Here is a 115,343-nt window from a genome sequence, read left to right on the forward strand (position 1 = left end):
TCGCCGGTATCCCGGCAACCCCGCCGACTTTGAAGGACACTGCCGAATCGGCACCGACAGGGACCGTGTCACGGGTGTCCAGGAACCGTGAGGGGACCACAGGTGCGAATGCTCCGGGGACGGCCGGGGTTCCTGCAATGTAATACCCGGCGACGTCAGCGATGAGGTGAGTGGTGCCGTTGGACCGGTTGAAGAGCGTGACTTTCCCGTCAGCGCCGACTGGGACGGTGACCGAATTTGGTACGGTCTGACCCGGGTAGAAGTTTTCGTTCGAGGCGTTGGGCCGAGCTGTTCCGGAGGGGTAGGCAGCGATATACCCGAAGTCTTGGGGCTGTGTCACCGTCATGTTGAAGACCACCGCCGAGACCTTCGCCGGTATCCCGGCGACCCCGCCGACTTTGAAGGACACTTCCGAATCGGCACCGACAGGGACCGTGTCACGGGTGTCCAGGAACCGTGTCGGGGCGATCGGCACGAACGTCCCGGGAGCCGTTGGAACCGGCGCCACACCGATGGGCCTGTCAGCGAACCAGTAGCGCTTGGCCACGTCGTCGCTGGCCATCACCACGAGGCCCGTCTTGCTGTTCACCGACTGCTTGCTGGTGGTCACATTGTTAATGTTGGGAGAAGCGGGATCCTCCATGATGGGTGTGCCCCGGCCCGCTGCAAATACGGGGTTGTCCATGGACGCAGTCTTCTCATAAATGCTGCCCTCCACGCCGTCAAAAGCGCAACCGTTGACCGTCGATGAGGGTCCTGTTTGGAACGCGTGGACGAGGTTGTTTTCGGGGTCAAGCACAATTTGCGGCCGAGTCGTGCAATCGCCGGTGAGTGAAATCGTCGACGTCGAGAAGGAGCCGGTGCCTGGTTTGAAAACCAGTAGCACCAACTGGGCCAGCGTCGGATCTGTAGAGGTAACGTCGAGATTGGTCTTCACCGCGGCGAAGACCCTGCCAGCGGAGTCGGCCTGCAGTGATTTGAGGTTAAGATGGTCATCGGCCAGTCCTGTGCCCTTGGTCGCGGACTGGACTTTCCATGACGACGTTGAGGTCGCTGCAGTACCATCGGTGCGCGTGGCCCACCACACGGACCCTGTTCGCTGGTCGGTCCACATCACCCCGATTTTCTTCTCGCCGTATGCGACGATGGCTGAGATGTCATCGGGTGCTGGATTCGGGTTGGAAACCGGAATAATAAACGGAGTTGCCCAGCTTGTGCCGCCAGGAGCGGAGTTGTTGACGTAAACCGTGTTGGTGAACCCGGTGACTGGGTCGCCGGCAACCTGCGTCCACGTGGCCCAGACAGCACCGGTGGTGTCCTGGGCTATAGTCATTGACTCGCTGCTGTTGTTGGTGATGACAGTCGGAAAACCACTGTCCAGCGTGTATTTTCCGCCGGAATAGCTGTACCTATAGAGGTAGGCAGGTCCTGATACTGAAGGCAGTGGTGTTGTTTCATTGGTCAGAGTGACCAAATGGGAGGCGATGTACAGGTGACTGCCGTCCCATAGCGTGTCCGCCAGAGTGTTTGCCCGCCTGTCATTAAGCAGCCCCGTATCCACCCATGTCTGGGAGCTACGGTCCAGCCGATAGATGTGCCACCCGCTGTCTGTCGTCCACATGTCGGCCCACCAGGAGCCATCATTCCACCAGAGCTTGCTTTGCGGCTTGTCCGATGTGGGAGGCTTGCCGACTCCTGCATAGCTGATACTCGGATGCCCGTACGTGGTGGCGGCCTCGGCTCTGCTGGAAGCAGCGAAACCAGTTCCAGCAACGAATGTCGCCAAAACCATGAGAGTAATCAGCCAACTGATAGAACGCTTCACTTTCATTGCAGCTCTCCTGGGTAGGATCGGACACTCCGCAGAGTCTATTGATTGGCACCTAAGGCTGTCCCGAGTAGTGGGTACTCGTTTTTGTCCATTTCCCCTATCGGCCCATGTTTGGACCGGTCCCGTATCGTTGACTCTGATGATTAGCAGACGCGACGCGGCAATTGCCCTTGATGTACCGATGGAAATGGCCCAGCGCCATGGCATCCCCAAACGAATGACCGAGGCTGAGCTGGGCGAGATCCTGGACAACCCGCCGGCGTGGCTGGTCCAGTCGCGGGCCAACCGGACCGGCAAGCGTCCGGTCTGGGTGCACCTGGAATGCGCCGTCTGCGGCTATGAAGAAGCGGCCCGGCCTAAGAAATGGTGGCCGGAATTCACGTATGTGGTGTGCGAGCACCATTCCCCGGACGAGGTGCCCCCGCTGCGGGCTGGCCTTATCAGGAGCGAGTTCGACGGCGTCGGGACCCGTTTTGTGGGCATTGCGGACGTTGCAGTTCCGGACTGATCCGGGGCATTACATTCGGGGCTGAACAGGCGTATTTTACGAAGTGGGACGCAGCCCGTCCCCCGTTGGAAGGAGCACGCCATGCCGGACAAGTCACCACACCAGCCGCTGCATAAAAAGCCGGTCAAAACCATCAAGGAAAAACGCGCGGAGAAGAAGGCCAAGAGCCCGATTGAAGGCCCACAGGACCCGGTAGCGCACCTGAAGAAGCGCCGGTAGCGGTTACCCGCTCCCGGCCATCTCTTCGGGCACTGCCACAATGTCCACTTCCTGGCCGTCCCTCAGCACCCGAATCGGCAGTGGCTGGCCGATAGCATCAGCGAACAGCAGCTTCTGCAGGCTTTCGGCGTTACTGACGGGGCGGCTTCCGGCTGTCAGGATGACATCGCCTGCCCGCAAGCCCGCGTGGTCCGCGGGCGAACCGGCCAGCACTTCCACCACTCGCAGCCCGTCCCGTTGTCCCGTCCTGATCACCGCGCTGGGTTGAGCCGGAACGGCGTGCTGACAACGCCGAGATAGGCACGCCTTACGCGGCCGTCCTTCAGTAGCGCTGAGATGATGCGCCGTGTGGTGGCGTTGATAGGCACGGCCAGGCCCAGCCCGGCTCCGGCCACTGCGGTGTTGATTCCCACGATGCGGCCGTGGGTATCAGCCAGGGCGCCGCCGGAACTGCCTGCATTGAGTGCCGCGTCTGTCTGGATGACGTCTTCGATCACGCGCCGGTTGCCGCTGGACCACACCGGAATGGCGCGGCCCAGGCCGCTGACTACACCTGCGGTGACTGATCCGGCCAGGCCCAGCGGATTTCCCACCGCAATGACCAACTGGCCCACCCGCAGCGACTCGGCGTCGCCGAACTGCGCCGGGGCTACTTTGGGTGCCCTGCCGTGGACAACCGCGAGGTCGGACAAAGGATCCGCCCCCACCAGTTCAAGATCGGTCCTGCTGCCGTCCGCAAAGGCGGCATGCCCTTGGTGTGTGCCGGCGACGACGTGTGAATTGGTGAGGAGATAGCCGTCTTCCGTGAACAGCACCGCCGAGCCTGCACCCATGCGAAAACGGCCGTTACGTCGGTTGCCGGTCATTTCAATGGCCGCAACATGCGGGGTGACCGTCTCAGCCACGCGCATGACGGTCTCCGAATACGAGTCCAGCGGACCGTCGTCGGCCGCTGCAGAGTTGGGTTCCCGCGCCGCATCCATGGCGCACCTCCTGGCTGGCGTTGCTGACTCCGACTTCCAGACCTTGTGCTGCGCCGGAGCCTATTGGGGACAACCACGCGGTGGCACTGGGTAGTCCCGGAAGAGCTACGCCGTGGGTTAACAGGGGCTTAACACGGCGCTTAAATGCCAGAAGACCCGGACGCGCGGTCCGGGTCTTCTGGCAATGTCTTGCGACATTCAAAATGTGGAGATGGGGGGAATTGAACCCCCGTCCGATGTCGTGTTAACAGGTCTTCTCCGGGCGCAGTTTGCGTCGGATTTTCTCGGCCCCAGCCCTCCTGCAAACAGGTGGCTGATCCGGGCCCAGTCATCTAAGAGTCCCGTTTGCCCCGATGACGGAGGCAAGCAGCAGTGGCTATCTAAATGACGCCAGGATCCGGGGCAATAGCAACCTCGGGCTGACGGACTGTCTTACTGCTTAGGCAGCGAGAGCGAAGTCAGTGCGGTTTGATTTGGCACTTATTGGTTTGCAGACAGCGTTTACGAGATAATTCTGCATCCTCGGCCCGCTTCACCTGTCGCGACTAACATCGTCGAAACCGATCATCCCCGTATTTTGTTTTCAAACCGGCCGGGCTGTGCAGGCACAAATCCCTGCCGGACTACCTATCATAACGCATGTGCGGCGGAAATCATTCCTACCGGCGGTTGCGTTCCCGGACCTCGCGAAGGGCTTCGCGGTTGTCCTGCTGCTCACGCAGGGTCTGGCGCTTGTCGTACTCCCGCTTACCGCGTGCGACGCCGATCTCCACCTTGGCCCGGCCATCGAGGAAGTACAGCTGCAGCGGAACCACGGTGAAGCCGGACTCCCGGATCTTCACGGAGATTTTGTTGAGCTCCTCACGGTGCAGCAACAGCTTCCGACGGCGGCGTGCGGAGTGGTTGGTCCAGCTCCCCTGGTTGTACTCGGGGATATGGATGCCCTCCATCCACAGCTCGTCGTTATAGAACGTACAGAAGCCGTCCACCATGGAGGCGTGGCCTTCGCGCAGGGACTTGACCTCGGTCCCCATCAGGGCGATGCCGGCCTCGTAGGTATCCAGCACGTGGTAGTCATGCCGGGCCTTGCGGTTGGTGGCCACTACTTTACGGCCACTTTCTTTGGGCACGGTGGAACTCCTCAGTTCTTGGATCCTGGTTGGCTCCGGCCGTTCCGGCGCGGAGTCATACCAGTGTACGGCAGGCGCGGACCGGCGCTACAGCAGCCGCATCGGGTCAACGGCAGCGCCGTTGAGCCAGGTTTCGAAGTGTGCGTGGCAGCCCGTTGAGTTGCCGGTGCTGCCCGAGTAGGCGATGAGCTGCCCCTGGGATACCTGCTGGCCGTTGGAGACCACGACGCTGGCGTTGTGGTAGACAATCGTGGTCAGCGAGTTGCCCTGCACCACTCCGTGAGACAGCTTCACCCGCCAGCCGCCGCCGTCGGCCGAGTTCCAGCCTGAGGAGAAGACCTCGCCGGCTGCCGCTGCGTAGACCGGGGTGCCGCAGGCGGCGCCGAAGTCGATGCCGGTGTGGAGGTAACCGCCGGTGCCGTAGAAATCGATGGTTCCCGGCGGGGTTGAGCGCCAGCCGAAGCCGGAGGTGATGGGCACGTCGCCCGAGAAGGGGTGCCGCAAGCCAAAGGCCGACGGCGATCCGGTCACCGGAGCGTACGGCTGAACGGCCTGGCCCTGCGCCCGGGCGGCGGCAGCGGCAGCCTCAGCGAGGCGGCGCTGCTCTGCTTCCCAGGCCTCCCGGAGTCTGCGGTCACGTTCAGCGATCTCGTTGGCTATGGCGTTCTGGCTTGCTGCAACCGCCGCCATTTGGGACTGAATGCCAGGTTTCGCTGCCTGTAGTTCAGCGTCAAGTCTTGTTGTGTCGGCGATCAGCTGGTCAACCTGGGCCTTCTTGGCAGCGGCCTCGTCACGGGCAGCCTTTTCCCGCTCCAACGCGGCGTCTGCCTTGGCTTTGAGGTCCCTGATTTCTACCTCAACGGCTTCGAGCCGGGCTTGGGAGTTCACATTGGTGGCGCTTTGCTGGGACAGCTTGTCCATGGCGGCGTTCTGGCTGCGCATGGCTTGGTCCGCGAGGTCCATGGTGTCGGTCAGGCTGCCGCCGTTGTTTGCCCCGAAGAAGAGGGTCAGGTTCGACGGCACGCCACCGGACTTGTAGGCTTGGGTGGCGATCTGGCCGATCAGCTTCTTCGTGTCCGCGATCTTCTGCTTGTCAGCCTCCAGCTGCTGGGTGATTTTGGCCTTATTCTGCTGCGCAAGGTCAACCCGCGCCGTCAGCGCTTCAACTTCCTTGACCGCACTAGCCACACGCCCCTGGGCTTCGAGAAGAGCCTGCTGGGCGCCGGGCAGCTGGCCCTGGTAGATCACCAGGTCGCCGGCGGCCTTCGCGATGCGCGAATCCACGAATTCCAAGGACTGCTGGACCCGGGCCGCCTCGGCTTCAAGGGCGGCACGCTTGTCATCGAGCTCATCGGCCTGCGCCACCGGGGCTGACGCGCCCATGCTGGCGGCGAGAAGCAGTGCCAGGACGCCGCTGATCAGGCCGGCGCGGCGGCCCTTAGGTCGCGTGCGTTCCGCCCGGTGCCGGGGCGCAGTTCGGTGCAATTCGTTCATCAGGATTCCTTGTTCGGTTTGCACAGCCTAAACCTTCAAATATCTGCGTAAGGTCAAGAGAGACGAAAGTCCTGCCAAAGATCCACCAAGGATCAGCAAGGCCGGCGCAAGAATGAGCGTCTGCCCAGGTGAGATAAACGCCGTGTCCGGATACTGCTTGGACAGGTACTCTCCCAGGAAGAAGTGCGCCACCGCCCACAATGTGCCGGATGCCAGCGCTGCGCCAATCACAGCCGCAATCACGCCTTCCAGGATGAAGGGCAGCTGGATGACAATCTTGGACGCGCCCACAAGGCGCATGATCCCGGTCTCGCGGCGGCGGCTGAAGGCCGAGAGCCGGATGGTGGTGGCGATCAGGAGGATGGCGCAGACAATCATCACACCGGCGATGCTGACGGCCACGAGAGAGGCTGCGTTCATGGCCGAGAAGAGCCGCTCCAGCAGCTGGCGCTGGTCAATGACAGTTTCCACGCCCGGCTGCGAGGAGAACGTCTCGCTGATGATCTGGTACTTTTCCGGATCCTTCATGTTGATCCGGAAGGACGAAGGCAGCTGGTCCGGCGTGACGGAATCCACGATCGGAGAATTGGAGAACTGGTCCTTGAAGTGCTTGTAAGCCTCTTCCTTGGACTCGTACTGGAAATCGTTGACGTACTGGGCCACGGCAGGTGATTCGAGCAGGGTCTGCAGGTTGTCCTGCTGCTCCGGGGTGACCGGACCTGTGGCACAACCGGCCGCCGTCGAACCGTCGCTGCAGAGGAAGATGGCAACCTGGACTTTGTCGTACCAGTAGCCCTTCATCTGGTTGATCTGGAGCTGCAGCATGCCTGCGGCACCCACGAATGTCAGTGAGACAAACGTGACAAGGATGACCGAGACCACCATGGAAACGTTGCGGCGCAGTCCGCTGCCGATTTCACCGAGGACAAAAGCGAGCCTCATCGCTGCTCCTCCCCTGCGCCGGGATTGCGTTCCCCTGATGCGGGCGGCCGGGATTCATCCCGGCCGCTGGCGTCCCTGAGCCGGCGGGACTGGCCCACTACGGGGATCATGGACGTATACAAAGCCTGGGCCTCGTCGCGGATCACGATACCGTTCCTGAGCTCGACAACGCGTTTGCGCATCTCGTTGACGATGTCGTCGTCGTGCGTGGCCATGACCACCGTGGTGCCGTTCTGGTTGATCTTGTCCAGCACACCCATGATGCCCATGGAGGTGGTGGGGTCCAGGTTGCCGGTGGGTTCGTCGGCAAGGAGGATGCCGGGGCGGTTGACTACCGCGCGGGCAATGGCCACACGCTGCTGCTCGCCGCCGGAAAGCTCGTGGGGAAGACGGTTTTCCTTGCCTTCCAGGCCCACGGTCTTGAGGACTTCGGGGACGGTGTCGCGGATGACGCTGCGGCTCTTGCCGATGACCTGCATCGCGAAGGCAACGTTGGCGAACACGCTCTTCTGCGGAAGGAGCCGGAAGTCCTGGAAGACCACGCCGATGCCGCGGCGGAGCCTGGGCACACGCCAGCTGGAGATCTTGGCGACGTTCTGCCCGGCGACGTACACGGCGCCCGAAGAGGCCCGGTCTTCCTTCAGCACCAGCCGCAGGAACGTGGACTTTCCGGATCCGGAAGCGCCGACGAGGAAGGCAAATTCACCACGGTCAATCTCAAGGCTGACATCGTCCAGGGCAGGCCTGGCCGTCTGGTCGTAGACCTTGGTGACATTTTCGAATCGGATCATGGCCCTAATTACCCTGCAGGGCGCGGCTGATACAGCCCAGATCTGCAGCCGGCGCACGGGCATTCGTTTGGGGGAAGTTGAGCTCCGGCTCCTCGACCATACACAGTCTTTTGGCCGGTTTTTGGGGGCTTCGGGGGTGTGTCGCAGGATCAGGCCTACCGGGCAGGCGCGGCAGGTGTTTACTTTGCGGCGTTGCGGTTGTCGGTCCGCCAGCGGATCCCGGCGTCGATGAAGTCGTCAATTTCGCCGTCGAATACCGCGGAGGTGTTGCCCACCTCGTGTTCGGTCCGGAGGTCCTTGACCATCTGGTAGGGGTTCAGGACATAGGAGCGCATCTGATCGCCCCAGGATGCCTTAACATCGCCGGCAAACGCTTTCTTCTCGGCGTCCTCCTGCTCCTTCTTCAGGAGAAGGAGGCGGGACTGCAGGACCCGCAGGGCTGCTGCCCGGTTCTGGAGCTGCGACTTTTCGTTCTGCATGGACACAACGGTGCCGGTGGGGATGTGGGTGAGGCGGACGGCGGAGTCTGTGGTGTTAACGGACTGCCCGCCGGGGCCTGAGGACCTGAAGACGTCCACGCGGATCTCGTTGTCCGGGATGTCGATGGAGTCCGTGGATTCGATGAGCGGAATGACCTCGACGGCGGCGAAGGACGTCTGGCGGCGGCCCTGGTTGTCGAAAGGGCTGATCCGCACCAGACGGTGGGTTCCGGCTTCGACGCTCAGCGTGCCGAACGCGTAGGGGGCCTTGACTTCAAACGTTGCAGATTTCAGGCCGGCCTCTTCGGCGTAGGACGTGTCCATCACGGTGGTGGGGTAACCGTGGCGTTCAGCCCAGCGGAGGTACATGCGCATCAGCATTTCGGCGAAGTCTGCGGCGTCAACACCTCCTGCCCCTGCCCTGATGGACACCACGGCTTCACGTTCGTCGTATTCGCCGGACAGCAGGGTCACCACTTCCAGATCCTTCAAGGACTTCCGGATGGATTCCAGTTCGGCGGCGGCTTCGCCCATGGAGTCGGCGTCGTCCTCGTCCTGGCCAAGTTCCACGAGCACTTCGAGGTCATCGATCCGCGACACCAGCTTGTTGAGCCGCTCCAGCTCGGACTGGCGGTGCGACAGGCGTGAGGTGATCTTCTGGGCTGCGGCGGGGTCATCCCACAGGTCCGGCTCGCCGGCTCGTTCGCTCAGTTCGGCGATGTCTTCCTTCAGAGCCTCAACATCGCTGACTTGCTCGATGGAGGTGTAGGTGGCGCGAAGAGCGCGGATTTCTGCGGAAAAATCAATATTGGCCATGGTTGTTTAAGCCTACGCTATCCGGCCGGAGTGCCGGACTTCTCGAGTTCCGGTCATCGCGTGAGCCGGGAACGGGCCGTGGAGACAGCCTCGATCCTGATTCCGTCCGGCACCAGGAAGTTCACCACCGGCGGGTGGACAACAGCGCTGAGAACCACGACGGCGGTGGACCCGTCAGGGCTGCCGGTCGCCGCTGAAACGGCTAACCCGTCGAAACGGGCCGACGACGGGCTCCGGGCGATAAAGTCGGCCGCAACGGTGCGGACGCGGCCAGAACCCAATACGGCTGAGGGGCTCCCGCCCTCTCCCCCGACCTCACCCAGCGTGTAGCTGTCGGCGGCGGCCAGCGAGGCGCCGTCGGCCAGTGACAACAGCCGCTTGTGTTCGAGGTAGACGCTGGAGATGCCGATGACCACCGTGACCACCAGGAGGGCCAGCGCGACGTAGCCGATGATCATGACGATCATCTGGCCGTCCTCACCTGAATCGCTGGGCTTGGCTTCGGGGATCGCTTTGGGGATCGCTTTGTGCGTCACCTTCGGGTCACCGGAACCTGCCCACCAGTTGGGTGGACGAGGCTTCAACTTCGCTGGCCTTGAGCCTGAAGTCCTCGTTGAACGGCACGAAGGGCAGCGGCACGGTGAGGTTTACCGTGACGGTGACGGCCGTGCCTGCGGCTTGGCAGTCGGCAGGGTCGCAGCGGGTGGATACGCGTGCCTGCCCGGCTTCGTGGCCGAAGTCCGCGAGGGCGATGAGGGCTGCCTGTTCGGCGGCGGCCTGGGCAGACCCTGCATCCGGCTGGGCCACGAACACCTTCGCGGCCTGGTCAGCGGCTCCGACCACGGCAAAGGACCCGCCCTGGATCTGGCCCACCGTGATAATGAAGTACACCAGAGGGACCATCAGGAGCAGCGCCAGGAACGTGAATTCGACCACCGCGCTCCCCTCTTCCTTTGATCCCTCGCCAAGCGCCTGCCGGAATCTCTTGCGTAGGCGGGAACGCCAGTTGTTAGGGCTGGATTGCGGCATGGCCTTTCACCTCCAGCAGGTCCCGGGGGCCGATCAGCCCGATGACGGGCATGGGTGCCTTGATGGTCACTTCGAGGGTCCGCAGGCCCTGGAACGTCACTTCGGCAGTTGTGATGTCCTGCGCGAACTCAGCGTTCAGGGCAGTGTCGATGAGTGTTGCCGCCCGTTCCTGGGCATCTGACGCTCCCCGGTCCGCGAGCGTTCCATAGCGCGCCCCTGAGGCGGCGGCGTCGATCAGTGTGTTGCGGACGTGCAGGACCAGGGTCAGCTGGATTATCGCAAGAAAAAACATGGTGAGCAGGCCGCCCACCAGGACGAAGTCCACGACGGCGGAACCGCGTTCATCCGTGCGCCAGCCCGGCTCGGCGCCGATCCGGGACCGGCACAGTTCCCGGCTGGGCACGCACTGGCTGGCGCCCAGCATGACTTACTTTCCGACCTTGTCCATCGCCTGGTTAAACATCGTTTCGAGGGCTGGACCGGCGAGAGCCAGCAACGCCGCCACCAAGACTGCGGACATTAACGTGATCATCACCCAACCGGGGACGTCGCCTCGTTCCGGGTGGTCTTGGGCCGGCACGTCGGGATCTGTCGCTGTGTACCTCCTGCCTGACACAGTTTCACTGGTCCGTGCCCACAGGCCGGCCAGCAAAGCGAGGAGCAGCAGGCTGCCCGAGATTCCCATGTTTTTCATTTCGGTCCCATTCGTTGTGTAAATGACGCGGTGTACGTGATGTGGCGGCTAGTGGATGTGACGGCTTGGCGATGCTCATGGCTAAAGTCCAAGGCTGATGGCCGCGATCCCGGGGAACACTGCGAAAACCACTGTTAAGGGAAGGACACCGAAGACCAAAGGAACCATCATGGCGATTTCCTTTTTCCCCGCCGATTCCATGAGGTCCCGTTTTGCGGTGTCCCGGACGTCCTGGGCCTGAGCCCGCAGGACGTCTGCCAAGGGTGTGCCGCGCTCGACCGCGACGATGATGCCGTCGACAAATCTCACAAGCGGCCCAATATCTGTCCGGGCGGAAAACTCCTGGAGCGCTTCCACCAGCGGTTTCCCGGCCCTGGTTTCAGCAAGGATCTTGGAAAACTCCTTGGCCAGTTCTCCACTTGCACTGCGACAGACCCGGTCCAGCGCACCAGTGGCACTTTCACCGGCACCAACAGCCAGGGCCATCAGCTCGGCAAGGCTGGGAAACTCCGCCATCATCCGGGATTCCCGCCTGCTGATCTGGACACCCAACCAGAAGTCACGGAACAGAAACCCGCCGAGCGCGCTTCCGAGGACGGCCACAACCGCGAGGAGTGGACTGAACCGGCCGGCTACCGCGCCCAGCACCACCGCAGCCACGGCGGCGGCGAATCCAGCGGCGGCCCAGAGGAGCTGTTCGGCCCGGAAATCTATGGGTGATTTGTTGATGCCGGCTTGGGCGAGCCTACGGGTCAGTGCCTTTGACCCGAGGTTCAACTTCCCCAGCGCGGCGAGCCCGTCGTTAAGCAGCGGACGCACGATCCGTTCCAACGGTCCGAATGGCGTGGCGTTCTGCCCGCTGGCCCGCAGCAACCGCGATTCAAGGTTTTGCGATTTCAGCTGCGGCTCGATGCGCTCGACGAATGTGAGCGGCCGCACAAAGGGCAATCGGACGAAGAGCAGCCACAGGCCCGTCCCGAGGACGATGCCGCACACAATCGCAGCCGCCGAGATCCCGTTCATCGCAGCACCCGTTCGTCCTGCGGAAGGGCGCCGATGCGGAGCATGATGGAGTAGCAGACCAGCGACACCACGAGCCCGCCAAGGAGGACGCCGGCTCCCATGGGCGTGTTGTAGGCGTTCACAGCTTCAGGCCTGGTGGCCAGGAGCAGCATAACGATCCAGGGAGCGGCAACTGCGAGCCTGGCGGCGTTGACAGTCCAGGACTGCCGGGCCTCGAGCTCGCTGCGGGTCCGCGCATTTTCGCGGAGAAATTCGGCGAGGGTGCCCAGCAGTTTCCCCAGGTCCGAACCGCCAACTTCACGGGTCAGCCGGAGTGCCTCGACGATCCGGTCCGCCACGGGGTCCGCCAGCCGGTCCTTGAGTTTGTTAAGAGATGCATCGAACTGCCCGCCGGCACGGTAGTCGGCCCCGAAGTCCCTGAAAACATGCCGAAGCTCCTCGGGACCCTTCTCCCCCAGCTGTATCAGGGCCTCCGGCAGTGAAAGCCCGGCACGGATGGCCGAGCGCAGATGGTCCACCACGTCCGGCCAGAGCTGGCGTAGGACGGCGGTTCTCCTGTTCGCCCGCCAGCGGACAATGCTGACGGGCAGCCACGCGCCGAAGAGTCCGAAGCAGACAGATATCGGCCATGACCGGCTAACCACAAAGAGGATGAGGGCCACAAATATGCCCAGTCCCAGGCACGACGCGACGAGGGCCGTCCCGCTGACCTTTTCGACGCCGGCAGAGGCCAGCAGGTCCTCAAGGCGGCTGGCCCTGGGCCGGCGCATCAACGCTGCCGGCTTTTCCCAGAACGACCACCAGATCAGGAAGAGTCCCGCGCCGGCAAGCACCCCTAAGAGAGGCGCCATCAGCGCGGCTCCAGCAGCGCCGCGACGTCGTACCCTGCCCGGGAAAACTTCTCCGCCGCGGGCATGGAGTTGGCCCGCGGCTGCAGCTGGCCGTCTTCCATGGCGAAAACCATGGAGGATTCGATGATGCCGTTTTCCACCCGCCGGCCGAGGGAAAGGATCTCGGTTACCTGGCGGCGGCCGTTGGCATGCCGACTGCAGTGGACCACAAGGTCGATGCAGGACGCCACCGTGGGGACGACGAATGCAGACGAGATGTTTTCGCCGGCGAGTAACGGAAGCGTGCAGATCTTGGTCACGGCGTCGTGGGCTGAGTTTGCGTGAACTGTGCACATTCCCGGAAGGCCACTATTTAGAGCTATCAGCATGTCGAGGCTTTCCGCTTCCCGTACCTCTCCCACGACCAAGCGGTCCGGGCGCATCCGGAGGGCTTCCTTTACAAGCCTGCGCAGTGGGATCTCGCCTTCGCCTTCGAGGTTGGGCTGCCTGCACTGGAGGCCCACCACATCCCTAAGCGGGAACTGAAGTTCAAAGATTTCCTCGACCGTAATGACGCGCTCACGGCTGCCGATGCTCGCAGCCAGGCAGTTGAGCATGGTGGTCTTGCCCGCCTGGGTAGAGCCTGACACGAGGATGTTCAGTCCGCTGGACACCGCTGCACCGAGGAATCGGGCGGACTGAGGTGTCAGGGTTCCAAGCTCGACCAGGTGCTCCAGGCGGCTGGCCTTCACCACGAACTTGCGAATATTCACGGCCCAGTGCCTGCGGGTGACATCTGGAATAACTACGTGGAGTCTCGAACCATCAGGCAGGGCTGCGTCCACGAAGGGCGACGACATGTCCAGGCGGCGGCCGGAACTCTTCAACATGCGTTCCACGAGATCGCGGACCTGCTGGTCCGTGAGGCTGAGTGAGGTCAGTTCCGACTCGCCGTTCCTGGCCACGTAGATTTCGTTGGGCGCGTTGATCCAGACTTCCTCGATGGTCGGATCGTCCAGCAGCGGCTGAAGGACACCGAAGCCGGCCACCGCGTCAAAGACGAACCTGCGTGCGGCCTCCAGCGGACCAATCGGAGGGAGCGGCCCCATCAGGGCCCGTTCGTCGTAGTCACTGACAGCCGCCTCTACGAGACGACGGACCTCGCCCGCCTGCCGCAGTGGATCAAGACCCCGACGGCGGATCAGCTCGCGGACTTCGTCTTCCACGATTCGCACAGCGTCCATATAGTTCCCCAATACAACTGCCGCCCCCGGCGGAGGCAGTTCAACTGGGTACAGCCTAGGGAGCGTACAGCACGCCGCCAAGTCACATGATGCGGGCTGTGGATAACTAACATACTCGGAACAGGCCGGTCAGCGCGGCTGAACCAGTAGATATTTCAATTCCTGGCGCCGGTTTGTCGCAACACGCAGGGAAAGATTGCAACGTAGGCTAGTCCGTGGAAGTGGGTGCCAGCGGTGCGACGGCATTGATGGCAGGCAACCCGCAATTAACTTGAGAGGTCTTTCATTGAAATCTAAGGGAATGTGGTGCACAGCGGCGCTCACAGCCTTGTGTGCTGCGTTGACCGCATGCTCTGGCCCGTCCATCGAACCCGCGGTCCGGGGTTCCCTGACAGCGGTGGGTACGGGCATCCAGAGTAGCTCCGTCTCTGCCTGGCGGGGCGGCTGGGTTAAGGACAACCCAGGATCTTCGCTCAACTTCTCGCCTGACGGCAGCGGTGTGGGACTCGACGCGCTATTCAGTGGACAGGCGCACTTTGCGCCCGTGGATGCCCCGCTTACGGCCGAGGACATCGCGAGGTCACGGCAGTCCTGCGGACCCGACGGCGCGTTCTCCGTACCGGTCTCCGTCGTAGCGCTGGGTGTGGCTTTCAACCTGCCGAGCGCCAAAAACGTCAAGCTGACGACAGGTGTCCTTGGCTCCATATACTCAGGCGACATCACAAAATGGGACGATCCTGCGATCACCGGAATCAACCCCGGAACTGAGTTCCCCAACCAGGAGATCATCCCAGTCCGCAGCACGGAAAGCTCCGTGATGACCCAGACGGCTACGGAGTACCTCGCCGCAGGTTCGTGGGACGGACAGCCCGGGATGGAATGGGCGCCCGACACCGCAGGGGAAACCGTCCGAGGCTACGCCGACATCGCGGACAAGCTGGACAACACCGCGGGCTCCATCGCCTTCCTCGAAAAATCGGCCATTGGGTCCCGGTTTGACACCGCCCTCCTGGATTTCGGCAAAGGGTTCGTCAGGATGAACGACGATACCCTGAACCTGTCGATCGGATCTGGGACCGTAGGATCGGGGCCGGGAGGCAGCGTGACTTTCGAAACAGCTGGCATGGGCGGCGACGGATACGGGCTGTCCCTCGTTACATACCAAGCCTATTGTGGCCGCTATGCGAACGAATCGCTGAGCAGGCTCGTGAAATCCTGGGGAACCTTTGTCGTAGGCGACGGAGGTCAGGGGAACTCAACCTATTTCGCCGGCGTCGCCTCGCCCGGCAAAGAGGCCTTGGAACTGGCCAAGGACCGCATTGAAGAGATCGACGCGGCCGCATGAGCCTTTTACCGCGGCTGGGCCGCAAGAACGGGGACCTTATGCCAGAAAGGGCGAATATGGGGAGCATCATCCCGGGAACTCCGGCGGACCAGACGCAGCGTACGAGTGCAGCAACCGGGACGTTTTTCCGAATCGCGGGCCTGCTGGCCGGTCTGATGATCCTATGGTCGCTTGCAACTCCCCTCATGGCATATCCCGACGAACCTGTGCATACCATCAAGGCAGCTGCCGTGGCCCGGGGGCAGATCTTCGTGGAAGAAGGCAAGTCATTCGGCCACGGCGTACATGTCCAGGTGCCCTCCTACATCGCAAACCTCCAGTCCCAGACGTGTTTCACGTTCCAGCGGGACAAGCCCGCCGGTTGCGCTCCGGGTATCCCCACAGACGACAATTACCTTTCCATAGGCGTCACGTCGGCCGGGCTCTACAACCCCATGTACTACTGGATTGTCGGCTTTCCGAGCCTGTTGATGTCGGGGGCCCCGGCCATCTTTGCCATGAGAATCGTCAGCGCCCTGCTTTCGGCCCTTTTTTATGCGGCCGGATTCACAGCGCTGGCCAGGCTTCGCCACCCCAGGTGGCCGATCGTCGCTGCCGCCGTCGGCATGACGCCCATGGTCTTCTTCCTCGCCAGCGGCATTAATCCGAACTCCTTGGAGATTGCCGCCACTATGGCCGCGTTCTGCGGTTTTCTGGTGGTTCTGGAAAATTCGAACCAACTCGCGGTCGTCAGACCTGCCGTGATCACCGTCGGGCTTTCCAGCGTTGCCCTCGCCAACACGCGCTCCGTGTCACTGGTCTGGCTTTTGTGCGCAGTCGTGGTGGCCTTCCTCTGCTATCGCTGGAAGGACGTTACGGCCATATTCCGCAACAAGCTGGTGCTGCTCACGGTCGGGATCACGACCATTGGCGTGTTCCTCGGGATGCTCTGGAACGTGTGGATGCTGAACGCCCCGCCTTCGGCGGGCGCGGCGCCGCTCGGGATCTCCAACGCAACGGGCGACATCCAGCCGTACCGAGCGTTCCTCACCATGCTGGACCGGTCCTTTGACTTCGTGGCCCAATACATCGGGGTTATGGGATGGTTGGAGTCTTCCCTCCCTCAAGGCGTCTTTATGTTCTGGAACATGCTGCTGATGCTTGTCCTGCTGTTTGTGTTCCTGGTACGCCGATGGCGGCTGCAGATCGGCTTCCTGGTGGCCCTTGGCATGCTGGTTCTTGTTCCGTCGGCCATGCAGGCAGCGCTGGTCTCCAGCGTGGGCTTCATCTGGCAAGGGCGGTACAGCTTGCCGCTGTTCCTGATCGCTGTAATCGCGGCCGGCATGTCATTCCGGTTCAGGCATTTTCCCAGGGGCCGCCCGGCTGAGTCGATGACCCGGCTGTTCTTGGGAGCAGCCGTCCTGGCGCACGTGTACGGTTTCCTGTACGTCCTGCGTCGCTACGTCGTCGGCATTCCCGATTACGGTAATTGGCAGACGATGATCACGGTGCCGGGCTGGCAGCCGCCACTGACGTGGGAAGGGCTCACCATCATTTACGCTGCCGCTCTTCTCGTCGCGGCGTATATGTTGTTCGGCTATCTGTTTCCAGGTCGCACGTTCTTCCCCCGCCGTCGGGCCGCGGCGCAGATCGGAGCATCAGCCGGGTAACACATCCTACGAAAAACGCCGTTGGTCTTCCGACTATCCGGAAGACCAACGGCGTTTTCATGTGGGGCAGATCAAGACTTGAGGTAGTCCTTCAGCCTTTCGGCAGCTGGGGCCGGGGCGAAGCCCGTCGCCTTAATCCTGCTGAGATCGAGAACACTGTTCAGCGGACGGGGCGCAACAGTTTTGCCCCTGAAGTATTCCTCGGTGCTAACGCCGGTCACGTCGTCGACGGAAGCCCCGCTGAGCTTGTAGACATCCGCTGCGATGTCCGCCCAGGACTGTGGCTCCCCATCATTACTGAGGTTATAGACCCCATACCCGGCTCCGGATTCAAGCAGGTGCCGGATACCGGCAGCAATATCCTGGGTAAAGCTGAGCCGCCCAATCTGGTCGTTGACCACTGAAGGTGCAATCCCACGGCTGGCAAGGGAGGACATGGTCCTGACGAAGTTGTTGCCCTCGCCGATAACCCAACTCGTGCGGACGATGTAATGGCGCGGTACCACGCCTACCACGGCATCACCGGCCGCCTTGGACTGTCCATATACCCCCAGGGGCGAGAACGGCTCGTCCTCGTGGTGGTCCGCTTCCGTTCCGTCAAAGACGTAATCAGAGGACACATGGACCAGCGTCAAATCCTGTTCGACGGCGGTGCGGGCCAGGTGGGCGACTGCGGTGACGTTGATCCGCCAGGCAGCTGCCCGCCCTTCTTCGGTCTCGGCCTGGTCGACGGCGGTATATGCCGCGGCGTTGATGATGGCTGAGTAATTCTTCCAGTTCTTCCCGGCATAGGAATCGGCGCTGGTGATGTCGAAGTCGCTCCGGCCGGCGAACTCGACTGAAGTATCGCCGTCGTACAGTTCACGCAGGGCCTTGCCCAGCTGGCCATCTGCGCCCAGGACGAGTACCTTCTTCGCCGGCATCGGCACGACGTCGCCCAGCCGCGGGTGGGCCTTGTCCTTGTCCGAAAGCTCCGCCTGGTCAAGCGGCACCGGCCACTGGATGGCAGCCGTCTCGTCGGCCAGGTTCAGGAAGGTGTACTGGCCCTGCGCGTCGGCTGACCAGTGATCGTTGACGAGGTACGTATAGGCCGTATTGTCCTCCAGGGTCTGGAAAGCGTTGCCCACACCGCGGGGAATGAAAATGGCCTGGCTGGGGTCCATCTCGGCGGTAAATACCGCTCCAAAGGAAGAACCCTCGCGCAGGTCCACCCAGGCCCCGAAGATCTTGCCGGTGGCGACCGAGATGAACTTGTCCCACGGTTCAGCGTGGATACCGCGGGTGGTTCCAGCCTTTTCGTTGAACGAGATGTTGTTCTGCACGGGACGGAAGTCGGGCAGCCCCAGAGCCACCATCTTCTCCCGCTGCCAGTTTTCCTTGAACCAGCCACGGTTGTCGCCGTGGACCGGGAGGTCGTACAGCACGACGCCGGGGATCGGGGTTTCGTGCGCGGTGAGCTTCTTCGAGAACTCGATGGTCATCGTTTACTGGCCCTGTTCCTTGTACTTGGCTTCGGTCTGGGCCTTCTGCGGCCGCCACCAGTCCTCGTTGTCGCGGTACCACGCGATGGTGTCCTCGATACCGGCGTCGAAGTTGGAGAACTGCGGCTCCCAGCCGAGCTCGTCGCGGAGCTTCGTGGAGTCGATCGCGTACCGCAGATCATGGCCGGGACGGTCCACCACGTGGTCGTAGGCGTCCGGGGACTGGCCCATGTGCTTCAGTATCAGCTCGACGACGTCCTTGTTGTTCTTCTCCCCATCGGCGCCGATCAGGTAGGTCTCGCCGATCCGGCCCTTGGCAATGATAGCGAGCACGGCGGATGAGTGGTCGTTCGCGTGGATCCAGTCACGGACGTTCTCGCCCTTGCCGTACAGCTTGGGACGGATCCCGTCGATCACGTTGGTGATCTGGCGCGGGATGAACTTCTCCACGTGCTGGTACGGGCCATAGTTGTTCGAACAGTTGCTGATGGTCGCCTGCAGCCCGAAGGAACGCACCCAGGCACGCACCAGCAGGTCCGAACCGGCCTTCGTGGACGAGTACGGGCTGGACGGGTTGTACGGGGTCTGCTCCGTGAACCGCTCCGGGTCATCGAGCTCCAGGTCCCCGTAGACCTCGTCGGTGGAGATGTGGTGGAAACGCTTGTTGTGCTTCCGGGCGGCTTCGATCAGCGTGTACGTTCCGATGATGTTCGTGTCCAGGAACGGGCGCGGGTCATGCAGGGAGTTGTCGTTGTGCGACTCCGCCGCGTAGTGGACCACCACGTCGCAGTCAGCCACGAGCCCGTCCACCACCGAAGAATCAGCGATATCGCCTTCCACGAAGGACAACCGGTCCGCCGGGAGGTTCCGGAGCGATTCCAGGTTGCCCGCGTACGTGAGCTTGTCCAAAACGGTGACATGACTGTCGGTAGTGGCAATGACATAGTGGACAAAATTGGAGCCGATGAAGCCGGCGCCGCCGGTAACGAGGAGTTTCTGCATGGTGCACAGCTTACCGGCAACCGCTTTGCCGACCGATTTGGAGACCGTGGCATTCTTCACTCCGATAACACTGGTCACACTAGTAACGGTTGGGTACTCTCAGTAGGACGACGGTGGAAGTTCTCCCCGCGCAACAGATTTCTCGGGGGCAACCGTGACCATACTCAAATCCCGCCGCGCAGCACTGCTGGCTGCAGCGCTTGCTGTTCCTCTGTTGTTAAGCGGAACCAGCGCTGTGGCCGTCACCCCGGCGCCCACTCCGCCGCCCACGACGACGGCCCCCTCCCCTGAACCGTCCGTGGCTGAGTCACTCGGTCCCACCATGCAGCCCACGCCTGCCGGGCAGACGACGGCGGCCCCCTCGGCGAGTGCGGAAGCGTCGCCAGCACCGACCGCAGCGGCGGCCAAGGCCCAGGCCCCATCACCCGAGGCCGGCCAAGCCGCAATGGGGCGCGCTGGAATGAACGCTCCGTCGGCGGAAGGCCAGGCTCCTCAGGCCAAGGCCCTGAGTTCGGAATCAGCCCAGCCGTCGGTCCCGGAACAGCCCGCCAGCACAGTCGGTCAGCCACTGGGCCTGGACGTTAGTTCCTGGCAAGGGTCGGTAAATTGGACCGAAGTAAAGAACAAAGGTGCCCGGTTCGCGTATGTGAAGGCGACTGAAGGCACTACCTATAGGAACCCGTATTTCGGCGCCCAGTACGGCGGCGCCACCTCCGCCGGGCTGTTCCGGGGGGCGTACCACTTCGCCGCACCCAGTGTGTCCGACGGCGCGACCCAGGCGCAGTTCTTCGTGAACAACGGTGGCGGCTGGTCAGCCGACGGCGTCACCATGCCGCCAACCTTGGACATCGAGGACAACCCCTACGGCGGCTCAGACAAGTGCTATGGAATGACCCCATCGCAGCTGACCACCTGGGTGCGTGACTTTACGTCTACGCTCTATCGCCTGACCAGCAAGCAAGCCATGATCTACACGGGCTACTACTTCTGGCGCGACTGCCTGGGAAACACCTCTGAGTTCAGCAGCACCAACCCGCTCTGGCTGGCTTCTTACTACACCAGCAGCCCTGCCGTCCCGGGTGGCTGGTCGACTTACACGATCTGGCAGTACGCGAATGACTACGCCAACGCCGCGCAGACCGTCAAGGCAACATTTCCCGGAGACCAGAACGTTTTCAACGGAAACATCGACCAACTGCGGAAGCTCGCCGCTACCCCTGACAGTTATCCCGTCGGGCTGATTCCCGGCGCGACACTTCTGACAGGAAAGTGGGCCGGAGATGGCAAGGCCCACGTCGGCTGGTTCAAGGACGGCTTCTGGTGCCTGCAGATGGCATTCTCGCCTCGGCGCTGCTTCCCTTACGGGAATCCGGGTGACAAGCCAGTGGTTGGCGACTGGAACGGCGACGGAACGGCCGGCATCGGCATATTCAGGAACGGTGTGTGGTGGCTGGTCGATGACATCAATACGATGGCCATTACCAAGGTGGTCGGCTTCGGCGTCGGCTCTGACACTCCGATCGTCGGTGACTGGAACGGTGCAGGCAGGGACAGCATCGGCATCTGGCGCAATTCGAACTTCCAGGTCAATTACAACATCGACTATCCGGTGGTCAACGAGTACTCGGCGTTCGGCGTCCCCTCTGACACTCCGATCGTCGGCGACTGGGACGGCAATGGAAAAACGAGCATCGGCGTTTGGCGGGACGGTGTGTGGTGGCTGAGCAACCGCGTTCAGTGGCCGCTCGTGTCGGAAGTCCTCCCGTTCGGGGTGTCCACCGACCGGCCGGTCACCGGCGACTGGGATGGCAACAGGTCCACCACCGTGGGCATCGTGCGCGGAAACAGCTGGCAGCTCACCAACAGCCTGGCTCAGCGGGGCGTAGACGTCTCGTACTTCTAGCTCTGCCCGAACCTGGAGGCTCCGCGCAGCCGGTCACGCAGACGCGCGGAGCCTCCGCCGAGCTTCCACCATGAGCCTTATGAGGACCACCCGGGCGGCCATCATCACGCTTAACGAACGCCAGCCACGGGGGGTCGCGTTGTCGTTGTGGATCCTGCGCAGCAGCGTTGCCTCGCCCAGGTGCCTGATGGAGCCGGCGCTGTTTCCCAGAATGGCCAGCCAGAGATCATGGGACTCCCGCAAGTACGGCGGAATGGGCGCGAAACTGGACAGGACTTCACGGCGGAACGCCATGCCACAGCCGTAGTAGGCCCTATATCCGACCAGGATTCCGAAAAGGTTGGCCCGGTGCCTGGCGCTGTCCGATTCCTGCAGCAGGGGGATCCCGGGACGGTCACCGCCGCCCAGGACGTCAAAATTTGACGCGACGACGGCCGCTGACTCGAGTGCTTCGAGCATGGCGTCCAGCCGTCCTTCAACCCAGACGTCGTCTTGGTCGGAGAGGAAGATGGCGTTGCCGCGGCTTGCCAGTGCGGCCTGTTCGAAGGACTGCACATAGCCTTGGTTGGCTGCTGCCTCAATGAGCCTGATTCTTGCATCCGTAAAGGAACGGATGCGGTCCACGGTCCCGTCCGATGACGCATCGTCGACAATCACGATTTCGTCGTCAGGACCAAGTTCGCGAAGGATGGATTCGAGTTGTTCATCGATGTAGCGGGATCCATTGTAGGTCGCCATGCAAATGCTGGCTCGGATCGGCTGGTGGTCAGGCTGGTCGGCGGCTGTCATGGCCTCACATTTCAATCGCGGCAAGTGGTCGCCGCCGCGATGCAGGGCGGGATCCGTCGTCTGCACCATAGTAGGTGACAGCTGGCGGGGCACGCCCATCCCGTAAGATCGACAAAGCCCCATACAGAAAACCAAGGACACCCCAACGAATGAAGACCGTACTGCTGCGCCTTTCCGGGTTCACGGTTTTGCCGCTGCTGTCCTTGATCACCCCGCTCTTGTTGCTTCCAGTGATCTCCAGCGTGGTCGGAGGAGAGGGCATTTCCAGTGTTCTCTCCGGCCAGGCAATTGGCACGTTTGCCGCTACCGTGCTGATGTGGGGCTGGAATGTCGACGGCCCCGTTGCGGTGGCACGCGCGACCCGCGAGGACGAGCGTGCCCGTGTTTATGCGGGGAGCATCCGCACGCGCCTTCTCCTGCTGGGCCTTGTACTGCCTGCATCGGCCGTCGTTACGGCGCTCGTGGCAGTTCCGGCGTATCGGTGGGAAGCCGTGGCCATGGCTTGGGCGGTAGCTTTCGCGGGGATGTCGCCGTCGTGGTTCTGCATCGGGTTGGGGCAGCCTCGGCTGCTGGCCCTGTACGACACCGTTCCGCGATTCCTGGCTTCGGCCGCCGCTGCCCCGATCCTACTGCTGACGGGCCAGCTCTGGATCTACACGGCCCTAGTGGCTATCGCCTCGATCATCGCACTGGTCGCCTTTCACCGGAAATTCTCGCCGGGCCAACGCTGGCTTCCCACCGACGCCCGCGCCTCGTTGGGTGAACTGGCTGCCCAAGGCCGGACCGCAGGAATCAGCCTTGCGGGCAACGCCTACGCTTCGACGCCGACCCCGATCGCGACAGCGAGCACATCGCCAGCGGCATCGGGAAGTCTCGCCACAGCTGACACGCTGTACCGCTTCGGCCTCTTCACCGTCATCGCCCTGGGGAACGCGTTCCAGGGCTGGACGATCGAACACGGAGCAACCAACCGCCGCAAACGCCACCTGGCTGCCATCGTCGCCCATGCCGGGCTTGGCCTGATCGGAGCGGTTATCCTGACGCTGGCCGGGCCGTTCGTCAGCAGTCTCCTTTTTGTGGGCAAGGCCCAAGCCACCACGGAACTTTGCCTCTACTTCGGTTTGGCCTTCCTCTTCCTTAGTGCCAGCACGCCATTCATTCGAAACCTGCTGATTCCCGCGGGGCGGCAAAACCTGGTCCTGACCTGGACTTTGGTTTCCGCTGCGTTCGGCGTGGCGGCCATGATCTGGGCCGGCGCGGCCGGCAATGCACCCGGGATCGCACTGGGCATGGCGCTGAGTGAAGCCGTGCTATTCGTCACCCTGCTCATTCCGGGCTGGAAGCTACTCAGCCACGAAAGATTGGACCCAATCCTTGACGCAGCATGATACCGAACCGTCGGTCGTTGCCGTGGTGGCCGCATTCGGGCCCTCAGTATCACTTGTGGGCACTGTCCGTGATCTCCTGAATCAGGTCAGTCACGTGGTTGTCGTTGACGACGGTTCGCCGATCACTGCCGGCCCTGTCCTGAAAGAGTTGATCGATGCCGGTGCCACCGTAGTGCGCCAGCCGCGGAACTCGGGCATCGCCGCCGCACTGAACGCCGGCATTGACGAGGCACGTGCGCAGTGGGATCCTGACTTCTTCCTGACGCTGGACCAGGACTCGTCCCCGACGGAGCAGTACGTCCGGCTTGCCCTGGACACCTATCGCCGGGCGCTGACGGCGGGCCATCGAGTGGGCTTCATTACAGCTTCCGAGTACAGCGGGCATCCGGTTCCGGTCCTTCACGGCAAGGGACCATTCACTCAACCTTTTGATCCGATGCAGTCCGGCTTCCTCATCCCCCGTTCGACACTGGATTATGTTGGCCCCTTCGAGGAAGGGCTGTTCATCGATGGCGTTGACTCCGAATACACGATGCGCACGCGGGCAGCAGGCCTGGCTGTGTTGGTGGGTGAGGGCTGTGAAATAGAACATGACCTGGGCGAACGGGAACCCTCCACCCTGTTCGGCAGGCCCGTACGGATTCTGGGACGTGAAATCTCCTACAACTACCACTCACCCAGCCGGGTCTATTACATCTGCCGCAACGGAACTCTCCTGACGCGCAGGTACCTCCTAAAGGATCCAGGATGGGTGGCCCGTCGCTTGGTTGAGGAATTTAAAGCGCACCTTTTGAGGTTTGCGTTCAGCCCAGGCCGCCTCAAGCTCGCCAACGCTGCCGTCACCGGATTCCGGGACGCCCTTCGCGGCACCACGGGCCGAATCCCGGACGAGCTGGAACAACGGCTGCTCCGCTGACCTGCCGCGGCGGTGACTCCCCCGTAGTATCTCCGATGAGCCTTTCTGGAATTGATATAGTTTGGACAACATGGAACCGAATCCCTCCCCGCGCATCCTGGTGATTATGCCTGCCTGGAATGAAGCCGAAGCAGTCGGCAACACTGTTCGGGAAGTCCTGCATACCAACGCTCGCTACGACGTCCTGGTGGTCAATGACGGATCCACGGACAACACGGCCGAGGAGGCCGTGGCCGCTGGTGCTACAGTCCTTAACCTCCCTTTTAACCTCGGTGTCGGTGGAGCAATGCGGGCAGGGTTCAAGTACGCCCGTCGCTTGGGCTACGCCCAGGTCATCCAGGTGGATTCTGACGGCCAGCACGACCCCCGCAGCATCGATGAAGTCCTTGCCGGCCTTGCCCACGCGGATATTTCCATCGGCGCCCGTTTCGCTGACCGTGGCGAGTACAAGGTGAATGGACCGCGAAAGTGGGCAATGCAGCTCCTTGCCAAGGTCATCTCATCACTTGCAAAAACCAAGCTGACCGACGTGACCAGCGGATTCCGGGCCGCCAACCATCGGGCCATCACCCAGTACTTGGACCACTACCCCGCCGAGTACCTTGGCGACACCATCGACTCGCTTGTTGTCGCCATCCGATCCGGGTGCACTGTAACGCAAGTGCCCGTCGAAATGCGGGCGCGTCAAGGCGGGAAACCCAGTCATAACCCTGCCAAGGCCGCCATTTACCTCGGAAGATCGGTGTTCGCGCTGCTGTTCGCCCTGACAAGAAAACCGACCGCCCCGGCTGTAATTGCCGCCGATACCATAGGAGCCTAGCCTTGGGCAATATCGCAGCATTCCTGCTGGCTCTCGCTATCGTCGCCCTCGTGATCGAAATGCTCCGGCGCAAGAAGCTCCGGGAAAAATACGCCGCACTGTGGCTGATCGTCGGTGTAGCCACCTTGGTATTGGCAGCCTTCCCCCGACTGCTTAACATTGTGGCCGAATACGTCGGCGTGCAAGTGCCTTCCAACCTTTTGTTTGCGATGAGCATCCTGATGTTGCTGGGCGTTTGCCTTCACCTTTCCTGGGAGATCTCAGTGGTAGAGGACGAAACAAGAACGCTCGCAGAGGAAGTCGCCATCTTGCGGACGCAAGTGGAGGCCCTGGAGCAGCACGCCAGCGTCGGCGCTTCCCCGCGGGCAGCCAGCCCACGTTCGGCGGACACGTCGACGACCCACCTGGACCTACCCACTGAAAGCTCGGATTCCTAAATGCCCCTAGATATTTTCGTCCCCTACTGGGGCGACTCCGGTTACATGAAAGAAACGGTCCGCAGCGTCCTCGCCCAGGAAAACGGCGACTGGCTTCTGACCGTCGTGGACGACGCCTACCCGAGCACTGAGATTGCCGACTACATGGCCGGAATAGATGACGCCCGAGTGAAGTACGTCCGCAAGGACGTGAACGCAGGCATCACTGAGAACTACCGGACGTGCGTAGCGATGGCTACGCAGGAAGTCATGGTGATCCTTGGCTGCGATGATGTTCTGTTGCCAAATTATGTGGACGTGATCCTCGACGCGCATAAGCTCTTCCCCGATGCAGCCATCATCCAGCCGGGCGTTGAGGTAATTGATGAAAACAGCCAGGTAGTCAGCACCCTGGTTGATTCAGTCAAGCAGACGATCGTCCGGCCGCGGGGCCGGGGCAAGCAGGTCATATCCGGCGAGGCCATCGCTTCTAACCTGATGCACGGCGACTGGCTCTACTGGCCCTCGTTGACGTTCCGGACGGACAAGATCCGTGAGGTCGACTTCCGTGACGGCTTCCCCATCATCCAGGACTTGGCCCTCATCATGGACATGATCTACAAGGGCGACCAGCTACTGATCGATCCAGATGTGTGCTTTCAGTATCGAAGGCACTCGAACAGCGCGTCCTCCACCAAACTGATCGATGGGTCACGGTTCGCCGGCGAAAGGGAGTATTTTGCCGTTTCGGCCGCCCAGGCAGAAGCGCTGGGCTGGCACCGGGCCGCCCGCTCCGCCCGGCTCAGGCTCATGTCACGGGCCCATTCGATTTCACTGCTGCCCAAGGCAGTCATCAACCGCAATTCAACAGCTGTTAAGGCCCTCGTCCGCCATTCATTCGGCAAGTAACCAGCCTGCAACGAAAGGTCCCCTGTGACTTCTCCTGAAACGACGTCCCGTCCGGGCGGCACCGTCCTCATCACGGGCGGCGCCGGCTTCATCGGCTGCGCCATCTCCGCCTCGTTGGCGGACGCCTTCGACCAGGTAGTGGTCGTCGACAGCCTGCATCCGCAGATCCACGCTTCCGGAAAACGGCCGGCGGAACTCGACCCGCGCGCGGAACTCCTCGTCGCCGACGTCGCCGTGGCCAGCACCTGGGACACCGTCCTGGCGCAGCATTCACCCGACGTTGTCATCCACTTGGCCGCTGAAACCGGCACCAGCCAGTCGCTGGAAGAGGCTACGCGCCACACGCACGTCAATGTCGTCGGAACATCACAGCTGCTCGATGGTTTGAACCGTCACCGGAAGCTGCCTCGCCGGATCGTGCTGTCCTCCAGCCGGGCTGTCTACGGTGAAGGCGCCTGGGCCGACGCCGATGGCAAACTCTTCTACCCGGGGCAGCGGACCAGCGAAACCCTCGACCAGTCGCAGTGGGACTTCCCCGGCGCTGTTCCCGTAGCCATGAAGGCGTCGGAGACCTTCCCGGCACCGGTGAGCGTTTATGGGGCCACGAAGCTTGCCCAGGAACATGTTCTCCAGGCGTGGGCAAAGGCCTATGCCGTGGAAACGGTTATTCTGCGCCTGCAGAACGTCTACGGTCCAGGCCAGTCGCTGATCAACCCTTATACGGGCATCATGAGCCTGTTCTGCAGGATGGCCATGGGCGGCAAGTCCATCCCCCTGTACGAAGACGGCGAAGTCCGGCGCGACTTCATTCTGATTGATGATGTAGCCTCCGCGATCGTTGCCGGGGCGGTCTCACCCACCGTCCAAGCCGAACCAATGGACATCGGATCAGGTGAATTCCAGACCATCGGGACTGCTGCCAAGCTCATAGCCGCACACTATGACGCGCCCGAGCCGCACGTCACGGGACAGTATCGCCAGGGCGATGTCCGTCATGCCTGGGCCGATATCACGGCCGCCGAAAAGGTCCTGGGCTGGACCCCGCAGTACAACCTCGCCCAGGGAATCGACCGTCTCGCCAATTGGATTGACGTCCAGCCCGACGTTCAGCCCGCCTGACCCGAGCGGACCAGACATGCCTTCTGTTGCCGCCGTCGTCTCCTTGTTCAATCCCGACGACGGCGTCCTGGCCAATGCCCGGGCGCTGCTCGGCCAGGTGGACACGGTCATTGTTGTCGACGACGGCAGTCCACAGGATCCAGCCCCGGTCCTGGAGCAACTGGCCACTCTGGGATGCACGGTTGAACGCCTGGGCAGAAACTCCGGCATCGCCGCCGCACTCAATGCCGGCATAGCCGTTGCATTCCGGGGTTCCGGGAACCCCGACTACATCCTCACCATGGATCAGGACTCCCTACTCGACGCCGGGTACGTTGGCTCCCTTGTCGCTGCTGCGACCGCTGCAAGGGCCGCCAATGTCCCGGTTGGCATGGTGGGGCCAGGAGCCGTCCTTGGACTGCCCGTGCGGCGCGCCGGGAAGTTGAACGGCATCGAACTCGGCGGCGAGCCGATCCAGTCGGGACTTCTCATTCCGGCGTCCGTCCTTGAACGGCTCGGGCTGTTCCAGGACAGCCTCTTTATCGACGGCGTGGACAGTGAGTTCTATCTCCGCTGCACCGCCGTCGGACTCCGGACCATCATTGCCCCGGAGGCGGCACTCCAACACTCGTTGGGCAGTACTTCAGCGGCGATCGTGCTGGGGAAAGAGGTTTCCATTGGCGGCCAACCTCTCAAAGTCCGGACGGCTGCCGTCTGGCGGTACTACTACCTTTTCAGGAACCGCATCCTCCTGGCGAGGCAGTACGGCGTGAAATTCCCGCTCTGGACGCTGAAGGGGTTCCTTGCGGACTACCGGCACCTTGCCATCGTCACACTGCTCGCCCCCGGCCGCCGCGCAAGGCTTGCCAATGTACTCAGTGGTATTGTCGACGGCGTGCGCGGCGTCTCCGGTCCTCGCAGCCGTTAGCCACCAAGACTTTCCACCGGGCAGGATCGCGAACAGACCCGCCCGCCGCCGTACTTAAAGCAACGCACCCAGGGCAGCCAGGGACGCAACAAATTGGGGAACAACCAGTGAATCCAGCCGTTACAGACCAGCAGGCGCTTCGTCCCAGGGCTTTCAGGGAATCCTCCCGTTGGCCCCGTCCCGGAGCGCTGGCAATCCGCTATCTCATGGGTGCTGCTGGCTTCATGGCCGTGGGTGGGGTTGTGATCGCCCTGCGGTCAGCGGGCCTGCTCCAAGGCGTACCAGGGCTGATCCTGGCGGGAGTCCTCTTTCTGCTTGTCCCCACAACAAAAGTGCTCTCACAACGCATCCTCTTCAACGGGTTAATCGTTACCGGCCTGATTCCGTTGTCTTGGTGGATACCGGAGCGGTTCGTCGGCATCGATCACGGAACCATCCTGCTAGCAACCCTGGCCGGGCTGCTCTCCGGATGGATTCTCTCAGCACGCTCAATCCCGCCACGGCTCCACCGTTTGCTTCCCCATGTGCGCGGGGTAGACGCCCTGCCGTTCCTTGCTGCCGTCATGTCGGCGCTGTCGCTTTACACGATGCTGACGATCCGGATCGCCTCCGACGCCTTGTCCATCATGATGAGCCGGTGGGACTACAACTCACACTTCAGCATCTACTACATGATCCGCAGTGGCGGTGGAGTGATTCCGACCATTCCTACGGCATCCGATGGCGCCGCTTGGGGTTTTGGGGAGTATCCGCAAGGATTCCATACGTTATTGGCGACGGTGTCGCAGATCCTGCGACCCAAAATAGTTAGCCTCGACAGCGAACTTGTTTCTTACATCAACCTGCAGGCCGCCTGCAGCGTGTTTACCGTGCTAATCGTTGTTGCAGGCATGTGTTCCCTTCCTGCGGTTCGCCGGAGGCAGGCGATCATGGCCACCGGCGTTGCCGTCGCCTCGGCAGCCTGGATCTACGGCCCGGGATCCATACCTGTCTATGAAGGCTTCGCAAACTTCTATCTGGCATGCGGAATGGCGGTGGCCACAGTGCTGGCGCTCTTGACCTTCCAGCGCCGAATCCCCGTGATCGGGGTGGCAGCCGTGGGCGCCGGCCTAGTGGGTATCGCGAACAACTGGCTCCTGCTTCTCTCGCTGGTGGCTGTTGTCCTCCTGGCAAAACTTTGGGTGATCGGCCGCAGCCCAAAGAGCTACAACCGGCGGTGGTGGATCCTCACGGCGGCAGCGACAGGTATCACCCTTCTCGGCGTAGCCCTGCCCGTCCTCCAGATTGCGCCGCTGATCCGTTCCAGCCAGGCCATCCTGGAGGCCACCGGCGGCATTGCCTTCCCGGACTTCGGCCTGGCATTGGTGACTTTGGCGATGGCGCTAGTTTTGGGCATCTGTAACCGGAGCGCCGTGGCACGTACGGACTGGCTGCGATTGAAGCAGCAAAGGATCGACGTCTCCATGGCTGCTGCGGGGCTGCTCGTGCCTATCGCTCTGTGCATCTGGCTCGCCGTCACTCAGAGCCTGCAGAACGGCGAAATCTCCTACTATTTCCATAAGTACCTTATTGCGGTACTGCTCCTTGCCTGGCCATTGACTGTGGCAGCTGCGGCGACCCTGATCCCTGTGGCGCCGAGGCACGAACCGGCACGTCGCCAGCCCGCCCGTACGGCGGCCCTCGGTCTCCTTGGCGTGACCGCTACCCAAGTCTTTGGTTTCACGGTCCCGGGTCTTGAGACTGTTGGCCTTCCGCCAACAGCTAAGCCGCTCGTCGAGCTTGCCAGCCAGGCCTCACACATAAAGTCGACTCCGGCATACGTGCATCGGCTGATCGAGAGCGCCCGCGATCCCCAGGCCGCGTCGACGATCTATATTCCGGCGGCAGGCACCGTGGACCCGGTGTTGGCTGCACGCTGGCACTGGGGTATGCGCGCCATGGCGTCCTCTACCACGACCGATCTCAGCTTCCAGGTGGTTGACATCGCCAAGGACTACTCACAGGCTCCTCAGGTGATCGCGCGCATTCTGGCGGAGCATCCGTCGATGACGGCCATCGTCGACCCGGAACTTTTCCCCCAGGTGCATGGGTATCTCCTGGCACACGGTGGTGCATCCAGGCTGGTGCCGGTGCCGTAACGCGGACAGAAAGCAATGAGGCCGGACCTACAGGTCCGGCCTCATTTGGATCTCGCAGTGGACCTACACAGTCTTCTTGGCCCGGCGCATTACTGGCCGTTCGACAAAGAACCAACTGGCTGCGGCGAGGGGAACCGTGCAGACAGTTGCAGCAAGCGTGAACCACCACACCCCCCAGTGATAGGCGCCGAAGACTGCCAGCAACTGCTGGACGGGGAACGCATAGATGTAACCGCCGTAGGAAAGGTCGTTCTTGGCCACGAAGGAAGGCTGCGGCAGCCACGTGGAGATCCAAAGCAGCGCATAGGTGATGAAGGGGGCAGCGAGCTGGCCGCCAAAGCCGTCCACAAAGAAAATCGAGGCGGCGGCCAAAACAACAGAAACGGGCCCTGCGACCTTATGAATGCCGATCCGGGAGCTGAGGACCTGAATCACGGCACCGCCCAGGAAATACGGAACCAGGCGTGCCGCGAGCTCAAAGTCCAGATTCGACTGCAGGTAAGGCTTGAGGGCGGCGATGTTAGCCCAAATGGCGACGCTGGCCAGGAAGGCAACGATCATCGGCCACGGTGTCCTCTTGAACAGCGGGACAAAGCCTATGAAGGCCACAAGCAGGTAGCACAGGAATTCAAAGTACAAAGTCCACAACGAGCCGTTCCAGGCCCCCGGGTAGGGCACGTTCGCAGGAGTTCCTGCTATGTCATAACTGACGATGTGCAGGGCCATATTCGCAAAAACTGAGTTCAGGGGCGTGGTGGGTGTCTGCCAGAAACCCGACAGAGAGCCATGCTGGACCAGGTAGGCAATCGGGGCGAAGACGAAGGCCATGACGACGAGGCAGACGATGAAAGCGGGAAAAATCCTGGCCACGCGGTGGACCAGATAGGTTCCGATCCTATTGCTGAACCTGCTCGCCGTGATCAGATAGCCACTGATACCAAAGAAGCCAGCCACCGCCCAGCCGCCCAGGTTTTCGCCTCGGAAACCCCAGCCATTGCCCTCCCCGACTACGTGCCAGCTGTGGGCGAGGAGCACCAAAAAAGCAAGGAAGAGCCGGATGAGATTGAGGCTGTTCGCCCGTGGATCCAGCCGGCTCCCGAGAGTCGGGGCTGGAATTGCGTTTGGTTTCAGTACAGCAGTGCTCAAGCCCGGCTTCCTTCGTGGTGTTGTCCAGACTGACAATTCTACCTTGCTGCCCCGTTGCCGCCGGCGAGGGGCGGGCCGGAGCGTCGCAGGAAGGCTCTGGTTTGCTGTGAACGCTCCGTTGGTAGAGGATTGGGACCATGCGTGGAATTATCTTGGCCGGCGGGACCGGATCCCGGCTACACCCGATCACCCTCGGCATCAGCAAGCAGCTGGTTCCCGTCTATGACAAGCCGATGATCTATTACCCGTTGTCCACCCTAATTCTTGCGGGCATTCGGGACATCCTCATCATCACCACCCCGCACGACGCCGAGCAGTTCCAAAGGCTCCTCGGCGACGGCAGCCAATTTGGCGTTAACCTGACGTACGTTCAGCAACCGTCGCCCGACGGCCTTGCACAGGCGTTCATCCTGGGTGCTGAGCACATCGGCAACGAGACGGTGGCGCTCGTCCTGGGTGACAACATCTTTTACGGCCAAGGCATGGGCACCCAACTGCGGAAGCACGCGGATATCAACGGCGGTGCGGTGTTCGGCTACTGGGTCAAGGACCCCAAGGCTTACGGCGTCGTTGAATTCGACGGCGACGGCAAAGCCCTCTCCCTGGAGGAAAAGCCGGAGAAGCCCCGCAGCCACTACGCTGTGCCTGGTCTCTACTTCTACGACAACGATGTCATCGATATCGCCCGTAACCTCAAGCCCTCCCCGCGGGGTGAACTCGAAATAACGGACGTCAACCGCGCCTACCTGGAAAAAGGGAAGCTCCAGGTGGAGATCCTCCCCCGGGGAACGGCCTGGCTGGACACCGGAACCTTCAACGACCTCAGCGACGCATCGAATTTCGTGCGCACCATTGAGAACCGTCAGGGACTCAAGATCGGCGCGCCCGAGGAGATCGCCTGGCGGAACGGATTCCTCACAGACGACGAACTTAGGCAACGGGCCGAGCCTTTGGTCAAGAGCGGGTACGGCCAATATCTCCTCGGCCTGCTCGAGCCGTAGCAAGCCAGATGTGGTTGCCGGTCCTTCCGCAGATTTTTCTCTCCTCTCTACTCCTGCTGACACCGGGTCTGGCCGTTGCCCTGTCGCTGCGCTTCAGGTCTTTTGACGCCTTAGCGCTTGCACCTGCCCTGTCCGTGGGCGTCCTCGTTGTGACTTCAACGGGTACGCCGTTCCTTGGTGCCCCTTTTGGGGTCGTCGCTGTCGGCGTCGCCACCGCCTTGCTGGCAACGGCAGGATTTTTCGTGAGTCGTCTCAGGCCCGAGCAGCAGCACACGGCCCGAGGATCCTCGATGTTGGTACGGTCGGCACCATTCGCGGCCTTCACTGTTGCCGCGTTGCTGCTTGCATGGAGGGCGTTGCAGGTCATTGGATCCCCCGGATCTATTTCCCAGACATATGACGCAGTTTTCCATCTCAACTCCGTCCGATTCGCTCTAGATACCGGCCAGGCTTCCTCCCTAACCATCGGAGCCATGACCGGAGGCGGCTTCTACCCGGCAGGGTGGAACGCGGTAGCAATGTTCGTGGCTTCAGTCACGGGGGCAGACGTCCCAGCGGCTGTGAATATCACCAGTATCGTCCTGTCAGCGGTCTTCTGGCCCCTCAGTTGCCTCCTGATGGCCCGTTGGATCGCGGGGCCGAGTCCAACTGCCACTCTCGCGGCCGGAATCGCGTCCGCCTCGCTTGGGGCATTCCCCCTGCTGATGATGGATTTCGGAGTCTTGTACCCCAACCTGCTCGCCATCAGCGTCCTGCCCGCAAGTATTGCGCTGGCAGCCAAGTTCCTTGGCATGGCAGATCCTGGGCGGTCGCCTGTTCTGCCGACAGCGTTGGCGCTTATGCTGTGCCTCTGTGGCCTTGCAGTATCGCATCCGACCACATTCATGGCGTGGCTCGTTTGGACCGCCCCGATGGTGGGATTCCTGGTTTTCACATCAGGCCCTGCCATCTGGGCTGCCCGCGCCACCGACAGTCGCCGCTACTATGCCGCTGCGACAGCCCTGGCAGGTTACGCCATCGTCTTCCTCATCCTGTGGATCTACCTTCGACCGCCTGAAGAAGCTTCGTTCTGGGGTCCATACCATACGGTCCCGCAGGCTGTCGGTGAAGCGTTGCTGGTGTCACCGATGGGTCTCGCACCGGCCTGGTTGGTGGCACCGCTGGTCCTCCTCGGCGTGTGGGCGTGCTTCCGTACCCTTGAGCGACATGCATGGGTTATTGCTGGTTCCATTATTTTCGCGGGATTGTTTGTCATAGTTTCCGGATTTCCTATTTCTCCGCTCCGGAACTTCCTGGCCGGGGTCTGGTACAACGACAGCTACCGCCTCGCGGCCCTCCTGCCTGTTGGGGCGGTGCTGCTGGTGGCTGTCGGAGTGGCCTGGGCGGTCGCCCAGATAGGTGCCGGGAGTTGGCGCGAGCCGGTGGATAAGCTTTTTGGAACCGCCACCCTGGTTACGCCCTCGCGGAGCCGGCGGCTGCTGGCCTACGCCGGAGTGGCAGTCCTGTCGGCAGCTGCAATCGCCCTCGGACAGCAGGGCGGGCTACAGCAGGAAGTGGCCCAGGCGTCCAGGCAATACTCAATCAGTGACGACTCACCGCTGGTCTCCGCGGATGAGTTGGCAGTCATCCAGCGGCTGGAGCGGACAGTGCCTGCCGGTTCCACTCTGCTTGGAAATCCGTACACGGGGGCAGCGCTCTCCTACGCCCTTGGTGACCGGAAGGCCGCCCAGCTGCACATCCTCAGCTACGTCTCTCCAGAGCTTCAGGAAATCTACGACGAGCTCGGAATGGTGGCTTCAGACCCTGAGGTGTGCGCCGCAGTTAAGGACGAAAACGCCTACTATGCCCTTGACTTTGGATCCAAGGAAGTTCATGGCGGGGACCACACCCCGCCCGGACTCAAACACCTTGAGAGTAATCCGGGGGTTGAACTGATCGACAGCCAAGGCGAAGCCAAGCTCTATAGGATCACGGCCTGCGACGGCTCCTAACGAGGTTTTCGCGAGACTTTAGGCGGCCGTGCGGCTCCGAAGCTCGGCCACAACCTCGTGTACTTCGCCATCCATGATGACTTGGCCGTGTTCGAGGAGAATGCCCCGCTCGCAAACAGTTGAGACCAAGTCCAGATCGTGACTGACCACAAAGAGGGTTTTGCCCTTGTCCGACAGCTCCTTGATTTTGGCGATGCACTTCCGCTGGAAGGGCTCATCTCCCACCGCTAGGATCTCGTCAATGAGGAAAACCTCGGGGTCCGTATGTACAGCGATGGAGAATGCCAGCCGAAGATACATGCCGGAGGAGTAAAACTTGACCTCGGTATCGATGAACTCGCCGATCTCCGAGAATTCAACGATGGAATCGAACATCTCGTCAATCTGCTTCTCGGTCATGCCCAGAATCGCACCGTTGAGGTAAACGTTGTCGCGTCCGCTGAGGTCGTGGTGGAAACCCGCGCCGACCTCAATGAGGCCGGCAACCCGCCCTCGGGTGTAGACGGTGCCGCCGTCGGGCTGAAGGACTCCCGAGATGAGTTTCAGGAGAGTGGACTTCCCGGAGCCGTTCAGCCCCAACAGAGCCACGGTCTCCCCCTGCTTCACTTCCAGAGAGACATCCGTCAGTGCCATGAACTTCTTGGAAAGGTCACCCTTGCGCCCCTTGACCAGCCAGACGACAGCTTCCTTCATGGAGCGCGTGTGGCGGAGTACGAACTGCTTGCGCAGCCCACTACAACTGATGGCTATATTGCCGAGTGCACTCACGTCACAGCTCCTGAGCGAAATGGACGGCCGCGCGGCGGAAGGTCAGTTGCCCTACGAACAACACGGCCAAAGAAATAAGGAAGGCGACGGGAAGCCAGACCGTCATGAGATCCGGCGGCATCGAGGCGAGCCCCAACTGGTCCTCCTTCAAGGTGGGGAACCAGAATGCCCAGTGGAAGATTTCCACGGCAACGGTCATGGGGTTGAGCTGGTACACCCAATACCAGGAGCCCATGACGTTCTGAACCATCGTCCACACGTAGAGTACCGGTGAAGCCCAAGTGACCACCATCAGGATCATGTCGACGATGTTCTCCGAGTCACGGAAGTAAACATTGGCGGCGCTGAACAGGAGGCCCAGTCCTGTTGCAAGAATTGAAACCAAGACAAAGGCCAACACGGCTGCGGCCAGCTGAAGGACGCTGGGGGTCCACCCTGCGATCAAACATGCCCCGATGAGTACAACGATTTGTGGCAGGAAGTGCGCTGCCGACACCCAGACCGTGGCCACCGGAAACAGCTCGCGAGGAAGGTAAATCTTTCTGATGAGATCCCGGTTGTCCACGATGGATCTGGTGGCGTTGCCCAGGGACTCGGTAAAGAAGTTCACCAACACGATGCCGGCAAACAGATAAATCGCGTAGTTGGGCGTTCCGCGCTGCAGATTCAGGAAGATCCCAAGAGCCACGAAGTAGATGAGGAACTGCATCAGTGGTTTAACGTAAGACCACAACAATCCCAAGACCGATCCGCGGTAGCGGACTTTGATCTCCTTCCGCACCAGGAGCTTGAGCAGGAACCGGTGGTCATAGACGTCAAGCAGGCCGCGCCCCTGGCCGGGGCGGATCATTTCGTCAGTGGTGCCGGACATCTACTTTGAATCCTCCGACGCAGCATCGAAGGTCTTCTTCCACGACTCCATCGAGCTGACCTCGGCAACGGCGTTGCGGTACTGCTCGGCCAGCCGATCCCACTCGCGGAAAAGCCTTACATGCAGGCGGGTGGCTTCTGTCAGCATCGATTTCAGCTTTTTCGGGTCGCGCTGATACCACGAAGCGCCAGTTCCTTCGGCGTTGGAGACCACCACGCTGTCGTAGTGGGCAACCCTGAACCAACGGTTATCCCGGTGGGCGAGATATCCCTGGGGCCGCTCGGCACTTTCCGGACCCGGCGCCTTGATCAGCTGCCGCGCAACAGTCTTGATGCCCCACGGGATCAGGTCCTTCTTGCTTGGCATCCCGACGACGCTGCCTCCCATCGGTCCGCGCCCCAGTTTCGGAGCGGGGAAGTCATCAACGTCGTCCTTCAGTTGGGCGTCGGGATAGGAAGCCTTCAGCGCGTTGATTTCCGGCAGCTTAGTGCCGAGTACCCGGTGGAGGTCCTCGGGCCCCTTGAAGAGGTCTTTCAAGGCCTCGATGCGGCCGTGTTCGGTGAAGTACTGCATCGAGACCAGGTGCTTGACATCTGACTGGACCGATTCCCGCAGTACGCGCCCACCCTTGGGATAGGGGCTGTGGATCAGCGTGGTGATCAGGCGGTTGCGCTCGTGGAAGTACGCCTGCCATCCCACTAGGTCGTCCTTGTCGATCCATGAAACATGCCACACAGCAGCGCCGGGAAGAGACACCGTGGCGAATCCGGCCTCCCGCGCGCGAAGCCCATATTCGGCGTCGTCCCACTTAATGAAGAGCGGCAGTGAAAGACCGATCTCCCGGATGACCTCGGTGGGAATCAGGCACATCCACCAGCCGTTGTAGTCCACATCCACTCGCCGGTGCAGCCAAGCCGTCTGGCGGAGGTTTGCGATGCTGAAGTCGTGGCGTACTTCCATGTCCGCGTGGGGCAGGGCCGGGACGATCCGGAACGGATCAACAACCTCGCCGAATGTGTGGAGCACACTTCGGTTGTAGAGGTCGAACATATGCCCGCCGACAATGGTCGGCTTCTTGCAGTGGTCGGCGAAGGTCAGCAGCCGCACGATGCTTTCCGGCTCCACGACAATGTCGTCGTCAAGGAGCAGTACGTAGTCGCTGCCGTTCTCAACGGACTCGTACATCCCGCGCGCGAAGCCACCGGATCCACCAAGGTTCGCTTGGTTGATGATCCTCAGCTTTCCGCCCAACGATTCCTTGACGGCGGTGAAGTTATCCTGTGCCTCGACCTTTTGTGTCCCCTGGTCCACGATCAGGATCTCCTTGACGTTCTCAAGGACATCAGGATTCTCTGCGAGGATGCGGGCGTTGTTCAGGCAGAAATCAGGCTTGTTCATCGTGGTGATCTGGAGAGTGACCTGGCCTTTGGATTCGCGGCTGGACTCGGCCTGCCACTCACCGTTCTCCAACAGGAGCTCTCCGGAACTTGCGGCCAGATCAAACCAGTACCAGCCGCCGTCGCCGAACGGCTTCAACGTGAGGTCAAAGACAGACGTTGCGTCTCCGTCGACATGTTTGCCGTCAACGCGCTGAACCGACCCGCGCGCATTGGATTTGTACACAGTGACAGTTCCCGTGCCGCTGGTGCGGACGACAAGGCGTACGTCCCGGACCGAGGTCCAGCGCTTCCAGTAGCTGGCAGGAAACGCGTTGAAGTAGGTGCCAAACGACATCTGCTCACCCGAACGGACACGCATCGACTGCCTCGTCAGCAGGTCCTCGAAGTGCGCCTCACGGCTGCCGGAGCTGAACATCTGCAGCTTCTGTTCCGGGAGTTTGGGTGTGCGGGCCAGTTCGTCATTCTCCCGAAGCCTGATCCCGCTGGCCGTTCCGGCATCAACGTACAGCGAAACAGTGTCCATCTGGTCGCCGGACGGTAGGATCACGCGCTGCAAAGTTGACCATGTGTTCGCCGATGCAGTCTCGCTCATGCGTCCACTCCTCCACTTTCAAGCTTGGCGCCGCCTTCAAAATGCGGCCGGATCTGGTTGTCGAACATGGTCAGGGCCGAGCCGATGGCCATGTGCATATCGAGGTATTTGTAGGTGCCCAAACGTCCGCCAAAGAGAACGTCCTTCTCTGCTGCAGCAAGATCGCGGTACTTGAGAAGGCGTTCCCGGTCCGTGGGCGTGTTGATCGGGTAATAGGGCTCGTCGCCCTTTTCTGCGGCACGGGAGAACTCCCGCATGATGACGGTCTTCTCCGTCTGGTACTCACGCTCGGGGTGGAAGTGGCGGGGCTCGATGATACGCGTGTAGGCCACATCGGCGTCGTTGTAGTTGACCACCGACGTTCCCTGGAAGTCGCCGACGTCGAGCACTTCCTTTTCGAAGTCGATGGTTCGCCACGAGAGGTCGCCTTCGGCGAAATCGAAGTAGAGGTCAACCGGACCCGTGTAGATCACGGGGATGTTCCCGACGACCTTGTTCTTGCTGTACTCGTGCGACTCGTCGAAGAAGTCGGTGTTGAGCCGGACTTCGATGTTCGGGTGTTCCGCCATCTTTTCGATCCAGGCCGTGTAGCCGTTGGTCGGCAGGCCCTCGTACTTGTCGTTGAAGTACCGGTTGTCGTAGTTGTAGCGCACAGGCAGCCTGGAGATGATGCCGGCGGGCAGGTCCTTGGGATCGGTCTGCCACTGCTTGCCGGTGTAGTGCTTGATGAACGCCTCGTAGAGCGGCCGTCCGATGAGCTGGATGCCCTTGTCGTTCAGGTTCTGCGGATCCGTCCCGGCGAGTTCGCCAGCCTGTTCCTGGATCAGTGCCTGCGCCTGACCTGGTGTCAGGTTGGCGCGGAAGAACTGGTTGATGGTGGCCAGGTTGATGGGCAGGGAGTAGACCTCGCCCTTGTGCACGCCATAGACCTTGTGGACATAGTTCGTGAAGGTGGTGAACCGGTTCACGTACTCCCACACGCGCTCGTTCGACGTGTGGAACAGGTGCGCGCCGTAGCGGTGCACTTCGATCCCGGTCTGTTCTTCCTTTTCGCTGTACGCGTTCCCACCAATGTGGTGGCGGCGGTCGAGGACAACCACCTTCAAGCCGAGCTCAGTAGCGGCCTGTTCTGCGATTGTCAGGCCGAAAAAGCCCGACCCTACGATGACGAGGTCAGCGGTCACAAAATCTCCAGTTTCGAGTGAGGGCAGCACAACGCAGTGCATTGTCTGCGGTTCCAGCCTACCCGAGACACTGTCGTGACCGTCCAATCCGGAGGCTCGCCTACCGCAGCTGCCGTACCCCGTGGCGGTCGCCGATCGGCGCGCGGAGGCGCTCCCGCCCTTATCCACATATGGCCTTCACCCCCGCGACACCCGCCTGCATGATGGCTAGCTTAAAGACAAGCTGACCGTTAGGACCTTCGCATCATGCCGCTGCACTGCACGCTCGTTCGGAGCCCGGGCGCAGCTCTGCAGGAATCGCCCGTGGAACTGACCGTTGAGGGTCCTTGCGGGGCGGCCGGCGCGGAACTGCAGGCAGCGCTGGCCTGCAGGTTTGGGACGGGCACAGTGAGCGTCAACGGCCGGGATGTCAGTTCGCTCACGCTCGGACAGCCTCCGCTGGTCAACGGAGCCACGCTCGTTGATGGAGCGGGCCTGACGGCGCGCAGGTCCCGGCCACGCGGCTCCGAAACTCCGGCGTCACTGGCATTGGCCGTCCACAGCGGTTCCGGCGCGGGGACAGTTGTGCCGCTGCGGCGCGGCACGTACACAATCGGCCGCAGCAATGCCGACATTCTCATCCCAGACGCCGACGTTTCGCGGGCCCATGCACACCTGGTGGTCACCGAGACAGCCATCACGATTGTTGATCTGGACAGCGCCAACGGCACCGATGTGGACGGCGAGCGCGTGCGGAATGCCGTGATTTCGACGGGCTCCACCATTCGTTGCGGCAACTCCACCATGTCGTTGGTGTTCCTTGAGCGTTCGCGTGACGGCTTGGCCGACGCGGGGACGGATGTCCATGAGACGTTGGTTGTCAGCCGCCGAGACGATCCCACGAACCGCGCGGCGCTGCTCCTGACGGCCGTGCTGCCAGTGGTCATCGGCGTAGGGCTTGCCGTCGTGACCGGAATGTGGATGTTCCTGGCCTTCACGGCCGTCTCCGCGATCTCCATCCTCGTGCCCGTGATCGCTGGGCGCAGGCAACGCCGCGAACTGGCTGCCGCGGTCAGGGCTGCCGTCACCCAAGACCAGGAACGACGACGGCGGGCCGCGCCGCCGCTCTCGGACCTGACCATCGGGGATACAACAGGAAGGGATCGGGCCGGGCCGGCCACCAACGAGGGCATCTGGCTGCGGCTGGGCCAGGCAATCCAGCCGGCCAACCTCCGGTTCGAGCCCACGGATCCGGGCCGTGCAATTCCTTCGGCCGGTAGACTGCCACTCACGCTCAGTCCGGCCAGACCCCTCACCAGCATCCGCGGGCCACGCGCCGCAGTCGACGGGCTGGTGCGCTCACTCCTGATGCAGCTTGCCGGTTATCCGCTGGGCCGGGATACCCGGGTGGTCATCCACGGCAAGGCGGAGCAGCTCCCCCTGGCCGCACGGTATCTGGACGGTGTCACGCTTTCCATTAACTCAAGTACTCTCGGGACCCTGCTGAAGCGAGGCTTCGGGCCTGCCCATGGACACGGCCTGCTCCTGCTTTTGGACGGCACGGAGTCCTCGGCCAAGATCACCGCCACGGCATTGGAATACGGGTGGCAGGTCATCTATGCCCCCGAAGACGCGACCGTGCTGACTACAGCCGCCGTGGAACTCGGTGAACGCTCGTCAGTGCTCAATGCCGGTGACGAAAGCATCCGTTTCGCCCCTGATCTGGCGCCCATTGACGTCTTTAACAGGTTTTGCCGCCGCATGGCGAGGAATGCCAACCGACCCGGCAGCGCAGGACGGACCGTCCCCACGTCCTGCCGGCTCGCAGAGCTGCTCCCCCACTCCACGCCCGAAACATCCAGGCGATGGTCAGCAAACAGCAGCCGGCCCGGGCTTGCCGTTCCCATCGGGCGCGGTCTTGAAGGTGTCCGGACACTCGACCTCCAAAACGACGGACCCCACCTGCTGGTCGCCGGGACCACGGGCTCGGGCAAATCCGAACTCCTGCGCAGCATCACTGTTGCTCTCGCCCTCAGCTACGCGCCGGACCGCATCAACTTCCTCTTTGTGGATTTCAAGGGCGGCTCCGGACTCGGACCCCTGACCGGGCTCCCGCACTGTGTGGGTATGCTCACCGACCTGAGCAGCCATGAGCTCGAACGCGCCCTGCAGTCCCTCCGCGCCGAAATCAAATTCCGGGAACAGAGCCTTGCGGCAGTTCAGGCACCGGACCTGACGTCATTCCGGGCAACGTCGGCGGGCCGCGCGTCGCCGCTCCCCCATCTTGTAATTGTCATAGATGAATTCCGGATGCTGGTGGAGGATGCTCCCGAATCGCTCCGGGAATTGATGAGGATCGCCGCCATCGGCCGTTCCCTGGGCATCCACCTCATCATGGCCACGCAACGGCCCCAGGGCGCGCTGACGGCCGACATCCGCGCCAACGTCACCACCAGCATCGCGTTGCGCGTCCAGTCGGAGATGGAATCCGTTGACATCATCAATTCGAAAGCCGCGGCCGGGATCAGCATCGATACTCCGGGCCGGGCATACCTGGCCCGCGGAACGGAGGCTCCGCTGGAGTTCCAGGCCGGATCCCTGACAGCCGGAGCCATCCGATCCGAACCCGCCGGGATCTCGGTATGGTTGGCCTCCGAGTACATCGATGCCCCTGCAGTGCTGGGGGGTTCCGGATCTGCCGGCCATGAACCGACGCCTGCCGAGGCAACCGCCCCGTTGACAGCTTCCATGTCCGCGTTGTGGGAGACCATGAACCGTCCGGCCATCCGGAAGCCGATTGCTGCACCGCTCCCCTGTCTCCTCCCCGAACCTGCAGGCTCGTCTACCCCCGGGACCGTAGAAGGCGACGCTGACGACGACGATGGCGCCAGTGACAGGACCAAGGCCGACGCCGGTGCCACCAGCTGGTCCGTAACGCTCGGCCTGATGGACCTGCCCGCCGAACAGCGAACCGCACCCTTGATCTGGGAACCTGCCGGCCACGGACACCTGGCCCTTGTTGGCGGACCGGAATCAGGAGTGCCCGAGGCCATCCGGCTGGCAGTCCTCGGCTTGGCATCCCACGCCCGCGAATCCCACTTGTATGTGCTGGACCCGGACAGTTCGTTCGTGGGGTTGGCTTCCCACTGCCGGGTGGGCGCCACGGCAGGACTGCACGAGCTTCGCCGTGCCGTACGCATCCTGGAGCGTCTGGCACGGGAGCAGTCACTCCGGCTGGGACGTCCCGCCGCTGACGACGACATACCGCTTGTGCTCGTGATCGCTGGCTGGGGATCCTGGCTCTCGGCCTTCCGTGCCGGGCCGTTGGCGTGGGCCGAGGACGTTCTCCATGACCTTGTCCGTGATGGAAGCCGGGCCGGTATCACGGTGATCATCTCAGGACAGCGGGAACTGGTCACTTCCAGGTTCTTCGCAGCCCTTCCCAACCGCGTGTACTTCCCGACCGGATCCAGCGACGACAGCCGGATTGCCTGGCCGAAACTGCCTCCGACAGCGCCCGCGGTGGGAAGGGGCGTCGCTGTGGGCGCGCTGTCGGGTGGAAGAACTGCAGTCTGCCAGTTCTACACGGCTGCCGGCGCTGAGGCCGCAGATCCGGGGGTAGCCCAAGCGCCGGAGCCTTCCCTGCGGCGTCGACCATTCCGCGTGGAGCCCCTGCCGGCCGTGGTTCCTGCGGCCCGGATCCTGAACCGGGCGGCCCCTCAGATCCCGGCTGGACTGAAAGGCAGGATCCCACTGGGGCAGCGCGTCCTCCGCATCGGCGTGGGCGGCGACGAACTTGAACCGATATCCGTCCGGGTGCCGGCGGGGGGAGTACTGGCCGTGCTGGGCGGCCCGGCGTCGGGCAAGTCGTCATTCCTGCGGCTCCTGTCGAGGGTCAACCCTGAAGCAGGCCCCTGGCTTATGCCGGAGAAGGACACCGAACCGGGTGCCTTCTGGTCCGGGATCCTGCGCCAAGCCACCACGGGCGGTCTGGAACGAAACTCGGTGGCTTTGGTTGACGATGCGGACCTGTTGCCGCAGGACATCACCCGCGACCTTGCCGACCTCAACACGCTCGGAATCACGGTGGTGATGACCGCGGGGTACAGTCCGATACTCGCCCAGCGGGTTCCACTGGCGCTCCAGGCGCGAAACCTGGGCTGCGGCATCCTGATCGCGCCCCGGACCTTTATGGACGGCGACCTCTTTGGGGTCCGCTTCGAGGCGGATCCCAACCCGCCACCGGGACGGAGCGTTCTCATCCAGAACGGCCGCGCCACCGCCGTCCAGCTGGGCTGGGTACCGCCGGATCAGTCGCTGGACGGATTGGCCGCCTAGATGGCCGGCAACACGCCTAGAACGCCGGAGGCGAATCGCCTGTCCGGGATGCGTAGCTGATGACGCGTTTGTCGAACAGGAGCACTATGGCCGCAAGTGCCGGCACCACCATGGCGATCCCCGCCCAGATAACGCCGCCGGTAAGGGTCGGGACGCCGATAGTCAGGACAAACAGCTGGGCCACCAGCGCCGCTGCCCGCGTCCACCGGCGCCCACGGAAGAGGAAGTGCCCCACCGAATAGAGCCAGGCCGAGAAAGCAAGCAGCAGGACCAGAGTAAATACGGCTCCCCAAAAAGACAGGACCGGTGCACCGGTCAGGAGTTCGTAGCCGTACCAGGCGGCGGCAACCAATAGCGCGGTGGCTTCGGCGGCAACAACAAGGGCTATCGCCACAATGCCGTGCGGGCGCGTGGATGGCGACGGATCTGCAGGGTTCGTGGGGGGTCTTGACACACTGGCACCCTACCGGAGATAGTCGGACAGTGGCGGGGGTCGGCAATGCCCGTGTGATGTATCGCTCAGCTATCCGGGGATTTCAAGCTGTATTACCCCTTGTTTACACAGCGTTAACATGACAGGCTTGACTGAGATGACCAAGGGGGCCCCTCAGGGCCCTTTTCCTTTGTAGCTACTAGTGAATTATTTCACAAACGGCTTATCCCAGAATTGGAGCAACTGATCAGCATGGATTGGCGTAACCGCGCGGCGTGCCTCGACAAGGACCCGGAACTGTTTTTCCCCGTAGGAAACACAGGGCCTGCCCTCCTCCAGATTGAGGAAGCCAAAAGCGTTTGCCGCCGCTGCCCCGTCGTTGACACGTGCCTCCAGTGGGCTCTCGAGTCCGGCCAGGACGCCGGCGTCTGGGGCGGCATGAGCGAAGACGAGCGCCGCGCCCTTAAGCGCCGCGCCGCACGCGCCCGCCGCGCCTCCTAGGCTCGGTCCTTAAGGCCCTAGCACCAACAGCCTCACACAACGATGGCCGCAACCCTTCCGGGTTGCGGCCGTCGGCTGTTAAGTCTCGGGCAAGGTCCCCGGGCTACCTGGCCGCCAGGCTGAGGCGGATCTGGACAGCCGTTCCGCCGCCGTCGCGCGGGTGCCACGCGATGGTGCCGCCCAGCTCACTGGTGACCAGCGTGCGGACAATCTGCAGCCCCAGCCCCTCGACGTGCGGCGTATCCGGCAGTCCCACACCGTCGTCGGCAATCGTGACGGTCAGCAGTTCCTCGCCGTCTTCCTCCTCGGAACGGTCCGCGATCAGCCACACGGTGCCCGTACGTCCTTCGAGCCCGTGCTCGACGGCGTTGGTCACCAGTTCATTGATGACCAGTGCCAGCGGGGTGGCGAAGTCGCTGGGCAGTTCCCCAAACAGTCCGGACCGCTCGGTCTTGACCTGCTGCGATGGCGAGGCGACCTCTGCGGAAAGCCTGAACTGGCGGCCGATCAGCTCGTCGAAGTCAACGCTCTGCGCCAATCCCTGCGAAAGAGTCTCGTGGACCAGCGCGATGGTGGCCACGCGCCGCATCGCCTGCTCCAGGCCCTGCTTGGCCTCGTCGCTGACCATCCGGCGGGACTGCATACGCAGCAGGGCGGCAACGGTCTGCAGGTTGTTTTTCACCCTGTGATGGATCTCGCGGATGGTCGCATCCTTGGTAACGAGTTCCATCTCCCGGCGCCGCAGTTCGGACACGTCCCGGCACAGCACCAGCGCACCAAAGCGCTGCTGCTCATCCCGCAGCGGGATGGCCCGCAGCGACAGGCTCACACCACGGGATTCAATCTCACTACGCCACGGCATCCGCCCCGTCACCACCAGCGGCAGCGTCTCGTCAACCAGCCGCCGGTCCTTCAGCAGGCCGGCGGTCACTTCGGCCAGGGAACGGCCTTCCAGCGACTCGCCGTCGCCCAGCCGCCGGAAAGCCGATACCCCGTTGGGGCTTGCGTACTGCACGATTCCCTCGGCATCGAGCCTGATCAGCCCGTCCCCCACACGAGGCGCGCCGCGGCGCGAACCCGTGGGCGACGCAAAATCGGGCCAGAGTCCCAGCGTTCCCATCCGGAGGAGATCGTAGGCGCACTGCCGGTACGTCAGCTCCAGGCGGGACGGCATCCGGGAACTGGACAGGTCCATGTGAGTGGTCACCACAGCGAGGGTCCGGCCGTTCCGGACCATCGGCACAGCCTCCACCCGCAACGCCATGTCCGTGCTCCAGTTGGTCTCACTGGACCGCTCGATGGCGCGGCTGCTCCAGGCCTTGTCCACCAGCGGCTGCAGGTCCTGCCGGATGGGCTCGCCCACAAAGTCACCGTGGAACACGGTGTGCGTGGTGGACGGCCTGACGTGCGCCAGCGCCACATAGCCGTGATCCGGGTGTGGGAACCACAACGCCAGGTCAGCGAAAGCCAGGTCAGCGACCATCTGCCAGTCGCCCACCAGGAGGTGCAGCCATTCGGCATCGCCCGGCCCGAAATCAGCGTGTTCCCTGATGGGGTCCGTAAAGATTGCCACTGCACCTCCAGTTACGACGCCGGGATTCCTAGCGTCGGACGATTGACCTCAAGAGCCTCAATGCTACCGACAGTGAGGCCATGTCGTCGGCCTCGAGCGAGTTGACCTCGTCAAACATGCTCTTTGCCCTGCCCAGCTGCTCGGCATTCTGGCGTTCCCAGTCCTTCAGCCTGTCCTCCGCGGAGTCCCCGGACGCCGTCGACTCGAGTACCGCCGTCGTCATGTCCGAGACGGTGGAATAGAGGTCATCCCGGAGTGCGGCCCTGGCCAGTGCCTGCCACCTGTCCTGGCGCGGCAGGCTGCTGATCCGTTCCAGCAGCGAGTCAGCGTGGAAGCGATTGAACACTGTGTAGTAAACCGCCGCAATCTCCTCCACCGGCTCCTTACGGGCGTGCACGATCTTGGCGATGTCCAGCAGGGCAAAGCTCTCGAAGAGCTCCGCCCAACGGAAGGCAAGCCCGTCCGGAAGGTCCCACCCGTGCGCGGTCTCCAGCCAGCTGACAACGCGGTCACGGTCATCGCCACGGAGATAATCCAGCAGCCGCGCGCGCATCGGGTCCAGGAGCGGCTTGAATTCGGCCACGGTTTCCGCGATGGGCCGGGACGTGCCGCCCTGGGCCAGCAGCCACCGGACAGCACGGTCCAGCAGGCGGCGGATGTCCAGGTGGACGGTGCTCCAGTGTTCGGTGGGGAACGACGCCGGCAGGCTGTTCAACTCCCCCACCATGGTGTTCAGGTCGAAGATCTCGCGGAGCGCCACGAAGGACTTGGCCACAGCCACCTCCGTGGCCGAGGTTTCCTCCATGGTGCGGAAGGCGAACGTGATGCCGCCCATGTTGATCATGTCGTTGGCCACCACCGTGGCAATAATCTCGCGCCGCAGCGGATGGGTGTCCAGTTCGGCGTCGAACCGTTCGCGCAGCTGCTGCGGGAAGTACGCGCGCAGCGTCCCGCGGAACCACGGATCGTCGGCGAGGTCGCTGTCACGCAGCGCCGAGGCCAGCTCGATCTTCGCGTAGGCCGCCAGCACCGAGAGCTCCGGTGACGTCAGCCCCTGGCCCTGGCTTAGGCGCTCCCGCAGGGATTCGGTGCTGGGCAGCGCTTCGAGGTCGCGCTTCAGGTCAGCCGATTTTTCCAGCCAGTCCATGAGCCGCTCATAGCTGGGGCTCCACTCGGCCACCCGCATCCGGTCATTCAGGAGCAGGATGTTCTGGTCCACGTTGTCCTCGAGGACCAGCCGACCCACCTCGTCCGTCATGGAGGCGAGGAAGCCTGCCCGTTCCTCCGGGGTCAGTTTGTCCGCAGCCACCATCCGGTCCACAAAGATCTTGATGTTCACTTCATGGTCGGAGCAGTCGACGCCGGCCGAGTTGTCGATCGCGTCAGTGTTCAGGATGACCCCCTGCAGGGCTGCTTCAATGCGGCCGCGCTGGGTCATGCCCAGGTTTCCGCCTTCGCCCACCACCTTGACCCGCAGGTCCTTGCCATCCACGCGGATCGCGTCGTTGGCCTTGTCACCCACGGAGGCATTGGTCTCCGTGCTGGCCTTGACATACGTCCCGATCCCGCCGTTGTACAGCAGATCGGCGGGGGCCAGCAGGATGGCGCGGAGGAGTTCCGGCGGGCTCAGCTCCGTGGTCGCCTCGGGCAGCCCCAGCGCGGCCCGGACCTGCGGCGAGACCGGAATGGACTTGGCCTGGCGGGCGTACACGCCGCCGCCTTCGCTAATGAGGGATTTGTCGTAGTCGTCCCACGAGGACCGCGGCAGTTCGAACAGCCTCCGGCGTTCCACGAACGACGATTCCGTTTCCGGTGCGGGGTCAAGGAAGATGTGCCGGTGGTCGAACGCTGCCAGCAGCCGGATATGCCGAGACAGGAGCATGCCGTTGCCAAACACATCGCCTGACATGTCGCCCACGCCCACCACGCTGAACGGCTGGGTCTGGGTATCGACGTCGAGCTCGCTAAAGTGACGTTTGACCGACTCCCAGGCGCCACGGGCCGTGATGCCCATGGCCTTGTGGTCGTAACCCACCGAACCTCCGGAGGCGAACGCGTCACCGAGCCAGAACCCGTATTCTGCGGCCAGCCCGTTGGCGATGTCCGAGAACGTGGCCGTCCCCTTGTCCGCCGCCACGACAAGGTAGGAATCGTCGTCGTCGTGCCTGACAACGTCCGACGGCGGCACTACAGTTTCGCCCTCAGCTCCGGTGACGAGGTTGTCAGTGAGGTCCAGCAGGCCCCGGATGAACGTCTTGTAGCTTTCAACACCCTCAGCCATCCAGGCCGCGCGGTCCGCGGCGGGGTCCGGCAGCTGCTTGGCGAAGAAGCCGCCTTTGGCGCCGGTGGGGACGATGACCGCGTTCTTGACGGTCTGCGCCTTGACCAGGCCAAGGATCTCCGTCCGGAAATCCTCGCGCCGGTCAGACCAGCGCAGGCCGCCGCGGGCCACCTTGCCGAAGCGGAGGTGGACGCCCTCAACCCGCGGGGAATAGACCCAGATTTCGAACATCGGCCGCGGGAACGGCAGCCCCTCAATCCGGGCAGGATCGAGCTTGAAGCTCAGGTGCGTCTTGTACTGGAAGTAGTTGGTGCGGAGGGTCGCCTCGATCAGGTTCGCCAGGGTCCGCAGCACACGGTCGGCGTCGAGCGTTGCCACCTCGTCGATGGCAGCTGACAGCTCGCCGCGGGCTTTCTCCTGCGCCGCAAGGCGCTCAGTCCCGCTCAGGGCGGGATCGAACCGGGCCGCGAAAAGAGCCGTCAGGGCCTTGGTTACATCGGGATTGGCGAGCAGCGTGTCCGCCATGAAGCCCACCGAGTTGGTATTTCCCATCTGCCGCATGTACCGGGCATAGGCCCGCAGGACAGTGATCTGACGCCACTGCATCCCCTCACGCAGCACCAGCCGGTCAAAACTGTCCGACTCAACGGCACCGGATACGGCGGCACCGAACGAGTCAGCCAGCAGCTGTCCCGTAGCCAGCGGATCAATGCCGGCAGGGTATTTCAGCCCGAGATCATACAGGAAGAAATCCCGCTGGTCAGCCGTCTCGATCTCAAAGGGCCGCTCATCGAGCACCTCGAGTCCCAAGTTATGGAAGAACGGCAGGATCTGGCTCAGGCTCTTGGGCTCCAGCATGTACAGCTTGACGCGGGCATCCTCCTCCAGGACTTCACCGGCACCCTTGGGCAAGTACACATGGACGCCCGGCCGCTCCTGCCTGGCACCGGCCGTGCGCTCCGCCTCAGCCCCGTACTTCTCGAACCGGGCGATGTCCTCCAGCGCGTCTTCAACCTCGTAATCCACCCGGTAGCCAGCCGGAAAAGCCTCCGACCAGATCGCGGCGAGCTCCTTCGCCTGTTCATCGGCGCCGCGTTCCCGCAGGACTTCAGCGATGCCCTCACTCCACGAACGGGCTGCCCGGACCAGCCGCGCTTCAAGCTCATCGGCGTTGAAGTGGCTGACCTCGCTGCCCTTGGGCAGGCGGATCCGGAAGAACAGGCGGGCGAGGGCCGATTCGGTCATCCGCGCTTCGTAGTCGATGGACTCAGCCTTGAACGTGGTCCGCAGTTCTTCCTCGATCCGGAGCCGGACATTGGTGGTGTACCGGTCACGCGGAAGGTAGACCACCGCGGACATAAAACGGCCGTAGATGTCCGGCCGGAGGAACAGCCGGGTCCGCCGCCGCTCCTGCAATCTCTGGATGCCGGTTGCCGTGGCCGCCAGGTCCTCGGTCTCGATCTGGAACAGCTCGTCGCGGGGGTACGTCTCCAGGATCCCCAAAAGGTCCTTGCCGGAGTGTGAGTCCGGCGGGAAGCCGGCATTGCCCAGCACGGCGTCCACTTTTTCACGCACGACGGGGATGTTCCGGACGGATCCGGCGTAGGCACTGGTTGCGAACAGGCCGATAAAGCGGCGCTCGCCGTTGACGTTGCCTGCCGCGTCGAAACTCTTCACACCGATGTAGTCAAGGTACGCGGGGCGGTGGACGGTGGACCGTGAGTTTGCCTTGGTGATCACGAGCGCCCGCTTTTCGCGGGCCTTTTTTCGGCCGGCGTCGGTGAGATGCTGCATATGCGGCGCGCCCGGCTTCGCCCGGAGCAGTCCGAGACCGCTGTCTTCACGCAGTTCCAGTACATCTTCACCGTCGACGTTGACGAGGTGGTACTCACGGTATCCAAGGAAAGTGAAGTTGCCGTCGTCGAGCCAGCGCAGAAGATCCTGCGCCTGCCGCAGTTCGGCAATCTGGGCCGGGTGGGACACCTGGTCGAGGCTCGCGGCAATCTGTTGGGCCTTGTTGCGCATCCTGGGCCAGTCTTCGACGGCGGCGCGCACGTCTCCCAGGATGCGGTCCAGCCCGTCCAGCAACGACGCCTTTGCCTCGTCGGAGACACGGTTGATTTCCACGGCGATCCACGACTCCATGTGGGAGGCGTTTTCGCCCTGCGCGATGAGGTGGGACAGCACAGGCATCGCGGCCGTATCACCGCTGGAGAGACCGATATGGGACGGGACGCGGTCAACTTTGACCAGCTGTCCCGTTTCCCGGTTCCGGGTCACCACGAACAGTGGATGAAGCACAAGTCCGATGGCGGCGTTCTGGCGAACAAGCTCGGCGTTGACCGAGTCAACAAGGAAAGGCATATCGTCCGTGACGACGTAGACGACGCTGCTGTCCGCCTCGTTGACGATGGAAACCTTCGCCTGGCCCGGCTGCCGGTTCGCGGCGACACCGCGGTGGGTTTCCGCCCGGCTGGCCAGCACCTCCGGGGAATAAGTCCGGGCATCTTCTTCGGCAAGGTGCTGGTAATAATCCGCCAGGAACCCCTCCCGGTCACCAATAGCCAAGGCTTGATCCTCCACGCTGGATCCAGACGACATCAACAAACGCCTCCATCACAAGTTTGATGCTGCACCGTTGCAGCTCCTACGGTGAGCCTAGCCCTTTCGCCGAAGCCTCGGTGTGGAAGAAAATACAGAGGATCGGGAAGATCGCTGGACAGCTGCACAAACCAAATCGGCGATCGCCCGCCTGAGCTTGGAATCCGGCGCTGTTTCGAGCAGCAAAGAGCCGCCGAGCAGCGCGGCGTCAGCTGCGGGGCTGTCCGCCGGCAGGAAGGCTGCGATCTCCGCCGACGGGCCATACCGCCCCCACGCATCCTTCAGCTGTCGCTCCGGGGATCTCCCCACCGCCGCCGCCCGGACCTTGTTCATCACCACAACAGGCGACACGTGCGGCACTGCCAGCTCGAGCTCCGCGAGTCCGCGGACCAGCCGGGGAACCCCCACCGGATCGGCGGCCCCCACGGCATAGACGGTGTCCGCCAGTTCCAGGGTCCGCAGGGTCGCGGCATTCCGGCGCGGAGCCATCGTGTCGAAGCTGAGTTCCTCGTCCGCCTCCAGGCAGAAGCCGGTGTCCACAACCACGACGTCGGCAACCTCCTTGGCGCGTTCCAGCACCAGCGACAGTGCTGCTGCCCGTAGTTCGGTCCACCTGTCCGCCCGGGTGATCCCGGTCAGGACCCGGAAAGTTCCAAGTTTGGTGGTGACAGGTGTGGCCACCTTCAGCAGCGCATCGGCGTCGAGCAGTCCCTGGTCCGCAAGCCGGCAGGCCTGCGCGATCCCCGCAGATTCATCCAGCAGGCCCAGGACTGCGGCGATGCTGGCCCCGTAACTGTCGGCGTCGACGAGGAGCACGGATTTCCCATCCGCAGCCAGTTCCCCCGCGATGTTGGCCGCGACGAAGGTCCGGCCGGGTGAACCGGCGGGACCCCACACGGCAATGATCTTTCCCGCCCCGGAGGCCGGCGGCACGTCCGCCTGGACTGCGGGACGCTGACGCAACGCAGCGCTGGTGTCCCCCAGCCCGCTCCCGAACGTTGCATCCCTGGCGGTGCCTGTCAGCTGGTCAACGGCCTCGGCACTCCTGCCGGCCAGGGCGGCGGACTCTACGCCGGTCAGCGCGGAGGCCACACCGATCCCGCGCAGCCTGGCAGCCTCGTCGGCGTCATCCGTGAGGGCGATGATCGCCACGCCCACGGCACCGAGCCGATCAACGAGCGAAGCAGTCAGGCCCTCGCAGCCGTCAGCCACAACCGCGGCCCGTGCCAGGCCGCTCTGGCAGGCCGCCAGCAGTTCCGTCAGTTCAGTACAGCGACGGACCACCGTGACCGGACCGTGGAGCCGCTCCAACCCGCCCACCACGTCCTCGCGGGCCTGGCCCACAGTGACCACGGGGATACTCATGAGGCCCCGCCCGGGTTCCACACCACTGAAATCTTGGCCTGGTTCGCCTGCGCGCCGAGGATGGCCGGCATCTGGCCGTCGGCAACCAGCACCATCAGCACTGTATTGCGGGAGGACCCCAAGGCCGTGGTGCCGGCGGTCACCTGTGCAATTTCCGCGCCGGGCAGCAGGAGCTTCGGCTCACTGAAGCCGTTGCGGGCATCCGGCAAGGCAACCCAGACGTCCACCCGGGTCCCGGCAACCGCCTGCGGCGGCAGTGCTTCCTCAATGGTCACGGCCACGGGCTTGCGGTCCAACGAATCCACGGTGGCCAGACTTTCCTTGGGCACCAATTGGTTCTTGCCGATTCTTTGGACTGCGACCAACCCGTCGGGGAGCCCTGCTTCAACGGTGACGTAATGCTGTTCGGTCTCACCCAGGCGGACCTTGGCCCGGACCACATTGTCCGCGGTCAGCTTCTCACCCACCGCAATGGAGTCCCGGGCGGCGTAAACCTCGGTGGTCTGATCAGCGCTGCCAACCAGCGAGATCACTCCCACCACCGATGCCAGGACCAGCAGCACGCCAACCAGCAGCCGGGGATCCTTCCACGACGGCGGTTTCAGCCTGGCACCTGTAGTAACAGCATCGTGGCTCATGCTCTTCTCCCCCTAGCTCCGGTCCAGGCGGCTGGCTGCGTCCGGACACCTCATTGTTACGGCATGGGCCCCGGAACAAAAGTCAAAAGACCAAACAACATCAAACTGTGGATAACCGCACCAGATGACGCCTTCAATGGCAAAATGGAGCTATGCCCAGATTCCTGACTCTCGCCGATGTTGCTGAACAGCTGCAAATCAACTCGCCGGCGGCCTATGCCTTGGTCCGCAGCGGAGAACTGAAGGCCATCCAGGTGGGTGGCCGCGGGCAGTGGCGCGTCGAGGAAAAGATGTTGGAGCAATACATCGAAGAGCGTTACGCCGAGGCCAGCCGCATGATCCTGGAAGCCAAAGCCAAGCAAGGCTGATTTTGGCTTTGCGAGTCAGCCCTCGCAACCGCTTGTCCGCTGAGTTTTTGTCCAGGTAATCGCCTCAACGGGCGGCAAAGTCCCATTAGGTGAACAAAGACTCCGGCTCGCGGCTACAGTTCCCCTGCACTCCGTGACCGCAGGGCACCCAGCGCCGCAAACGGAATCGTGGCTACCTGCCGAACCTGTGATGCACGCCGGAACTCCCCGGGGCTGACCAGCGCCAGGTCCAAAAAGTCACTGCCCACCCGGTCGATGACTCCGGCCAGCCCGGTATCCCTTTCCGGCGCGTGGCGCAGAGTGACTGCAAGTTCGGCCCGGTCCCGCGCCAGGCCCCGCAGCGCATGCGCCAATCCGATCCGGCGCCGCACCTGCGAAGTCTCGGCCACGGAGCCGCGGCCAAGTCCCGCATAGCGTGCCACCGCGCCGTACGGGACCAGGACCTGGCGACGCAACTCGTTCAGGACCAGCGCATCGGCGCCGGCATGGCTCAGGGTTCCTTCGAAGGCGCGCCCACACGCCAGGTACACGGCCACGTGGCTGTTCAAGGAACCCCGCAAGCGGTCGGCCAGAACGACGGAGGCCGTTTCCGCTCTTGCCCGCTCAGAGATCTCGGCATCGACGGCCAGCCGCTCGCCCTCGGCGAACTGTGCCTCCATATCACTGAACAGAGCATCCCAACGCATGGGGCCAAGCGTAGGGTGCGGGTTTGTTCGCGGTCAATTCACCAACGACTTCACTCCAGTCTCTGGACAAATCCAGCATAAGTGCGTCAAACTGAACCTAGATACATCAAATGGCATCAAGCAGTATCAAACAGCATCAACATGAGATAGGAACATCATGACGGCAGCTACAGCACGTGGGCTCCGCGCAGACGCCGTCATGGCGGCGTCCATCCTCCTGTTGGGATTCTTCCTCTGCGTTGCCGGCGGGGGCATGGTGGGCCGATGGCAACTGTCCACAGCACGCCGGCAAGGCCCGGACCTCGATGACCTACTCGGTGCCGTGGCTGTCGCCGCAGGGCTGGCCATCGTGGCGTGGTGGATCTTCTCGATGGTTTTGGCGTCAGCGGCTGCCGTCCTGGACAGGTGCGGCAGGCGGCGGGCCGCCGACAGGGCCGGCAAGTGCTGCCCGGCATTTATGCGCCGGCTCGCGGTGGCCGCACTGTCGGTGCAACTACTGTCGGCACCGCTGGCTCACGCAGCCGTCCCACCGGCCGGACCCGCCTGGGTACCCACGCAGGAAGTGGCGGTGCAGGACGTACCGGTCCACGGCGCAGCCATCCAGGCCCAGTGGTCTCCCACAAGCGGCCACCGGCAGCTCCCGGAACCGGAGGGCAAACACCCTGCAGACACGGGAGGACAGACCACCGAAACTCCTGCGGCGGCGGTCCGGCCAGACTGGCGTCCCAGCCCGCCGGTCCCGGACCCCGGCCTGCTGGCGGCCCAGCCCGTCCGGGCGGAACAGGTCCCACCGTCGCCATTGAGTGAGGTCACGGTACTGGCGGGCGACACACTCTGGGACATCGCTTCCCGCCACTTGGGCCCGGCGGCTTCGGATGTGGATGTCGCCTTGCACTGGCCCCGCTGGTACGAGGCCAACAAATCCCGGATCGGCGAAAGCCCGCATGTCCTGCTGCCCGGGCAGATTTTGAAAGCACCTTCCACGGCCTAACCGACGTTCCGATATTCATCAGCTCACGATTAAGGGGAATCACATGTACGCAGTTACGCCAATCCGCTCCGCCACGGTCAACCCGGGCCGCGCGGCAGCAGTCCGCCAGGTTCCTCCGCGTACCACTACCGCGCCGGTCGTGCCGCTGCGTGCGGCAGACGAAGCCTCCGAAATCCTGGCGATCACACGCAGCACCGTGCAGGCGGCCATGGAAGTCCTCGCCGGCATCCGGCCGATCCACCAGCTCGCCCGCCGTCTGGATCCGCGCTGCCTCGCGGTGCTGCAGCACCGCGCGGTCCTGATCCGTCGCGAACAGTCGCGCTCTGCCTCGCCGTCCCTGGCCCGGCTGCACAAGAACTCCATCGTGCGTTCAGTCCGCGCCTGCGAGGTCGCCCCGGGCATCTATGAGGCAAGCGCCGTGGTGGTTGATGACATCCGGGCACGGGCTGTAGCGGTCCGGCTTGAGCGCAGCAAGCAGGTCTGGCGCGTGACCGAGTTTATGGTCGGCTGAACCGCTTGCCCGCGAATGCAGAAGTGCCCGGAGCTGAGGCTCCGGGCACTTCCAATGTCGAACTATTTCAGTGACGATCTATTGCAGTGTCGACCTGTGGCTGATCAGCCACGATCCCTGCCGTCAGCGGCGCTTTTTCTTGGCCGGACGCTTGGTGGCGTCCTGCGCTGCAGCCTTGGCGGGATTTCCGGACCGTGAAGAGACACGACCCTCCACCCGGGTCTGGGATGCGCCGTCTTCGCCCGGAGCGGTGTACTGCAGCTGGGCAGGCTTCTCGGGCGCTTCCAGGCCGGCAGCGTGGATCTGCGGCTCAACACGCTCGGTGTGGCCACCTGCTGCGTCCGGCACCACCACATCCTGGGCTGGAGTCACCTCAACTTCAAGGTTGAACAGGAACCCGACGCTTTCCTCGCGGATGGCCTCCATCATGCTCTGGAACATAACAAAGCCCTCGCGCTGGTATTCCACCAGCGGGTCACGCTGTGCCATTGCGCGCAGTCCGATGCCTTCCTTGAGGTAGTCCATCTCATAGAGGTGTTCCTGCCACTTGCGCCCGATGACCGACAGCACCACGCGGCGTTCCAGCTCGCGCATGCTCTCGGCGCCGATGGTCTCTTCCCGTGTCTGGTAGACCACGCGGGCGTCGGAGAGCAGCTCCTCCTTGAGGAATTCAACAGTGAGCTTGGACTTGCCGCCGGCTTCCTCGATGATCTCATCCGCTGTGACGCTGACGGGGTAGAGCGTCTTGAGGTTGGTCCACAGCTGGGTATAGTCCCAGTCATCGCCATTGCCTTCGGCCGTGGCGGAGTCGATCAGGGCGGTGATGGTGTCCTCCACGAAGAACTGGACCTTCTCGTGCAGGTCGTCACCTTCGAGGATCCGGCGGCGGTCACCGTAGATGGCTTCGCGCTGGCGGTTCAGGACGTCGTCGTACTTGAGGACGTTCTTGCGCTGCTCGGCGTTGCGGCCTTCAACCTGGCCCTGGGCAGACGCGATGGCCCGGGAAACCAGTTTGGATTCCAACGCCACATCATCCGGGACGGAACTGTTCATCAACCGTTCGGCCGCGCCGGAGTTGAAGAGCCGCATCAGGTCATCGGTCAGGGAGAGGTAGAAGCGTGATTCGCCGGGGTCGCCCTGGCGGCCGGAGCGGCCACGGAGCTGGTTGTCGATGCGGCGGGACTCGTGCCGCTCAGTTCCCAGGACATACAGCCCGCCGAGGTTCAGTACTTCCTCGTGTTCGTCCTTTACGGACTGCTTGGCCGTCTCCAGGGCAGCCGGCCAAGCGGCCTCGTACTCTTCGGAATTCTCTTCCGGGTCCAGCCCTCGCTTGGCCAGATCGGCCACCGCAGTGAATTCGGCGTTGCCGCCCAGCATGATGTCAGTGCCTCGGCCTGCCATGTTGGTGGCCACCGTGACAGCACCCTTGCGTCCGGCCTGCGCCACGATGGCCGCTTCACGGGCGTGGTTCTTGGCGTTCAGGACTTCGTGCCTGATGCCCTCCTTGGCGAGCAGCCCGGAGAGGTATTCGCTTTTTTCGACACTCGTTGTGCCCACAAGGATCGGCTGGCCCTGTTCGTGACGCTCGGCAATGTCCTTCACGACGGCGTCGAACTTCACCTTTTCATTCTTGAACACGAGGTCCGACTGGTCGATCCGCTGCATGTCCCGGTTGGTGGGGATGGCCACCACGCCGAGCTTGTACGTGCCCATGAACTCGGCGGCCTCAGTCTCGGCCGTGCCGGTCATGCCTGCCAGCTTGGAGTACATCCGGAAGTAGTTCTGGAGCGTCACCGTGGCCAGGGTCTGGTTTTCGGCCTTGATCTCCACGGCTTCCTTGGCCTCGATGGCCTGGTGCATGCCCTCGTTGTAGCGGCGGCCGGCCAGGATGCGGCCAGTGTGTTCGTCAACGATGAGCACTTCGCCGTCGAGGATGACGTAGTCCTTGTCCCGCTTGAACAGTTCCTTGGCCTTGATGGCGTTGTTCAGGAACCCGATGAGCGGAGTGTTCGCGGATTCGTAGAGGTTCTGGATGCCCAGGTAGTCCTCCACCTTTTCGATGCCGCTCTCCAGGACACCGACGGTGCGCTTCTTCTCGTCCGCCTCGTAGTCCTCGCCGGCCTTCAGGCGCTGCACCACCTTGGCAAATTCGCTGTACCACCGGTTGGTGTTGCCCTGGGCAGGGCCGGAAATGATGAGCGGCGTGCGGGCTTCGTCGATGAGGATGGAGTCGACCTCATCAACAATGGCGAAGTTGTGGCCACGCTGGACCAGCTCTGATTGGTCCCACGCCATGTTGTCGCGCAGGTAGTCAAAGCCGAATTCGTTGTTGGTGCCGTAGGTGATGTCCGCGGCGTACTGCTGCCGGCGCACCGCGGGATCCTGGTTGGACAGGATGCAACCGCTGGTCAGGCCAAGGAAACGGTAGACCCGGCCCATAAGGTCTGACTGGTATTCGGCAAGGTAGTCGTTCACCGTGATGACGTGGACGCCATTGCCGGCGAGGGCATTAAGGTAGGCCGGCGCGGTGGCCACGAGCGTCTTGCCTTCGCCGGTCTTCATTTCGGCGATATTGCCCAGGTGGAGGGCGGCGCCACCCATTAGCTGGACGTCAAAGTGACGCATGCCCAGGGTGCGGGTTGAGGCCTCGCGCACGGCGGCGAAAGCCTCCGGGAGGAGATCGTCCAGTTGCTCGCCGTCCTGGTGGCGGGCGCGGAGGTGGTCTGTTTCCTCGCGGAGCTCAGCATCCGTGAAGGTTTTGAACGAGTCTTCGAGCGCATTGATGGAGTCGGCATAGTTCCGCAGTTGCCGCAGGGTTTTTTTGTCACCCGTGCGGAGAAGTTTTTCGATAAGTGATGCCACGTGAAGATACTCCCAGTCTTATGCTGCCGAATTCTGGCGTTTTTAGTCTACGGGAGAGACACAGGCCACGCGGCCGGTGTTCCCTGAGAGCGGAGCGCACCGGCGCGGTGGTGCAGGGCGCCCGCGAGGGACTCTGCCAGGTCCCCGACCGGGCTGACCACAATGTCGTCCAGCTCCAGCCATTCGGCCATCAGTTCCAGCTCGGCGGCGAGTTCGACGGCGGTCCCTGGCGGTGCGTCCGGCTCACCGTAGGCGGACCTGACCAGCAGATTTCCTGCCGCACGGTCCGCTTTAAGGTCCACCCGCGCCACGATGGTGTCACCCAGGAGAAAGGGCAGGACGTAGTACCCGAAGCGTCGGAGGTGCGCGGGCGTGTAAATCTCGATCCGGAAGTGGAACCCGAAGAGCTCCTCAAGCCGGCGCCGCTCGAAGACCAGGGAGTCAAAGGGACTGAGCAAGGCCCGCCCCGCTGCCCGCCGCGGCATTGTGGCGTCGGCATGGAGGAATACCTTCCGGTCCCAGCCTACGACAGCCACCGGTTCGAGCCTCCCTATGCTGACGAGATGGTCCACCGAGGCGGCGGCTGCCTTGACCGGTGTACGGAAGTAGTCCGCGAAGCACTTCACGGTTCCGATGCCATGGGCTTGCGCCGCCGCGTCGATGAGCCGATGCAAGGCCTCAACAGGGTCCGGCGTGGCTTCGAGGGCCAGCCGACGCGGCAGCACCTTAGCCGTCAGCGTGTACTTTCGCTCGAACTGTTCGGTTCTGGACGCCGCGGAAATGGTGCCCGCCTCGAACAGGTCTTCAAGCACGCGTTTGACGGCGTTCCAGTTCCATCCCCAGTTGTCGTCCCGCCGGTCCTCCACGTGCCCGATGTTCACCGTCAGTTCCGCCGCCGTCATGGGCCGCCCTGCGGCGAGGGCGTCGAGAATCTTTCCAGCCACCGCGTCGCGCAGGTCCGGGTCGAGGGCGGACGCACCCACCCACGTGCGTTTCTGCCACAACCGGAGGTCCTGGAAGTGCTCGGGCCGGATGAAGCTGGCCTCGTGCGCCCAGTACTCCATCATGCGTCGGGGAGGCGAACTGGCCATCCGCTGAAGAATGGTGCGGTCATAGTTGCCGAGCCTTGAAAAGAAGGGCAGAAAGTGACTGCGGGACAACACGTTGACGGAATCGATCTGGACAAGCTGGATCCGGGCAATGGTACGGCCCACCGTCCGTGAGGTCACGGGGCCGGCGGGCCGTCCTTTGTCGAGTCCCTGAGCTGCCAAGGCGATCCGCCGGGCCTGGATAAGGCTCAGCGTCGCTGGCACATCCGTCCTTTCATTGAGGGGTGCGAACCGCCCTAGACTTTTGCAGCCTCGTCATCGGAACGGTAGGCGAGGATTTTTTCTTCGACGGCCGTCTCCCCCGGTTCGCATTCGTGGTCCAGGGTGATCACCCCGTACGTCCAGCCACGGCGCCGGTAGACCACCGAGGGCGTGTTGGTGGCCTTGTCCACAAACAGGTAGAAATCGTGGCCCACGAGCTCCATGTTGTCCACAGCATCGTCAAGGGTGAGGGAGGCCGCAGGGAAAACTTTGCGCCGGATCAGCACCGGGGAGTCCCCAGCCGGAATGTCGTTCTCGACCTCGTAGGGCGATCGTTCAACAGGTGCAGCCTGGGGTTCGCTGCGATGGCTCGCCTCGACGTAAAGGGGCTCACTGGTACTTGCGGGTTCCAGTGTCGCGGTGGCCTCACGCACTGCCTTGGGGGTGTGGCGCCCGTGGTGGACCTTCTTGCGGTCCTTGGCGCGGCGGAGACGTTCCAGCAGCTTGGTGTAGGCGAGATCGAACGCAGCGAATTTGTCTGCGGCGCTGGCTTCGGCACGGATTACGGGTCCCCGGCCCAGAACCGTAACTTCAACGGTGAGCTGGTCGCCGGTCTGGCGCGCATTCGTTTCCTTGGAAACCTTCGCGTCAACCCGCTGGACCTTGTCGCCAAGTGACTCGATCTTCGAGATCTTCTCACCGGCGTATTCGCGGAAGCGGTCTGAGACCGTCAGATTTCGTCCGCTAATCATAAACTCCATGGTGCCCTCCAAATGACTTCGGTGACACGACGGCGGCACATCCCACGGGCCGATCTGCTTGACAGTCGAGCCCCTTTCCGAGCCGCCATCGAAAGGTACAACTTGTTCTTGGTACCCACAACCGACGTTAGTTCATAGCCACCTGTTATTCATCCTTTCTTCGTTTATTTTTTTCTTAGACGGGCAGCGTTCCGCCAGCTCCCGGGGCGGGCTATTCGCCGCCAGCTGAATCCGGCGGGCGTGTCGCGGCAAGGACCACCGCCCCCACCACCACGGCGCCGCTGACGTGCAGCGCGCGGGCTGCTTCCGCGAGTGTGGCCCCCGTGGTGAGGACGTCGTCGACAATGATGCAGCGGCGTCCGGCCACCCGCGAGCACTGGCGTTTCGGGACCTTCATGGACCCCTTGACCCGGCTCGCCCTGGCACCGCGGCCGAGTCCCTTTTGGCCTCCAGGCAGCCGCTCCGGCGCGGCGCGGCGCCGGGCTTTCCGGATCACGTCCACCACCGGCGTTCCGCGGATGGTGGTCCCCCGACGCAGCTCTGCGAGCAGGAGGTGGACCGGGCTGAATCCCCTTTTGATGTAGCCAGCCGTACTGCTGGGCACCGGAACCAGGCAGACGCCGTCGACGCCGGCCACGGACGCGGCAATGCCCTGCCCCAGTCCGCGCGCCAGGACTGACGTGAGCTGGTGCTGGCCATGGCTCTTGAACGAAAGCACGGCCTGCGCCAGCTCCTCGCGGTACACCCCGGCCGCCACTACGGGAAGGATCAGGCCGCCGTCGACGTTCATCAGGGCCGGCGCCTGCTCCTCTGCCCGGAACGGGTGCCTGGTCAGCAGGCGGACGTGGCGTTCGCACATGACGCACAGGGCCAGGTCCTCCGCGCCGCAGCAGACGCAGTCCACAGGGACGGCAAGTGCCAGCAGCTCCGCGGCGGCCGCGCCCATCTGGTCGGCGGCCCGCAGCCACAGGCGGCGGTGGCCGCCGCGATGCTTGGCGGACTGCAGCGGAGACGGCAGGAGGTCCGGATCCAGGCTTGCGGCACTTCCGCCGGGACTGCCCCAGCAACGGCCCCCAACGCGGCCCCCGGACCGGCGCACAGGCGCGTGGCGAGCAGGAGGACGTCCGGGCTGAACTTCGGTCACACCCCATGGTGGCCTGCGTATCGCAGCCCCGGAACCGCTGGTCCGCGCTATGTGGAAAGCTACCCAGGGAATGAGGGGTCGATGGGGCCCTTCAGCTGGGGCGACCAGCCGTTGCCCAGCCGCTGGAAGATGCCCTCGGCCGACTGGCCGTAGATTTCCTCCAGCCCGTTGCCGGCGCTGAGCCACACCAGGCCGGGCCACGGCGCCAACTGCTGGGGTTGTCCGGAGGTGAGGGACAGCAGCTCCGGCGTGACGGTCGAGCCTGCCGAGGCTTTCATCACGGCTACCGTTGTGTCGTTCACCCAGACGCCCCGGTCCGGATCACCCGAAGCCACCAGCGTGATCGGGGCAGTCAGTTCCCGTGGTGTCCCGTCGGCGTTCCGGATGATCCCGGCAATCTGCACCTTCGTCTTGCCGTTCTGTTCCGAAATGACCAGCGCCCGGACGCCCTCGCGGGAGATCCTCAGCTCCTTGACGGTTCTTGCGGCCAGCCACGACGGCGTGAGCGTAACGGTGGGAACAGCGGCACCTTCGGCAACTCCGATGGGCCGGTAGGCCACCACCTCCGTACCGCCGGTAGCTCCCGGCCCTGCGGCCCACACCCAGTCATGAATACTGAAGGACGGGTGCGTAATGGTGCTGCGCGTTGTCAGCGCACGGGCCGGCTGTCCCGGCACCATGCTGTAGAGCGTCGTCCGGCTTTCGTTGAGGAAGGCAACGGTCTGGGACACCGGAGATTCCGCCGGGTAGCGGGGCCCGAGCGATGAAACTGGCTGCATATCCGGCAGCGGGGACACCCTGTTGTTTTCGTAGCGAACCAGCTCATTGCCGCTGACGGCGATCTCGCGGACCGGCACGTTTTTGTCCCGCACCGGGGGCAACACCGAACCGTTGTCTTCGACGCGGACCAGGTCCTGGTTGGCATGCAACTCCACATTAACGACGTCGGGCTGGCTTCGGAACGTGAGCGAAAGCTGCGTTTGCATCCGGAGCCTGTCCTCCGTGGACGCCTCGGTGAGTTCCTTGGCGGTGAGGTCCACCTGCGCGGCGCCGGACACCACCGGAACCGATTCGCGGGCGAGTTTGATGCCGGACGGGAAGGCGCTGACCACCGCGCCGCGAAGGTACGGCGCGGGGCCGGCAAGCAGGGCACTGGTCATGGCTTTGACGGTCTTGTTCTTGATGAACCAGCGGACGTCAGGCACGGCATAGGTGAAGCTGGGATCGTAGAAGTAGATGGGGTAGGCGCCGTAGATGACCTTGAAGGTTTCCTCCGGGATCGCTGTTCCGTCCGGGATGGCTGAGATCCGCCATTCGCCGTCCACCTGCGTGAGAGTGGCCGGAATGTTCTCGATGGTGCCTTCGGGCATCTGGGTGGCGATGCCGTCAACATCCACGCTATAGGCAACGTCCAGCTGGTAGTTGTAGACGTTGTCGACGCCGGTGCCCACCACTTTCGCCTCGCGGTACACCAGCGCGCGCTGGTCGGGTTTCCAGGACACTGACGCTGCCTGCGTCAGGTATTCGCGGGCCACCGCGTAGTCCCCCTCGTATCCGGTACCGGCACGGTAGAAGTAATCAATGATGTTTTCCGGAGTAGCGCCGGGCTGGGGGGCGGCCGGGAGGAACACCGGAGCGTTGACGTTGCCGGCGCTGCCTTCCGCGCTCTTCCCCACCGGCCCGGCCGTGGGAATGCGCGCGCAGGAGGCCAGAAGCAGGACAACGACGAACAGCACAACGCTCCTCTTCAGCATTGCCCGCACTTTTCGTCCCGTCATGAAGACTCCTTCGGTGTTGCGCCTGTCCCGGCGGGGGTACGCCCGGTGCCCTGGCCACGCCCGCCGCCAGCGGGGACGTCAGGCGCCCCAGTGGGGCCGGGCCCCAGGACCAGCACGTTTTTCGAATGTGGGACGTCGGGGAGGATGATGTCCTCCGGCTCAAGCTGCACGGGTGAGCGGTCGATCTCCTCGCCCTGGCGCAACGGAATGGTCAGCCGGAAGTTGGCCCCTCTACCCTTGTTTCCCCATGCCTGCAGCCAGCCGTTATGGAGTTTGGTGTCTTCCATTGCGATGGACAGGCCCAGTCCGCTGCCTCCGGTGGTGCGGGCCCGCGCCGGATCCGCACGCCAGAACCGGTCAAAGACACGGGCGGCTTCGGCCGGGGTCATGCCGATCCCCTGATCCCGGACTGCAACTCCCACCGCTGACTGGTTGGCTGAGACAGTTACGGTGACCGGCCTGCCTTCGCCATGCTCCACTGCGTTCAGGATGAGGTTCCGCAGGATCCTGTCGATCCTTCTGGCGTCCATCTCCGCGACAATTCCCTCCGCGGGCGCCCGGAGGATGATCTCCGAGCCGTATTCGGCCGCGACGGGCGCCGCCCCGTCAATGACGTGGGCGATCACCTGCAGGATGTCCTCGGGCTCGGCGTCGAGCATGGCCACGCCGGCGTCGAAGCGGGAGATCTCGAGCAGGTCGGCCAGCAGGGACTGGAACCTCTCCACCTGGTTGTACAGGAGTTCGGCGGAGCGCTTGTTGATGGGGTCGAAGTCGTGGCGGGCGTCGTACAGCACTTCCGCGGCCATCCGGACGGTGGTCAGGGGCGTGCGGAGCTCGTGGGAGACGTCGGAGACAAACCGCTGCTGCATCTGGGACAGCATGGCCAGCTGGGTGATCTGTTCCTGGAGGCTGGCGGCCATATGGTTGAACGATGCCCCGAGGCGGGCAACCTCGTCTTCGCCTTTGACCACCATCCGCTCCTGCAATTGGCCGGCAGCGAGCTTCTCCGACACCAGGGCAGCGTGGCTGACCGGGCTGACAACATTGCGGGTGACGTACCAGGCGATGGCCCCGATCATCAGCACCAGCACCGCGCCGCCGGCCAGGAGGACGCCCTGGATTTCGTCGAGCGTCTGCTGGGCGGTGTTGACGTCATAGATCAGGTAGAGCTCGTACACGGTCCCGTTGAAGGTCACCAGGTTGCCCACGGCGATGCCCGGCCTGTCCTCGGTACCTACCGGAATCACGGTGGAGGTCCAGTACTGGTCCTTGCCTGAATCCTGTACCGCCGTACGGAGTTCAGGCGGGATGACGCTGACGGTCAGCTGGTCCGAGGCCCGCGACTCCACCCAGCGGTTCCGGGGCTTGGTCTGTTCGGGCTTGGCTTCGAAAACGTAGCGGCGCTGGATGACGGAGCCGCGGCCCTCCACGGCATTCAAAGTGTCGTAGACCAGGGTGATGACGCTGGACTGGTCGGTGACCTGGGCGCCGTCGAACGTCTCCTGGACCTGCTTGACGTAGTAACGGGTCTCGGATTCGGCCTGGGTGAGGCGCTCCTGGAACAGGTTGTTGGCGATCTGGTTGGACAGGTAGGCGCCCACGGCGCCAAAGGATGTCACGGCCAACAGCAGCGTGGTGAGGACTGTCCGGAACTGCAGGGACCGGCGCCAGCGCCGACGCATGGCCCGCCCGGCAAAACGGACCGCAGGGAAGAAACGGGTCACGCCGAGACGGACAAGGCGGCCCACCCGTAGCCCCACGATTACTCCACGGCGCCGCCAGATCCGTGCCCGGAATGGCAGCGTTGCCAGCTCCGACGGCAGAGCATCCGTGTGCTCCGGGCCCTTGGCTGCGGGAAGGTCCGGGGCGCGGTGCGCTTCTGGTCCTGAGGGCTCAGGAACCTGCTTTGTAGCCGACACCACGAACCGTCAATACAACTTCGGGAGCTTCCGGATCCCGTTCAATTTTTGACCGGAGGCGCTGGACGTGGACGTTGACCAGCCGGGTGTCCGCCGCGTGGCGGTAGCCCCAGACCTGCTCCAGCAGCAGCTCACGGGTGAACACCTGCCAGGGCTTCCGCGCCAGCGCTACGAGGAGGTCAAACTCCAGGGGCGTGAGGGAAATCCGCTCATCGGCACGCTTCACGGTGTGGCCGGCCACGTCGATGGTGATGTCAGCGATCCGCAGCGTTTCAGGCGCCTTCTGGTCGCCGGGCCGCAGGCGGGCACGCACGCGTGCCACGAGTTCGGCGGGTTTGAACGGCTTGGGCACGTAGTCGTCTGCGCCGGACTCAAGGCCGCGGACGACGTCGGACGTATCCGACTTGGCCGTGAGCATGACGATGGGCACGTCCGATTCGGAGCGGATCTGCCGGCAGACCTCGATGCCGTCCACGCCGGGCAGCATCAGGTCAAGCAGCACGAGGTCAGGCTTCGATGAACGGAAAATATCCAGCGCCTGGCTGCCATCGGCGCAAAAAACCGGCTCAAAGCCGTCATTGCGCAGAACAATCCCAATCATTTCGGCCAGCGCTTCGTCATCGTCAACTACCAGAATGCGTGCCTTCATAGTTATATATTCCCTTATTGAACAGGGTTTGTCCTGTTGAACGGCCTTACGGCATGGCGCCACGCTATGACGCCCGACGCCGGAACTATAGGCTGGCAACACGCGGACAGTCCCGCACGGGGGAAGGAACAGGGTGCCACACCAGGATCCGAACATGCAGCAGCCGCCTTGGGGCGGCCATCCGGTGTGGGGCCCACCCCCGGGTGGCCCGCCGGCCTGGGGCACTTCCCCGCACAACCCCTACGGCGCTCCGCAGCCCTACCAGCAGCCGCGTTATGTTGCCCCGCCCAAACCCGGCATCATTCCGCTGCGACCACTGATGTTCGGCGAGATCCTGGACGGCTCCTTCCAGACGATCCGGCGTAATGCCAAGGCCATGCTGGGCGCCGCGCTGCTGGCGCAGACGTTCGCCGCAGTGCTGACGGCAGTCCTCACGGCATTTTCCGCCACGTCCGCGGCGTCCCTGGAGACCTGGGCTGAAGGCCTGACGGAGCAGGACCTGGTCCCGCTGGTGCTCACCTTCGCGTCCGGGGTCCTGCTCGTCTCGGTGCTGACCGTATTCCTCTCGGCGGTGCTTCAGGGCGCCATGGTGGTTCCGGTGGCCAGGTCCGTTCTCAACCGCCCTACCGGCTTCAGGCAGATGTGGACGCTGGCACGGTCCCGTGCGGGGGCCCTGATCCGCCTCGCGGCCCTGCTGGTGGGCGGCGGGCTCCTCATAGCGCTGCTGTTTGTGGCGCTGGCGGTGCTGCTGGTCAGCACTGTGGGTGGAGTGGGCGCCCTGATCCTGATCCCGCTGGGGCTGGTGTGCTTCGTCCTGTATGTGTGGATCTACATCAAGCTCATGGTGGCGCCGGCCGCCGTTGTGGTGGAGGAGCTCGGGGCGGTGGCCGGCATACGCCGCTCCTGGGAACTCACTCGTAACAGCTGGTGGCGGCTCCTGGGCATCACGCTGGTGGTGGGCATCATGGTGGGGATCATCGCCCAGATCGTCACCATTCCGGTCTCGCTGCTCTCCGGTTTTTACACCGGAGTGGTCTCGCCACACGGCGGTGCCGAGCAGGCCATGACGGCGGCCGTGGTGGCGGGCGTTGCCACCGCCATCGTCGGTGCGGTGGTCGGCGCGGTGGGATTCGCCTTCCAGACCTCCGTGTTGGCGCTGCTCTACCTCGACCTCAGGATGCGCCGGGACGGACTGGATATCGCCCTGCTCCGGCTGCTGGAATCGGGCGCGGATCCGGACGGCGTCCCGGGCCGAGGCGTCCCGGTCTACCGGGCAGGACCCGGCCAGAATCCGCGGCCGCCCTACGGGGCACCGCCCGGCGGGACATGGCCGGATGGCCGCTGAACCACCGGTCCTGCCTGGCCGCGACGAGGCCCGCCGCTGGGCCGAAGAAGAACTTGCCAAGCCGGAATACCGTGACGCGTCCCCCGGCTGGCTGGACAGCATATGGGCGGACATCCTGGACTGGCTGCGGTCCCTGGACGGCGGCTCCGGCCCGGACAGCACCGTCGCGGCGCCGTGGATCGGTCTGGCCATCGCCGTGCTGATCGGCGCCGCGGTCATCCTGGCCCGCCCGCGCCTCAATGCAAAAACCAAGCGTGCCGGAGAGGTGTTCGACGCCGGCACAACAGTCAGTGCCGAGGCCTACCGCGGGCGCGCGGCGGCCGCAGCCGCAGCCGGCAACTGGAGTGCCGCCGTCGTGGACTGCTTCCGTGCGCTGGTGCGCACGGCCGAGGACAGAACGCTTTTCGACGCGCGGCTGGGCCGGACCGCGGACGAGGTGGCGCACGAACTGGCCACACCGTTTCCGTCAGAGGCCGGCCGCCTGACAGAAGCTGCGCGGACTTTCGACGGGATCCGTTACGGCAAGGAGTCCGCCGGCCAGCCCGACTATGCCGCGGTGCGCGAGCTGGACATTGCCCTGCAGTCCCTCACGCCGGCGAGCGCTGCCCTGCCCGCTGAACGTGACGAACCGGCGGTTACGCGATGACGCAGGGTCCCACGATGCAGAACCCTTCACCGGATCGCCTGACGCCCAATCTTCTGCCGCCGGGTGCACCGGAGGCACAGCCGGGCTCCGCCCCTGCACTCCGATCGGATTCCGGGTCCGGTACCAGTACCGGTTCTGGTGTCGGTGCCGGGGCCGGTTCCTGGCTCCGACGGCACCGCGGCAGGGCAGCGATCGGAGCGGTGGCCGCCGTCGGACTGGCGGTGGTTATTTCCACCCAGCTCGCGCCAAAGGGCGATTCCCTGCCCTTATCCGTGCATAACGCCGGGCCGGGCGGCGCCAGGGCGGTCAGCGAGATACTGGGCCGCCACGGTGTCGAGGTCCAGGATGTTGAATCCTTTGACTCCGCCACTGCAGCACTCGCGGACCGGCCGGGTGCCACCCTCCTCCTGTACGACCGGAGCGGATTCCTGGACCAATCCCGGCTGGACGAGCTGACCGCAAGTGCGGGACGCGTAGTGCTGGTGACGCCTCGGCTCGGCACGCTGAAGGCCCTCGATACCGGCATCAGCCAGGCCGGTGTGGTGCCTGAGTCGACGGCGCTCCTGGAACCGGGCTGCGATCTCACCGCTCCCGCGGCGGCAGGTGCTGTCTCCGGAACCGGCGGATTCCTGTACGACGGCGGCACGGTGTGCTTCAGCCCGCCGGGAAGCACCGCCGGGCTGCTTGCCCGCACGGATGACGGCGGCCTGACCGTCCTGGGCAGCACCGCCCTCCTCAACAACGGCGGGCTTGCCGGCCACGGCCATGCCGCACTGGCCCTGCGGACGCTGGGCAGCTCAGAGGACCTTGTCTGGTACCTGCCCGGCCTGGGCGACGCGGCCGCTGCGGAGTCAACGCAGACACTTGATGACCTCGCCCCTGACTGGGTGGCATTCCTGGGGCCCTGGCTGGTCTTTGTGACCGTGCTGGCCATTGTGTGGCGCGGGCGCCGCCTCGGCCCGCTCGTGTTTGAACCACTCCCCGTGGTGGTCAAGGCCGTGGAGACCGCCGAAGGCCGCGCGCGCCTTTATCAGGATTCCCACGCACTGAACCGGGCACGGGACAACCTTCGGGCCGGCACCCTGGTTCGTCTGGCGCAAGCCCTTCGAGTCGGATCCCAGGCCACTGCCGACGACGTGGTGCAGGCAGTGGCCCGGAACCTGGGCCGGCCGGTCAGAGATATCAGCGGCCTGATCCAGGAACGCCCCGGTACCGCAACCAGACTGGTGCAATGGTCACAGGAACTGGACAAACTAGAGAACGAGGTCAGGACCCGATGAACGAACCGTACGGCGCCCCGCAGATCATGGATTCCTCCCGGCGGACGCTGGATCCCGCCCGGCAGGCACTCCTGGACGTCCGCCATGAGGTTGCCAAGGCGGTGGTGGGCCAGGATGCCACCGTCACCGGACTCCTGATCGCGCTACTCTCCCAGGGGCATGTCCTCCTCGAAGGCGTGCCCGGTGTGGCCAAAACACTCCTGGTCCGTGCCCTGTCCGCCGCGCTGAGCCTGGACACCAAACGCGTACAGTTCACCCCTGACCTGATGCCCGGCGACATCACCGGTTCCCTGGTCTATGACTCGCACACGTCGGAATTCAGTTTCCGCGAGGGGCCGGTCTTCACCAACATCCTGCTGGCCGACGAAATCAACCGGACGCCGCCGAAGACGCAGGCCTCCCTGTTGGAGGCCATGGAAGAGCGGCAGGTCTCGGTGGACGGAGTGTCCAGGCCGCTGCCGGCGAACTTCCTGGTGGCGGCAACCCAGAACCCCGTGGAGTACGAGGGAACCTATCCCCTGCCCGAAGCCCAGCTGGACCGGTTCCTGCTCAAGCTCACCATGCCGCTGCCCAGCCGGACTGACGAGGTGGAAGTGATCCGGCGGCACGCGTCCGGCTTCAATCCCCGCGATCTTGCCGCCGCCGGTGTCCGGGCGGTGGCCGGCGCCGAGGACCTCGAACGGGCGCGGGAGGCTGTGGCCACCGTCGCCGTCGAACCGGAAATCATCGGCTACATCGTGGACCTGGTGCGCGCCACCCGGCAGGCGCCGTCGTTCCAGCTGGGCGTCTCACCCCGCGGCGCGACTGCACTGCTTAACACGTCCCGCGCCTGGGCCTGGCTGTCCGGCCGCAGCTTCGTCACCCCCGACGACGTCAAGGCACTGGCGCTGCCGTGCCTGCGCCACCGGGTGGCCCTGCAGCCTGATGCCCAGATGGACGGGGTCCGGGTGGACGACGTCCTGGGCAGCATCCTGGCCTCCGTCCCCGTCCCCCGCTGATCCGCTTGCACATGGCACTCTCCGGACGGTTTGTCTTGCTGGCACTGTTGGGCCTGGTACCGGTGCTGCTGTTTCCTGGCTGGGGAACGGTCCTCGGCGTGGTCGTGGCACTCGCCGCGCTCCTGGGCCTGGACCTTGGCCTGGCCGCTTCCCCGCGGGCCATCATCGTCACGCGTGCCGAGCCCGGCAACGTGACGCTGCACGGCACGGCCGCTTCGGTCCTCACGCTGCGCAACAGTGGCCGGCGACGCCTGCGCGCCACTGTTCGGGACGCGTGGCAGCCGTCTGCCGGGGCTGTGAATCCGGTCCAGGACCTGGACGTCCCCGCCCTGGAAAGCCGCCGGATGACCGTCCGGTTACAGCCGGTCCGCCGTGGCGACGTGGGCGCCCGGCACGTCACGGTGCGCTCCCATGGACCCCTTCGGCTAGCGGCACGCCAGCGCACGTTTGACTGCGCCGGCTTCCTGCGGGTCCTGCCGCCGTTCCATTCCCGCAGGCACCTCCCCTCGAAGCTCAGGAAACTCCGCGAGCTCGACGGCAAAGCCGCCGTGCAGATCCGGGGTGCCGGCACCGAATTCGACTCGCTGCGTGACTACGTCCGCGGGGACGACGTCCGGTCCATCGACTGGCGCGCAACCGCCCGCCGGTCCGCCGTCGTCGTCCGCACCTGGCGCCCGGAACGCGACCGGCGCGTGGTGATCATGCTGGATACGTCCCGCACGTCAGCGGCGAGGATCGAGGACGAACCAAGGCTGGATACCGGCATCGAAGCGGCGCTCCTGCTGGCGGTCCTGGCAGAGCGTGGCGGTGACCGGGTGGATTTCCTGGCCTACGACCGCCGTCCGCGGGCCAGGGCCGGTTCCGCCACCACCGGCAACCTCCTGGGACAGCTGGTGCAAGCGATGGCGCCCCTCGAGGCGGAACTGATCGAGCTTGACTGGTCCAGCCTCCCCGGCCAGATCCGGGCGGTCTCCGCGCACCGGTCCCTGGTGGTGCTGCTAACGGCGTTGGACGGCGGAGCGCCGGAGGAAGGACTCATTCCCGTGGCCGCGCAGCTCGCGCAGCAGCATGTTGTGGTGGTGGCCGCCGTCCGTGATCCCATGCTGGGGCAGATGCTGCGGGAGCGTGAGAACGCCGCCGGCGTGTTCCGGGCGGCAGCGGCTGAACGCGTACTGCTGGAACGGGCGGCGGTCAGCGCCGAGCTCCGGCACCACGGGGTGGAAGTGGTGGATGCGGAGCCACACCAGCTGCCGCCGCAGCTTGCCGACATGTATATCCGGCTGAAGGCGGCCGGTAGATTGTGAGTCACCGCAGCGCCGCTGACGGTACCGTCCAGGAGGTCACCATGAGCGTCCCTATCTACCGGCAGGCCCTGGGCGAGGACTTCCACCGGCTGCAGCCTGAGCTGCAGGAGTACTTTTCCCTGGCGCCCGGCTCGGGGCACTACGGCGTGGGCGAGGGCGTGTTCGACGTTGTGGGCTGCCGGCAGGCGTGGCTGCGGCCCCTGCTGAAGCTCACCTCCGGGGAGGACGCGTTCTTCCCGGAGTACGGGGAAGGCATCCCCTTCCGGATTGAAAACCATGCGCACCAGGATCCCTTCGGCCGCTCCAGCCTGACTGCCCGGCGGGAAATCCGCTTCCCAGGGCACGTGCGGATTTTCCAGGACACCACCAGCCTCGTGGATGCCGACGGCGGCCCGCGGCTGGTGGACTATCTGGGCCGTTTCAGGCGCATGGTGACCGACCTCAAGCTCAGCGTGACGGACGAGGGCAGGCTGCGCGGAGTTTCCGAAGCGTCGCGGCTGTTCCTGGGCCCCCTCCGCCTGCCTCTGCCGGCCACTGTGGATGCCAAGGCCTACGCCGAGCAGTGGTGGGATGGCGCCGCCGGCGAGCATGGACAGCACCGGATCCAAGTCAAGGTCATCCAGCCGCAGATCGGGCTGGTCCTGGTCTATGCGGGCGGTTTCGACTACCGCCTGCGTCCCTACATCGGCGGCAGTTCGGCGCAGAGTTTCCTGCCCCGCTACGCCCAGCCGGACCGTTGGGAAAACCGGACGTAGAAGACGTACACGCAGGTCCGCTCAGCGGTGGGCCCGCTCAGCCGTGCGCCCGCTGGTTCAGGCCGTCGGCCACCTGGGTGAGCCGGCCCAGCACCGCTGTGGCGGTGGCCGGCGTGTGGCCGGCAAGTCCCGCCGAGGGGGTGACCCGGATACTGCCCAGGGACGACGCCGGCAGCCCCAGCTCGTGCCATGGCCGCCACACGGACTCCACGACGTCGGCCACCCTGGGCAGCGTGCCGCGGCTGATGTCCAGGGCGCCAGCCCAGATCCGCTTGCCTGCCTCCACTGCCGTGGCCAACTGCTCCCACTGCCGTGTGGTCAAGGCCCTCAGCGGCACGGCCACGCCGTCGGCGCCGGCGGCAATGATCCGGTCGATCGGAGCCTCGATCTCGGGGACAGAGACAACGATTTCGGCGGCACCCGCCTCACGGAGCGCTTCGATCACCACCTGCCAGGACTCGGTGACCTCCTGGCCGCCCACCGCCCGCAGCGTGCGGTAACCGCTCGACGTCGGAATAGTGCCGGCGAGGACGGCGGCGATATCAGGCTCGTCGACCTGGACCACCAGCCGCGCGCCCGGAACCGCGCTGGAAATCCGGGACAGGTAGCCGCCAACCCCTGCGGCCAGCGAGTCGGCAATGTCCCGGCGTGCGCCGTAATCGATAAGTGCCCGTTCTCCGTTGTGCAGGTGCAGCCCCGCGGCAATGCTCAGCGGACCAACCAGCTGGAGCTTGATCTCGGGGGCGGGGGTGTCCTCGGCGCCGGCAACGTCTGCCAGGACGTTGATGTCTGTGGACAGGGCCGACGCGGCCCTGCGGAAATCCTTGCCGGGTCGGTCCACCAGCCGCCAGCCGTACGGCTGGACATCCACGGCCAATTCAACCAGGAGTGCGGCCGTCCGCCCCAGGGCGTCGGAGCCGACTCCGCGGTCCGGAAGTTCTGCCAGGAACGGCAGGTGCGGGCTGCCGAGCTCGCCGCGGATAATGCGGGCAGCCTCCACGGGGTCCTCCCCCGGCCAGGGCCCAAGCCCGGTGGCGGTTACTTCCACTCTGCAGCGGCCTGGTGGTCCTCGGCGATGGCTTCATGATGGCGGATGACCTCGCCGATGATGAAATTCAGGAACTTCTCCGCAAAAGCGGGATCGAGGTGTGCATCCTCCGCCAGCCGCCGGAGACGGGCGATCTGGGCCGATTCCCGGCCGGGATCCCCGGCCGGGAGCCGGTGCGCGGCCTTGAGGAAGCCCACTTTCTGGGTGGCCTTGAACCGTTCGGCCAGGAGGTACACCAAGGTCGCATCGATGTTGTCGATGCTGGAGCGGATGGACAGCAGTTCCGCCATCACCGAGTTGTCCACGTGGCCCGCCAGCGAACTCGCGGCGGCATCGTAGGTGTCGGTGTCGGGAACATCGTGGTTTTGCTGCGTCATGGTCCAAGTCTATGGGGCAGCCGCGGAAATCCTTCCGGTGTTAAGCGGCGGACGGACACCCCGCCTGGTGGGGCGGGATGTCCGTCTGATGGTGCCGCGACTGTGGGGTCGCTGGTGGTGCCTACTGGGCCAGCAGCGCCCGGTGCGCTTCCCGGCGTCGTGCCTGTTCGTCCGGATCAGGGACCGGCAGCGAGGCAATCAGCCGTTTGGTGTAGTCGTGCTGCGGCGCGCCCATCACCTGGCTGCCGATGCCCTGCTCCACCAGCTTGCCCTTGTACAGGACGCCCACCCACTGCGACAGGATGTCCACCACCGCGAGGTCGTGGCTGATGAACAGCGCCGCAAACCCGAACTCGGCCTGGATTTCCTTGAAGAGTTCCAGGACCTTTGCCTGCACGGAAACGTCCAGGGCCGACGTCGGCTCGTCAGCAATGAGCAGCCGCGGGTTCAGGATCAGTGCCCGCGCCAGCGACGCCCGCTGACGCTGCCCACCGGACAGCTCGTGCGGGTACCGCTGGGCGTACGACGCCGGCAGCTGCACTGATTCGAGCAGCTCGGCAACGCGTTTGCGCGCCTGCGCCGGGCTCGGGTTGGTGTGGATGATCATGGGTTCCGCTACGCAGTCGCCGATGGTCAGCTGGGGGTTGAAGGACGCGGCCGGATCCTGGAACACAAAGCCAATGTCCTTCCGGAGGGGTTTGAAGGTCCGCTCCTTGAAGTTCAGCATCTCGTAGCCGAGCACCTGCAGGCTGCCGCCGGTGCTCCGGTTTAGGCCTGCGATGGCCCGGCCGATGGTGGTTTTCCCGGAGCCGGATTCGCCCACCAGTCCAAAGACTTCGCCCGGGGACACGGTGAAGCTGACCCCGTCCACGGCTTTGAAGGCCGGTGTTCCCAGCCTGCCGGGATACTCGATGGTCAGGTTGGTTGCCTCTACCAGGACCGATGAGCCCTGGTGTGCGCGTTCCAACAGGCCCTCCGACGCCGAGTTCCGGCCCAGGTGGGGCACGGCGGCCAGCAGCTTCTTGGTGTAGTCCTGCTTGGGTTCGGCGAACAGCACCCGCACCGGCGCTTCCTCCACTACATCACCCTGGTACATCACCACCACGCGGTCCGCGAGGTCGGCCACCACGCCCATATTGTGGGTGATCAGCACGATCGAGGTGCCGTACTTGTCCCGAAGGTCCCGGAGCAGCTCCAGGATTTCGGCCTGGACGGTGACATCCAGGGCCGTGGTGGGTTCATCGGCCACAATCAGTCCCGGGTTCAGGGCAAGCGCGGCGGCGATCACCACGCGCTGCTTCTGGCCGCCGGAGAACTGGTGCGGATAGTGGTTGACCCGGTGTTCCGGATCCGGGATCCCCACCTTGCGCAGCGCCTCAATGGCACGGGCCTTGGCATCCTTGGCCGAGACACGCTTCCCGCCGGCACCGCCGGCGTGGGCACGGATGCCCTCGGCAATCTGCCAGCCCACGGTGAACACGGGGTTCAAGGCCGTGGAGGGCTCCTGGAACACCATGGCCACATCGCGGCCACGGATCTGCCTCAGCTTCGCGGCGCTGACGCTGATCACGTTGTTCCCGTTGATCAGGACAGCCCCGCCGCTGGTGGCTGTCTCCGGCAGCAGCCCGAGGATGGTTTTCGCGGTCACGGTCTTGCCCGAGCCGGATTCGCCTACGATGGCCAGGACTTCGCCGGAGCGGACGTCCAGGCTCACATCCTTCACGGCGTAGACGTCTCCGCCATCGGTGGCGAAGGTGACTTTGAGGTGGTCGATGGCAAGGACCGGCTGGTCCGCCTGCCTGGACTGGTCAGATACCGAATCAATATTGATGGTCAAAATCCTCTCACATCCGCTGAGATGGCGGCGTTCGCGGCGGTGGTTGGTGATCCCGGACCGCCCTTGCCGCCGGCTGCCTTGCGTCCGCGCAGGCGCGGATCGTTCAGGTCATTGATGCTTTCACCAACGAGGGTGAGGCCGACCACCGTCAATACGATGGCGATGCCGGGGAACACGCCGGTCCACCAAATGCCGGAGGAGGCATCGGACATCGCCTTGTTCAGGTCAAAGCCCCATTCAGCGGCGGAGCTCGGCTCGATACCGAAACCGAGGAATCCCAAGCCTGCCAGGGTGAGGATGGCTTCGGAGGCGTTCAGCGTGAAGATCAGCGGCAGGGTCCGGGTCGCGTTGGAGAAGATGTGCCTGCTGATAATCCTGGCGCTGGAGGCGCCAACAACCTGCGCTGATTCCACAAACGGTTCAGCCTTGAGCCGGATGGTTTCAGCACGGATAACGCGGAAGTACTGCGGCACAAACACTGCAGTGATGGCGAACCCGCAGGCGAGGATTCCGCCCCAGAATCCGGACTGTCCCTTGTTGATGGCAATCGACATCACGATAGCCACAAGGAGTGTCGGGAAGGCGTAAATTGCGTCGGCAATGACCACGAGTACGCGGTCCAGCCAGCCGCCGAAGTAGCCGCTCACCAGTCCGAGGAATACCCCCAGGAAGATGGACATCAGCACGGCAGCAACTATCACCGCCAAGGCTGTCTGCGATCCCCAGATCACCCGGGACAGGACATCGTAGCCACCCACTGTCGTTCCCAACAGATGCTTGCCGCCGGGTTTGGCCTGCGCCGGGAACGAACCGGCGTCGTCGGAAATCTGGGAATACCCGTAGGGCGCCAGGAACGGCGCAAATATCGCGGCCACCAGAAAAGCAGCGCAAAGCACCACGCCGATGAGCAGCATGGTCCGCTGCAGGCCAACGCTTTGGCGGATGTGGGACGAGACCGGAAGCCGGTCCAGCAAGGATTTCTTTCTCGGTTCCAATGCTGTGGCGCCCATCAGTACCTCACTCGCGGATCAATCAGGGCAGCGGCAATATCCACTGCGAAATTGGTGACCGCCACAATGACGGCCAGCAACATCACGATGCCTTGGACGGCTACAAAGTCACGTGCAGTCAGGTACTGGGCCAACTGATAGCCCAGGCCCTTCCACTCGAACGTGGTTTCGGTCAGCACCGCACCGCCGAGCAGCAGCGCAATCTGCAGACCCATCACCGTGATGATAGGGATCAGCGCCGGCTTGTAGGCATGCTTTGTCACCAGGCGGTATTCACTGACTCCGCGCGACCGGCCTGCCTCAACATAGTCCTTTCCCAGTGTGCCGATCACGTTGGTGCGGACCAGGCGGAGGAAGACGCCGGCCGTCAGAAGGCCCAGCGCGACAGCTGGAAGGACTGCATGCTGGACGATGTCGCCAAAGGCTGCCAGATTGCCGCTGCGAAGGGCATCCAGCCAGTAGATGCCAGTGGGTGCTGCCAGCCGGCCCATCGCCAATTCCGTTGTGGTGGAAGCACGGCCGGCCACTGGGAACCAGCCCAGGCCTACGGAAAATGTCAGCTTCAGGAGCAGGCCCGCAAAGAAGACAGGGGTGGCATAGCAAAGAATGGCGAACATACGCAGGAAAGCGTCCGGAAGCATATCGCGTTTGTGGGCTGCAAACATTCCCAGTGGAATGCCTACCAGCAGCGCCACTACGAGGGCGTTGATGCTCAATTCCAGGGTGGCGGCACCAAACTTGGCGAGCATCTCCACGACGGGCCGGCCATCTGAAATGGTCCGGCCGAAGTTGCCGGTGGCAATGTTGCCAAGGTACTCGATGTACTGAATGAAGAGGTTCCGGTCGTAGCCTGCCTGGTGTACCAGGGCGTCAATTTGTTCTTGCGGGAGGCGTCCGCCCTGGGCTGCCGTAATGGGATCGCCGGTGATCCGCATGAGAAAGAAAACGAGGGTGACGAGGATGAAGATCGTCGGGAAGATCAGCAGGAAGCGGATCAGGATATACCTCCCGAGGCCACCTCCCGCGGATTTGGATACGGGGGCCGCAACCGTAGGCGGCGGCGCATCAATCAATGTGGCCATGCTGTCCCTGCTTGGTTTGATCAAGAAATTGTGGAGCCAACACGTAGGAGGCAGGGCCGTCCGGCCCTACCTCCTCACGCGGGTTTGTTCGGTGATACTTGGAATCCAGGTCGCTACTTGGAAACGGTGCCGAGCCGGAACTTGAACGACGCATCCAGGGTGGAATCGACACCCTTCACGTCGGTCCCTGAAACGGCCACCTGGGCGCCCTGCAGCAACGGCAGGGTGGAGATGTCCTTGGCCAGCAGGTTCTGGACCTCCTGGATTGTCTTCTCACGCTCAGCCTTGTCGGCGGTGACCAACTGCTTGGCGACCAGCGTTTCGACCTCAGCATTTGAGTAGTGGTTGTTCATGAAGCCACCGCCTACAAAGAAGGGTGTCAGGTAGTTGTCCGCGTCGCTGAAGTCCGGGAACCAGCCCAGCTGGAAGACGGGGTAGCTGTCCTTCTTCGATGCCGAGTTATACGTGACCCACTCAGTGGACTGCAGATCCACCGTGAACAGTCCGCTCTTCTCCAACTGGTCCTTGACCATGGCGTATTCGTCACCGGACGACTTGCCATAGTGGTCGGGGTTGTACTGCAGCTTGATGGTCACGGGGCCGGTGATGCCGGCGTCGGCCATGACCTTCTTGGCCTTGTCCAGGCTGGGTTTGCCGGAGCCATCCCCATACGCCTGCTTGAAGGATTCGTTGGCCCCTACGAAACCGGACGGGACGTTGGACCACATCGGCAAGTACGTGCCCTTGTAGACCTGGTCCGAGATGGCCTGGCGGTCGATGAGGTTGGCAGCGGCCTGCCGGACGGCAAGCGCCTTCTTCGGGTCAGCTTCCGGAGCCTTGGCGCCATACGGCATGGTGTCGAAGTTGAAGACGATGTACCGCATCTCGCCGCCGGGACCAACATGGACCTTGACGTTGGAGTCCTTCTTAAGGTCATCGATGTCCGTGGCGCTCAGGCTGCGGTTGGCAACATCGATCTGGCCGCCCTTGACCTCCAGCTTCATGTTGGTCTGGTCGGTGTAGTACTTGATGGTGGCCCCTGCGTTGGCCGGCTTGCCGAGTACGCCCTTGTAGTCGGGCCATGCCTTCAGGCTGACCAGCGTGTTCTTGTTGAAGGAGTCAATGATGTACTGGCCGTGGAAGGCGTTGGCCTTGACGATGTCCTCGTCGCTGAGGAGCTTGTCTGCCGGGAAGACTTCGTCGTCAACGATCGGGGCGGCCGGGCTGGTCAGAATCTGCGGGAACGTTTGGTCGTTGGCATTCTTCAGCGTGAAAACCACGGTGCTGGCATCAGGCGTGGCAATGGAATCAATGTTGGACAACAACGATGCCGGTCCGTTGGGATCCTTGATGGCAGTCTGGCGGTCAAAGGAGAACTTGACGTCTTTGGAATCAAGCACATGTCCGTTGGCCCATTTGAGGTCGCTCTTAAGCTTGACCGTGAATTCGGTGGGCTTGGTGAACGAGGACGATTCGGCCAGGTCCGGCACGGGGTCGGCGCCACCAGGTTTGGAGTTCAACAAGAACGAGTAAATCTGGTTCATCACCATAAACGAACCGTTGTCGTACGAGCCCGCCGGGTCCAGTGCGGTGACTTTGTCTGTGGTTCCGTACGCAATGACGCTGCTTGCATTCTCCGATGCTGTGCTGCCACCCCCGCCGCCACCCGAGGGGCCCGTGCAGGCCGTCAATGCGAAGGCGGAAACGCCTGCGAGCGCGATTGCGCTGCGCAAGGCTTTAGTGCTCTTGGTCATCTGTGAACTTTCTGTTCGATGAGTACGCGCTCGCCGCCCGCAAATGGGTGTCTTGGCTTGAGCGGGCAGCGCGCTGTCCTGATGCCTAGATTCAACCAGACGCCGGACTCATCAACCGGCTTTTTTGTGAGTTGAGACACAAAATTTACCTGACCAGGGTAAATTTGCTCCGGCTCAGAGCTCCGCGCGCTGCAACGACCGGGCAGCGTCGATGGTGGCCTGGCCCAGGACGCGGCTGCCCTGGTAGAGGACCACCGTCTGGCCGGGTGCCACGCCGCGCAGCGGATCGGTCAAGGTGACCAGGAGCTGGGGTGCACCCTCGCCGGGCAGCATTCGCGCGGTGGCCGGCACGGGGTCCCCGTGGGCGCGGACCTGGGCATAGCAGTCAAACTCGGCGCCCGTTTCGATTTCCGCGATCGGCAGGCCAGCCCACGAGACCTTGATGCCGCGGATCTCGTCAATGGCCAGCAGCGCCTGGGGCCCCACCACTACCTTGTTTTCCTTGGGCCGGATCTCCAGGACGAACCTGGGCTTGCCGTCCGCTGCGGGTGTTCCGAGCTTCAGGCCACGGCGCTGGCCCACGGTGAACGCGTTGGCTCCCGGGTGCTCCCCTACCTTCGAGCCGGTCTCGTCCACGATATCGCCGGTGGTCATGTCGATCTTTTCGGCGAGCCAGCCCGCGGTATCGCCGTCGGGAATGAAGCAGATGTCGTGACTGTCGGGCTTGTTGGCCACCGACAGTCCCCGGCGCTCGGCTTCCGCCCGCACTTCAGCTTTGGAAGGCGTGTCCGCCAGCGGGAACATGGAATGCTTGAGCTGCTCGTGGGTCAGGACACCGAGGACGTAGCTCTGGTCCTTGGCCCAGTCCGCGGCCCGGTGAAGTTCGGGGTTGCCGTCGGCGTCCTTGATGACCTTGGCGTAATGCCCGGTGCAGACGGCGTCAAAGCCCAGGGCGATGGCCTTCTCCAGCAGGGCGGCAAATTTGATCCGCTCGTTGCAGCGCATGCAGGGGTTGGGGGTCCGCCCGGCAGCATACTCATCGATGAAGTCCTGGACCACGTCTTCCTTGAAGCGCTCCGAGAAATCCCAGACGTAGTACGGAATGCCCAGCACGTCGCAGGCCCGCCACGCATCGCGCGAGTCCTCGATGGTGCAGCAGCCGCGGCTGCCCGTCCGCAGGGTGCCGGGCATCCTGGACAGCGCAAGGTGAACGCCGACGACGTCGTGCCCGGCTTCGACGGCACGTGCTGCGGCAACGGCGGAGTCGACTCCACCGCTCATGGCTGCTAGAACTCGCATGCTGGCTTTCTTTAGGGTTCGGGGGATGTGGCAGAGGGCGGCTGCCGTTCAACCGGCGGCCGCAGGAATAGCACAATGCCTGCCGCACCATTCTATCGCCACGCCGAATCCTGCCCAAAAAGACCCTTGACCGCACCCGCATTCCCTTCTAAAGTCAGGCTTAACGGTTTTAGACTTCGAGCACGCACCGGCGGGAATTGGGCGGACATGGCTGAGGACATTGCTACCGCGGGGGACATCGTGATTGCCGGCGGCGGACTGGCCGGGGCCACCGCTGCCAAGACCCTGCGGGCGGAAGGGTTCGCCGGCCCGGTGACAATCATCGGCGCAGAGCGGCATCATCCCTACCTGCGCCCGCCGCTGTCCAAGGAGTATCTGCTGGGCAAGGCCACCGAGGACGCTGTCCCGGTGGTGCCGCCGGGCTGGTACGCGGAGAACGACGTCAGCCTCCGCTTGGGTGCCCGCGTCATGGGCGTCCGGCCGGACGCCAGGAGGGTGGAGCTGGACGACGGAAGCACGCTGGCGTACGGTTCCCTGCTGCTCGCCACCGGGGCGGCGCCTCGCACCCTGCGCCTGCCCGGAAGCGACCTGTCTGGCGTATCCACCTTCCGCACCCTGGATGACAGCCGGCGGCTGCGCAACAGCTTGGCGGCGGGCGGCATGAAGTTGGTGATGATCGGCTCCGGCTGGATCGGCATGGAACTGGCTGCCGCTGCCGCCACGTACGGCAACAACGTCACGCTCCTCGGACTGGAAGGGATCCCCCTGGCCGGGGCTATCGGTCCTGACCTCGGACGGTTCTTCCGCAGACTCCACGAAGCCAACGGCGTGAGCTTCTGGCTTCCCGCCTCAGCGCGGGAACTCACCGGGGCCGCTGGGGCTGTCACGGGGGTGGTCACCGATTCCGGGGAAGTGATCCCAGCCGACATCGTGGTCATCGCCGTCGGCGTGGTCCCCGGGACGGGACTCGCACAGGCGGCCGGCCTCGCCCTGGACAACGGGATCCTCACGGACGCCTCCCTGCGGACCAGCACGCCCGGCATTTTTGCAGCCGGCGACATCGCCAACTCGCTGCACCCCTTCACCGGCCAGCACCACCGCAGCGAGCACTGGTCCAACGCCCTGAACGGCGGAAAGGTGGCCGCCAGGGCCATGCTCGGCCAGGACGCCGTCCTGAGCACCATCCCGTACTTCTACACCGATCAGTACGACGTCAGCATGGAGTACTCCGGCTTTCCTTCACTGGCGGCGGGCGCTGAGCCCGTGATCCGGGGGTCACTGGAGGGCAAGGAGTTCATCGCGTTCTGGCAGCAGGATTCCAGGGTGGTGGCCGGGATGAGCGTCAACTGGCCGCGAAAGCCACAGCCCGGCGCGCAGAAGACCGTCAAGGCCCTCATCTCTGCCAGAACGCCCGTCTCGGCGGAGCGCCTGGCCGACAACGCCGTTGGGCTCGATCAGCTCCTGTCGGAGGACGCCTGACGCGCCACCGTTCCCGCAGTCTGGATCGAGGACTCATGCCCGGCCATCCCTGCCTGGCGGGCGCGTTGGTACGCGCCGGGAAGGGCTGCCAGCAAGGCATCCACGTCCGCGTCGGTTGAGGCATGTCCCAGCGTGAAGCGCTGGGCGCCGCGGGCTGTCTCCTCGTCCAGCCCCATGGCCAGCAGCACGTGGGACGGGCGCGGGACACCGGCCGTACAGGCGGATCCCGTGGAGGATTCCACCCCTACCAGGTCCAGCAGGAACAGCAGCGAATCACCTTCGCAGCCAGGGAACGTGAAATGCGCATTGCCGGGCAGCCTCCCCTCCCCCGGGGCGCCGCGGAGTGCAGCTTCGGGCACCCGCTGAAGGACGCCGTCGATGAGCCTGTCCCGCAGGGCCGCGATCCTCGCGGACTCGGCGGCAAGCTGTGCGGTGGCGGCCTCGGCGGCAGCAGCGAAGGCGGCGATGGACGCCGTGTCCAGCGTCCCGGAGCGCACGTCGCGTTCCTGGCCGCCACCGTGTTGCACCGGGGTCAGCTTGACGGCCCGCCCCAGCAGGAGGGCGCCGACTCCAACCGGTCCGCCGATCTTGTGCCCGGAAACGGACATCGCGTCCAGCCCGGAGGCCTTGAAATCAACCGGAAGCGAGCCGAAGGCCTGCACGGCATCCGAATGGACCGGCACGCCGGCGGCGTGCGCCAGCTGCACAATCCTGTACACCGGCTGGATGGTGCCCACTTCATTGTTGGCCCACATGACCGTCACGAGCGCAATGGTCCCAGGGTCCCGGGCCAACTCGGCGGCGAGGACGTCCAGGTCCACCACGCCCTCGCTGTCCACGGGAAGCCACGTGACAATGGCACCCTCGTGCCGCTCCAGCCATTCCACGGTGTCCAGCACGGCATGATGCTCGACGGCGGAGCAGAGGATGCGCCGCCGTCCCGGGTCTTCGCCGGAACGGGCCCAGTACAGGCCCTTCACAGCAAGGTTGTCCGACTCAGTGCCCCCGGACGTAAAGATGACCTCGGAGGGATGGGCGCCGGCCGCCGTCGCTATGGCTTCCCTGGCGTCCTCCACGGAGCGGCGGGCACGCCGGCCCGAGCCGTGCAGGGACGAAGGATTGCCGGTGCGGGCAAGTTCCCGCGTCAGGGCTGCCAGCGCCTCGACAGAAAGTGGCGTGGTGGCTGCATGATCGAGGTAGACGGGCACGCCTCAATTCTAGCGGCGTCCAGGGCGTCACACCCGCGACCCCGGCACATCAGGCGTCAGGGCGGCGTGATCCTGGCACAGCACTGGCCCGGCTCAGTGTTCGGCGCCACGCGCTCCTCCGGCTCCCCGCACGCCGCTGCCACGCCCTGCAGAAATGATCCGTTCATGGCGCAGACCACGTCCGGGTGCCCGACCGAGAGCCGATGGAACGGACAGTTAGCCAGCACGAAGCCCCCCGCGCCGTCGGGCCGGGGCTCGTACCCTTCTCCCTCAAGGAAGTCCGCAAGGCTTGCGGCGCCGGAGGCCAGCGCCTGGCCCTTACCGTACGACGTGGCCAGCAGGGAATCGCCCACCGCGCCGCCGGTCGCTGTGGAATGCTCGATCGCTGCGACCAGCAGCTCAGCAGCAAGATCATAGTTGCGGTCAGGCACGGATGCGCCGACCTCGCTCGTTGCCTGTCGGTACATTTTCGCCGGCCGCCCGGAGCCGGGACCCGACTTCCCGGCAGCCTTGTGGAATTCCACCGCCAGGAGTCCGTCCTGGACCAGCCTGTCGAGGTGGAAGGATGCCGTGCTCCTTGGCAGCCCGAGGGCCAACGCGGCGTCATCGCGCCCGACCGGGGCGTCCGAGGCGGCGATCAGCTCAAAGAGCTGCCGTCGCTTCTCGTCGCCCAATGACGCGACGGCCGCCATGCGGCGGCCCCACGGGAGTCTGCGCACCCTGTGCCCTCTCTCTAAAAACAACATACATTGCTTAATGGTGCCGATCTTTCTAAAATAACAATACCTACTTTTAGAAGGAGTCCACCATGACAACGAACGCGAAAATCAACGCAGGCGGTCGGCTTCAGGCTATGGCACCAGGCAGGCAGGCCTTCTTCCTGCTGCGCACCGTGTTCACCGTCGCACCGATTCTCTTAGGGTTGGACAAGTTCACCAACATTCTGACGGACTGGACCATCTACCTCGCACCGGTCGCCACCTCCGTGGTGCCGGTGTCGGCGCAGACCTTTATGTACATCGTCGGCGTCGTGGAGATCGTCGCCGGCATTGCGGTGGCCGTCCGTCCCCGGTTCGGTTCCCTGCTGGTCGCCGTCTGGCTGCTGGGCATCATCATCAACCTGCTGGTCCTGGGCAGCTTCTACGACGTTGCCTTACGGGACTTCGGCCTGCTCGTGGGCGCGCTGGCCCTGAACCGCCTTTCCCCCGGCGGGTCCTGGCGCAGGCATGGTAAGTAACCGGCGCGGCTAGTTCGACGGCGGAACCACCAGGAGGCGTTCTGCGACGTCGGCCCGGGCGGCTGGCAGTGTGGCGTCGTCCGGGCAGGCCACGGAAATGTAGACCGACGATGCGGCGGTGCCGAACACCCGCGCCATAACCACCGTGGACCTGAAGCCCGACTGTCCGGGCTTCTCCAGCGCCAGCACCTCAGCCGATGGCCCCGGCTTGCCAACCTCACCGCCCCACCGCAGCGTCGCTGTCTTCAGATAGCCGGGCAGGATGGTCGGGTCCAGGTACGTGAAGAGGCCAACAGTCGACTCCTTGTCGTCCTGAAGCGCCAGCGGGGCCTGGTTGGTGCGGACCTTGGCCGCCACCAGGCAGCCATCGGCCTTCAGGTACTGGCTCTCGCCGGCCACGTTCTGCCTGACCTGCTGCCAGCCGGGTGCATCCTTGAGTCCGTCCGAGATCCCCACGGGGACCCCGGCGGCCAGGGAACCGCCAGCGGAGAACGGCATGTCCTTTGCGGCCACCGCTCCTGCGTCATGGCCAGGGGTGATGGTCGGGGTGGCCAGGGCCGTGACTGTTGGCTCCACTTTCGGGGCGGCCGGATCGGGAACGTCAACACTGCAGCCTCCCAGTGCTGTCACGCCAAGCAGCGCCCCCGCCACGAGTACAGCCGCCTGCGCCTTCACGTCCACCCCAATATGTTCGCCCGGACGGCCCGCTTGCCGTCATCCTCAAAGAGTCTAGACGCCGGGCCGCGGGAACCACTGAGGCCTGCGCAGACGTTGTGTGGGCAGGCCGTAAACTGGGGCCCACCGGGCTGCCTGCCGTGGACTGGCCAGACGAAGAAAAAGGATGAGTGCTTGACCGAGAGCAGCAGCTCCTACTACGAGGTGCTCCGTGTCGCCGTGACAGCCACCGAAAAGGAGATCAAGGTGGCCTACCGCCGGGCCGCGCGAAAGGCCCATCCTGACCATGGCGGGGACGCCGCTGCCTTCCGGCAGGTGACGGCAGCATACGAAACCCTGATAGACCCGACGCGCCGGAAGGCCTACGACCGCTCGTATGCCGCAGGAACGTCGCGCAACACCGACGATTCCGCCGCAGGGCCGCACTTTGATGCGCCGGCGGCGGGCAGCCATGCCTCGGCCACCGTGCACAGGACCACCACGCCCCGGAACACCGCGGGCGACCCGCCCCTGTACGTCCCGCCCTACGATGCTGCGGCCTTCGAGGCGTCCGGCACGGTGCCGCTCATCCCGTTCGCCCAGGCCAGCCAGCAGGTCCACGGGATGCCGCGCAAACGGGGTATTTTTGGCGCCGAGGCCCGGATCCAGCGCGAACTCCGCACCGTGCAGCTCATCACCCGCCAGGTTCTGCCCGCGATTCCTGCGGCCCGGCTGGTTAACGGCCTGCAGTCCCCCGCCGATAACAGCCACATCGACCACGCACTCCTGTCCGGCTACCGGCTGGCGCTGATCGGGTCCATGCTGCTGCCAAAGGGCGCCTATGCCTGGGACGGGCAAACCCTGAGGCACGGCGGACGTTCCATCGCGCCACCGCAACTGGCCCACGTTGTCCGCGCCATGCAGGACATCTTCCCGGAACTGAACGTCACCGGCTGGACAGTCATCCACAGCGCCGACGGCAACCTCCACGAACCCGTCATAGACCGCCACCGGCGAACAGCCGGCACGTCCGAAACCATCCAGGTGGTGAACGCGGCAGGCCTGGTCCGCGGCCTCAAGAACTTCCTCTCCTCCGGCCCCACGCCCAACACCGTCAATGTGTCCGTGCTGGCCAGGCTGCTTCGCGGCATGCACTGAACTGTTGACCCGGATTGGTTGACTAGGATTGGACGGTGTTCCGAATCCTCTTCCACGCCCCCGAAATCCCCGGCAACACCGGCAATGCGATCAGGCTGGCAGCCATAACCGGCGCCCAACTGCACCTGGTGGAGCCCCTCGGCTTTGATTTCTCCGACGCCAAGCTCCGGCGCGCTGGCCTGGACTACCACGACCTCGCCGTCGTCACCGTCCACAAAAGCATCGAGGATGCCTGGCGCGAACTGCAGCCGGAGCGTGTGTACGCCTTCACCTCCGACGGCACCGCCAGCTACACGGACATCGCCTACCGCCCCGGCGATGTGCTGATGTTCGGCCAGGAATCAGTAGGCCTTCCTGAACACCTCAAGCGCGATCCGCATGTCACGGCCACCGTGCGGCTTCCCATGCTGCCGTCCCTGCGTTCGCTGAACCTGGCCAACGCGGCGTCGATTGCTGTCTACGAGGCCTGGCGCCAGCAGGGATTTTCCGGCGCCCAGATTTGAGCGCCCGCGGCCCATCCGCAGGGCTGCCCGCACCGAATCACTCCTGACAGCAATTCCGGGGCGAGGAAGGAGCGGCAGGTGACACTGCTTGAGACGAGGCGGTCGGCGCCGCCGGTTTTCCCCTTTCCCAGGGGCAGCACCGGCCGCGATGCTCAGGTTTCACCGCCGGGCGACTTATGCTGGGTAGTGATGGAAACTCCCAACGCGCCAAACTCCGAGGCCCCGGCCGCAGTCACAGACTTACCGGCGGATCTCAGCAAGCGCTTGGCCGGGCTGCTCGCCCGCGTAGCCGGCGGCGACCAGGCCGCGTTTGCCGAGTTCTACAAATTGACATCGCGCAGGGTGTTCGGCATGGCGCGGCGCGTGCTGATCGATCCCGAACTCAGCGAAGACACCACGCAGGAGGTTTTCCTCCAGGTATGGCAGAACGCGGCGAAGTTCAACCCGGAAGCAGGCAGTCCGCTCTCGTGGCTGATGACCATTTCGCACCGTCGGGCCGTGGACAAGGTCCGTTCCTCGCAGTCGGCCACCGACCGTGAGGCCAAGTACGGCGCCAGCAGCCAGGACGTGGACCACGACTCCGTCTCCGCCGAGGTGGACAGCAGGCTCGAGGCCGAGGCGGTGGTCCGGTGCCTGGAAACGCTGACCGAAACGCAACAGGAATCGGTACGGCTGGCCTACTACGGCGGCCTCACTTACCGCGAAGTCGCGGAAAAGCTAAACGCAGCAGTACCCACCATCAAGTCCCGCATCCGCGACGGACTGATCCGCTTGAAGACCTGTCTGGGGGTGAGTTGAGATGACAGAAATGAATAGTCAGGGAGGCACCCGCCGTCCCGGCTCGTTCGGAACTGAGATCGCCGCCGACCTGGATTCCGGGCGGGCCGTGGACCTCGCGGAGCTCTATGCCCTGGACGCGATCAGCGATTCCGAACGCGCCGCCATTGACCGCTATGTCTCCGCCGCGCCCGACGCCGAACGCACCGCCTTCTTAGAGCGTGTCCGCCAGGCCAGGGAGACCCTCGCGGCGTCCTTTACGGCTGAGGCGGAACCTCCCGCGGATCTTTTCGCACGCATCGTGTCCCAGTTGCCGTCCCTCGCGCAGCTGCCTGCCGATGGGCCCGCCGAAGTCACTGCTGCCCCGGCCGTCACCGCTGCCACGCCGGCCGCACAGCCGCCTGCGGAAGCACTGGATGAGCTCGCCGCCGCCAGGGTCCGCAGGGAAGAACGACGCCGGCCTGCCGGCGCCCGCCGCTGGCTCACCGCAGTGGCAGCCGCCGCCGTGATCGCCCTTGGTGGCGTGGGCGTGGGTGCGTACATCACAGACCAGAACGACCCCCTGAACCAGGTGGTCCGGGCCGGCGACGTCCGCGAAGCATCCGTACCCGTCTCCGCCGGCGGCACCGCCACCGTGCTGATTTCGTCATCCAAGGATGCCGTGGTGGTCAAGATGAACGGTGTACCCGCGCCGCCCGCCGGCAAGGTCTACCAGATGTGGCTGATCCCGAAGGACGGCTCGGCACCGGTTTCCCAGGGCCTGATGGATGAAGCTGCCCTGTCGAAGCCTGCCGTGGTGAAGGGCATTGCGTCCGCTGCAGCGCTCGGCATCACCGTGGAGCCGGTGGGCGGTTCGGCCACCCCGACGTTCCCCACCGTGGCTGCCGCACCTCTGGGCGCCTAAGCTCCCTAGTTCCTGTCCCGCACCGCCGAGTTTTTGTCCAGATAATGTGGCCCAACCGCCGTTTAGGGCGCGTTATCTGGACAAAAACTCACGGGGGAAGTCCGCGGCGGCAGCTCTAGAAGCCGGCGATCGTCCCCGGGCCGTTGACGGCGACCACGTGGAACGTTTCGGCGCTGCGGCCCTCGGCAAAGCCCCCACGCCGTGCGTTCATGTGCATGCCGTTCCGCACCGCTGATTCCATGGCCGCTACGTCGGGATGCTGGCTCACGTGCACGTGGATCGCGTCGAGCTTGGCGTCCACATGGTCGGTGACATCCACAAAGTGGTTCTCCCGCTCTTCGGGCCCGGCGTAGAGCCACAGCCACGGCAGCTTGTACGCCTCCAGGCCTGCCTCAGCCAGCTCCGGATAGGCGAACGGGTTTTCCACAGCAGGATAGACGGCCCGGGTCACCGCCTCCCCCACGGCAAGGTGGTCCGGGTGGCTCTTCTGCAGGCGGCTCCAGTTCCGTTCCGGATGCATGGCAAGCACGACGTCGGGACGGATCTCCCGGATCAGCTTCACCACACCTTTCATCACCTCGTGCGTCGGCTCCAGGTAGCCGTCGCGCTCATGGAGGTAGCGGATGTCGGTCACACCCACGAGTTCGGCAGCCCGGCGCTGCTCGGCCGCCCGGAGGGAGATGATCTCCGCCCGGTGCGCCGGGTCGAAGCCGCCCGCGTCGCCGTCGGTCATGATGCAGTAGCTGACCTGGGTACCGGCGGCTGTCCAGGCGGCGATGGTGCCGGCCGCACCGAAGTCGATGTCGTCCGGGTGGGCGGCGAAACAGAGCACCCGCCCAACCCGGTGGATATCCGGGTTGAACGGGCTCTGTGCTGAGGCAGCGGAGTGGGCCAAGGGTCAGCCTTTTCGCTTCTTGATTTCTTCGGTGGCCTGCGGAAGGACGTCAAAGAGGTCCCCGATGATGCCAAAGTCGGCGATTTCGAAGATCGGTGACTCGGCGTCCTTGTTGATGGCCACGATGACCTTGGCGGTCTGCATCCCGGCTTTCTGCTGGATGGCACCGGAAATGCCCGCGGAGATGTAGAGCTGGGGCGACACGGTTTTGCCGGTCTGGCCTACCTGGGCGTCGTGGCTGATCCAGCCGGCGTCCGTGGCCGCACGGGAGGCGCCGACGGCAGCTCCGAGGGCGTCGGCAAGCTGCTCCACCGGGCCGAAGTCGCCGTCCACTCCGCGTCCGCCGGCCACCACGATGCGGGCGTCCGACAGATCCGGGCGTCCACTGGCCGCCTTCTGCTCGCGCGCGGTGATGCGGGCTGCCGTGGCCGTGCCGTCCGCCGGCACGTCGACTACGGACGTCTCCGGGGCGGAAGCCACGGATGCCGGCTCGGGCGTGACATTGTTGGCCTTCACCGTCAGCACGGAAACCGCCGTGGTGGCCCTGGCAGAGGTGGTGTAGGATCCGGCGAGGACCGACTTGTGGGCTGTACCGTCGGCGTCGACCGCCACAACGTCGGTGATGACGCCGGCGTTGAGCCGGATGCCGAGCCGCGCCGCGATCTCTTTGCCTTCGGGCGAGTTGTCCAGGAGGACCGTGCCGGCACTGGCGGCACCGGCGGCCGCCGCGAGATAGGCTGCCTTCGCCGAGACAAGGTAGTCATCCAGGTCCTGGGCGGAGGGCCGGAAAACGGCGGTGACGCCGTATTCGGCGAGCGTGGCCGAAACATCCTGATGCAGATCGCCGTTCAGGGCAACAGCGGTCTCTCCCAGGGAACGTCCCAGGGTGAGCAGTTCGAGGGTGCTCTTCTTCAGGGCATCGCCGGGGTTGTCAATGAATACGAGTACGTTTGCCATGTCTGTGATCCCTCTTAGAGCAGCTTCTGGGCGGCCAGGAAGTCGACGAGCTTGATGCCGGCGTCGCCTTCGTCGGTGATGATGGTTCCGGCCGTGCGCGGCGGGCGTTCCTCGGCAGCGGTCACCGTGGTCCACGATCCGGCGTGGCCCACGTGCGCGGGATCGACTCCGATGTCGGCCAGCGACAGAGTGGTGATGCTCTTGCGCTTGGCCGCGATGATGCCCTTGAAGTTGGGGTAGCGCGGCTCGTTGATCTGGTCCGTCACGGAGACCACTGCGGGCAGCGCAGCTTCGACGGTCTCCGAGTAGGTGTCGGCGTCGCGGCGCGCGGTGAGCCGGCCGCCGTCGACCGTCAGCGAGGACGCGAAGGTGACCTGCGGCAGACCCAGGCGCTCGGCGAGCTGGGCCGGGACCAAGGACGTCTCGCCGTCGGTGGACGCCATGCCGGTGAGGACAAGGTCCACCGGGGCGCCGGTACCAATATGGCGGATGGCGGCCGCGAGCGCGAGCGAAGTGGCGGCGGCGTCTGAGCCGGCCAGTGCACTGTCCGTGAGGTGGACACCTTCGGTGGCGCCCATCTGGAGTGACTTCTTCACCGCGTTCACGGCACCGGATGCGCCCATGCTCAGCGCAATGACCTGGTTGCCGGCCTTGGCGCCACCGCGGGCCTCAGCCAGCTGCAAAGCGGCCTCCAGCGCGTATTCGTCCAGCTCGGAAAGGATGCTTTCGTCACGGTCCGTGGTGTAGCCCTCGCCGGTGAGGTGTCGGTCGAACTGTGCGTCCGGTACATGCTTGACCAGGACGATGATCTTCAATGTCTCTTCCACTGTATTTACAGCAGCCTTCCATGCTTGTGGACAGCCAGCCGGATGGGGTCATGGCCTCGGAACGCCCGGGGTACGGGTAGATCCTAGCTAACCATATAGCCGGCCCCCGTTGCCGTCCCGTTAACGCCTGTGTCACGGCCCTGCCCAGGCGCGCCGGGGATCACCGTACGACGGCGGCCGCACAGGACGGCGGGAACAGCGGACGACGGCGGCGATCACTTTTGGTGAGCCCCGCCGTCGTCCGCGTTTATGGGTTGCCGTGCGTTCTGCCGATCAGTCCCTACTGATCCGCTGCGGTGCCAAGCGTGACGTCGAACGTCTGTTCCTGGCCGTTGCGCAGGACCGTGAGCTTGACCTTGGAGCCGCCGGCCTGCTCGCGGACGGCCGCGGTCAGCTGGTTGGGCTCGCTGATGACTAGGTCGTTGAACTTGGTCACCACATCGCCCACCTTGATGCCGGCCTTGGCTGCCGGTGAGTTTGCCTCCACCGTGGCCACGTCAGCGCCGACGGAGAACCCTGACGTCGTCCCGCTGGATGACTTGTCCCGGACGCTGACACCCAGCTGGCCGTGGGATGCCTTGCCGGTCTGGATGATCTCCTGCGCCACCCGCTTGGCGTGGTTGATGGGGATGCTGAAGCCCACGCCGATGTTGCCGGCCGTGGACGAGGAATCGGAGCCGGCGGACGCGATGGCCACGTTGACGCCGATGATCTCGCCCTTGCTGTTGACCAGGGCACCACCGGAGTTGCCGGGGTTGATGGCGGCATCCGTCTGGATCACGTTGATGGAGATGGACCCCTGGTTCGCGGTGCTTTGGCCCTGGCCACCGTTTGGCGGTGCGAACTGGAAGCCCTGATCGCCGCCTTGGGAAGTGTCGCCTTCCTTGGGTGCTGCCGATGACGCCACGCTGATGGTCCTGTTCAGCGTTGAGACGATGCCGTCAGTGACTGTGCCCGTGAGGCCCAACGGGGAGCCGATGGCGATGGCCGTGTCGCCGACGTTGAGCTTGCCGGAGTCTCCGAGGGTGCCAGGGGTGAGCCCGGAAGCCTCGTCCACCTTGATCACCGCAAGGTCAGAAAGGGGGTCAGTGCCCACCAGTGTGGCCTTGAGGACCTTGCCCGCACTGGTGCGGACCTCCAGAGCTGCGTCGGCGCTCTGGCCATCCAGGGTCACCACGTGGGTGTTGGTCAGGATGTGGCCCTGGTCGTCCAGGACGATGCCCGAGCCGGTCCCGCCGGAGCTGCCGCTGGAAGCGCTGATAGTCACGACGCTGGGGGAAGCCTTCAGTGCGGCCGCCGTGATGGCGTTGACATCGTCCTTGTTGTTTACAATCACGGTCTCAGGCTGGCTGCTGCTGGCGGCCGACGGAGAGCCGTTGTTGAAGAGGTTGCCCGAACCGACTGTGGCTACGCCGCCACCCACGAGGCCGGCGGCCAGGATGCTGGCCACCAGGGTGCCTACGCCGAACGTGGCTTTGCGGCGCGGTGCGTCGGCAGGATTCGGGGCAGCGCTGTACTGGCCCGGAGCGTACTGACCTGCACCGTACTGACCCGGGTTGTGCTGACCCGGGTTGTGCTGACCTGCAGCGGCGACGGGCGCTGCCGAATGCGCTCCGTGCTGGGCGTACTGGGGGCTGGGAGCCTGCTGGCCCGGAGCCTGCTGGCCATAGAAGGGCTCGCGGGGAGGATAACCCGGACGGGGCGCACCCGGCAGCGGCTGAGTGGGGTTCTCGGGTGCCCCGGATCGGTCCAGCTGCTCGGTCGGATTAGCCTGACCGGCAGCGTCACTGCGGACCTCCGAAGGGTTCTCGTCCGCATTCCGGTTCTCATCCGGATTGCGGTTCTCCGGCGCTGCACCCTGGGTTGGGTTCTCAGTCATTGGACTTCCTTTCATCCTCGTCTGCATTAACTATGTACCGTCTGGCTGGAACTGGGGCGAACGTTGGCTGGGAGGTTGCTGGGAGACCGAATTCCGCTGCCAACAGGCTCTTCCGGGGGTTTCGCTGGTGGCATATTCGCCGCTGTGGACGCACCAAGAGGTGCACCATAGAATCAAAAGGAAATGCCACAGCGACCTGCGGCTTTACACCACGCGTGGGGGCGCTGCTGCATTCTGAGACGCTTATTCGTCCCGAATCGGTGTCAGTCGTGCTGAAGGGTTGCACATGCGGTCAAAGTTCAAACGTATCCTCGCCGTGATCGGCCTGACCGGGCTGCTCGCGGTTCCTGCCGGCGCGGCCTGGGCTGAACCGCCAGTGACCATTCCATCCGGAACGAACATTGTGGATAACGCCAAGGTTCTCGGCGGACGCAGTGGCGAGGTCCAGGAAGCCATCCAGAAGCTCCTGAAGGACCACAAGTACAACCTTTATGTGGTCACAGTGGACTCCTTCGAGAACCCCACGAAGCCGGAGGACTGGGGCAAGGCGGTTGCGACACAAAAGTCCATGGGCAAGGCCGATGTCCTGCTGGCCATCTCGACTGCAGGACAGTTCTACTTTGCGACGGACGCTGCGAGCACCATCAGGTCCAAGCAGTCCACCATCAGCCAGAACGCCGTCACAGCCAATCTTGCGGGCGGCAAGAAGGACTACGCCCAAGCAGCTATTGACACAGCAGCAGCCATTGGCGACGCCGCGGGCGGCGGCAGCGGCAACGTCCCCTCGGGAGACGGCGCCGGCGCAGCTGTGCTCGTTGGCACGGGAGTAGCCGTCGCCGGTGGGGCCGGCGCGTACCTTTACTTCCGCAACAAGCGCAAGAAAGCTGCTTTGGCATCCAGCGCCAGCTACGGCCCCCAGGGCGCCGAGCTCGATCCGCTGGCTTCGCTCAGCATCGACGAACTCCGCCGCAAGAGCGGTTCGCTGATCATCGAGGCTGACGACGCCATCAAATCCAGCGAGCAGGAACTCGGCTTCGCAGAGGCCCAGTACGGCGATGCCGCGGTGGGAAACTTCACCAAGGCCCTGGCCGAAGCCAAAGCCCACATGTCCGAATCCTTCAAGCTCCAGCAGCAGCTTGACGACCACATCCCGGACACGGAAGAACAGCAACGCAGCTGGCTCGGCGAGATCATCCGCCGTTCAGAGGCAGCGCTCGGCTCGCTCCAGGAGCAGAAGGCCGACTTCGACTCGCTCCGCGAGCTCGAGAAGAACGCCCCGCAGGCACTGGCAGCCATCAGCGCCGGAGCCCATGAAGCCGATGCCAAAATCGCCAGCGCCGAACAGTCACTGACGGCTTTGCGAGCCAAGTACGCGGACAGCGCATTGGTTCAGGTCGCTGACAACATTACCCAGGCCAAGGAACGCCTGGACTTTGTGCAGAATGCCACTGCCACTGCCCAGGAGAAGCTCACGGCCGGTGAAGGCAGCCTCGCCGCGGTCGCCGTGCGGGCGTCTGAAGAGAGCCTGCACCAGACCAACGTTCTGCTGGACGCCATCGCCAAGGTGTCCGCCAGCCTGGACGAGGCCCGCAACGGCCTGGAGGCGGCCGTCGTCGAAACCTCCCAGGACCTCGCCCAGGCGAAGGCCATGATCCAATCCGGAGAACACCCTGAACTGGCCGGCCCGGTCGCCGGCGTTGAGGCCGCCCTGGGCCAGGTCAAGGCCGAAATCCAGGGCGGGAAGATCGATCCCATCGCCACCCTGCAGCGCGTTGAAACTGCGCACCAGGCGCTGGACCAGTCCCTCACCGGCATCCGGAACCAGCAGGACCAGGCCCGCCGCGCCCAGGCGTCGCTGCAGCAGACCATTATGTCGGCGCAGGCGCAGATCAGCGCCACCTCGGACTACATCACGGCCCGCCGAGGCGGCGTCGGCACCGAGGCGCGCACGCGGCTCGCAGAGTCCCAGCGCAACCTCGATTATGCGCTGTCCATCTCCCGCAACGATCCCGTCACCGCCCTCACATACGCCCAGCAGGCCCACGCCCTCGCGGCACAGGCAGCGCAGCTGGCCCAGGCCGACGTCGACAACTTTGGTGGCTACGCCAACCAGGGCTTCGGCGGCGGGGGCATGTTCGGCGGTCGCGGCGGAGGCGGTGGCGGCCTCGGGGGCGCCATCCTTGGCGGTATCCTCATCAACTCCATCCTCAACGGCGGCAGCGGCGGCGGCTGGGGCGGTGGCCACAGCGACGGCGGCGGCTGGGGCGGGGACTCCGGCGGAGGGGACTTCGGCGGCGGAGATTCGGGAAGTTTCTGACCCATCAAAGGCTAGGCGTCGGCAGGAACGAACCTGCCGGCGAAAAGAAGCGGTAAACAACTGTTCACTGATCTCAGTGGCCACCATTGAGCAGGACGAAAGGTAACACCATGGTTAAGCAGTCCATTTTCGGCCGGATCGCACAGCTGGCAAAGGCAAACATCAACACTTTGCTGGACAACGCTGAGGATCCGCAGAAGATGCTGGACCAGATGGTCCGGGACTACACAAACAACATTGCGGAGGCCGAATCCGCAGTGGCCCAGACCATCGGCAACCTGCGTATGCTCCAGGATGACTACCGCGAGGACATCAAGAATGCCCAGGACTGGGGCAACAAGGCCCTCGCCGCATCTCGCAAGGCTGACGAATACCGCAGCGCCGGCGACAGCGTAGACGCCGAGAAGTTCGACAACCTCGCGAAGGTAGCGCTGCAGCGCCAGATGTCCGCGGAAAGCGAAGCCAAGGGTGCTGAGCCGAGCATCGCCTCGCAGACCGAGGTAGTGGACAAGCTCAAGTCGGGCCTGGACCAGATGAAGGGCAAGCTCAACGAGCTCACCAGCAAGCGCAACGAGCTGGTTGCGCGCTCCAAGACGGCCGCGGCACAGTCCCAGGTGCATGATGCCATTAAGAGCATCGACTTCATGGATCCCACCAGCGAAGTTGGCCGCTTCGAAGAGAAAATCCGCCGCGAAGAGGCCAAGGTCCGCGGCCAGCAGGAGCTTGCCGCGTCGAGCCTGGACGCCCAGTTCAACCAGCTGGAAGACCTCGGCGAGCAGGTGGAAATCGAAGCACGCCTGGCAGCCCTGAAGTCCGGCGGGGCCAAGCCGGCCATCGGCGCTTCCGGCGCGAGGTCCGAGTCCACAGTCGACGAAGCCGACTTCGACAAGCTGTAGCCAGCCACGTCCGCCGCTGAGCGGGCCAGCCGGGGCCGGGGTTCATCAGGAACCCCGGCCCTTGCCATGCCCGGACAGAACCCGCAACCGGCCGTGCGGCTGCTGTCGCGGATGTGTAGCGTGGAGGCCATGGTCTCCCCCGTCGCATCCTCCATCGTCTGGCTCCGAGATGACCTTCGCCTGGACGATAACCCGGCCCTGTCCCACGCCGTCGAACTCGGCCTGCCGCTTACGGTGGTCTACATTCTCGACGAGGAATCCCCCGGAATCCGTCCCCTGGGAGGCGCGGCCCGCTGGTGGCTGCACCATTCACTGACGTCCCTGGCGGCGGCGCTTGCTGAAGCCGGTTCCATACTCACCCTCAGGCGTGGACCTGCCAGCCACGTGATCCGGGACCTTGCTGCCGAAACCGGCGCGCAGCACGTGCTGTGGAACCGCCGCTACGGCGGTCCCGAGCGGTCCCTGGACGCGGACATCAAAGCCTGGGCGGCGGAGAACGGCATCGAAGCCGCCAGCTTCCAGGCCAACCTGCTTTTCGAGCCGTGGACCATCACCACCGGCAGCGGCGGCCCCTACAAGGTGTTCACGCCCTACTGGCGGGCCTGCACGGCGTCCGGCGAGCCCCGCGAGCCACTGGATGCGCCAGCCGGCCTGCCCTCCCCCGCCGTTGCCTGGTCGAAGAACAAGGCGGGCAGCGACGCGCTGACAGGGTGGTCGCTGCTGCCCGCGTCCCCGGACTGGAGCGGCGGACTCGCTGAGACCTGGGAACCCGGGGAGGCCGGAGCACACAGCAGGCTTGAGGACTTCCTGGACGGGCCCGCACAGGACTACGGCACTGGGCGGGACATTCCCGGTGTGGAAGGCACTTCCAGACTCTCTCCGCACCTCCGTTTTGGTGAAATCAGCCCGTTCCGGGTCTGGCACGAGCTCCGCCGCCGCTTCCCCCGCGAGGCGACGCCCGACGTCGGGATCTTCCGGTCCGAGCTGGGCTGGCGGGAGTTCTGCTGGCAACTGCTTTACGCCAATCCCCAGCTGGCTACGCGAAACTACCGGCCCGACTTCGACCGCTTCGAATGGCAGCAGCCCACCGCGGCGGAACTGGCGGCGTGGGAACAGGGCCGGACCGGCTATCCGCTGGTGGATGCGGGGATGCGGCAGCTGTGGCAGACCGGTTGGATGCATAACCGCGTCCGGATGGCGGCGGCGTCATTCCTCGTCAAGAATCTCCTAGCCGACTGGCGTCTGGGCGAGGCGTGGTTCTGGGACACCCTGGTGGATGCCGATGCAGCCAGCAACCCCGCCAACTGGCAATGGGTTGCAGGCTCGGGCGCCGACGCGTCCCCGTACTTCCGGATCTTTAATCCCGTCACGCAGAGCAAGAAGTTCGACGCCGACGGCCGGTACCTTCGCGAGTTCATTCCGGAACTCGCCCACATGGACCGCAAGGCCATCCACGAACCGTGGAGGCAGCCCGATGTCCAGGGCTACCCCGCGCCCGTGGTGGGACTCCCGGAGTCCAGGGAGCGTGCGCTGGCCACCTACCAGAAGCTTCGGGAGGACCGGCAAGGCCCGGACAACGTCACCGGCCCGGAAATCAGCGGCTGACTTTGCCCATCAGGGAGGCGATGGGGCGAAGGAAGAGGGGACGGGCCAGGAACCAGGCTGCCACCATGGCTGCCACCGAGGCGACGAAGACCCAGAAGCCGACCCAGCCGGCGTCGTCGCTGCCGCCGTACATGTGGTTCAGGTTCCGCAGTGCACCGGTGGCAAGCACCAGGAAGACATGCACCACGATGAACGCCACGAAATAGATCATGACCGGGAAGTGGATGGCCCGCGCCAGCTCAATGGGGTAGGCCTTATTGAGGGCGGTGGCCTTCTTGGGCCAGGCGGAGGACGTCCGGATACCGGAGATGAAGGCAAGCGGTGCGGCGATGAAGACCGTGGCGAAATACGTCAGCAGCTGCAGCGCGTTGTAGTTGACCCAGCCGTTGTCGGTGGGCCAGTTCAACGAGGCGTACTGAAGCGCTGCGGAGAGGGCATTGGGGATAACGTCCCAGCTGGTGGGCACGATCCGCATCCATTGGCCGGTGGCGAACAGCAGAATGGCGAACACCAGGCCGTTGAGGACCCACAGCGCATCCAGCGTCAGATGCAGCCAAAGCTCCAACGTGATCTTGGTGGGCGCGTTCCTGGTCTTGATCAGCCCTTTGTTGTTGCGGGTCCAGTGGCCGCTGGGCCGCGTGGTGGTCCGCACCTGCCAGCCGGTCCGGATGATGAGCAGCAGGAAGAAGCCGTTCAGGAAGTGCTGCCAGGCCAGCCACGCCGGGAATCCGACGGGCGCACCCTCAGGAAGTTCCGAATGGCCCGGATAATCAGCCAGGAACGAGGCCACCGCCGGAAGGCCGGTCATCCACTTGGCCAGCAGCACCACGAGCACCAGCACTACGAGAGCGGCAGGAACACCCCAGTAGAGTCTGGATCTCTTGCCCGTCGAGGAGCCGGGCTTCTTCGTGGGTGTGGACATCGAACAACATTCCTCTCGAGAATGACTGACCAGGTGCTCAAAGGGCTTTGCGAACGAGAATACTAGGAACCAGGAGTAATCGGGCAAAAGAAGACCCCGACCGGCGTAATGCCGGTCGGGGTCTTCTACATGGTTGCGGGGACAGGATTTGAACCTGTGACCTCTGGGTTATGAGCCCAGCGAGCTACCGAACTGCTCCACCCCGCGTCGCAAGATCAAGACTACCGTACTTTGGAGTAGGTAAAAACCAATCGTGATTGAGGGTCCCCACGACGCCGAGGTTGGGTGCCTGGGACGGGTCCGCTTAAACCAAAAAGTCCGGATTCTGTTTCCAGAATCCGGACTTTTTCGCCAGTTGCGGGGACAGGATTTGAACCTGTGACCTCTGGGTTATGAGCCCAGCGAGCTACCGAACTGCTCCACCCCGCGTCGCAAGATCAACTCTACCGTCCGGTGAACGGGAGGCCAAATCCTGGTGGCGTGATGTGCGTCTCGCTGGGTCAAACGCCTTAGTTGCTGGCCGCCGGCGAGGGCGTCGCCGTCGGCGTGGCTTCCGGCGACGGTGTCGCCTCGGGCGATGGCGTCGCCTCAGGGGCCGGCGCCGGGATCTTGCCCTCGGCGTCAATAGCCTTCTGCAGGGCCGCCGCGAGCTTCTTCTGCTCTTCCCCGTAGGCTGCAAAGTCGCCAGCCGCCAGGGCTGCCTGGCCCGCCTTGATGGCGGCGTTGGCCTCATCCAGCGCGGCCTTCAGGTCAGCCTGGGCACCTGCACTCACCGGCGGTGTTGTGCCAGGAACAGGCGGGGTCTGGCCGGTGTTGCCGGAGTCGCCCGCGGCAGCGCCGGAGTCGCCGCCGAAGAGTTGCTTCAGGGCTCCGTCGAGGGTCGGCGCAAAGCCGACCTTGTCGCCGAAGGCCACCAGCACACGCTGCAGGGTGGGGTAGGACGTCTCACCGGTCGACTTGAGGTAAACCGGCTGGACATACAGGATGCCGCCGCCCACAGGCAGTGTCAGCAGGTTGCCGTTGAGCACTTCGGAGGCACCCTGCCGCAGAAGGTTCAAGGCCTGGGACACCGTAGGATCGGAGTTGAACTTGTTCTGGGCCTGGCCTGGCCCGGGAACCTGTGTTTCCGGCGGAATCTGCAGCAGCCTCAGCTTGCCGTAGCTTTCAGCTTTGACGCCCTTCTCGTTTCCGGCGTCAGAGTCGGCGGCCAGGAAGCCATAGAGGACGTTCCGGGCAGTGCCGTTAACGATCTGCGGGATGAAGGATGAGGTGAGCTGGAAGGCCGGCTTTTCCTGGTCAGGCATCTGCAGTGACATATAGAACGGCGGCTGCTTGACTTCCGTATCCACGGTGGGATCGTTCGGCACGCTCCATACTTCGTCACTCTTGTAGAAGCTCACTGGTTCCGTGACGTGGTAGCGGCCCAGGAGCTCCCGCTGCACCTTGAACAGGTCTTCCGGGTAACGGACGTGGCTCATGACATCGCCGGACATCTCCGAGTACGGCTTCACGGACGCGGGGAAAACTTTCTGCCAGGCCTTCAGGACGGGATCCTGATCGTCCCATGCATAGAGGGTCACCGAGCCGTCATAGGCGTCGACCGTGGCCTTGACCGAGTTCCTGATGTAGTTCACCGAGCTGTTCGGCAGGGCAACCGTCCGGCCTGAAGTGGTCTGGGAGTCCGCGGTGGCAGCCGAGAGCTGCTCCTGCTGCGAGTACGGGTAGTACTGGCTGGTAGTGTACCCGTCCACGATCCACTTGACGCGGCCGTCAACAACGGCCGGATAGGAGTTGCCGTCAACGGTGAGGTACGGGGCAACCTTCTCCACGCGGTCACGCGGACTGCGGTCGTACAGGATCTGGGATTCTGCGTTAACTCCGTCGGAGAGGAGGAGGTCCGAGGACTGGAACTTGATGGAGTACAGGACCTTGTTGAAGAAGCTGCCCACGTTGGGCCCGCCGTTGCCGGTGAAGGTGTACTGGGTTTCCCCGTCCCCTTCCTTGCCGGAAGGCCTGTCCTGTTCGCGGTGCGGTGATCCCGCAGGCGCCCCGACAATGGAGTACTCCGGGGAGTCTTCGCCGAAGTAGATCCGCGGCTCGTAGGTGGAGTCATCGCCAAGTACACCGGTGGACGGGATACCCGACTGGAGGAACTCCGGCTTGCCGTCGACGGTGAACTTGTTGCCCTTGGCCGCCACCACGCCGTAGCCGTGGGTGTAGACGACGTGCTGGTTGAGCCAGCCCTGCTGGTTGGTGGCAACGTTCGCCGGGTTCAGCTCGCGCACGGCGATGACCGTGTCCTGGATCTTGCCGTCAACCTCGTAGCGGTCGACGTTCAGTGCCTCCGGGAACTGGTAGTACGGGCGGTACTGCTCCAGCTGGGAGAACGCATCGGAGATCAGGTTGGGGTCCAGGAGCCGGATGTTGGCCGTGGTCTGGGCGTCCGGGGCCAGCGCCCCGGTGCTGGCAGTGTTCGTCGCGTCATAGCGGTCCACCTGAATCTGGTCCAGGCCGTATGCCGCCCGAGTCATTTCGATGTTGCGCTGGATATAGTCCTTCTCCAACGTCTGCTCGGAAGGCCGCACCTGGAACTGCTGGATAACCCACGGGTACACGCCGCCGGCCAGGATCGAGGTGATGATCAGCATGGCCGTGCCGATGACCGGCAGGCGCCAGCGGCCGATGACCGCCGCAACGATGAAGAGGATGGCCACCAAGCCTGCCGCCACGGCGAGGATCGCCTTGGTGGGGATCACGGCGTTCACGTCCGTATACAGTGCACCGGCCCAGCGCCCGCCGTTACCCTGCAGGGCGGCGTAGCGGTCCAGCCAGAAGTTTGCGCCGAGCAGGATCAGGAAGGCTGCGCCGGTTACCGCGAGGTGGATCTGTGCCGCGCGGCTGGTGAACACGCCGCGTTCCATCAGCCGGATGCTGCCGTAGAGGTAGTGCGTGAGGATTCCGGCGATGCCGGCCACCACAACCACGCTGATCAGGAAGCCTGTGACGAATCCCAGGAACGGAAGGGTCATGAGGTAGAAGCTGATGTCCAGGCCGAACTCAGGATCGCTCTGGCCGAACGGTTCCTGGTTGAAGAACAACAGCACTTTCTGCCATTGGCTGGCCGCGGCGCTGCCCGCGAACAGTCCGAACAGGATGGGCAGGCCCACCATAACGACGCGGCGGACCGGTTCAAGCTGGGCCTGGTAGCGATTCAGGTTGTCGCGCATCTCGGAGTCCGGCGCGTACACGGGCCGTGCGTGGTAGGCAACCCGGATGGCAAAAAAGACGGCCAGGAACATAAGCGCGAAGCCGGCGAGGAAGATCCCGATCCGCGAGAGGTTTTCTGTCACAAACACTTCGAAGTAGCCGAGCTGCCGGTACCAGAGGACGTCAGTCCATACGTTGGCGAAGAAGATGAAGCCCACCACTGCGATGGCAACAACAATCAGCGTGGGCGTTAGGGCCCCGCGTCGCGAGGGGGGTCTTCCGGGCGGGATGGGGCTGGTAGGACGGGACAAACTCGGTACCTCATAGCTGGTCGTCAGGTTTACATGAGAAGCGTGCGTGCGGTTGACGTCCGGCACCGGTCAAGCGTGTGGCAACGTCCGTCATATCTGCCACGAGTGGCGGTAAAGCTTAGTTCCTGGCCTCAGTCTAGTTGCTGGCGCAGACCGGCAAAGCGCCCGGGTCCTGCCCGGATCCGGCGAGTTCGACGGCGTGACGCGCCTCTGCGATGTTCTCCACTTTGAGCACCTGCAGTCCCTCCGGCACATGGCCCACAACTTCGTCGCAGTTTTCTGCCGGGGCGAGGAATACGGTGGCTCCCCCGGCACGCGCGCCCAGCATCTTCTGCCGGATGCCGCCGATGGGACCTACGGTGCCGTCGGGGGTGATGGTCCCCGTTCCGGCGACATGTTTGCCGCCTGTCAGGTCCCCCGGCGTCACGGTGTCGATGATGCCAAGCGAAAACATCAGCCCGGCACTGGGTCCGCCAACCTTGTCCAGTGAAATCTTCACGTCGAACGGAAACGTGAACAGGTACTTGAGCATGACTCCGAGAATGTAGCGGCCCGCACCGTTGTTCATGGGGGTGATGGTCTGTGTGACGGATTCCCCTGCGCGCTGCACCACCAGGGTGGCCGGTGCTCCCTGGCCGGCGGCCAGTTCCTCCTGCACCACGGCGAGCGATGTGATGGGTTTGCCGTTGATCGATTCGAAGATGTCGCCGTTTTCAACCTTGCCGGCGGACGGCGAACCACCGGGCAGCCCCGCGGCCTGGAGCTGCTGGCCGAAGGGAATGTCGAGCTCCTTGAGTGCTGATGCCACCGCATTCTCCTGCGACGACGTCATGGCCACGGAGCTCTGCTCGTCGGCCTCCTCCTTTGTGGTGCCACTGGGGTAAAGCAGCTCCACCGGGTGAACGGACTTGGACCCGTCCAGCCAGGCGGTGAAGGCACCCAGGACGCTCACCGGGCCGTTGGGGCCGCCATCGACATAAACGGTGGTCAGGTCCAGATTTCCCTTGGCGGGATAGGTTTCGTGGCCCGTCACGCTGATGACAGGGCTGCCCTGGCTCTGGCCGATTGTGTTGAAGGTGGGTCCGGGGGATTCCACAACATAAGGCACCGGGACGGTGACGGCCGCGATCCCCAGACCCAGCGCCAGGACGCCGGAAAGCATCATCACGGACACCCGCCGGTCCCCCGGCGGGGAGCTGCGGGGGGCATTCTGCCCTGTTGGCGGGGGGCCGGCTACACCTGTTCCGGGCGCTGCGGCACTCGCTGTGGTGCCGGCGTCGAGCTCTGGAGCGTGGTCCTCTTGCGGATGATCGCCGCGGGTTGTAGTCACTGAATCAACACTACGCGGTGCCGCCCCCGGCCAGCTCTTTGCCTACAGCGAACGTGACGCCTGTCCGGCAGACAGCCGCCCCTGCCCGGGGTACCGTGAAGTGAACAGTCACACCGACGATCGGCGGGATCATGACCTCCAACCCACTCAATCCGTCCAACGGCGACGATACGCCAAAGGATCCGTTGACCGAGATGCTGCAGAACCTGATGGGCGGCAAGGGCATGGAAAACTTCGACCCCGCCGAACTCGCAAAGGCAGCCGGCCTGCCGAACGACCCCAATCTTTTGGCCCAGATGTTCTCCCAGGTCCAGGCCATGATGAGCGCCCCTTCCGAAGGGCCCGTCAACTGGCAGCTCGCGCACGAGAACGCCCGCCGGGTTGCCGCCAGCAGCGCCGACCCGTCCGTCACGTCCCTGCAGACCCGCGAAGTCGACGAGGCCCTGCGGCTGGCCGAACTGTGGCTCGATCCCGTGACCGACCTGCCTGCCACCGGCCTGATCGGCCGTGCGTGGTCGCGTGCCGAGTGGGTGGAAGCCACCCTTGGAACGTGGAAGCGGCTGACCGAGCCCGTAGCCAACAGCATCGCCAACGCGCTCTCCAGCGCCATGACCGAACAGATGCCCGAAGAGATGAAGTCCATGATGGGCGGGGCTTCGTCCATGCTGCAGAACATGGGCGGCGCGATCTTTGGGATGCAGCTGGGGCAGGCGATCGGCGCCCTGTCCGCCGAGGTAGTCAGCTCCACTGACATCGGTGTTCCCCTGGCCGACCTGGAAATGGCCCTCTTGCCGGCCAATGTGACCAAGTTCGGGGAAGGCCTGAGCCTGCCGGAGAACGACATCCGGCTGTTCCTGGCCGTCCGCGAGGCAGCCCATGCGCGGCTGTTTGTCCAGGTTCCCTGGCTGCGCGGCCACTTGCTCGGCGCCATCGAGGCCTACGCCCGCGGCATCCATATCGACACTTCCAGGATTGAAGAGCTGGCCCGCGACCTGGACCCCAGCAACCCTGAAGGCATCCAGGAGGCGCTGTCCCAGGGTGTCTTTATGCCGCAGCGGACCCCTGCTCAGGAGCAGGCGCTTGAAAAACTTGAGACGGCCCTGGCCCTCGTTGAAGGCTGGGTGGACGAGCTCACCGCTTCGGCCACAGAGAAGCTGCTGCCGTCCGCCGGTGCGCTCCGGGAAACAGTCCGGCGACGCCGTGCCACCGGCGGTCCGGCGGAACACGCTTTCTCTTCCCTGGTGGGACTCGAACTGCGCCCCCGCCGCCTGCGCGAGGCTGCCACGCTGTGGGCCACGCTGAAGGACGAACGGGGCATTGCCGGACGCGATGCCATCTGGCAGCACCCGGACCTCCTCCCCACCGCCGAGGACCTCGATGACCCGCAGGGGTTCAGTGGCCGCCGCCAGCTGGCCGAGGCCAGCGACAGCGAAGTGGACGACGCCCTGCAGAAGCTGCTGAGCGGCGGCTTCGACAACGCGCCGCAGGATGATTCCGACGGCCGTGACGACGGCGACCAGCCCACCGGCGACGGTGAGCAGCCCAAGGGTTAGCCGGACCGCACGGTACGACGGCGGCCGCGCCGCCTGTCGTCGCCACTGGAGGTGTTCGAATGCGCAAGATCATCCTGATGATGTCGGTGTCTTGGGACGGATTCTTCGAGACGATCGACCGGGACATCAGCTGGCACCTGGTGGATGACGAACTCCTCCGCCACTTGAACGGGCAGTTCCGGACTACCGGGCCTTCATGTTCGGGCGCGTCACCCATGAGCTGATGGCCGGTTACTGGCCCACTGCCGATGCGGCACGGCCTGATCGACGAACTCCGAATTCTCGTCCATCCCGTGGTTCTGGGGCAGGGCCGGCCCCTGTTCGAGGCCCCTGATGTCCGGATGGACCTCAGGCTCGAGGGGACACGGACGTTCGGCAACGGCGTGGTACCGCTCAAACTACTCGCGCGACGGCGCCTAGGGTGTTGCGCCCTACGTCGTGGAACGCAGCTTCAACCTAGCCTGCCTGGTCGCTGGCCGACATATCGCCGACGCCAGGCGTGCCACCGGCGAGCGCGTAGCGCTGCAGGACCGCACCCTTCGGTGAGGCGACGACCGGCTCGATGAGTCTGAGGTTCGTCGGAACCACCCCGTCGGCGAAGACCTTCTTTCCACCGCCGAGGAGGATCGGATACACCCACAGCGTGAGCCGGTCAAAGAGCCGCTCGGCGAACAGGGTCTGCACGAAGTCGAGACTGCCAACGACGTGGATGTTCGCGTGACGGTCGCGCAGTTCGCGCACGGCAGCGACGACATCAGGACCCAGCAGTGTGGAGTCGGCCCACTCGAGGGCCGACAATTGGCGCGAGGCCACGTATTTCGGGAGGCGGTTGAACAGCCGCGCAATTCCCCCGTCCGCGTCCGGCCAGTATGCGGCGAAGATGTCGTAGGTCCGTCGCCCAAGCAGCAGCGCGTCCATCCCCGCCATCCCGGAGTCGACCTGCTCGCCGACGATTTCGTCTAGGAGGGGCGCCTGCCAGCCGCCAAACGCGAAGCCGCCGTCAGCGTCCTCGTCCGGCCCGCCGGGCGCCTGCGCGACGCCGTCGAGCGTGGTGAACAGGTCGATATGGATGAGTCCCATGCCGTGCTCTTTTCCCTGTTGCCCGTCGCCCCGGCGACGGGATCACTTCGAGGCTGACATTTGATCCCCCTGCGAAGCAACCATTTTCCCCGGCTCGACCCGAGCATTAGGCGAAGGTTAGGAGACACGCCTAATCGGCGTCGCCCGGGTTTGAATCATTGCTGCCCGCGGTCAGGCCCCGGGAGGTGGCGAACGAGACGCCTTCCAGGAAGGCCTTGGCCCGCATCGTGTCGGGGTAGGCCTCCAACAGCTTCCAGAACGCGGCGTTGTGCCCGGCCACCAGCAGGTGCGCGAGCTCATGCAGCAGGACGTAGTCGATGACCCACTGCGGCATGGGCCGGAGCTTGTCGGAGAGCCGGATGGATCCTTCCGACGGCGTTGCGGAGCCCCAGCGCGAGTTCTGGTTGCTGACCCAGCGGACCGACGTCGGGACTGCCCTGCCGCCGAAGTACCGGGCCGAAAGGGCTGCGGCGTGGGCAGCCAGGGCAGTATCAGTGGCTGGCTGTTTACTTCCTTTGCGGGAGCGCCGCTCCCCCTGGCGGTGCAGCTTCTCCAGCATGCGGTGCACCCATTCAGACTCCTGCGCGGCGGTAAACCGGGCCGGAATGGCCACCACGGCCGTCCCGTTCTCCCAGAAGGCAGCCACGGTCCTGGTCCGGCGGGCCGACCGCCGCACTTCAACCGGTGAGCCGTCCGCCGTGGTGACGGGGAGGGTGTCCTGTCCTGCCGGCCGGCGGGTCACAGGGTGGTACTTTCGACGAGCACCCGCAGCACGTCTTCGCCGTAGCGTTCCAGTTTGGACGGACCCACGCCGGCCAGCGCCGCCAGTTCCTCCAGTGTGGACGGTTTGGCCTCTGCGATGGCCGTCAGCGTGGCATCGGTGAAGACCACAAACGCCGGCACCTCGGCCGCCAGCGCAATTTCCTTCCGCCACTGCCGAAGGGCATCGAACGTCTGTTCTTCGTAACTGGGAGGACAGCCGTTGCAGCGGCCCACCTTCCGTTCGGCGCCGCTGGCCAGCATGCTCCCGCAGACCCTGCAGGTGGCGGGGGCCGCCGATTTCCGGCGCGGCGCCAGCCCTTTTCCGCGGGCGCTGGAGCTGGCCACCGAGTTGGGCCGGAGCCCGTCGAGGAAGCGGGAGGGTTTGCGGTTGGCCCGGCCGCCGGGCGTGCGTGCCGTGGACCAGGAAAGCGACAGGTGCTCGCGGGCACGCGTGATGCCCACGTAAAGCAGGCGGCGCTCCTCATCCACGGCTTCGGGTGTGTCCGCAAAGGAGATGGGCATCAGGCCTTCGCAGAGGCCCACCAGGAACACAGCGTCCCATTCGAGACCCTTCGCGGCGTGAAGCGAAGCCAGTGTCACGCCCTGGACAGTGGGAGCATGCTGCGCGAGGGACCGCTCCTGGAGTTCATTAACGAAGTCACCCAGACTGAACTGCTCGCCGCGGACGTGGACCAGTTCGTCCGCGAGCGCCACCAGCGCTGCCAGGGACTCCCAGCGTTCGCGCAGCGCGCCGCCGTTATGGGGCGGGGCGTCCGTGTAGCCCAGCGAGGCCACGATATCGCGGACCAGCTGGCCGAGCGGTTCCGGCGTCGCGGTTTCAGCAACGGCCCGGGTCGCCGCGCGCAGCTGAAGGATGGCGTCGCGCACTTCCTTGCGGGCGAAGAACCGTTCACCGCCACGGAGCTGGTAACTGATCCCGGCCGCAGCGAGCGCCTGTTCGTAAGCCTGGGACTGCCCGTTTGTGCGGAAAAGGACAGCGATCTGGCTCGCCGGAGTGCCGGCGTCGAGCAGTTTCTGGATCTTGATGGCGACCGTGGCGGCTTCGGCTTCATCGTCGGAGCACTCGGTGAACTGCGGGACGGGCCCCGCCGGCCGCTGGGCCACCAGCTGCAGCGGAGCCGCCCAGGCGGCATCGGCCACCGGCCCGCCGCCACGCCGTGCGGCCAGGAGATCGTTGGCCAGCTTGACCACCTGCGGCGTGGAACGGTAATCCCGGATCAGTTTCACCACATTAGCCTCGGGGTACTGGGCCTTGAATCCCAGCAGGTGTTTGGGCGAAGCGCCGGTAAACGAGTAGATCGTCTGGCTCGCATCGCCCACAACGCACAGCTCGTCCCGCCCGCCCAGCCACAGCTCCAGGAGGCGCTGCTGCAGCGGCGAAACGTCCTGGTACTCATCCACCACAAAATGCCGGTACTGCTCGCGGACGGTGGCCGCGACTTTCTGGTCCTCCTGCAGGATCCCCACCGTGATCAGGAGTACGTCCTCAAAATCAATGACGTTGCGGTCGGTCTTGACGTCCTCATAGGACTGGAAGACCCGGGCGACGGCGGTGAGGTCGAACCCGCCCGGGGTTCCCCTGCCCTGCGCGTTCTCCAGGTAGTTGGCAGGGGTCAGCATGGAGACCTTGGCCCATTCGATTTCGGAGGCGAGGTCCCGGATGGACGCGCGGTCAGTGCTGAGCCGCAGGCGGCGGGACGCTTCGGCGATCATCTGGGCCTTGTGGTCCAGCAGGTTGGGCAGCGTGCCGCCGACCGCCTGCGGCCAGAAAAACTGCAGCTGCCGCAAGGCGGCGGCGTGGAAGGTGCGCGCCTGGACATTGCCCACGCCAAGGTCCCGCAGCCTGCTGCGCATTTCCGCGGCGGCCCGGGCGGTGAACGTCACGGCGAGGAGCCGCTGGGAACTGTACACCCCTGAGTGCACGCCATAGGCAATCCGGTGCGTAATGGCCCGGGTCTTGCCGGTGCCGGCACCGGCAAGGACGCACAGCGGCCCATTCAGCGTGCTGGCGACCTCGCGCTGTTCAGCGTCAAGTCCCCCAAGGATTCGTTCCTCAAGGGACTCGGCACTGTCAAAATTCTCTGTGGTCACTTCTGCTGCTCTGTTGTTGTCGCGACTGCCACGTGCTGGCGTCTGGCCAATGGTGATGCCTGTTCCGGGAGTCAGGTGTCCGTGCGGTCCATGATCCGGCCGCCATACCAGTGCTCAATCAGCGAGCGTGCGATGGACAGCCTGCTGGAGATGGTGATTTCACCGGTAAGCACGGCGTCCTGGAGTTCCTCCCGGCTGAACCAGCGCGCACGGGTTACCTCCACGCCGTCGGGCTTTGCCACGGCGTCTTCGGTGATGGCGGTAAATCCAAGCATAAGGGAGGCCGGGAACGGCCATGACTGCGAGCCCAAGTACTGGCATCCTGTGACCCGGACGCCCACTTCTTCGTGGATTTCCCTGACGACGGCCTGTTCCAGGGATTCGCCTGGTTCGACGAATCCGGCCAGCGTGGAGTAATTCTTCGCGTCAACCGGTCCGCCTCCACCGAGCAGCAGCCGTCCGTCCGGCCCCACCACCGTGACGATGATGGCCGGATCCGTCCGGGGGTAGTGTTCCGAGCTGTCCTGGGGGCAGCGGCGGACCCAGCCGCCGGCCTCCACGGCAGTTCGGGCCCCGCAGCGGGGGCAGTGCGTATGGCCAGCGTGCCAGTTGGCGATGGCGCTGGCCTCGACGAACAACGCCGTGTCAGTGGGGTTCAGGACGGCGGCGATGTCACGGAAGCCGGCCCACTCCGAATTGCCCGGGATTCCGGCAGTGCCTGGCTCGGCAGGTTCGGGAAGGACAACAAGGACCATTTCGGTGCCGGCGGTAAGGTCCGAGCCGTCCAGCGCGGCGCCAAGATAGATGACCTGCTCCGGGGCTGAGCCACCGTCCCGCACGTCAGCCAGCAGCTGGGCGGCTGCGGGCAGCAGGAGCTGGTTACCCTGCACCAGGGCCTGCCGCCCGGCAAGGACCACTGCCCGCGTGTGCTCGCTGTCCAGCAATTCCTCAACCATGCCTGGCCTGACACGGTCAGCGGAGCCGCGGTCCACGGCAGCCGGGAGAACCGGCAGTACGGTATCGAACAGGTGGTTGGCCGGCAGCTGGGCTGCCTGCGGCTGGTAGGCCGGTATAGCGGACTCCGCATGACTCATGTTTCCACCGTACTGACTCGGACTGACAATTTACATTCGGCCGGGACATTCGGCGGGACATCTGGCGTGGGCGTCCGGACAGGGTGCGGAAGCCAACTTTTGCAGCATATCTGGAGACTCGCCGCCGCACATCGTTGTCTTGGACGCCACTCAATCTACCGTGGAACGGTGAGAAGAAAACCGATCGAACTGGCAGCCGTGGCAACCGCGGCAGTCCCCGGGCTGACCCCAACCGCCGTTAGCTCCGCTGCGGACGATCCCGCGGATTTCGACTCCGCGCTGCTGCTGGATTCGGAAGACAAACAGTGGCGGGTCAGGTCCCCGCGGCATGCGGAAGCCAGTGCCAGGCTCGAGACGGAGTTCCTCGTCCTCCGGGCATTCGCACCGGCCATCCGGGCCGAGCTGCCCTTCCTTATGCCCACTGTGGCCGGCAGCGTCCGGCTTGGCAACCTCAGCACCTTTGTGTACTCCCATCTGGCCGGGAGCACGCAAAGTGTGGAAGAACTCACCGCGGGTCCGGCCGCGCTCGCCCGGGAAATCGGGACAGCGCTGGCGGCCATCCATGATCTTCCGCACTCCCTGGTCAGCAATGCCGACCTGCCCAGCTACACGCCCAACGAATTCCGCCAGCGCCGGCTCAACGAGCTCGACCAGGCGGCCACCACCGGAAAAATCCCGGCGTCGCTGCTGCTCCGCTGGGAACATGCCCTTGAAGACGTCTCGCTGTGGCGGTTCAACCCGTGCGTTGTCCACGGGGACCTCCATGAGGACAACCTGCTCGTGGAAAGCGGCCGCGTCACGGCCGTTACGGGCTGGACGGACCTGCGGATCGGGGATCCCGCCGACGACTTCGCCTGGCTGGTTGCCTCGAACGAACAGGATTTCGTGGATGCAGTTCTTGCCGGTTACACCGGCAGCCGCCGCGACGCCCCGGACCAGCACCTGCTACGGCGGGCTGCCCTGTCTGCCGAGTTCGCGTTGGCGCAATACCTGGTCAAGGGCATCGCTGCCGGCGACGCGGGTATGGTTGCCGAAGCCGAAGGCATGCTGGAAACCCTCGCGGCCGACGTCGAAGAGCACGGCGGCCAGGCCATCAGTGTTGAGCCGCTGCCCGCCCCGGCTGCCCGGGCCGACGACGCCGCCCAGTCCCCGGCAGCCCATTCCCAATCGGTGGGTGTGGCCGCTGCTCCGGCGGTGACCGTCGTCCCCGTGCCCGTCCCGTCGGTGGAGCCGGTTCCTGTGGTGCCCGCAGTGGAAGTCAGCCCTATCCCGGCCGAGCCCCTCCCGTCCGACGAAGCACCGGCGGACGAAGACTCTGCAGACGAAGCACCGGCAGCCAAGCCGTCAGTACGCCCCTCCGCCGAGGACACGTCCACCGCGGCCATCAGCATCGTCGAAGTCAGGAAGCACTGACACCAGGGAGCGCTTCCAGACGTCAGGGCGCCGACCCCAGCGAGCACTGACCTCAGGGAGCAGTGACATCACGGAGCAGTGACATCGAGGGCGGCGGCCACGATCTGTTCGAGCTCCTCAGCGGAGCCCAGGTCGTGCGGCCGCACCACTTGGTTGTCCGCAACATAGAAGAAGGCGGCCCTGACGTCGTCCACCGCCACGCCCTTGAGCCGGGCCCACGCCAGCCGGTACGCGGCGAGCTGCACCGACTTGGCCCGCAGCTGCGCAGCGGAGGGCCGGCGGCCGGTTTTCCAGTCCACGAGGTCCCACCTCCCGTCCGCGTCCTGGAAGACGGCGTCGATGCGCCCGCGGACCACCACGTCTCCCACGCGCGTTTCCACCGGCACTTCGACAAATGCCGGTGACCTGTCGGCCCATTCCGAGGCTTTGAAGGTGGCCACCATGGTGTCGAGGTCGTAGGCGGCGTCAATATGGTCGTCGGAGCCGGGGGCCTCGCCGAGATCCAGCATGCCAGCTGCGCCGAAGTACTCTTCAACCCAGGCGTGGAATGCCGTTCCCTTTCTCGCCGACATGCCGGGCTCACGCGGTACAGGCCTTCGCAGCCGGCCCACTACCCCCGCCGGGTCCTCGCCAAGATCCACCAGCGTGGACGCAGAGATGTGGCCGGGCAGATGAACGTTCTGCCCGGAGGCGCGCCTGGACCGCCGCTCCAGCAGCAAGGCAGCTTCTCTGGCCCAGCCCGCCGCATTGGCCCGGAGCCTTGGCCCGGACTCATTGGCGGATGCAGGTTCAAGAATCGGCGCAGGGTCCTCAGGAATCAAGGACTCCAAGGCTGCCCGGACGCGTGCCGCGGCGCTCTCCATGGCCAGTCGCCTGCCGGGAACAACCCGCAGGCGTTCCCCGGTCCGCGCATCAACTGGACCTTCGAGGGGGTCATAGGGCCATCTGGCCACCTCCGTTTCGCTAGTCAACGGGCTCTTTTCAGGCAGGGAGGCTTCGTCCACTGACGCCGGGTGCACCATGGCGGCACAGATTTCCGCGGCGTCCGCCGGGGCCGTGTTGGGGCCGGAGCCGACAAGCTGTTCCAGTTCAGCGAGGAACGGTGACATCTCGGCACGGCCTGCCCTGGAGCCCACCCATGCTGCGCTGGCGACCCAGAGGACGTGCTTTGCCCTGGTGTAGGCCACGTATGCCAGACGGCGTTCCTCGCCCTCACCATGGACCTGGACGGCTGATTTGAAGTCCCTCTCGGCATCCAGCCAGCCTTTCTGGTCCGGCTGGTCAGTATCCCATTGGGGCAGATCCGAACGGTCCCCCCGCAGCGGCCACGGCAGGGCCGCCGCGCCACTGCTCCAGCGCGAATCCTTGTTGCTGGGGAAGGCGCCGGCGTTGAGGCCCGGAACAAAGACGACGTCCCATTCCAGGCCCTTGGACGCATGGACGGTCAGCAGCTGTACAGCCTCGCGGTTGATATCCGACGGCGGAGCTTCGAGGCCGTTTTCCTCGGCCGCGGCAGCTTCCAGCCAGGCAAGGAAGGCGAGGATGTCCACCCGGTGCGAGGTCCGCAGGAAGCCGGCCGCCGCGTCCTGGAAGGCGTCCAGGTTTCGGCGGGCCTGGTGGATGCTGGTTCCCGGGCGTGCTGCCACTTCGATGTCGAGCAACATGGCGCGTTCCACTACGCCGAGCAGGGTGGTGAGGTCGTCCCCGAGGTAGCCGCGCAGCTGCCTGAGTTCCGTCGAGAGCCTGCCGAGGCGGTCGCGGGCCACTTCGGTCAGCGACCGACCGTTGGAAGAGGTCCAATCTTCGCGTGGCAGCCAGTCCAGCGCTTCAACCAGGCTGGCACCGTCCGTCAGGTCGCTTTCGATGACGGCCTCGTCGGACGCGTCGGCGGCCCCGTCCTCCGGCGTGGCCGTGCCGGCGGGGCGGCCGCGACGGCGTGCGAGGTGGCTGGACCAGTCTCGGAAGGCCATCAGGTCTGCTGGCCCGATCCGCCAGCGTGCGCCGGCCAGGAGGCGCATCAGGGAGTCCGAGCGTCCGGGATCGGCAAGCACCCGGAGCGTGGCCACCAGATCAACGATCTCGGGAGTGTCGAGCAGTCCGCCGAGCCCCACGATTTCGTAGGCAATCCCCCGCGCCTCGAACTCACGCCGGATGGTTTCCATCTGGGCGCGCCGCCGGCACAGGACAGCCAGTGCCGGCGGCACCGGTGTGCCGTCGGCCTCACGTTCAAAGTCCGTGACCCGGTACCTCATGACGTCCTCGGCAAGGGCGGCGGCTTCGTCGAGGTCTGTGCCGAAGCGGCCCAGTACCACGAGTCCATCCACTGCGAAGGGACTGGGCTGCAGCGGCGGCACAGTCGCCGCCGCGGTAGCCGTGCCCGCGGGCATTGCACCTGCCGCGGCGGTGCCCGCTTGGGTGATGCTTTCCGCGGCGGCGCCCACACCGGCGCTGCCGGCAGGGGCCTTCTGCGCCTCGGCGCGCCCTAAGGCCTCTGACATGATGTTGGCGGCGGACAGGATGGCCCGGCCGTTGCGCCACGCCGTCGTGAGGTACGACGTAGGGGCCAGCGTGAAGCGTCCCGACCCGTCGTCCCCGTCCACGCGGACAGGGAATTCACGGACAAAGTGGAAGAGCTGACCTGCCGAAGCACCCCGGAAGCCGTATATCGACTGATTGGGGTCCCCCACGGCGGTGACCGCGTGGCCCTCGCCGAAAAGCCGCGAAAACAGGACCAACTGGGCATACGACGTGTCCTGGAACTCGTCCAGGAGCACCACTTTGTAGCGCTGGCGTTCCATGTCCGCAGCAAGGGGGATTTCCCGGGCCACACGGGCCGCAAGTGCCACCAGGTCGCCGAAGTCCAATGCCCCCCGTGACTTCTTGGCGGCGGCGTAGCGGCCCACCATGTCAGCCACGCTTGCCCTGGTGCGCAGCATCGCGGCCAGTTCACCGGCTGCCTGGGGGGCGTTCTTGTTCGCCCCGGCCACGTAGGGACGTTCTTCAAACTCAGCGAGTCGCGCCAGAAGCCAGGCCTCGACGTCGGCCGGTTCCTGCAGGTGCTCTGCGCACTCCCCCGCCAGCTGAATGACTGC

At 64.4% G+C, this 115,343-nt stretch carries 94 protein-coding genes, 2 tRNA genes, 1 other RNA gene and 2 pseudogenes (1 of these 99 running past the window's edge); 39 read left to right on the top strand and 60 right to left on the bottom strand.

The annotated features are described in order from the left end of the window. A pseudogene (locus tag NG701_RS10430) lies at positions 1-1,333 on the bottom strand (hypothetical protein); the annotation flags it as partial. A gap of 637 nt (positions 1,334-1,970) precedes the next feature. On the opposite strand from NG701_RS10430, the gene NG701_RS10435 reads away from it, so the two are divergent. Together NG701_RS10435 and NG701_RS10440 are read left to right on the top strand one after the other, a co-directional pair. Continuing rightward, entirely contained in the window at positions 1,971-2,339 is a 369-nt protein-coding gene (locus tag NG701_RS10435; RefSeq protein WP_252567196.1) for a hypothetical protein, read from the top strand. Positions 2,340-2,420: 81 nt separating this feature from the next. Further along, positions 2,421-2,558 carry a hypothetical protein gene (locus NG701_RS10440; RefSeq protein WP_252567197.1) on the top strand — a complete coding sequence of 46 codons (138 nt, stop codon included), beginning with the start codon at positions 2,421-2,423 and terminating at the stop codon, positions 2,556-2,558. Positions 2,559-2,561: 3 nt separating this feature from the next. On the opposite strand, the pseudogene NG701_RS10445 reads toward NG701_RS10440, so the two are convergent. The 14 genes and pseudogenes from NG701_RS10445 to NG701_RS10510 all read right to left on the bottom strand — a co-directional run bounded on the left by NG701_RS10445 (position 2,562) and on the right by NG701_RS10510 (position 14,013). Continuing rightward, positions 2,562-3,541: pseudogene (locus tag NG701_RS10445) on the bottom strand (S1C family serine protease). A 203-nt stretch (positions 3,542-3,744) separates the two neighbouring features. Further along, positions 3,745-4,113, bottom strand: a transfer-messenger RNA (tmRNA) gene (gene ssrA / locus NG701_RS10450). A gap of 87 nt (positions 4,114-4,200) precedes the next feature. Continuing rightward, a complete protein-coding gene (gene smpB / locus NG701_RS10455; RefSeq protein ID WP_056343258.1) occupies positions 4,201-4,671 on the bottom strand; it encodes an SsrA-binding protein SmpB in 471 nt (156 codons plus the stop codon). Between the two features lie 87 nt (positions 4,672-4,758). Beyond that, entirely contained in the window at positions 4,759-6,165 is a 1,407-nt protein-coding gene (locus NG701_RS10460; protein ID WP_252567199.1) for a peptidoglycan DD-metalloendopeptidase family protein, read from the bottom strand. Between the two features lie 27 nt (positions 6,166-6,192). Next, positions 6,193-7,107, bottom strand: a complete 915-nt coding sequence (gene ftsX, locus NG701_RS10465; RefSeq protein ID WP_252567200.1) for a permease-like cell division protein FtsX — start codon at positions 7,105-7,107, stop codon at positions 6,193-6,195. Continuing rightward, positions 7,104-7,898 carry a cell division ATP-binding protein FtsE gene (gene ftsE, locus NG701_RS10470; protein ID WP_252567202.1) on the bottom strand — a complete coding sequence of 265 codons (795 nt, stop codon included), beginning with the start codon at positions 7,896-7,898 and terminating at the stop codon, positions 7,104-7,106. The genes ftsX and ftsE overlap by 4 nt, the downstream gene beginning before the upstream one ends. Before the next feature lie 179 nt (positions 7,899-8,077). Next, entirely contained in the window at positions 8,078-9,193 is a 1,116-nt protein-coding gene (gene prfB, locus NG701_RS10475; RefSeq protein ID WP_252567204.1) for a peptide chain release factor 2, read from the bottom strand. Positions 9,194-9,246: 53 nt separating this feature from the next. After that, positions 9,247-9,660, bottom strand: a complete 414-nt coding sequence (locus NG701_RS10480) for a pilus assembly protein TadG-related protein (RefSeq protein ID WP_252567639.1) — start codon at positions 9,658-9,660, stop codon at positions 9,247-9,249. 76 nt (positions 9,661-9,736) lie between these two features. Further along, entirely contained in the window at positions 9,737-10,222 is a 486-nt protein-coding gene (locus NG701_RS10485) for a hypothetical protein (RefSeq protein ID WP_252567206.1), read from the bottom strand. Further along, on the bottom strand, positions 10,203-10,514 hold the full coding sequence (locus tag NG701_RS10490) for a TadE/TadG family type IV pilus assembly protein (protein WP_252567641.1): 312 nt from the start codon (positions 10,512-10,514) through the stop codon (positions 10,203-10,205). The genes NG701_RS10485 and NG701_RS10490 overlap by 20 nt, the downstream gene beginning before the upstream one ends. Positions 10,515-10,649: 135 nt before the next feature. Beyond that, positions 10,650-10,916, bottom strand: coding sequence for a hypothetical protein (locus tag NG701_RS10495; protein WP_252567208.1), 267 nt, complete (start codon positions 10,914-10,916; stop codon positions 10,650-10,652). Positions 10,917-10,997: 81 nt separating this feature from the next. Next, positions 10,998-11,939 (bottom strand): type II secretion system F family protein, encoded by a 942-nt coding sequence (locus tag NG701_RS10500; RefSeq protein WP_252567209.1) that lies wholly within the window; start codon positions 11,937-11,939, stop codon positions 10,998-11,000. Beyond that, positions 11,936-12,790 carry a type II secretion system F family protein gene (locus tag NG701_RS10505; protein ID WP_252567211.1) on the bottom strand — a complete coding sequence of 285 codons (855 nt, stop codon included), beginning with the start codon at positions 12,788-12,790 and terminating at the stop codon, positions 11,936-11,938. Before NG701_RS10505 ends, NG701_RS10500 begins: the two co-directional genes overlap by 4 nt. Further along, positions 12,790-14,013: a TadA family conjugal transfer-associated ATPase gene (locus NG701_RS10510; RefSeq protein WP_056343673.1), complete on the bottom strand. Its 1,224-nt coding sequence runs from the start codon at positions 14,011-14,013 to the stop codon at positions 12,790-12,792. Before NG701_RS10510 ends, NG701_RS10505 begins: the two co-directional genes overlap by 1 nt. A 340-nt stretch (positions 14,014-14,353) precedes the next feature. Here NG701_RS10510 and NG701_RS10515 point away from each other — a divergent pair, with 340 nt between their 5' ends. Both NG701_RS10515 and NG701_RS10520 read left to right on the top strand, forming a co-directional pair. Continuing rightward, positions 14,354-15,358: a substrate-binding domain-containing protein gene (locus tag NG701_RS10515; protein WP_252567213.1), complete on the top strand. Its 1,005-nt coding sequence runs from the start codon at positions 14,354-14,356 to the stop codon at positions 15,356-15,358. A 155-nt stretch (positions 15,359-15,513) separates the two neighbouring features. Beyond that, the gene (locus tag NG701_RS10520) at positions 15,514-17,007 is read left to right on the top strand and encodes a DUF2142 domain-containing protein (RefSeq protein ID WP_256475766.1); all 1,494 of its coding nucleotides are present in this window, start codon (positions 15,514-15,516) and stop codon (positions 17,005-17,007) included. A gap of 71 nt (positions 17,008-17,078) precedes the next feature. Here the strand turns inward: NG701_RS10520 and NG701_RS10525 are convergent, their stop codons facing one another. Next, positions 17,079-18,488, bottom strand: coding sequence for a sugar nucleotide-binding protein (locus NG701_RS10525; protein ID WP_252567217.1), 1,410 nt, complete (start codon positions 18,486-18,488; stop codon positions 17,079-17,081). A gap of 3 nt (positions 18,489-18,491) precedes the next feature. After that, a complete protein-coding gene (rfbB, locus tag NG701_RS10530) occupies positions 18,492-19,490 on the bottom strand; it encodes a dTDP-glucose 4,6-dehydratase (protein WP_252567643.1) in 999 nt (332 codons plus the stop codon). A gap of 154 nt (positions 19,491-19,644) precedes the next feature. Between rfbB and NG701_RS10535 the strand changes: the two genes are divergently transcribed. Then, complete coding sequence (locus NG701_RS10535; protein WP_252567219.1) at positions 19,645-21,393, top strand: GH25 family lysozyme; 1,749 nt, start codon at positions 19,645-19,647, stop codon at positions 21,391-21,393. Positions 21,394-21,426: 33 nt separating this feature from the next. On the opposite strand, the gene NG701_RS10540 is transcribed toward NG701_RS10535, so the two are convergent. Then, on the bottom strand, positions 21,427-22,131 hold the full coding sequence (locus NG701_RS10540; RefSeq protein ID WP_252567221.1) for a glycosyltransferase: 705 nt from the start codon (positions 22,129-22,131) through the stop codon (positions 21,427-21,429). A gap of 200 nt (positions 22,132-22,331) precedes the next feature. Between NG701_RS10540 and NG701_RS10545 the strand changes: the two genes are divergently transcribed. The 8 genes from NG701_RS10545 to NG701_RS10580 all read left to right on the top strand — a co-directional run bounded on the left by NG701_RS10545 (position 22,332) and on the right by NG701_RS10580 (position 30,795). Further along, entirely contained in the window at positions 22,332-23,570 is a 1,239-nt protein-coding gene (locus NG701_RS10545; protein WP_252567223.1) for a polysaccharide biosynthesis protein, read from the top strand. After that, on the top strand, positions 23,557-24,486 hold the full coding sequence (locus NG701_RS10550) for a glycosyltransferase (RefSeq protein ID WP_252567225.1): 930 nt from the start codon (positions 23,557-23,559) through the stop codon (positions 24,484-24,486). Before NG701_RS10545 ends, NG701_RS10550 begins: the two co-directional genes overlap by 14 nt. 70 nt (positions 24,487-24,556) lie before the next feature. Further along, positions 24,557-25,306, top strand: coding sequence for a glycosyltransferase family 2 protein (locus NG701_RS10555; protein WP_252567227.1), 750 nt, complete (start codon positions 24,557-24,559; stop codon positions 25,304-25,306). Positions 25,307-25,308: 2 nt separating this feature from the next. Beyond that, positions 25,309-25,743, top strand: a complete 435-nt coding sequence (locus NG701_RS10560; RefSeq protein ID WP_252567229.1) for a DUF2304 domain-containing protein — start codon at positions 25,309-25,311, stop codon at positions 25,741-25,743. Continuing rightward, positions 25,744-26,631, top strand: coding sequence for a glycosyltransferase family 2 protein (locus NG701_RS10565; protein ID WP_252567231.1), 888 nt, complete (start codon positions 25,744-25,746; stop codon positions 26,629-26,631). It abuts the gene before it with no gap. A gap of 24 nt (positions 26,632-26,655) precedes the next feature. After that, positions 26,656-27,750: an NAD-dependent epimerase/dehydratase family protein gene (locus NG701_RS10570; RefSeq protein WP_252567233.1), complete on the top strand. Its 1,095-nt coding sequence runs from the start codon at positions 26,656-26,658 to the stop codon at positions 27,748-27,750. 16 nt (positions 27,751-27,766) lie between these two features. Continuing rightward, positions 27,767-28,657 (top strand): glycosyltransferase, encoded by an 891-nt coding sequence (locus NG701_RS10575; RefSeq protein WP_252567235.1) that lies wholly within the window; start codon positions 27,767-27,769, stop codon positions 28,655-28,657. Positions 28,658-28,863: 206 nt separating this feature from the next. Then, positions 28,864-30,795 (top strand): hypothetical protein, encoded by a 1,932-nt coding sequence (locus NG701_RS10580; RefSeq protein WP_252567237.1) that lies wholly within the window; start codon positions 28,864-28,866, stop codon positions 30,793-30,795. 63 nt (positions 30,796-30,858) lie between these two features. Here NG701_RS10580 and NG701_RS10585 read toward each other — a convergent pair whose 3' ends face one another. Further along, positions 30,859-31,941, bottom strand: coding sequence for an acyltransferase family protein (locus NG701_RS10585; RefSeq protein WP_252567239.1), 1,083 nt, complete (start codon positions 31,939-31,941; stop codon positions 30,859-30,861). Positions 31,942-32,078: 137 nt separating this feature from the next. On the opposite strand from NG701_RS10585, the gene rfbA reads away from it, so the two are divergent. Both rfbA and NG701_RS10595 read left to right on the top strand, forming a co-directional pair. Beyond that, positions 32,079-32,942 carry a glucose-1-phosphate thymidylyltransferase RfbA gene (rfbA, locus tag NG701_RS10590; protein ID WP_252567241.1) on the top strand — a complete coding sequence of 288 codons (864 nt, stop codon included), beginning with the start codon at positions 32,079-32,081 and terminating at the stop codon, positions 32,940-32,942. Positions 32,943-32,950: 8 nt separating this feature from the next. Then, entirely contained in the window at positions 32,951-34,933 is a 1,983-nt protein-coding gene (locus NG701_RS10595) for a DUF6541 family protein (protein ID WP_308292597.1), read from the top strand. Positions 34,934-34,951: 18 nt separating this feature from the next. Here the strand turns inward: NG701_RS10595 and NG701_RS10600 are convergent, their stop codons facing one another. From NG701_RS10600 to glf, 4 genes are read right to left on the bottom strand one after another with little or no spacing between them, the layout of a single operon-like run. Further along, positions 34,952-35,701, bottom strand: a complete 750-nt coding sequence (locus NG701_RS10600) for an ABC transporter ATP-binding protein (RefSeq protein ID WP_252567245.1) — start codon at positions 35,699-35,701, stop codon at positions 34,952-34,954. A gap of 1 nt (position 35,702) precedes the next feature. Continuing rightward, on the bottom strand, positions 35,703-36,572 hold the full coding sequence (locus tag NG701_RS10605; RefSeq protein ID WP_252567247.1) for an ABC transporter permease: 870 nt from the start codon (positions 36,570-36,572) through the stop codon (positions 35,703-35,705). Further along, positions 36,573-38,564: a glycosyltransferase gene (locus tag NG701_RS10610; protein ID WP_252567249.1), complete on the bottom strand. Its 1,992-nt coding sequence runs from the start codon at positions 38,562-38,564 to the stop codon at positions 36,573-36,575. Next, a complete protein-coding gene (glf, locus tag NG701_RS10615; RefSeq protein WP_252567251.1) occupies positions 38,561-39,748 on the bottom strand; it encodes a UDP-galactopyranose mutase in 1,188 nt (395 codons plus the stop codon). The genes NG701_RS10610 and glf overlap by 4 nt, the downstream gene beginning before the upstream one ends. Before the next feature lie 303 nt (positions 39,749-40,051). Between glf and NG701_RS10620 the strand changes: the two genes are divergently transcribed. Then, a complete protein-coding gene (locus NG701_RS10620; protein ID WP_252567253.1) occupies positions 40,052-44,065 on the top strand; it encodes a type VII secretion EssC family protein in 4,014 nt (1,337 codons plus the stop codon). Positions 44,066-44,081: 16 nt separating this feature from the next. On the opposite strand, the gene NG701_RS10625 is transcribed toward NG701_RS10620, so the two are convergent. Continuing rightward, positions 44,082-44,519, bottom strand: a complete 438-nt coding sequence (locus NG701_RS10625; RefSeq protein WP_374208677.1) for a hypothetical protein — start codon at positions 44,517-44,519, stop codon at positions 44,082-44,084. A 231-nt stretch (positions 44,520-44,750) separates the two neighbouring features. Here NG701_RS10625 and NG701_RS10630 point away from each other — a divergent pair, with 231 nt between their 5' ends. After that, entirely contained in the window at positions 44,751-44,999 is a 249-nt protein-coding gene (locus NG701_RS10630) for a WhiB family transcriptional regulator (protein ID WP_003804966.1), read from the top strand. Between the two features lie 103 nt (positions 45,000-45,102). Here NG701_RS10630 and NG701_RS10635 read toward each other — a convergent pair whose 3' ends face one another. Genes NG701_RS10635 through NG701_RS10650 form a run of 4 tightly spaced genes read right to left on the bottom strand, consistent with a single transcriptional unit; the run spans position 45,103 to position 53,457 of the window. Beyond that, the gene (locus NG701_RS10635; protein WP_056343739.1) at positions 45,103-46,572 is read right to left on the bottom strand and encodes a sensor histidine kinase; all 1,470 of its coding nucleotides are present in this window, start codon (positions 46,570-46,572) and stop codon (positions 45,103-45,105) included. A gap of 28 nt (positions 46,573-46,600) precedes the next feature. After that, the gene (locus NG701_RS10640; protein WP_252567255.1) at positions 46,601-51,454 is read right to left on the bottom strand and encodes an NAD-glutamate dehydrogenase; all 4,854 of its coding nucleotides are present in this window, start codon (positions 51,452-51,454) and stop codon (positions 46,601-46,603) included. 57 nt (positions 51,455-51,511) lie between these two features. After that, entirely contained in the window at positions 51,512-52,819 is a 1,308-nt protein-coding gene (locus NG701_RS10645; protein WP_252567257.1) for a CpaE/TadZ family protein, read from the bottom strand. Next, a complete protein-coding gene (locus NG701_RS10650; protein ID WP_252567259.1) occupies positions 52,816-53,457 on the bottom strand; it encodes an SAF domain-containing protein in 642 nt (213 codons plus the stop codon). Before NG701_RS10650 ends, NG701_RS10645 begins: the two co-directional genes overlap by 4 nt. A 152-nt stretch (positions 53,458-53,609) precedes the next feature. Here NG701_RS10650 and NG701_RS10655 point away from each other — a divergent pair, with 152 nt between their 5' ends. Next, positions 53,610-53,825, top strand: coding sequence for a helix-turn-helix domain-containing protein (locus tag NG701_RS10655; protein WP_252567261.1), 216 nt, complete (start codon positions 53,610-53,612; stop codon positions 53,823-53,825). Positions 53,826-53,938: 113 nt separating this feature from the next. Here the strand turns inward: NG701_RS10655 and NG701_RS10660 are convergent, their stop codons facing one another. Next, positions 53,939-54,511, bottom strand: a complete 573-nt coding sequence (locus NG701_RS10660) for a hypothetical protein (protein WP_252567263.1) — start codon at positions 54,509-54,511, stop codon at positions 53,939-53,941. Between the two features lie 157 nt (positions 54,512-54,668). Between NG701_RS10660 and NG701_RS10665 the strand changes: the two genes are divergently transcribed. Further along, positions 54,669-55,502 (top strand): LysM peptidoglycan-binding domain-containing protein, encoded by an 834-nt coding sequence (locus NG701_RS10665; protein WP_252567265.1) that lies wholly within the window; start codon positions 54,669-54,671, stop codon positions 55,500-55,502. 43 nt (positions 55,503-55,545) lie between these two features. Further along, positions 55,546-56,013: an Rv3235 family protein gene (locus NG701_RS10670; protein WP_252567267.1), complete on the top strand. Its 468-nt coding sequence runs from the start codon at positions 55,546-55,548 to the stop codon at positions 56,011-56,013. Positions 56,014-56,136: 123 nt separating this feature from the next. Here the strand turns inward: NG701_RS10670 and secA are convergent, their stop codons facing one another. The 7 genes from secA to mtrA all read right to left on the bottom strand — a co-directional run bounded on the left by secA (position 56,137) and on the right by mtrA (position 66,436). After that, the gene (gene secA, locus NG701_RS10675; protein WP_252567269.1) at positions 56,137-58,875 is read right to left on the bottom strand and encodes a preprotein translocase subunit SecA; all 2,739 of its coding nucleotides are present in this window, start codon (positions 58,873-58,875) and stop codon (positions 56,137-56,139) included. Between the two features lie 47 nt (positions 58,876-58,922). Continuing rightward, on the bottom strand, positions 58,923-60,188 hold the full coding sequence (locus tag NG701_RS10680) for a winged helix-turn-helix domain-containing protein (RefSeq protein WP_252567271.1): 1,266 nt from the start codon (positions 60,186-60,188) through the stop codon (positions 58,923-58,925). Positions 60,189-60,220: 32 nt separating this feature from the next. Next, positions 60,221-60,946, bottom strand: coding sequence for a ribosome hibernation-promoting factor, HPF/YfiA family (gene hpf, locus NG701_RS10685; protein WP_252567272.1), 726 nt, complete (start codon positions 60,944-60,946; stop codon positions 60,221-60,223). A 211-nt stretch (positions 60,947-61,157) separates the two neighbouring features. Continuing rightward, positions 61,158-62,045: a ComF family protein gene (locus NG701_RS10690; RefSeq protein ID WP_252567274.1), complete on the bottom strand. Its 888-nt coding sequence runs from the start codon at positions 62,043-62,045 to the stop codon at positions 61,158-61,160. 104 nt (positions 62,046-62,149) lie between these two features. Further along, the gene (locus NG701_RS10695; protein ID WP_252567276.1) at positions 62,150-63,868 is read right to left on the bottom strand and encodes an LpqB family beta-propeller domain-containing protein; all 1,719 of its coding nucleotides are present in this window, start codon (positions 63,866-63,868) and stop codon (positions 62,150-62,152) included. Continuing rightward, positions 63,865-65,790: an MtrAB system histidine kinase MtrB gene (mtrB, locus tag NG701_RS10700; RefSeq protein ID WP_374208678.1), complete on the bottom strand. Its 1,926-nt coding sequence runs from the start codon at positions 65,788-65,790 to the stop codon at positions 63,865-63,867. Before mtrB ends, NG701_RS10695 begins: the two co-directional genes overlap by 4 nt. After that, positions 65,762-66,436 carry an MtrAB system response regulator MtrA gene (mtrA, locus tag NG701_RS10705; protein ID WP_056343773.1) on the bottom strand — a complete coding sequence of 225 codons (675 nt, stop codon included), beginning with the start codon at positions 66,434-66,436 and terminating at the stop codon, positions 65,762-65,764. Before mtrA ends, mtrB begins: the two co-directional genes overlap by 29 nt. A 154-nt stretch (positions 66,437-66,590) precedes the next feature. On the opposite strand from mtrA, the gene NG701_RS10710 reads away from it, so the two are divergent. The 6 genes from NG701_RS10710 to NG701_RS10735 are packed head-to-tail and all read left to right on the top strand — an operon-like array spanning position 66,591 to position 72,764. Further along, positions 66,591-67,781 carry a DUF7847 domain-containing protein gene (locus NG701_RS10710; protein WP_252567278.1) on the top strand — a complete coding sequence of 397 codons (1,191 nt, stop codon included), beginning with the start codon at positions 66,591-66,593 and terminating at the stop codon, positions 67,779-67,781. Next, entirely contained in the window at positions 67,771-68,427 is a 657-nt protein-coding gene (locus NG701_RS10715; protein WP_252567280.1) for a DUF4129 domain-containing protein, read from the top strand. The genes NG701_RS10710 and NG701_RS10715 overlap by 11 nt, the downstream gene beginning before the upstream one ends. Before the next feature lie 14 nt (positions 68,428-68,441). Beyond that, positions 68,442-69,707: a DUF4350 domain-containing protein gene (locus tag NG701_RS10720; protein ID WP_252567282.1), complete on the top strand. Its 1,266-nt coding sequence runs from the start codon at positions 68,442-68,444 to the stop codon at positions 69,705-69,707. Continuing rightward, complete coding sequence (locus tag NG701_RS10725) at positions 69,704-70,705, top strand: AAA family ATPase (RefSeq protein WP_252567284.1); 1,002 nt, start codon at positions 69,704-69,706, stop codon at positions 70,703-70,705. The genes NG701_RS10720 and NG701_RS10725 overlap by 4 nt, the downstream gene beginning before the upstream one ends. A gap of 11 nt (positions 70,706-70,716) precedes the next feature. Continuing rightward, complete coding sequence (locus tag NG701_RS10730) at positions 70,717-72,009, top strand: DUF58 domain-containing protein (RefSeq protein ID WP_252567286.1); 1,293 nt, start codon at positions 70,717-70,719, stop codon at positions 72,007-72,009. A 41-nt stretch (positions 72,010-72,050) separates the two neighbouring features. Beyond that, a complete protein-coding gene (locus tag NG701_RS10735) occupies positions 72,051-72,764 on the top strand; it encodes a DUF4166 domain-containing protein (protein ID WP_252567288.1) in 714 nt (237 codons plus the stop codon). A gap of 37 nt (positions 72,765-72,801) precedes the next feature. Here the strand turns inward: NG701_RS10735 and NG701_RS10740 are convergent, their stop codons facing one another. The 7 genes from NG701_RS10740 to mnmA form a co-directional block, all read right to left on the bottom strand. After that, on the bottom strand, positions 72,802-73,812 hold the full coding sequence (locus NG701_RS10740) for a uroporphyrinogen decarboxylase/cobalamine-independent methonine synthase family protein (protein ID WP_252567290.1): 1,011 nt from the start codon (positions 73,810-73,812) through the stop codon (positions 72,802-72,804). Next, positions 73,803-74,189, bottom strand: coding sequence for a chorismate mutase (locus tag NG701_RS10745; RefSeq protein ID WP_058931921.1), 387 nt, complete (start codon positions 74,187-74,189; stop codon positions 73,803-73,805). Before NG701_RS10745 ends, NG701_RS10740 begins: the two co-directional genes overlap by 10 nt. A gap of 121 nt (positions 74,190-74,310) precedes the next feature. Next, positions 74,311-76,026 carry an ABC transporter ATP-binding protein gene (locus NG701_RS10750; protein ID WP_252567292.1) on the bottom strand — a complete coding sequence of 572 codons (1,716 nt, stop codon included), beginning with the start codon at positions 76,024-76,026 and terminating at the stop codon, positions 74,311-74,313. Beyond that, positions 76,023-77,036 carry an ABC transporter permease gene (locus NG701_RS10755; protein ID WP_252567294.1) on the bottom strand — a complete coding sequence of 338 codons (1,014 nt, stop codon included), beginning with the start codon at positions 77,034-77,036 and terminating at the stop codon, positions 76,023-76,025. Before NG701_RS10755 ends, NG701_RS10750 begins: the two co-directional genes overlap by 4 nt. Then, positions 77,036-78,118 (bottom strand): ABC transporter permease, encoded by a 1,083-nt coding sequence (locus NG701_RS10760; RefSeq protein ID WP_252567296.1) that lies wholly within the window; start codon positions 78,116-78,118, stop codon positions 77,036-77,038. Before NG701_RS10760 ends, NG701_RS10755 begins: the two co-directional genes overlap by 1 nt. Positions 78,119-78,231: 113 nt before the next feature. Beyond that, on the bottom strand, positions 78,232-79,872 hold the full coding sequence (locus tag NG701_RS10765) for an ABC transporter substrate-binding protein (protein ID WP_252567298.1): 1,641 nt from the start codon (positions 79,870-79,872) through the stop codon (positions 78,232-78,234). A gap of 174 nt (positions 79,873-80,046) precedes the next feature. Next, positions 80,047-81,171, bottom strand: a complete 1,125-nt coding sequence (mnmA, locus tag NG701_RS10770) for a tRNA 2-thiouridine(34) synthase MnmA (RefSeq protein WP_374208679.1) — start codon at positions 81,169-81,171, stop codon at positions 80,047-80,049. A gap of 207 nt (positions 81,172-81,378) precedes the next feature. Between mnmA and NG701_RS10775 the strand changes: the two genes are divergently transcribed. Then, entirely contained in the window at positions 81,379-82,650 is a 1,272-nt protein-coding gene (locus NG701_RS10775; RefSeq protein ID WP_252567299.1) for an NAD(P)/FAD-dependent oxidoreductase, read from the top strand. On the opposite strand, the gene NG701_RS10780 is transcribed toward NG701_RS10775, so the two are convergent. Beyond that, the gene (locus NG701_RS10780; protein WP_252567301.1) at positions 82,626-83,858 is read right to left on the bottom strand and encodes a cysteine desulfurase family protein; all 1,233 of its coding nucleotides are present in this window, start codon (positions 83,856-83,858) and stop codon (positions 82,626-82,628) included. The two genes, NG701_RS10775 and NG701_RS10780, sit on opposite strands and share 25 nt — an antisense overlap. 56 nt (positions 83,859-83,914) lie before the next feature. Continuing rightward, the gene (locus NG701_RS10785) at positions 83,915-84,577 is read right to left on the bottom strand and encodes a helix-turn-helix transcriptional regulator (RefSeq protein WP_252567303.1); all 663 of its coding nucleotides are present in this window, start codon (positions 84,575-84,577) and stop codon (positions 83,915-83,917) included. 89 nt (positions 84,578-84,666) lie between these two features. Here NG701_RS10785 and NG701_RS10790 point away from each other — a divergent pair, with 89 nt between their 5' ends. Then, the gene (locus NG701_RS10790; protein WP_252567304.1) at positions 84,667-85,095 is read left to right on the top strand and encodes a hypothetical protein; all 429 of its coding nucleotides are present in this window, start codon (positions 84,667-84,669) and stop codon (positions 85,093-85,095) included. Positions 85,096-85,104: 9 nt separating this feature from the next. Here NG701_RS10790 and NG701_RS10795 read toward each other — a convergent pair whose 3' ends face one another. After that, positions 85,105-85,776 (bottom strand): hypothetical protein, encoded by a 672-nt coding sequence (locus NG701_RS10795; RefSeq protein ID WP_252567306.1) that lies wholly within the window; start codon positions 85,774-85,776, stop codon positions 85,105-85,107. A gap of 168 nt (positions 85,777-85,944) precedes the next feature. On the opposite strand from NG701_RS10795, the gene NG701_RS10800 reads away from it, so the two are divergent. The 4 genes from NG701_RS10800 to NG701_RS10815 all read left to right on the top strand — a co-directional run bounded on the left by NG701_RS10800 (position 85,945) and on the right by NG701_RS10815 (position 89,091). Then, a complete protein-coding gene (locus tag NG701_RS10800; RefSeq protein ID WP_252567308.1) occupies positions 85,945-86,907 on the top strand; it encodes a J domain-containing protein in 963 nt (320 codons plus the stop codon). A gap of 35 nt (positions 86,908-86,942) precedes the next feature. Further along, a complete protein-coding gene (locus NG701_RS10805; RefSeq protein WP_252567310.1) occupies positions 86,943-87,410 on the top strand; it encodes a tRNA (cytidine(34)-2'-O)-methyltransferase in 468 nt (155 codons plus the stop codon). A gap of 189 nt (positions 87,411-87,599) precedes the next feature. Beyond that, on the top strand, positions 87,600-88,208 hold the full coding sequence (locus NG701_RS10810) for a sigma-70 family RNA polymerase sigma factor (RefSeq protein WP_252567312.1): 609 nt from the start codon (positions 87,600-87,602) through the stop codon (positions 88,206-88,208). A gap of 1 nt (position 88,209) precedes the next feature. Beyond that, the gene (locus tag NG701_RS10815) at positions 88,210-89,091 is read left to right on the top strand and encodes an anti-sigma factor (protein WP_252567314.1); all 882 of its coding nucleotides are present in this window, start codon (positions 88,210-88,212) and stop codon (positions 89,089-89,091) included. 115 nt (positions 89,092-89,206) lie between these two features. Here NG701_RS10815 and NG701_RS10820 read toward each other — a convergent pair whose 3' ends face one another. The 4 genes from NG701_RS10820 to NG701_RS10835 all read right to left on the bottom strand — a co-directional run bounded on the left by NG701_RS10820 (position 89,207) and on the right by NG701_RS10835 (position 93,649). Next, complete coding sequence (locus NG701_RS10820; protein ID WP_252567316.1) at positions 89,207-89,986, bottom strand: PIG-L deacetylase family protein; 780 nt, start codon at positions 89,984-89,986, stop codon at positions 89,207-89,209. A 3-nt stretch (positions 89,987-89,989) separates the two neighbouring features. Beyond that, positions 89,990-90,943: an electron transfer flavoprotein subunit alpha/FixB family protein gene (locus tag NG701_RS10825; protein ID WP_252567318.1), complete on the bottom strand. Its 954-nt coding sequence runs from the start codon at positions 90,941-90,943 to the stop codon at positions 89,990-89,992. Positions 90,944-90,957: 14 nt separating this feature from the next. Beyond that, a complete protein-coding gene (locus NG701_RS10830; protein WP_252567650.1) occupies positions 90,958-91,758 on the bottom strand; it encodes an electron transfer flavoprotein subunit beta/FixA family protein in 801 nt (266 codons plus the stop codon). Between the two features lie 292 nt (positions 91,759-92,050). Then, the gene (locus tag NG701_RS10835; RefSeq protein ID WP_252567320.1) at positions 92,051-93,649 is read right to left on the bottom strand and encodes a trypsin-like peptidase domain-containing protein; all 1,599 of its coding nucleotides are present in this window, start codon (positions 93,647-93,649) and stop codon (positions 92,051-92,053) included. 286 nt (positions 93,650-93,935) lie between these two features. Here NG701_RS10835 and NG701_RS10840 point away from each other — a divergent pair, with 286 nt between their 5' ends. From NG701_RS10840 to NG701_RS10850, 3 genes are all read left to right on the top strand, one after another. Next, complete coding sequence (locus tag NG701_RS10840; RefSeq protein WP_252567322.1) at positions 93,936-95,966, top strand: TPM domain-containing protein; 2,031 nt, start codon at positions 93,936-93,938, stop codon at positions 95,964-95,966. 110 nt (positions 95,967-96,076) lie between these two features. Beyond that, entirely contained in the window at positions 96,077-96,862 is a 786-nt protein-coding gene (locus NG701_RS10845; protein ID WP_248759829.1) for a PspA/IM30 family protein, read from the top strand. 129 nt (positions 96,863-96,991) lie between these two features. Continuing rightward, on the top strand, positions 96,992-98,467 hold the full coding sequence (locus tag NG701_RS10850) for a cryptochrome/photolyase family protein (RefSeq protein ID WP_252567324.1): 1,476 nt from the start codon (positions 96,992-96,994) through the stop codon (positions 98,465-98,467). Here the strand turns inward: NG701_RS10850 and NG701_RS10855 are convergent. The 5 genes from NG701_RS10855 to NG701_RS10875 form a co-directional block, all read right to left on the bottom strand. Next, complete coding sequence (locus NG701_RS10855; RefSeq protein ID WP_252567326.1) at positions 98,457-99,389, bottom strand: cytochrome b/b6 domain-containing protein; 933 nt, start codon at positions 99,387-99,389, stop codon at positions 98,457-98,459. The genes NG701_RS10850 and NG701_RS10855 overlap by 11 nt on opposite strands. Positions 99,390-99,519: 130 nt before the next feature. Beyond that, a tRNA-Met gene (locus NG701_RS10860) sits at positions 99,520-99,596 on the bottom strand. 148 nt (positions 99,597-99,744) lie between these two features. Continuing rightward, positions 99,745-99,818, bottom strand: a tRNA-Met gene (locus NG701_RS10865). A gap of 80 nt (positions 99,819-99,898) precedes the next feature. After that, positions 99,899-102,907, bottom strand: a complete 3,009-nt coding sequence (locus tag NG701_RS10870; RefSeq protein ID WP_252567328.1) for a UPF0182 family membrane protein — start codon at positions 102,905-102,907, stop codon at positions 99,899-99,901. Positions 102,908-103,043: 136 nt separating this feature from the next. Beyond that, positions 103,044-104,237, bottom strand: coding sequence for a YlbL family protein (locus NG701_RS10875; protein ID WP_374208680.1), 1,194 nt, complete (start codon positions 104,235-104,237; stop codon positions 103,044-103,046). Between the two features lie 131 nt (positions 104,238-104,368). Between NG701_RS10875 and NG701_RS10880 the strand changes: the two genes are divergently transcribed. Genes NG701_RS10880 through NG701_RS10890 form a run of 3 tightly spaced genes read left to right on the top strand, consistent with a single transcriptional unit; the run spans position 104,369 to position 106,356 of the window. Beyond that, positions 104,369-105,790 carry a zinc-dependent metalloprotease gene (locus NG701_RS10880; protein ID WP_252567330.1) on the top strand — a complete coding sequence of 474 codons (1,422 nt, stop codon included), beginning with the start codon at positions 104,369-104,371 and terminating at the stop codon, positions 105,788-105,790. A 59-nt stretch (positions 105,791-105,849) separates the two neighbouring features. After that, entirely contained in the window at positions 105,850-106,014 is a 165-nt protein-coding gene (locus tag NG701_RS10885; RefSeq protein ID WP_252567332.1) for a dihydrofolate reductase family protein, read from the top strand. Positions 106,015-106,038: 24 nt separating this feature from the next. After that, positions 106,039-106,356, top strand: coding sequence for a dihydrofolate reductase family protein (locus NG701_RS10890; RefSeq protein ID WP_252567334.1), 318 nt, complete (start codon positions 106,039-106,041; stop codon positions 106,354-106,356). On the opposite strand, the gene NG701_RS10895 is transcribed toward NG701_RS10890, so the two are convergent. The 4 genes from NG701_RS10895 to nudC form a co-directional block, all read right to left on the bottom strand. After that, the gene (locus tag NG701_RS10895; RefSeq protein WP_252567336.1) at positions 106,247-106,870 is read right to left on the bottom strand and encodes a dihydrofolate reductase family protein; all 624 of its coding nucleotides are present in this window, start codon (positions 106,868-106,870) and stop codon (positions 106,247-106,249) included. The two genes, NG701_RS10890 and NG701_RS10895, sit on opposite strands and share 110 nt — an antisense overlap. Before the next feature lie 130 nt (positions 106,871-107,000). After that, on the bottom strand, positions 107,001-107,612 hold the full coding sequence (locus NG701_RS10900) for a M48 metallopeptidase family protein (RefSeq protein WP_252567338.1): 612 nt from the start codon (positions 107,610-107,612) through the stop codon (positions 107,001-107,003). Then, on the bottom strand, positions 107,609-109,744 hold the full coding sequence (locus NG701_RS10905; RefSeq protein ID WP_252567340.1) for an ATP-dependent DNA helicase UvrD2: 2,136 nt from the start codon (positions 109,742-109,744) through the stop codon (positions 107,609-107,611). The genes NG701_RS10900 and NG701_RS10905 overlap by 4 nt, the downstream gene beginning before the upstream one ends. A gap of 71 nt (positions 109,745-109,815) precedes the next feature. Then, a complete protein-coding gene (nudC, locus tag NG701_RS10910; protein ID WP_252567342.1) occupies positions 109,816-110,838 on the bottom strand; it encodes an NAD(+) diphosphatase in 1,023 nt (340 codons plus the stop codon). A gap of 168 nt (positions 110,839-111,006) precedes the next feature. On the opposite strand from nudC, the gene NG701_RS10915 reads away from it, so the two are divergent. Beyond that, a complete protein-coding gene (locus tag NG701_RS10915; protein WP_252567344.1) occupies positions 111,007-112,251 on the top strand; it encodes a macrolide 2'-phosphotransferase in 1,245 nt (414 codons plus the stop codon). A 68-nt stretch (positions 112,252-112,319) separates the two neighbouring features. Here the strand turns inward: NG701_RS10915 and NG701_RS10920 are convergent, their stop codons facing one another. Further along, a protein-coding gene (locus NG701_RS10920) for an ATP-dependent helicase (RefSeq protein WP_252567346.1) crosses the window boundary here: on the bottom strand, positions 112,320-115,343 show its 3' portion. It continues 549 nt past the right edge of the window; the window shows 3,024 of its 3,573 coding nt (coding positions 550-3,573); its start codon lies beyond the right edge, outside the window — the gene reads right to left on this strand; the stop codon is at positions 112,320-112,322.

The sequence above is a fragment of the Pseudarthrobacter cellobiosi genome, assembly GCF_023913815.1.
GTDB lineage: Bacteria > Actinomycetota > Actinomycetes > Actinomycetales > Micrococcaceae > Arthrobacter > Arthrobacter cellobiosi.

Bases quoted from the DNA above. Each gene is read 5' to 3' on its own strand.
- NG701_RS10670 (WP_252567267.1), top strand. From the start codon at position 55,546: ATGTACGCAGTTACGCCAATCCGCTCCGCCACGGTCAACCCGGGCCGC.
- NG701_RS10500 (WP_252567209.1), bottom strand. From the start codon at position 11,939: ATGAACGGGATCTCGGCGGCTGCGATTGTGTGCGGCATCGTCCTCGGG.
- mtrA (WP_056343773.1), bottom strand. From the start codon at position 66,436: ATGAAGGCACGCATTCTGGTAGTTGACGATGACGAAGCGCTGGCCGAA.
- NG701_RS10730 (WP_252567286.1), top strand. From the start codon at position 70,717: ATGGCACTCTCCGGACGGTTTGTCTTGCTGGCACTGTTGGGCCTGGTA.
- NG701_RS10485 (WP_252567206.1), bottom strand. From the start codon at position 10,222: ATGCCGCAATCCAGCCCTAACAACTGGCGTTCCCGCCTACGCAAGAGA.
- NG701_RS10715 (WP_252567280.1), top strand. From the start codon at position 67,771: ATGGCCGCTGAACCACCGGTCCTGCCTGGCCGCGACGAGGCCCGCCGC.
- NG701_RS10840 (WP_252567322.1), top strand. From the start codon at position 93,936: ATGCGGTCAAAGTTCAAACGTATCCTCGCCGTGATCGGCCTGACCGGG.
- NG701_RS10575 (WP_252567235.1), top strand. From the start codon at position 27,767: ATGCCTTCTGTTGCCGCCGTCGTCTCCTTGTTCAATCCCGACGACGGC.
- NG701_RS10490 (WP_252567641.1), bottom strand. From the start codon at position 10,514: ATGTTTTTTCTTGCGATAATCCAGCTGACCCTGGTCCTGCACGTCCGC.
- NG701_RS10660 (WP_252567263.1), bottom strand. From the start codon at position 54,511: ATGCGTTGGGATGCTCTGTTCAGTGATATGGAGGCACAGTTCGCCGAG.
- NG701_RS10665 (WP_252567265.1), top strand. From the start codon at position 54,669: ATGACGGCAGCTACAGCACGTGGGCTCCGCGCAGACGCCGTCATGGCG.
- NG701_RS10435 (WP_252567196.1), top strand. From the start codon at position 1,971: ATGATTAGCAGACGCGACGCGGCAATTGCCCTTGATGTACCGATGGAA.
- NG701_RS10745 (WP_058931921.1), bottom strand. From the start codon at position 74,189: ATGACGCAGCAAAACCACGATGTTCCCGACACCGACACCTACGATGCC.
- NG701_RS10480 (WP_252567639.1), bottom strand. From the start codon at position 9,660: ATGATCGTCATGATCATCGGCTACGTCGCGCTGGCCCTCCTGGTGGTC.
- rfbA (WP_252567241.1), top strand. From the start codon at position 32,079: ATGCGTGGAATTATCTTGGCCGGCGGGACCGGATCCCGGCTACACCCG.
- NG701_RS10605 (WP_252567247.1), bottom strand. From the start codon at position 36,572: ATGTCCGGCACCACTGACGAAATGATCCGCCCCGGCCAGGGGCGCGGC.
- ftsE (WP_252567202.1), bottom strand. From the start codon at position 7,898: ATGATCCGATTCGAAAATGTCACCAAGGTCTACGACCAGACGGCCAGG.
- NG701_RS10720 (WP_252567282.1), top strand. From the start codon at position 68,442: ATGCAGAACCCTTCACCGGATCGCCTGACGCCCAATCTTCTGCCGCCG.
- NG701_RS10495 (WP_252567208.1), bottom strand. From the start codon at position 10,916: ATGAAAAACATGGGAATCTCGGGCAGCCTGCTGCTCCTCGCTTTGCTG.
- NG701_RS10565 (WP_252567231.1), top strand. From the start codon at position 25,744: ATGCCCCTAGATATTTTCGTCCCCTACTGGGGCGACTCCGGTTACATG.
- NG701_RS10525 (WP_252567217.1), bottom strand. From the start codon at position 18,488: ATGACCATCGAGTTCTCGAAGAAGCTCACCGCGCACGAAACCCCGATC.
- NG701_RS10460 (WP_252567199.1), bottom strand. From the start codon at position 6,165: ATGAACGAATTGCACCGAACTGCGCCCCGGCACCGGGCGGAACGCACG.
- NG701_RS10815 (WP_252567314.1), top strand. From the start codon at position 88,210: ATGACAGAAATGAATAGTCAGGGAGGCACCCGCCGTCCCGGCTCGTTC.
- ftsX (WP_252567200.1), bottom strand. From the start codon at position 7,107: ATGAGGCTCGCTTTTGTCCTCGGTGAAATCGGCAGCGGACTGCGCCGC.
- NG701_RS10835 (WP_252567320.1), bottom strand. From the start codon at position 93,649: ATGACTGAGAACCCAACCCAGGGTGCAGCGCCGGAGAACCGCAATCCG.
- hpf (WP_252567272.1), bottom strand. From the start codon at position 60,946: ATGGAGTTTATGATTAGCGGACGAAATCTGACGGTCTCAGACCGCTTC.
- NG701_RS10520 (WP_256475766.1), top strand. From the start codon at position 15,514: ATGATCCTATGGTCGCTTGCAACTCCCCTCATGGCATATCCCGACGAA.
- NG701_RS10755 (WP_252567294.1), bottom strand. From the start codon at position 77,036: ATGGGCGCCACAGCATTGGAACCGAGAAAGAAATCCTTGCTGGACCGG.
- NG701_RS10580 (WP_252567237.1), top strand. From the start codon at position 28,864: ATGGGTGCTGCTGGCTTCATGGCCGTGGGTGGGGTTGTGATCGCCCTG.
- NG701_RS10855 (WP_252567326.1), bottom strand. From the start codon at position 99,389: ATGTCCACACCCACGAAGAAGCCCGGCTCCTCGACGGGCAAGAGATCC.
- NG701_RS10850 (WP_252567324.1), top strand. From the start codon at position 96,992: ATGGTCTCCCCCGTCGCATCCTCCATCGTCTGGCTCCGAGATGACCTT.
- NG701_RS10595 (WP_308292597.1), top strand. From the start codon at position 32,951: ATGTGGTTGCCGGTCCTTCCGCAGATTTTTCTCTCCTCTCTACTCCTG.
- NG701_RS10645 (WP_252567257.1), bottom strand. From the start codon at position 52,819: ATGAGTATCCCCGTGGTCACTGTGGGCCAGGCCCGCGAGGACGTGGTG.
- NG701_RS10540 (WP_252567221.1), bottom strand. From the start codon at position 22,131: ATGGCGACCTACAATGGATCCCGCTACATCGATGAACAACTCGAATCC.
- NG701_RS10810 (WP_252567312.1), top strand. From the start codon at position 87,600: ATGGAAACTCCCAACGCGCCAAACTCCGAGGCCCCGGCCGCAGTCACA.
- NG701_RS10725 (WP_252567284.1), top strand. From the start codon at position 69,704: ATGAACGAACCGTACGGCGCCCCGCAGATCATGGATTCCTCCCGGCGG.
- NG701_RS10880 (WP_252567330.1), top strand. From the start codon at position 104,369: ATGACCTCCAACCCACTCAATCCGTCCAACGGCGACGATACGCCAAAG.
- NG701_RS10710 (WP_252567278.1), top strand. From the start codon at position 66,591: ATGCAGCAGCCGCCTTGGGGCGGCCATCCGGTGTGGGGCCCACCCCCG.
- NG701_RS10545 (WP_252567223.1), top strand. From the start codon at position 22,332: ATGAAGACCGTACTGCTGCGCCTTTCCGGGTTCACGGTTTTGCCGCTG.
- NG701_RS10890 (WP_252567334.1), top strand. From the start codon at position 106,039: ATGCGGCACGGCCTGATCGACGAACTCCGAATTCTCGTCCATCCCGTG.
- NG701_RS10775 (WP_252567299.1), top strand. From the start codon at position 81,379: ATGGCTGAGGACATTGCTACCGCGGGGGACATCGTGATTGCCGGCGGC.
- nudC (WP_252567342.1), bottom strand. From the start codon at position 110,838: ATGAGTCATGCGGAGTCCGCTATACCGGCCTACCAGCCGCAGGCAGCC.
- NG701_RS10655 (WP_252567261.1), top strand. From the start codon at position 53,610: ATGCCCAGATTCCTGACTCTCGCCGATGTTGCTGAACAGCTGCAAATC.
- NG701_RS10790 (WP_252567304.1), top strand. From the start codon at position 84,667: ATGACAACGAACGCGAAAATCAACGCAGGCGGTCGGCTTCAGGCTATG.
- NG701_RS10630 (WP_003804966.1), top strand. From the start codon at position 44,751: ATGGATTGGCGTAACCGCGCGGCGTGCCTCGACAAGGACCCGGAACTG.
- NG701_RS10825 (WP_252567318.1), bottom strand. From the start codon at position 90,943: ATGGCAAACGTACTCGTATTCATTGACAACCCCGGCGATGCCCTGAAG.
- NG701_RS10895 (WP_252567336.1), bottom strand. From the start codon at position 106,870: ATGGGACTCATCCATATCGACCTGTTCACCACGCTCGACGGCGTCGCG.
- NG701_RS10885 (WP_252567332.1), top strand. From the start codon at position 105,850: ATGCGCAAGATCATCCTGATGATGTCGGTGTCTTGGGACGGATTCTTC.
- NG701_RS10735 (WP_252567288.1), top strand. From the start codon at position 72,051: ATGAGCGTCCCTATCTACCGGCAGGCCCTGGGCGAGGACTTCCACCGG.
- mnmA (WP_374208679.1), bottom strand. From the start codon at position 81,171: ATGCGAGTTCTAGCAGCCATGAGCGGTGGAGTCGACTCCGCCGTTGCC.
- NG701_RS10695 (WP_252567276.1), bottom strand. From the start codon at position 63,868: ATGACGGGACGAAAAGTGCGGGCAATGCTGAAGAGGAGCGTTGTGCTG.
- NG701_RS10765 (WP_252567298.1), bottom strand. From the start codon at position 79,872: ATGACCAAGAGCACTAAAGCCTTGCGCAGCGCAATCGCGCTCGCAGGC.
- prfB (WP_252567204.1), bottom strand. From the start codon at position 9,193: ATGGCCAATATTGATTTTTCCGCAGAAATCCGCGCTCTTCGCGCCACC.
- NG701_RS10505 (WP_252567211.1), bottom strand. From the start codon at position 12,790: ATGGCGCCTCTCTTAGGGGTGCTTGCCGGCGCGGGACTCTTCCTGATC.
- NG701_RS10555 (WP_252567227.1), top strand. From the start codon at position 24,557: ATGGAACCGAATCCCTCCCCGCGCATCCTGGTGATTATGCCTGCCTGG.
- NG701_RS10440 (WP_252567197.1), top strand. From the start codon at position 2,421: ATGCCGGACAAGTCACCACACCAGCCGCTGCATAAAAAGCCGGTCAAA.
- NG701_RS10640 (WP_252567255.1), bottom strand. From the start codon at position 51,454: ATGTCGTCTGGATCCAGCGTGGAGGATCAAGCCTTGGCTATTGGTGAC.
- NG701_RS10845 (WP_248759829.1), top strand. From the start codon at position 96,077: ATGGTTAAGCAGTCCATTTTCGGCCGGATCGCACAGCTGGCAAAGGCA.
- NG701_RS10610 (WP_252567249.1), bottom strand. From the start codon at position 38,564: ATGAGCGAGACTGCATCGGCGAACACATGGTCAACTTTGCAGCGCGTG.
- NG701_RS10510 (WP_056343673.1), bottom strand. From the start codon at position 14,013: ATGGACGCTGTGCGAATCGTGGAAGACGAAGTCCGCGAGCTGATCCGC.
- rfbB (WP_252567643.1), bottom strand. From the start codon at position 19,490: ATGCAGAAACTCCTCGTTACCGGCGGCGCCGGCTTCATCGGCTCCAAT.
- NG701_RS10760 (WP_252567296.1), bottom strand. From the start codon at position 78,118: ATGGCCACATTGATTGATGCGCCGCCGCCTACGGTTGCGGCCCCCGTA.
- NG701_RS10650 (WP_252567259.1), bottom strand. From the start codon at position 53,457: ATGAGCCACGATGCTGTTACTACAGGTGCCAGGCTGAAACCGCCGTCG.